Here is a 111,740-nt window from a genome sequence, read left to right as displayed (position 1 = left end):
CACCTGCTGCAACTGGTCGGAAAAGCGGTAGTGCTGGAAATCCTGCTTGAGGGCCGCGTGTTCGATGCAGCCGAAGCGAAGGACAAAGGATTGATACACCGCGTCGCCGACGACGTTCCGGCTGAAGCTGTCAGAACTGCAAAGCGCATCGCGCAAGGGGCTCCGCTCGCTGCCCGCATGAACAAGCGCTTGGTGAACCGTCTTGCCGCGCAGCCGGAACCGCTGACCGATCAGGAATTGCGCGAATCCTTCGCTTTCCTCGCCTCGCAGGATTACCGCGAAGGCGTACAAACCTTTCTCGCCAAGCGCAAGCCGGTATTTTCAGGGAAATAATATCGCCACCATGAACGCCAATCTGTACGCCCTCTTTGCATCCCGTTTTCCGCAAGACCGCACCGCCTGCTGCATCGAAACGCACGACGGACTGTTCTATTCGTGGAGTGACCTGGACCGCGCCACCGCGAAAATCGCCAACCTGCTGGCAAGCCTGAACCTGCCGAAAGACTCTCGCATCGCAGTGCAGGTGGAAAAATCGCCGGAGGCGCTCATCCTTTATCTGGCGACGATCCGCGCGGGATATGTTTATCTTCCGCTCAATACCGCCTATCGTGCGGCCGAGATCGAATATTTCATCGGCGATGCCGAACCCGCCGTCGTGGTCTGTTCGCCGCAAAACTTTGGCTGGGTATCGAAGATCGCCTTCAAGGCCGGCACGCAACATGTCTTCACGCTGGGCGACGATCGTCAGGGTTCGCTGCTGGTGCGCGCGGCACTGCAGTCGAACAGCTTCGACACTGTCGAACGCCGTCCGGATGAGCTTGCCGCGATCCTGTACACATCGGGCACCACCGGCCGCAGCAAGGGCGCGATGCTCACGCACGACAATCTCGCTTCCAATGCGAAGGTGCTGCACGACTACTGGCACTGGCAGCCGGGCGATGTGCTGCTGCATGCGCTGCCCCTGTTCCATGTGCATGGCCTGTTCGTCGCATCGCATGGAGCGCTGCTCAATGGCAGCAAGATGATCTTTCTGCCGAAATTCGATGCCACGGAAGTAATGCGGCATCTGCCACGCTCAACCGTGTTCATGGGCGTGCCGACGTACTACGTGCGGCTGCTGGCGGAATCGGCCTTCGACAAGAACGTCTGCGCGAACATGCGGTTGTTTGTATCCGGCTCGGCGCCGCTGCTGACCGATACCTTCAATGAATTCATCGCCCGCACCGGCCACACCATCCTGGAACGCTACGGCATGAGTGAAACGACGATGCTGGTGTCCAATCCGTATGACGGGAAACGCGTCGGCGGCACCGTCGGCCTGCCTTTGCCGGGCGTGTCGGTACGCGTGGTCAAAGGCGACGGTGCTCCGTGCGCAACAGACGAGATCGGCGATATCCAGGTAAAGGGACCGAACATCTTCAAGGGGTACTGGCGCATGCCGGAGAAGACTGCTGAAGAATTCACGTCGGACGGTTATTTCAAAACCGGGGATGTCGGCAAGTTCGACGCAAACGGATACCTGTCCATCGTCGGCAGAAGCAAGGATCTGATCATCTCCGGCGGCTATAACGTCTATCCGAAGGAAATCGAATCTTTCATCGATGAGATGGACGGCGTGACCGAATCAGCGGTGGTCGGCGTGCCGCATCATGATTTTGGCGAAGCGGTGACCGCGGTGATTGTCACACGCCCCGGAGCGGCAGTTTCCGAAGGCGACGTGATCGGGTACCTCAAGTCGCGCATTGCCAATTTCAAGGTACCGAAGCGGGTATTCTTCCTGCAGGATCTGCCGCGCAACACCATGGGCAAGGTGCAGAAGAATGTGCTGCGCGAACAGTTCAAGGATGCCTGAGGCAATCGCTCAGGCATGGGATCATCGGAAGGATTTGTACATCATGTATCCGGCCAGCAGATACAGCATGATGGCGAAAATCTTCTTCAGACTTTTCACCGGCAGGCTGTGCGCGGTCCTGGCGCCGAGCGGCGCGGTCATCACGCTGGCGAGCGAAATCACGAGCAAGGCCGGCAGGTAAATGAAGCCCAGCGCGCCGGGCGGCAGATCGGGCACCTTCATGCCAAAGTAAATGTTGGACAAGGTGCCCGCCAGTGCAATCGGAAAACCCAGCGCGGCGCTGGTCGCGACAGCATTGTGGATCTTGACGTTACACCAGGTCATGAAGGGTACCGACACGAAGCCGCCACCCGCGCCGACCAAACCCGCCAGGACGCCAATCGCGCCGCCCGCCGCAAACATGCCGGATGCTTTCGGCAATTCACGCGAACCCCCTGGCTTTTTATCCAGCAGCATTTGCGTCGCGGAGAACGCAACGAACACCGCGAAGGACAAGGCGAGCGCGGCTGAATTCATTTTCGCGCCGATCCAGGGACCGACCCAGGAACCGATGAGGATGCCCGGTGCAAGCAGCTTGACCACGGGCCAGAGTACGGCGCCGCGCCCATGATGCGCGCGCACCGACGACAGCGAGGTGAACATGATGGTACCCAGCGAGGTCGCGATCGCCATGTGCACAATCTGCTCTGGCGGGAAATGCTTCGCCGTCAGAATCATGGTCATGAACGGCACCAGCAGCATGCCGCCGCCGATCCCAAGCAGGCCCGCTGCGAATCCGACAGCTGCGCCGAGTACCAGCAGCCCGGCGATCAGGGAGATGTCCATCCGAATGTTTCCTGAAATTATGAAAGATGCTGGATGATACACCGCCATTCGGAAGGCGTTATCGGGGTGATGGAGAGGCGATTGCCGCGCTTGAGGACCTGCATGTCGGCCAGCTCGGGAAGCGCGCGAAGGTCGGCCAGCGTCAGCAGCCGCGTCTTCCTGATTGCGCGCACGTCAACCATCATCCAGCGCGGGTTTTCACGCGTGGACTTGGGATCGTAGTATTTGCTTTTCGAGTCGAACTGGGTCTCGTCCGGATAGGGCGCACTGGCGACCTCGGCAATGCCTGCGATGCCCGGCTCCGCACAACTGGAGTGATAGAACAAGACACCGTCACCGGCGCGCATTGCATCGCGCATGAAATTGCGTGCCTGGTAGTTGCGCACACCGAACCATGCCACGGTCTGATTCGGTGCCGCGAGCGCATCGTCGATGCTCACTTCATCCGGTTCGGATTTCATCAGCCAATACTGCATTCGATCATGTCTCCATCAGGGAGTGAGCACCAACGCCGCCCCTGCATCAATCCAAGTATGGCGCACAAAAAAAAAGCGGCTGCATGAATGCAGCCGCTCGTGAATTAGTCCCGCCTGTGCCGTCTTTGCCGGCATCCCGAACCTTACGGTTCAAGGTGGTCGCAGTTAGTTCAATTTCGGGTTCATCGGACTAGCGACGCGCACGCCCATCGAACAAAATTCCGCGACCGATGCACATAAATGGTTCAAGGAATATATGGCAATCGCGAACACGGCAGGAGACTTTAGTGTACCCGAATCACGCTGCATGTCAAAGACTTTGCGGAAAAATTTCCTGGCGCTTTCGGAGCGCCGCAGCGCATCAGAAAAGGTTCTCTTGCGGTGCAAGCGCAGCATCCAGCACGGTATGCATTGCTGCAATTTTCTGCTTCACTTCCGAGACCGTCATGCCGGAGAACGGGCCTTCCTCGGACTTGGTCGAGAGCAATTCCGCGGCGATGCCGAGCGCTGCCATCACGGCGATGCGATCGTTGCCCTTCACCTTTCCGGCATCGCGAATCGCACACATCCGGTCGTTCAGATAATTGACAGCCTGCTGCAGCGTCGCTTCCTCACCTTCCTTGCACGCCAGGCGGTATGGCGTACCCATGATCGTCACGTCAAGCTGGATCATGCCGCCTCCTCATTCTGCTCGTCGGGTGCGGGAATCTTTGCCAACAGTGCGGATACGCGGTGATACGCCTCCTCGATGCGCTTCGACAGCTCGGCATTCTCCGCAGAGAGCGAAGCCATCGTCAGCCGCAAGTCGGCGTTTTCCCGTCGCAGGGACTGCGCCAGTTCGGCGAGCTGCGTGACTTTTTCGGAAAGTTGATGAAAATCGGAAATCATCCCGTCACTATAGTGGGCCGGACGAATTTCCGTCAACAGATTCAATCACTTGTAGATGTTTTTTGAAAACACACCTGAAACCACGTTTTTGATCAAGCAAATCCGGTTGACCCCTTGCATCAAACAGCACGAGTCAATAGAATCAAGTTCCATGGGGGCGGTAGCTTAGCTGGGAGAGCGTCGCGTTCGCAATGCGAAGGTCGGGAGTTCGATCCTCCTCCGCTCCACCATATTCACCAGTCTGTCAATTTCGCGCATCGACCGATGCGTCACCGTGCCTCATCCGACGCCACCGCCGCGACAAACGCGGAAAATTCCGGCGAGTTCTCCAGATCGAATCCCATTGCACGCGCTTCTTCAAAGGTGCGCTGCGCAGTCCAACCATGCCGTTTCGCTTTGCTCAAGCTCAGCAGCATTGCAGCGCGCGCGCCGCTTGCGCAATGGATGAGAAACGGACCATCTTTCTCGCGCATGACGCGATCCAGTTCATTGATCTGCTCCTCCGAGAGATCTGTCTTGTTCACCGGGATGTTCACGTAGTCCAATCCATTGTCGGCCGCAAGTGTTTCATTTCGCTTTTCGGTCTCATTCGGCAGTCTGAAATCGATCACGGTCCTGATCCCGAGTTGCCTTGCCTGCTTCAGATCTTGATCGCTCGGTTGCGGGCCGATGAAGATGCTGTCTTCAAGCTGCTTGAATCGATTCATGGCCACTCCTTTCGAGTTTCGGCAGGATTACCCCTGTTGGCTGTCTGTCATCCTTGCGCAGTATCGGGCGAGTTTGTCCGGGAGATCGGCAGGGCAAACGCCACACTGCCTGTTACCCGGAACGGCACGGTCGATGAACTTCGGATATGGCAGGTTCAGGCCGGCCATGATCTCCTTGAACTGCTCCAGCGTCCTTCCTTTGCCGAGACGGGGATTGCGCTCCTTCTCTTGCGCGATGGAAGAGACGTGGCATTTGTTGTTCAAGAGCGAGCATGGCCGCAGGTGCCGAACAACATCGGTAGGCAACCGCAAGCGCGCCGATTCACTATGACCGCTCTGCCTCGCTTGCAAGAGCGACAACTAGCTGTAATGAAACTATGACTACGCGCTCCTGCCGGAAGTTCTATCGTTTTCCACCGGGCGAAGCGCGTGCGCGGACTTCGTCCATCCGCGCTAATGAAAGGAGCGGCGAAGAAATCGCCGCTGATATTACTGGCAGTTAACCTGGACGTTTGTCACGTTGCCCGAACCCATCACGGCCGTTCCGTTCGTCACGCTGCATGTCAATCCCGGCGGCTGCGTCAATACCGCAACCCCATAGACGGCTCCCTGCGCAACGGCTGTCGGAAAGACATACGAAGTGCTGTTGGCGCTGATGCTCACGGTATCGCTGCCATTGACAAGCACGAGCGGTCCGGCAGTCAGCCCGGTGATCGTTCCACCCAGCGTATAGGTATTCTGGCTGCAGGAGACGTTCACCCACGTAATCGGTATGCCGGTGGCGGAGCCCTTGGCGTTGACCAGGTTGCAGGTAATGCCGACAGGTTGCGACAGGATCGTCACGTTGTAGTCCGCAAAATTGTCGATCTCATCCGGAAACTTGTAGGAAGTCGCATTGGCGGGAATCGTGATGGTGCTGTTGCCATTCGCGAGCGCCAGTCCGTCGCGCGTCAGGCCGGTCACTTTCCCGCCCAGCTCCACTGTCGAATGCCCGCCGCCGCACGCGGCGAGTCCGGCCAGCACGGCCAGGCTAAGGAACGCGCGAATATACCCGCTGAATGTCTGCATGAAAATCTCCGGAAATCTGGTTTGTGTATAGGAATGCATTGAGGTCGAAACTGCCGGGTTTTGTCAGGAGCAAGTGACTTGCACGTTGACCACATCGCTTGTACCCATGTATCCCGCGCCGTTCTGGACAGTGCAGGTCTTCCCAGTCGGTTGGGTAAGGATGGTGACTCCGTAGGCGAAGCCGCCACCGACCTTCACCGGGAAAGCGAAAGTCGTGGCGTTGGCCGCAGGGCTGACGGTATCGCTGCCATTGGCGAGCACCAGGCCGCCTGCGGTCAGGCCGGTAATGGTTCCTCCCAAGGTGTGATTCGGCGCGCACGTCACCTGCACATTGCTGATGTCCGATGAACCTGCGATGCCTGCGCCGTTGGCGACAGCGCAACTGATGTCGGCAGGTTGCGCCTGAACCGTGACGTTATAGGCGGCGCCGACGTTGACGCGATAGGGAAAGGTGAAGCTGGCTGCATTGGTGGCGATCGCAACCGTGCTGTAGCCATCCGACAGCGTGAGCGATCCGGACGTCAATCCGGTGATGCTTCCGCTCAGCGCGACATTGCTAGAACTGCTGCCGCCGCCGCAGGCGCTCAGGCCACTGACGAGAGCGAAAACCAACAATGGGCGCACATACGATGACGGCTTTTTCATGAGTTCTCCAGAAAGATAAGTGTTTGTTGTCAATACCGTGATACATGCGGGCGCTCTTCAATCATCGCCATCCCGCCTTCTCTGCATATGCAGCACATGCCGCGCATGCCGCCATGCTGAACCGCATCGGCAATGGGTTCGCAAGCAATGGCGCGCGGTCTCTGGTTTTTTTGCAATCACGCTTGCGCGCAGGAATTCTAGCCTGTTGCGGATCATGCCGTCCATGTCGTAACGCTTCTCTGCCGTCTTTTCGCTGAAATCATGGCAGCCCGCGTTCAGGATGGCGGTCGAGACTGCCTTCCTCCGCTTTTCCGGGGAGCATGATGGCCTGGATTACTGCTTTGAGAAGGGAAACAGGCCCGTGGTATGCAGGGCCAGAGTGGATGCGTAACGGAGCCGTCGGATCAGGAAGGCGGCCGACCGTGAAGCCGGCCACCGGCTCGCGTCAATCGAGCGTCTTGAGGATGTCGGCCAGCTTGCCGAACAGTTCGTCGATGTGCTTCTTTTCGAGGATCAGGGGCGGCGACAGCGCGATGATGTCGCCGGTCACGCGAATCAGGATGCCTTCGGCGAAAGCCCGTTTGAATGCATTCATTGCACGCGCGCCGGGCTTGCCGGGAATGGACGCCAGTTCGATACCCGCGATCAGCCCGATATTGCGCAAGTCGATGACGTTCGGCAGCCCCTTGAGCGAATGCACCGCATCTTCCCAATAGCTTGCGAGGCTGCCGGCGTTCTCCAGCACCTTTTGCTCCGCGAATACGTCGAGCGTGGCAAGCGCCGCTGCGCAGGCGAGCGGATGGCCGGAATAGGTATAGCCATGGAACAGTTCGATGCCCGCAGGTCCGTCCATCAGCGCATCGTGAATCGCCTGCTTGACGAATACTGCGCCCATCGGCACCACGCCATTGGTCAGGCCTTTCGCGGTTGTCACCAAGTCCGGTTCGACATCGAAATAATCGAAGGCAAACGGCGTCGTCAGGCGTCCGAAGCCCGTGATCACTTCGTCGAAAATCAGCAGGATGCCGTGCTTGGTGCAAATCTCGCGCAAGCGCTTGAGATAGCCCTTCGGCGGAATCAGCACGCCGGTCGATCCAGCCACCGGCTCGACGATCACAGCGGCGATGTTGGAGGCATCATGCAAGGCGACGATGCGCTCCAGTTCATCGGCAAGATGCGCGCCCCACGCCGGTTCACCCCGGGTGAAGGCGTTTTCCTGCAGATTGTGCGTGTGCGGCAGATGATCCACACCGACCAGCAAGGGTCCGAAGGATTTGCGATTGCCGGCGATACCGCCGACCGACATGCCGCCGAAACCGACGCCATGATAGCCGCGCTCGCGCCCGATCAGACGGGTGCGCGACCCATCGCCACGCACGCGATGGTAGGCCAGCGCGATCTTGAGAGCGGTATCAACCGATTCCGAACCTGAATTGGTGTAAAACACCTGGCTGAAACGGCCGCCGGTGTATTGCTTCAAACGCTCCGCCAGCTCGAATGCGGCCGGGTGCCCCATCTGGAAAGACGGCGCATAGTCGAGCGTGGCGATCATTTCCTGCACCGCCTTGACGATTTTCGGCTGCGCGTGTCCGACCGGCACGCACCACAAGCCGGCCGTGCCGTCGAGCACTGTATTGCCCGCGACATCGCGGTAATACATGCCCTCCGCCGACACCAGCAGGCGCGGGCTCGCCTTGAAATCGCGGTTTGCCGTAAAGGGCATCCAGTAGGCGGACATGTCTTGAGACTCTGGCTGTTGGCTCATTGCTCTATTCCGTAATCTAGTTGGTTGTGCAGCTCATTATTGCAGCTACAATTCGCATTGTTAGATACACTTCGCATTTACCCGAAAAACTGTACTGCCCATTCATGAGCACTGTACTGCCGACAGTGCATAGACAGGCAATCATGGCGCGACAACGACCCGAGAACTTCAACCTGGCACTGGATGCTGATTCCGAGCTCGGCCTCGTCGACCAGGTATCTGCGGCGCTTGCCCGAATGATCGAGAGCGGCCAACTGCGCACGGGCGAGCGTCTGCCCTCGGTCCGCCAGTTTGCCTCCGCGCAGGGCATCAGCATTTCCACTACCGTCGAAGCGTATGAACGGCTGGTCGCCACCGGGCTCGTCCTTGCCCGGCGCGGCGCCGGCTTCTTCGTGCAACAACGGGATGCCGCACGAAACGCCGGGCGGCCGGTCATCCCGTCCAATCCGATGATCGATTCCGCCTGGCTGCTGTCGGAAGTATTCGCCGACGACCGGGTGCCGATCAAGGCCGGCTGTGGCTGGCTGCCGAACAAATTGCTGGACGCCGAAGGTTTGCACCTGGCCGAACGACGCGCGGTACGCGCCTCCGCGACGCAGCAAGTCGGGTACGGCCATCCCTACGGTTATGTGCCCCTGCGGCAGAGCATTGCGCAGTTTCTTGGCCGCTGGGCGCTGGAAGTATCGCTCGATCAAGTGGTCACGACGCACGGCGCGACGCAGGCACTCGACCTGATCGTGCGAACCATGATCAAGCGCGGCGATACGGTGCTGATGGAAGATCCGGGTTATTGCAATCTGCTGGCGATTCTGCGACTGGCGGACGTGAACGTAATCGGCGTGCCGCGCCTGCCGACGGGCGTGGACATCGACGCACTGGAGCGATTGGCACGCGAGCACCGGCCGAAACTGTTTTTCACCAATCCGATCCTGCAGAATCCGACCGGCACCTCTTACACGCCGGCTTGTGCCATGCGCGTGCTGCAGATCGCCGAGCGGCATAATTTCTGGGTAGTGGAAGACGACTTGTACCGTGAGCTGGCGCAGCCGACCGATCCCATGCTGGCTGCGCTGGACGGTCTGCAGCGCGTGATTTATGTCGGTGGATTCTCGAAGACCATCGCACCTTCGCTGCGCATGGGATTTGCCGCATGCCGGCCTGAACTTGCGCGCGAGCTGGCACGCACCAAGATGGCCCTGACGCTGACCAGTTCCGAACTCACCGAACGGCTGGTACATACCGTGCTGACCGAAGGGCATCACCGCAAGCATGTGGAGCGCCTGTCGGCATCGCTGATGACCTCGCAGGCACATATCGGCGCCAGACTGGAAAAGGTCGGCCTGATCCCGTTTGCAGCGCCGCGCGGCGGCATGTTCTATTGGGCCAGGCTCGATCGACCGGACATGAGCGCGCGGGAGATTGCAGACCGAGCGCTGCAAAAAGGCATCTGGCTGGCGCCGGGCGAGTTCTTTCAACTATCCGAGCCCGCCTATCCCTGGTTTCGCTTTAACGTCGCCTATTCGGATGCGCCGGAGCTGATCGAGTTTTTCCGCAAGCTCTAACCCTAGAATGGAATCGCGTCATCCTCGTATTCATAGCGCGCAGGCTGCGGCCGTGCCTGTTGCGACGTGGTGGCCGCCTTGCCGTCAACATGCGTTTCTTCGTCGGACTCATGGTTGGAAGGCCGCGCGCCAAGCATGCGCATGTCGTCCGCAATGATCTCCGTCACGTAACGATCCACATCATCCTTGCCGGTCCACTTGCGCGTCTGCAAGCGCCCTTCGACATAGACGTGCGATCCTTTTTTCAGATACTGGCCGGCGATTTCGGCGAGCTTCCGATACAGCACGATGCGATGCCATTCCGTCGCCTGTTTCTTTTCGCCGCTGGCCTTGTCCTTCCATGTCTCGGTGGTGGCGAGCGCAAGATGCGCGACCGCGTCACCGCCCATCGTGGTGCGCATTTCGGGATCGTGTCCGAGATATCCGATCAGAGTCACTTTGTTCAGTGTAGCCATGACAATCTCCATGTGGATTGATCTAATGAATTTCTAGCCGTACACCCTGCTCACAGTGGGCACCCGGCACCGGCATCCCGGCCTTCAGCGCCGCAGCGATCGCTTTCTTGTTGGGCGTCGGCGGCGGAGGTTCGTGATAGGTCAGATAGGTCGGGGGCAATTCGGCGGCAGAGTCGACGACCACCACCGGCGGATTCTTCTTGACTGCGATCGAGAACAGCGCTGTCGTTGCTCGATCGCGTTGCGCCATCCGCATGACATCGAGAATCAGTTTGCGACCGCGCTCCGCAGCACGCTGCAAGGCGGCATGCCGGGCTTCGAGGCCGGCAATGGTCTCTTGCACGCCGCGATCGGCGGACTCGATGTTGCGCACCATTTTCGCCAGGTTCTCCAGCTGCTCGTCGAGCGGTCCGGAAATGCTTTCCAGCGTATCCGCGATCACCTGCTCATCGTCATGCCGATCGGCCAGCAATTCGGCAAGCTGCCTGTACTGCGCAGCGAGTTCGAAGGCTTCAAACACCGGATTCATGCTGGCTCTCCCATTTCCTCATGTTCTTCCAGCTCGGCCTTGCGCCTGTCCTTTGCCTGGGTCAGTTCGGACAACGCAGCCGAATCGGACAAGGCGTTGGCGGCGCGATAGGCGGTGGAGAAGGCCTTGAACAGCTCATCCAGCGAACGCGCATGGTCGATGGAATCGATCAGCTCGTTCTTTTGATCGGCGAGCATCGTCTTGCGCATGATCGGGAAATCCTCTCCGGAATCCAGCCAGCCAAGAAGCTTGTGTCCGGTCTCGATTTCAGGGCGGAAGATCATGTTGTCGAACAAGCGTGTGCGGTCCTTGCCGACGTAGGCCATGTGCTGCACGTCGAGTTCGAAGAAGGTGGTGAATTCGTATTCGATGCCGTCGCGCATGATCGGCGCCAGGCCGATTTTGCGCACCACCTGCTTGCCGGTCCGCTCGTCCTTCTCCTGCACGTATTCCGTCTTTGCGCGCATGGTTGCGATGATGTGGCAAGGGCTTTGCAGCAAGGCCTCGACCAGCGCGTTATGCTCCGGCGTCACCTGCCGCCATGCCTGCCAGCTATTGCCCGACTTGTCGGCGATCTTGCCCTGACGGTCGAGCGAACCACCTTCGCCGCTCCATGCATGCGTCAGACTGTCGACGATGATCGTGGAAACACCGGCATCCTCAAGCGCATGAATCGCTTCAATATACCGGCTGGGCGTGTACGGCGGCGTCAACGACAGCACGTCGTAGCCTTCCGGCAGCAGATCGGCGTACAAGTCGCCGCTGCCATGTTCGGTGTCGATCATGCCGATGCGGCCACCCAGGCCGCTGGCGATCAGCAATGCGGAATAGGTTTTGCCGCTGCCCGCGGGCCCCGACATGCCAAGACGCAGCTTGGCCCGGCGTTTCGTCGCACGATGAATTTCAAATGTACTCATGATAAGTCGCTTCCTTTCCTTGTCCTCGTTTTCAAACTGCTCAAGACGGCCAAGTTGCGCATACCACTGCAGTCCGCCGTCATCAACATCAGCGTGGCAATCCATTTCCTATCCTCGACGAATCGATTCGATTCATCTTTCCTGCGACCAATAAGGTTGCTTTAATAAACGCACTGACTCGCTTCGTTTTCCCGTCGCTCAGCTCAGTGCAAGCTTTTCATTTCCAGACGCGCGATGATCTCTTTGGCCTCCGTCGTGACAGTGGCTTCCGGTAACAACTGTTCGACATGCGCAGCGGACAAGCGCCGCTTCTCCACCGCCTCCAGCAGCACGCGCCTGCGACCAGCGACATCGCTGCCCAGCGACGGTACCCAGTGCGGCGGCACATGCCGCAGTCGCGCATCGAGCACCGCTTTCGCATAGGTGTCGCGAAACGCCATGCGGGCACCGCCGACATCGCCCGCATTCAGCAATTGCAGTGCAACGCCCCATGCCTGGGCCATTTCATCCGTCCAGACCACTGAACTCAGTTCGCTTCTCGGCATCATCGACCATGCCTCATCCGCATCCGGCCTTCCATCGTCGATGCGCGCGAGAATGTCCGGAATCTTCACGGGCCCCTGCAATTCCTTCCGACAGCGCGACAAAGCAGCCAGCACTGCCGCTTCATCAAAATCGCTCAGATCGCCGGCCAACAATTCGGCCGCAGCAGGAGACAATGCCTGGCCACAGACCTCTGCCGTCAGTGCAATTGCTTCGACCAGCAGTCGGCTTGGCGCCTCGCACGCACCGGTGGCGTACGTGTCCGTGTTTGTCCATCGTGGGTAATGCATTTCCTTCTTTCCCATAAAAATCCGGCCATCAGCCGCCGGCTTTACGCTTGCTTCGCATGCATACCTGGCGGCATGAATGTTTGACCATGGCACTATTGCGCCTGGTCATCCAGGCTTGAGCAAAACGCAATGCAACGCAAAAATGCTTCCAATTTGGTTGTATTAGATCAACAAAAAATCGACTTCCTGAGTTACACTGTTTTGCGGCAAGCAGCTCAGGCAAATGCAGCTCCTACCCGGTCCCGAAACATCACGCTGCGACCAAAGGAATATTCGATATGACGATGGACAGCGCAAAAATCAGACACAAAAACTTTCAGAAACTGTTTGCCGATTTCATCGACCAGCACCCCGATCTTCCACAACGCGGCATGCTCAAGCTGTTCGCGAACAAGTTGAATTTGTCAGACCGCTATCTCAGCCATATCAAATGCAACCGCAAGAACATCGGGAGCAACATCGCCCGCTCGATCGAGGAGCAGTTGGAGCTGCCGCATGGCTGGATGGATCGCGAGCACGACACACTCCATATGCCTGTCGATGAAAAAGAAAAACTGTTCGTCGAAACGGCCCTCACTCTATTCCGATCCCAACCGACGGAAGCGCGCGAAATGATGATTGATTTGCTGCGCCAGCGCCTTCAGGCACCAAAGCGACAGCAGGCAAAATATCGCGAACGAAACATCGACTGAAGCGAGTTTCACGCATATAGCATCTTCGGCCGCGCCATCCTCGTTCGCGTAAATACAGCCCCGATCCATTTCTTCTCATATCAACAATCCCGAATGCAGGCTCCCCGCATTCCGCGGTGGCTCAGGTCTGTTTCAGGCCGGGAAAAATCAGCAGGCGAACTTGCGGCAGGATAGTCAGCGCGGATGAAGGCTAGCGTAAGCAAACTCAAGCACTGTATATAAGTACAGTAAATACTAAACAAACCGCGCCACAATATCAATACCTATTTGGTAGCTTTTTTAAAAAATCGTTGCGTTCGATTTTTTGTTTAACGAGCCACACGCATGGTTTGCAACATCTTGTTTATCAAGAAAAATAAGAAATATTGGCGCGGCACCCGGAAACGCGAGGCTTAACCACAGGTGGCGATGGTTCTTATTTTTTCAAGACTTTAGGCTACCAAACAGCGCGCTCTTCAGATATGAAAAAAGCCATGTCTCCATGGCATTTTTCATACTGGCCTGCTTGAACAATGTGTGGCTTGCGGATAGTCATTACCACAAGGAATTTACCTGGACGGCCGCCCCGCAGTCCTCACCGGCATCACTCCATTTCCCAGAGTTTTCCATCCGCAGTAATCAAAGCCGTCCTCAGCGTCTTCCCCGGAAAGACTTGTGCCGCAGCGAGTCGATAACGCGATAACTGCTGGCGATAAAGAATTCGTTCGCTGTCGAGCAGGTCGCGCTTGTAGTCGAGAATCCAGACTTCGTCATGGCAAACGACGGCGCGGTCAAAACGCAGCAATTCATCCCCGGTCATCACCTCCATCTCATTACGGGCAAAATGAAAGTGCGTTGGATTGAAGAAGCGCTCCAGCTCAGGCTTCGACAAGACTTGCAAGGCATGTTCGCGCACCGTGACGGCCATTGCCAATGTGCAGCGCAACCAGCGCGCAATCTGTATCGCGTCAGGCACGCATATCGGCCACCTCGGCAGATTCGTCAATCGTTCAAGCAAGGCGTGCAAGGCGATGCCTTCATCAATTGCGATGCTTTGCGGCGCGGCCGTCTCCTTGCGCTCGCCGAGAAGCGGCGGATTGAAAACAGGAATGCAGAATTCCGCATTGCCGGCGACGCCATCCGAAGCCAGCTCGACTTCCGCTTCAAACACGGTGGTCGGCACATTCTGCAGACGGTGGTACCAGCTACCCTTGGTTACCCCGTCCTCCAGCGTGCCGCGGGCGCCTGCCACGCCGCTGACGATCAGGATATGCTTCGCGCGGGTGATGCCGACATACAAGAGGTTCCAGTCTTCCTGCTGCTTGAATGCTTCTTCCGCCGCAAACAGGGCATCGCGCGCGGCGCCGCGTTCCTGTCTGCGGCCGAAGCAGGAAAAATGCGTCGGCGCGTCCGCATCCTGCGGCCAGTCGCACAGAATGCCGCAGTCGTCGCGCGCAGGCTCGCTGTGATTGGTATCAACCATGACGACGATCGGCGCTTCCAGCCCCTTTGCACTGTGAATGGTCAGGATGCGAACGGCGTCCACCGCGGCGTCGACGGCCGCTTCATCCGGCGCGTCGCTTTCGGCTCCCTTCTTCAGCAAGCGCAATGCATCGATGAATTTCGGCAGGCTCGGATAGCGGCCGGAATCCAGGTTCAGCGCCAGTTCGGTGAAGGCCTCGATATTGCCAAGCACCTGCGCACGGACCACCGGTTGGGCAGCCTGCGCATAACGCGCGACCAGTTCGCCCTGATGGAGTATCACGTCGATCAGGTCATGCACCGGCAGGCGCGGTGCCGCGTCGAGCCATTGCCTCAGCAACTGCACGGCGCGCAGGATGGCCGGCGATGCGTCCGCCGCGCCTTGCATGCGCTCCCACCAGGCAGGCTCGCTGCGCTGGGCGAGTGCAATCAGATCATCATCGCTTGCCCCGAAAACCGGTGACTTCAGCACATGCGCGAGCGCACGGTTGTCGCCCGGCGTGATCAGAAAACTCAAGAGCGCGATCAGGTCCGCCACCTCCAGCGACTCCAGCAGACCACCTCGCTTGCCCGACACAAACGGAATGCCTGCTTCGCGCAATGCGCTTTCATAGGCAGTCAGATAGGTCCGCTTCTTCACCAGAAGCATCACGTCGGACCACTTCGCCGGCGTCCCATTTGCGGTCAATTCGCGCATCGCATTGATGATTGCGCGCGCCACTGCCCGCCCCTCTTCCACGCGACGTTCGTCATCTTCTTCGGGTCGCGGTGTACTTAGCGGATCGCGCAATGCGAAGGTCGTGACCGCAGCCACTTCATTCTCCGCTGCCCGGATCAGGGGCAGGCGCCACACCATGCCACCTTGTGCGCCAAGTGTTGTCTGCGGCGAGAAAATCGGATTGGCGGTGAAACTCGCATTGAGTATCTCGATAATGGCAGCCGCATTGCGGCGCGTCCGGTTGGTACGCAGCACATCCGCGGCAAGCTGCGCAAGCATGTCGCGTGCGGCGATGAAAACCCGCGGCTCGGCGCGTCGAAAGCGGTAGATCGACTGTTTGGGGTCGCCCACCACGAACACGCTCGGCTTCTGCGCATCGTCGCCGTAAGCGGCCAGCCAAGCTCGCACGATGCTCCATTGCAGCGGATTGGTATCCTGGAACTCGTCCAGAAGGATATGCCGGTAGCGCGAGTCGAGGCGGCTCTGCAGATAGGCGGCATGGCCTTCGTCGGTCAGCAAGCGATAGGCATGCCATTCCAGGTCGCCGAAATCGAACACGCGCTGCTCGGCCTTGACCGCCTGGTAATGGGCCAGATAAGCATTTCCCGCAGCGAACAGCGCTTCATTCAGCGCCAAGACCTGGCACTCGAAGCTGCGTTTGCGGAGCTGTTTGAGCTCTTCGCCGATCGCTTCAAATTCCGCATCGAAGACATTGCAGCCGTCGATTCCCAGCTCTTGTTCCAGCGCCTTGGTGAGGTCCTTGGTCTTTTGATTCTTGCGCGCGTCGCCATCGCTGTCGAAGAACTCGTGACAAAGCGCATCGAATGTCTCGATGCTCGCGCCAGCGCTCAATGCCTTCTCGATCGCTGTGGCGCGCTTCTGGTTGACCGCCGTACCGCGCCCGAGCAGCGATGCGACCTTGCTGACGCGCGCTTGCAGTTTCCCGTCAGTCCACAGCGACAGCCTCGCGTCGGCGATGCCATCCTCGCCGCACAGTTCACGCAGCCATTCCAGTGGCACGTGCTGGCCGTCTTGTGTAATCGCCCACCATTCCGCCCGTTTGTCGACGAATGCATCAAGCAAACGCCTGGCGTTCCAGTCGCCGACCATTTCGTACAGCGACATCAGCGCCTGTCGCACATCCCGTTGATCGTCCACGTTCAGCGCTTGCATGAATCGGCTGTACGCATCCATTAGCAGCTCGCCGGTCGCCTCGGTCAGCGTATAGCCGTGAGGCACGCCGGATGCGAGCGGAGCAATCTGGATCAAGCGTGCGAACCAGCTATGGAAGGTGTCGATCGAAAGGCTCTGCGGACTCGCGAGTACGCGCTCGTACAAGGCACGTGCAGCAGGCAGCACGCGCGGCAGGTCCGCCTCATCGATCCCGCGCTCCAATAACAGGTCGCGTACCGCGTGCTCCGGTTGCAGCGCGAGTTCATGCAGCAACTGCAAAAGGCGCTCGCGCATTTCCTGCGCGGCCTTTCGGGTGAAGGTGATCGCAAGCAGCTCCGACGGCTCGGCTCCGGCCAGCAGCAGGCGCAGCATGCGCGCCACCAGCAGCCATGTCTTTCCACTGCCGGCGCAAGCCTCTACCACAACAGAGCGCGCGGGGTTGCATGCAATCCGCGTAAATTGCATCGCATCGACCGCCTGGCCGTTCGCTTCGTAGGCGCGTGGAGAACCGGTCTGCGTGCGCATCACCACGCTCCCTTGCGGCACAACCCGCGCACTTCGCAGTACACGCACACACGCTCGATGCCGTATGCGGCCAAGGGCGCTCCCTGCGCTATCGCGCCTATGCTCGCGGCAATCTGCATCTCCAGCATCTGTTGCCAATCGGTGTAGTTCTTCGCCTCGGCATCGCCGGTCTTGTCCTTGGTGATTTCCAACGCGACGAAATGCGCGGCGGATACCGGCAAGTCGGACAAGATGCCATAGAAGGCCAATTGATGGTCCTCGGCTTCCTTGATCTTGTCGCGCAGAATCTGCAGCGGCTTGGTCTTGTAGTCGAGCACGGCACGCTCTCCATCGCCGTTTTCATCGATGCGGTCGATATAGCCGTGCAATGTAACCTGTCCTCCGTCCCAGGACAGAATCTTGTCGAAGCGTTTTTCCCCTGCGACGAAGCGCCAGCCCTGGTCTTCCCTTTCGTTGGCCCAGGCAAGATATGCGGGAATCACTTTCTGCCATCGCGCGTAATAGCCCAGCGCGGCCGCACTCTGCGAAAGCGCTTCGGCAAATACCTTTTCCGTGATGTCGCGCAGCAGGCTCTCACGCTCGGCAGGAGCGACGTTCAGGTCGCGCACACTTTCATGATAGGTTTTCAAGATTGCATGCAGCCAGTCGCCATAGTCGCGCTTTTCCGGCATGTCGGACAATTCGTCGAGCCCGTTCAAACCGAGCATGCGCGTGGCGAAAAACTGATAGGGGCAGGCCACGAGACTGTTATAGCCGCTGGCGGACAGCTTGCGCGGCAATAGCTGCGGTGCGATCGGCGCAGGCATGACGGGCGGCATGGAACGCAGCTCTTGCGGCGCGATCTCGGCGCGATGCATCGGCAGTTTGTCAGCGCCAGCGCGCTCCAGCGTCAGTTGCAGTCGCTCTATCCAGCTACTGATCGCATTCGGCTCGCCGTTCTTTTGCGACTGCCACGACAACACCACTTCAGGAGCCGCGCTTAACAACTCGGCGAAATCGCGCAACTGCGTGCGCTGCCGCACCTCGCGCGTCGCCAGTCCAAGTTCGCGTCGGACGGCATTGGCAAAAAACAGGGTTTCCTGCGAGTCCGATGGCAAATGGTCCGCGTCCGCGCCCACCATAAGCACGGCATCGAAGTTTCGAAGTCGAGCGCCGTTCAGATGCAGCATCACGACGCGCCGGTCGGATTCGATCGACACGAACGGCGTCGATTCAAGCTGCAGGCTGAGAAATGCGCGCCATTCCGAGAACGAGAACGAATGTGTCACTGCCTGACAGTCCTGCATCAGCATGTCAAGCAGCGCAATCACCTGGGAGCCGGCCGCATCGGCCGCCAGCGCGTCGCGCATGCCTAGCGATTCGAGCGCAGCGCTGGTCACCTCGCCCCATTCTCCAAGTGTCCTTCGCCCGCTGAACAGGCCGGCCTGCTCGGCAATCCGCTGCAGCAGTTCCCTTGCCTGCGGCGCATCCCTCAGTGCGGACAGTACCGCATCCCAGCCGCCCAGCACGTTGAAACGTCGAACCGCATGTTCGATCTCCATCACGCGCGCGGCCTTGTCCGCCATGTCGGGAAGCAGGAAAGGCGACTTCAGCAAATCGAGCAGCGCGACAGTTTCCGCCCGTGTACTGACAACATCGAGCAAAGCCGCAATTGCCGCAGCGGTCCGCGTCGTGGACAGCTTCCATCCCGTTTCATCCGCGACGAAAATATGTGCGCGCTCCAGCAAGGCGCGGATCCGTCGCGCGACCACGCGGTCCTGGGCAATGATCGCAATGCGGCTCTTGCCTGCTTGCAGCCAGTTGATCACCGTTTGTGCGCCGCATCGCGCCTCCTCTTCCAGGCTGTCGGCTTCCGACAGCGCCAGCCCTCGCGGCGTCACGATTTCGCTCGCACCGAGGGCGAGGAACGAATCGCGACCGTCTTCGTCCAATATCTCCGGCCAGGCACTCGCAAACACGCTTGCAACTGCGTTGGCGCGCCAGTCCGGCAGGACGGGCAATAGTGTTTGTTTGTCCCCGTAAGCTTTCAGGAAAGCCGTTTGCAGGCTGTCCGGCGCTTCGGAGTTGATCCATATCAAGGGGGCGTCGGCGTCAGCCGCCAATCGCATCATGCGGGCAAAGCAGACCGCTGTCGCATCGCTGGCGTCGAGCTGGCTTTTCCACAATGACCACACTAATTGCGCCTCGTCCGACAGGATGTTGCGGGCAGGCAGCGGCAATTGTTCCAGCGCTGCATGCCATCGCTCCTCGGCAGCATCGGGCGACAGTTGCATGGAAGGAAGCAAGGCGGTCGTCAATTCGTCGAACAGCGTCAGCAGCATCTGCGCCAATGGCAGCAGATCAGTATTGCGCCTTGCGGAAAACAGCTTTTTCAGCCACGCGTGCTGCCGTAGTTCGGCGTACAGCAGCATCATGCGCTCGCTACCGGGTGTCGCGACTGCCTCATGCTCTTCTGGCGGCAGCATTGAAAGCCAGGCGGACATGGTGGTGATCCGCGGCGGAATGAAAGGCCGGCCAAGGCATGCCGCCAAAGCCGCTTTCAGATGTTGGGCATGCACGAATCCCGGAACCACCACCCGCACGCTCGATAAATCGCGCAATTGCGGATCGGCGTCTGCCAGGGGCCCGTTTTCCAGCAAGGAGTGCGCAAGTACGGGCCAGAAATCGGCGGACGGCGGAATCAGCAAAGGGCGCAGCAGCATGAAGGTTCGCTAAGAGTTTGGGCCGGGTGGGGAAACGATAGCGCAAGCAATGCGCCCGAATGTGTTCGCCATTTTATGCGAGTCGGTCAAAAATTAAGACGCGTCTCTACACTTTTCGTAAAAATCGGTTATGATTTACCCAACACCCCGCCGCATTACGTCTTGCAGCACCCTTCAATATCCTTGAACTCGTGCATGACGTCTCCACTTGCTTGTTACCACCCCGTACACGCTGTTCACGGAAATTGAGTAAGATTAGCAGGCGTGCAGGCGCATAAATTGACATCTTAGAGACCCTCACATCGAGGAAACCATGAGCGAAAACATTAAACACATCACTGATGCGTCCTTCGATTCGGACGTTCTGAAATCCGACAAGCCGGTACTGGTCGACTTCTGGGCCGAATGGTGCGGCCCCTGCAAGATGATCGCCCCGATCCTCGAAGAAGTGGCAAAAGAATACGATGGCAAGCTGCAGATCGCGAAAATGGACGTCGACGCCAATCAGGCGGTTCCGGCCAAGTTCGGCATCCGCGGCATTCCGACGCTGATCCTGTTCAAGAACGGCGTGCCCGCCGCACAGAAAGTCGGCGCAATGGCAAAAGGACAGCTGACGTCCTTCATCGACAGCAATATCTGACGCCGACGAGGCGGTGCGTCCGCACCGCCTGTTTCGCGTTTTAACTTTACCCGTTTGATCATCCTCGCAGTTCCCTCCCCCACCTGACTTTTCCCATCTCGGGACACTCACTATGCATTTATCTGAACTTAAGCAGCTCCACGTCTCTGCCTTGCTGGAAATGGCGATCGGACTTGAAATCGACAACGCGGCCCGTCTGCGCAAACAGGAATTGATGTTCGCAATCCTGAAGAAGCGCGCGAAGGCCGGCGAACAGATTTTCGGCGACGGCGCACTCGAAGTCCTGCCCGACGGCTTCGGCTTCCTGCGCTCGCCAGACGCCAGCTACATGGCGTCCACTGACGACATCTATATCTCGCCTTCGCAAATCCGCCGTTTCAACCTGCATACCGGCGATTCCATCGAAGGCGAAGTCCGCACCCCGAAGGACGGCGAGCGCTACTTTGCATTGGTGAAGGTGGACAAGGTCAACGGCGAAGCACCGGAAGCATCCAAGCATCGCATCCTGTTTGAAAATCTGACACCGCTGCATCCGAACAAGGTGATGACCCTTGAGCGGGAAATGCGCGGCGACGAAAACATCACCGGCCGCATCATCGACATGATCGCGCCAATCGGACGCGGTCAGCGCGGCCTGCTGGTGGCATCCCCGAAGTCCGGCAAGTCCGTGATGCTGCAGCATATCGCGCACGCCATCACAACCAATCACCCGGACACCGTGCTGATCGTGCTGCTGATCGACGAACGCCCGGAAGAAGTGACCGAAATGCAGCGCTCGGTGCGCGGCGAAGTGGTCGCTTCGACCTTCGACGAGCCGGCCACACGCCACGTGCAGGTCGCCGAAATGGTGCTGGAAAAAGCCAAGCGCCTAGTCGAAATGAAGCGCGACGTGGTGATTCTGCTGGACTCGATCACGCGTCTGGCACGTGCCTACAACACCGTGATCCCCGCCTCCGGCAAGGTGCTGACCGGCGGTGTCGATGCCAATGCGCTGCAACGTCCGAAGCGCTTCTTCGGCGCGGCGCGCAACGTCGAGGAAGGCGGCTCGCTGACCATCATCGCGACCGCGCTGATCGAAACCGGCAGCCGCATGGACGACGTGATCTACGAAGAATTCAAGGGCACCGGTAACATGGAAGTGCATCTCGAGCGCCGCCTGGCCGAGAAACGCGTCTACCCGGCAATCAACCTCAACAAGTCCGGCACTCGCCGCGAGGAGTTGCTGATCAAGCCGGACCAGCTGCAAAAGATCTGGATCCTGCGCAAGCTCCTGTACGGCATGGACGAGATCGAGGCAATGGAATTCATCCTCGACAAGATGAAGTCGACCAAGAACAACGCCGAGTTCTTCGAACTGATGCGACGCGGCGGAAGCTGATCGCTCCACCCTACGGCGAAAACGGGCGCTTGCAGGGCAGGCGTCCGTTTCGTTTGCGAGTCGCACAAGCAACTTCGCAAACCCATGATTTTATTGTACAATCTCCCGTTTTCACCCCCGGCAAGTGATTGGCAATCGGGTCAAGAAGCAACAGGACCGACGAAGTGCCGGTTGGCTACCAAAACATTCCAGAGGAAAAACATGAAAGAAGGCATTCACCCCGATTATCGCGAAGTCGTTTTCCAGGACATGTCCAACGACTTCAAATTCGTCACGCGTTCCACCATCCAGACCAAAGAAAAGATCACCTTCGAAGGCAAGGAATATCCGCTGGTGAAGCTGGAAGTGACCGCTGAATCGCATCCGTTCTTTACGGGCAAGCACAAGATCGTCGACACGGCCGGCCGCGTGGAAAAATTCCGCCAGAAGTTCGGCAATCGCGGTTCCAAGACCCAGACCGCGGGCTGATCCTTGCCGTACTGAGCAAAAAGGCAGCCATGGCTGCCTTTTTTGTTTTATCGCGCAGTCTTGCGGCGACTTTTGCGGCACAATATCGCCGGGCTCAATAAAATCCTAGAAAAAGCAAGGCGGTCCAGAAAACATCAGACGCGAAAAAATCAGACCCTTGTTTCAACGAGCTTGCGGTCGGATCCGGAATCAGACACACGCTCGGTCTCTTCTTGACTATTTTCGCGCCTTTATGCTTTTCGCGGCCGCATCAAAGAACAAGCCAACCATCCCCACATGAAGCCAGTCCGCCTCCCCGCAGCCGCCACGAATGCGCTTCCACGCTGGGTCCTGTTCGCACTCTGCCTGCTTTACATACTGCCCGGCCTGATAGGCCGCGACCCATGGAAGACCGATGATGCCGCCGGGTTCGGTATCATGTGGACCATGGCGCACGGTGGACTCGACGATTGGCTGTGGCCGCATATCGTAGGATTGCCTGCAGCCGACAAGGGACCGCTGGCGTTCTGGATAGGCGCTTTCTGCATCAAGCTGTTCGGTAGCGTGCTGGGCGACGCAGGCGCGGCGCGCATTGCGACAGTGGGCTTCTTCCTGCTTGGCTCGCTTTCCGTCTGGTACACGACCTACCTGCTGGGCCGCCGGCCCGAGGCCCAGCCGCTGCGCCTCGCATTCGGAGGCCAGCCGGAACCCAGCGATTACGGCCGAACACTGGCCGATGGCGCGTTGCTCATTTATCTCGGCTGCCTCGGCTTGCTGGTCCACAGCCATAGCACCAGCGCAGAAGCCTTGCAGGTATCGCTGATCGCCTTCTCACTCTACGCAAGCGCTCGTCTGTTCGAGCTGCGCACATGGCGCGCTGCGGCACTGCTTGGACTTGCACTCGGCCTGTCGGTGCTGGCGCGCGGCTGGGTCCTTCCGCTTGCATTGTGGGCCGGGCTGCTCATGCTGACATCGCTGCGCGAGCGCTCGCTCCTGCTCAAATTGTGTGCGATTGTCCTGCCGATCGCAGTCATGGTGGCTGGCTCCTGGATTCTCGCCTGCCGCATCGTGCGCCCGTTCAACAGTTCACCCTATGACGCATGGATGCTCTGGAACTACCAGCAGCTCGCCCTGCCGTCCTGGGACAACATCAAGCATCTCTTCAAGAACGGCATCTGGTTCGCATGGCCGGCCTGGCCGTTCGCCGGATGGGCGGTATACGCCTGGCGCAGACAATACCAGGCGCCACATATCACCTTGCCGCTGAGCTTCTTTGGCGTTTCCATTTTACTTATCCTGTTCAGTGGCCATTCGGACGAAAGCATCTTGCTGCCAATGCTGCCGCCGCTGGCGATTCTTGCGGCATTCGGCTTGCCGACCATGAAGCGCGGCGCGATCAATGCGGTGGACTGGTTCTCGGTCATGACTCTGACAACTTGCGCTGGCTTCATCTGGCTCGGCTGGATAGCCAAGCAGACCGGCTGGCCGGCGCAATTGGCGCGAAATGCCTTCAAGCTCGCGCCAGGATTCAAGCCCGAGTTCAGCCTGATCGCTTGTGTGGTTGCCACCCTTGCCACCGCCGGCTGGTTCGTCCTGGTTCACTGGCGCGTATCGCGACGTCCTTCCGTGCTATGGCGCGCAGTCGTGCTGTCCTCCGGCGGCGTGATCTTATGCTGGCTGCTGTTGACCACCTTGTGGATGCCATGGATCAATTACGGCAAGAGCTATGCGGGCGTGGCGAAGCAACTTGCCGAGAAGCTTCCGCAAAGCCAGTACTGCATCGATACGAATATTGGTCCGGCACAACGCGCATCATTTGCTTACTTCGGACACGTTTCCTTTGCACAGTTCGACAACGCGCATTGCGATTACCTGCTGTTGCAAGACAATAACGGCAGAAAACCGAATGCCAAAACAACGAACCCGCCCAGCAATGCATGGCGGTTGTTGTGGAATGGACGTCGTCCGTCCGACCGTGACGAGCGATTCCGTCTCTATCAACGCGTGAACTGACGTTGCAAGACGCTCATCGACCCTCCTTCATTCGCCGCATCGGTGCCCTGGCGTGGCCACTATTGATCGGGCAACTGGCAGTCATTGCCAACGGAGTCATCGACACTGCAATGACTTCGCGCTTTTCGGCCACCGACCTCGCCGCCCTCGCTGTCGGTACGTCGATCTACATCAGCATTTTTGTCGGCTTGAATGGCGTGCTTGCTGCGCTCTCGCCCGTAATCGGTCAGTTGTTCGGCGCGCAACGCTTCAAGGCTATTGGCGCCGAAGTCAAGCAAGGGATTTGGCTTGCGCTGTTCCTGACGGTGATCGGCTGCCTTGCCTTGCTATTCCCGCAGCCCTTGCTGTCGCTCGCTCATGCTTCCAGCGCGCTGAATGACAAGGCATCGCTTTATCTGCGCATTCTCGCGCTGGCACTGCCGGCCACTCTGGGCTTTCGTATCTATGCCTCGCTTAATACCGCGATTGGCCGACCGAAAATGGTGATGGCCTTGCAGATCGGCGCGCTGGCGCTCAAGGTACCGCTTAACGCCCTGTTCATTTTCGGCGGCTTCGGCATCCCGGCTCTGGGCGGGCCAGGGTGTGCGGTAGCAACGGGAATCACCGTCTGGGTGATGTTTCTGATATGTGGCCTCATCGTGCGCGTCAATCCATCCTACCGGCTGTTCGGCGTGTTCGGCACCGGCCTTGTCGGACCGGTTTGGACCGCACAGCGCGAACTGCTCAAGCTCGGCATTCCGATGGGACTGAGTTATCTGATCGAAGTGACCGCATTCACCTTCATGGCCTTGTTCATTGCGCGCCTGGGAGACATTGCGGTAGCCGGGCACCAGATCACCGCCAATTTCGGCACCGTGCTGTACATGATCCCGCTGGCGATCGCAAACGCGACAGGAACGCTGGTTGCGCAGTCGGTCGGCGCTCGCGATTTATCCACGGCGCGGCGCATCGGATACGCCGGCATTCGCCTGGCCGCCGTCCTGTCGGTGACGATAGGATGCATTGTGTGGCTGGCACGGGGAGCGATTGTGCGGGCCTATACACCGAATGAAGCCGTCATCGCGGCGGCGCTCCCCTTGTATGTATTCATCGCCTTCTACCAGTTGTTCGACGCGGTCCAGGTCACTACCGCATTCGTATTGCGCGCATACAAGGTCGCCGTCATTCCCACGCTGATGTATGCCGTCGCGCTCTGGGGTGTCGGTTTGGGAAGCGGCTACGTGCTGGGCCTGAACCCGTTCGGCATCAGCCCGCGTGTGTTGCAGGGCGCAGCCGGCTTCTGGATGGGCAATAGCGCCGCATTGGCACTTGTCGGTGCCGGCCTGCTCTGGTATCTACGACAAGTGCAACGCAAAGTTGAACAGGTTAATTGATACTGCAATCTCGGTGAGATGCGCTTGCTGATCAGACTTTCATCGGCAAAATCACCATCTGCAAGCTTTCAAAGTGCAGGCGTCGTTGGATGGCGAGGGCCGCCTGGTTGTGCAACAACCGGGTGAACCAGTTGTCGTGTTCGAAGACCAGTTTGCTGGTGAAGAAAATGGAACTCGGATATTCCTTGTTGATCGTTTCGCACAGCTTCGTTACCTCATCCACGACATCGGTACCGAAACCAAGATATGCTGCGGAGGCCATGCCATGGCTATGGCAAAAATCGACAAAGTATTTGAGCGTGGCATTCGCTTCGGCGCGCATATGCTCCACCGCGCCCTCGCCGCCGTAGGCATGCGCATCAACGGTGCGGGCATTGACGAAGATGAAGTTCTTGAAATGTCCCGGGAACATGCGCTGCACCCAGAGCAATGCATGCAAGCCGCCGCCGCGCGAGGAGCCGACGATGAACACTGCCGTCTGGTCCTGGGGATTCGGTTCGACCGGGCCGACATGGGAGCCGAAGGGCTGGTTCGCAAATACCTGATCGACTGAGTGAATCGCTTCCTTGGTATCGCGGTAGTGATTGCGTATGTAAATGCACAGGCCTGCAATCGCACCGATGATCACCGCCGCCGCCCAGCCGCCAGCCGTAAACTTTTCGACCAGCAGGACCAGAAGGATGCCGGCACAGATAACAAATCCGATGAGCGATAACAAGAAGCGGCGCAGCCAGTACCGCTGGTCCTTGTGTTGCCACCAATACAGGCACAGACCAAACAGAGAAATCGCAAAGGTCAGGAACACCGAAACCGAATACAGAACGACCAGCAAGGTAACACTGCCGCCGGTCCAGAACAGAATGGCCAGCGCGGCAACGCCCATCACCAGAATGCCGTTCTGCGTCACAAGGCGCGTGGACAGATAGCGGAATTTATGCGGCACCCAGGAATCCGCCGCCATGTTGGAGAGTACCGCCGGGCCGCCAAGAAAGCCCGTATTGGCGGCGACGAACAGGAGCCCTGCTTCAAAGGCAAGCACGAGCGTCAGAACGATGTTATTGGTCCAATCGCTGAGTCCGATACTCGCGATGATGGCGCGGAAAGTCGAAGCATTCAGCGTCTGCCCCTCAACCGGTTTCGCGTCCCACAACAAATAAAGGAGGATGATGCCGCTCGCAGTGAATGCAAGCGATAGCGCCATGTAAATCATGGTCATCTTGCCCGTATGCACGCGAGGTTCTGCCAGGATGTTGACGTTGTTGGAGACGGCTTCCAGGCCCGTATAAGTACCGCCGCCCTGCGAATATGCAAGCAATAGCATGCCGGCGACACTGATCCAGCCAATGTTGCTTGCCAGTGCCTTCGTCTCCGTCAAGGTGTTCGGCACCAGCTCCGGCAAGTGCGCCGCATGCGAAAAGATGCCGAAAACAATCAGCGCGAAATGCGTGACGACAAAGCCGAGGAAGATCGGCAAGAGAATGCGGATCGCTTCCTTCATGCCGCGCAGATTGAGAATAATCAGCACCGCAACGAAGAATGCCTCGGACCAGACCTTGTACGGTTGGAACCCGAGCGGCAGAAGCGATGCGAGCGCCTCGACGCCTGCAGCAACCGAAATTGAAACCGTCAATACATAGTCGAGAATCAGCGCGCATCCGGCAATCAAGCCGAGATACGGACCGACCAGTCGGGTTGCCACGCGATAGCCGCCGCCACCAGTCGGGAACAGTTCGATCACCTGGTTGTAGGCGAGCGCGATGATGAACACGGTAATCGCAGTGGCCAAGGCCATATACAGGCCAAGATGGCTGTGCTCACCGAGCGCGCGGAAGGTTTCTTCCGGACCGTAAGCGGAGGACGACAAACCGTCGGCTCCCAGTCCCACCCATGCCAAAAAGGCGACCAGCGCCAGGGAATGGCGCGTCTCGCTTTTCATGGGATCAAGTGCTTTGCCGAGGACAATCTCGCGGATTTTGGCAGGCTTCATTATTGTTGTTGGATTACCGGTGCTTGGCGGTTTTCACTGAGCGAAGTAGGCGATGATACGCCTTTCGATTCTGGTGTGACAACGTAATCGCGCCGCCGTGTGTTGCTCGATCGCTGCAAATAGGTGATAATACTAGCTTGTGTGTCGCCGAGATGGCGGAATAGGTAGACGCACGGGACTCAAAATCCCGCGCTGGAAACAGCGTGCCGGTTCGATTCCGGCTCTCGGCACCAAAGACCTGCAACAATATCAGCGCACCCTCGGCGGTGCGTTTTTCATTTCGGGCGGCGCTTTTCACGGCTTTCCGCCACTCCAATGCGTTCGACATCGATTCAGTATGACCGGCATAAACGTTCTATACTGAGCAAGTTGTGATGGCACAACGATCCATATCGCTTTTCCTTGCCTGTATCCGAAATCAACTTCCTGTCTGAAATAGCGTGATTCATGCCCGTCTCACTCGATAACCTGCTCGTCGTCGGCATTTCTTCCCGTGCCTTGTTCGACCTGGAAGCGGAAGAAGCAATTTTCCGCACGCAAGGGCTGGATGCCTATCGGCAGCATCAGATCGAGAATGAAAACGAGATCCTGAAACTGGGTGCGGGTTTCGCACTGGTGCGCGCATTGCTCAAGTTGAACGTGCTGGTCCACAACCAGCGTTTCGTCGAAGTCGTCATCATGTCGCGCAACTCGTCTGAGACGTCGATGCGTATTTTTAATTCAATCAAACATTACGACCTCGACATCACGCGCGCAGTTCTTTCCGGTGGCGCGCCGCTTTCTCCGTACCTGCGTGCATTCAACGTCAGCCTGTTCCTGTCGTTGCATGAAGACGATGTGCAGGCCGCGATCAATTCCGGCGTGGCGTCAGCCCTGCTCTACCAGAAGCCGGACAATGCCTTTGAGGAACTGGAGCAGATCCGCATCGCCTTCGATGGCGACGCAGTGATTTTTTCGGACGAGTCGGAACGGATTTTCCAGACGCAAGGCATTGAAGCATTCGAGAATCACGAGCGCGAAAATGCGATGAAGCCTTTGCCCGAAGGACCATTTGCACGCTTGCTGAAAGCGCTGTCCTATATCCAGAACAATTTCAAATCCACCGATGGAAGGGCAGCGCCGATTCGAACTGCGCTGGTGACTGCGCGATCTTCGCCGGCACACGAACGGGTGATTCGCACTTTGCGCGCATGGAATGTTGCAATTGACGAAACCTTCTTCATGGGCGGCGTTGCCAAGTCGGATGTACTGGCAGCCTTCAAACCCCATATCTTCTTCGACGACCAACCCGGGCATTGCGACCGCGCTGCGCCGCTGGTGCAAACCGGGCTCGTTCCGGTCAAGCAGATTTCTTAGCTAACATATGCCGTTCACCCCTCACGTGAGGGAGCGAACAGCACAGTTCTTCCGGTGAGATCAGCGATCCGCCACCGCATCCATCACGCACAGCGCGGCCATGTTCACAATGCGACGCACCGTGGACGACGGTGTCAGCACATGAACCGGCTTGGCGCAGCCGAGCAGGATCGGGCCGATCGCGATTCCGTTGCCCGCCGCTGTCTTGAGCAGGTTGTAGGAAATATTCGCGGCATCGATGTTCGGCAGGACCAGCAGATTGGCTTCGCGCGTGAGCGGCGAGTCGGGCATCATCGTCTTCAGCAATGCCGAGTCGAGTGCGGTGTCACCGTGCATCTCGCCATCGACTTCCAGATCCGGCGCCATTTCGCGAATGATGGCGAGCGCGGCCCGCATCTTTTTGGCGGACTCGCTGTTGCTGCTTCCGAAATTGGAATGCGAGAGCAAGGCGGCGCGCGGATGCAAACCGAAGCGACGCATTTCCTCCGCCGCCAGGATCGTGATTTCCGCGAGCTGTTCCGCCGTCGGGTTTTCGTTGACGTGGGTATCCACCAGGACGATCTGACGGTCAGGCAGGATCAGCGCATTCATCGCCGCATAGACGTTGACGCCTTCGCGCTTGCCGAGCACCTGATCGATGTAATGCAGATGCAGCGGCACGGTGCCGAAGGTGCCGCAGATCATGCCGTCGGCGTTCCCCTTGTGGATGACCATGGAGCCGATCAGCGTGTGGCGACGACGCATTTCCAGCTTCGCATATTGCTCGGTGACGCCCTTGCGACGCGTCATCGCCAGGTATTCCTGCCAGTACTCGCGATAGCGCTCGTCGTATTCCGGGTTGATCATTTCAAAATCGATCTCGGGGCGCATGCGCAGGCCGAACTTCTCGATGCGCTGCGCCAGCACGGCGGGCCGGCCGACCAGGATCGGCTTCGCGAGATTCTCGTCGATGACCACCTGCACGGCGCGCAATACGCGCTCCTCCTCGCCTTCGGCGAAGACGATGCGCTTCTTCGCGGCCGGTGCCTTCTTCGCGATCTGGAAGATCGGCTTCATGAAGGTGCCGCTGCGGTAGACGAATTGCTGCAGACTACTGATATAGGCCTGCATGTCCAGGATCGGACGCGACGCCACACCGGAGTCCGCCGCCGCTTTTGCCACGGCCGGCGCAATCTTCATCATCAGACGCGGATCGAAGGGTTTTGGAATGACGTACTCGGGGCCGAAGGCCAGATTGCTGATGCCGTAGGCAGTGGCAACGATGTCCGATTGCTCGGCCTGGGCCAGATCGGCGATCGCATGGACTGCGGCGATTTCCATCTGGCGCGTGATGGTCGTCGCACCGGAGTCGAGCGCACCACGGAAGATGTACGGGAAGCACAGCACGTTGTTGACCTGGTTCGGATAGTCCGAACGCCCGGTCGCAATGACAGCATCGTCACGCACGGCCTTGACTTCCTCGGGCAGGATTTCCGGCGTCGGATTGGCCAGCGCCAGGATCAAGGGTTTGGCCGCCATTTCCTTGACCATTTCCGGCTTGAGCACGCCGCCGGCCGACAGGCCGAGGAAGATATCGGCGCCCGGGATCACCTCAGCCAAAGTCCGCGCGCTGGTTTCCTGCGCAAAGCGTTCCTTGTCCGGATCCATCAGTTCGGCACGGCCCTTGTAGACGACGCCGGCCAGGTCGGTGACGAAAATATTCTCGATCGGGAATCCGAGGTCGACGATGAGGTCAAGGCAGGCCAGTGCCGCAGCGCCGGCGCCGGACACGACCAGCTTGCATTCCTTGATGTTCTTGCCGACCACTTTGAGGCCATTCAGGATGGCTGCGCCGACGATGATGGCGGTGCCGTGCTGATCATCGTGGAAGACGGGAATCTTCATCCGGTCGCGCAACTTGCGCTCGATGTAAAAGCATTCGGGCGCCTTGATGTCTTCCAGATTGATACCGCCGAAGGTTGGCTCCAGCGCGGCGATGACGTCGCACAGCTTGTCCGGATCCAGTTCGTTGACCTCGATATCGAACACATCGATACCGGCGAACTTCTTGAACAACACCCCCTTGCCTTCCATGACCGGCTTGGCGGCCAGCGGTCCGATCGGGCCGAGGCCGAGCACGGCGGTGCCGTTCGTGATCACCGCAACCAGGTTGCCGCGGGCGGTGTATTTGAAGGCGTTGACCGGATCGGCGACGATTTCTTCGCAGGCGGCGGCGACGCCGGGGGAATAGGCAAGCGCGAGGTCGCGCTGGTTGGTGAGCTGCTTGGTGGGGGTGACGCTGATTTTTCCGGGAGTGGGAAACTCGTGATATTCCAGTGCCGCTTGGCGCAATTGTTGACGAAGCGCTTCTTTTCGGTCAATCGAGGATTCCATGATGCGGCCTTCCTTTTTATCTTACGGAAAGCTTACGATTTTATCAGACTGAATGTCCCGGTTTTATACGTATTTATCCTAGTGGCGGCGAGATTCGCCCCAGGTTTATCGAAAATGCAATTTATTGCGTCGACCCTCCTTTCAACTATCAGATTCATTTAAACAATCAATTTTATTTATTAATAGCTGGTGGCTATTATTCGCTCCATACCGATTGCATTGAATAAATCGGCCTACACTCAACAGGAGCGAACCATGGCAAAACAAGCATCTGTCACGATTCAAAACCTCGAAGCCGCATTTGCCGGCGAATCGATGGCTCACATCAAGTACCGCTACTTCGCAAAGCTGGCGCGTGAAGCCGGCGCTGACGAGGTCGCCAAAATTTTCGAAGAAACGGCCGACCAAGAAGTCATGCACGCGTTCGGCCACCTCGACCTCTTGTACCCGAAGGCGCAACTGACACCCGCCAAGGCGCTTGAGATTGCGATCGAAGGCGAAACCTACGAGTACACCGAGATGTATCCAAAATTCCGCCATCTCGCGGTGGAAGAAGGCAACCAGGCAGCAGTCGCGGAATTCGACGAGCAGATCGCCGAGTCGATGGAACATGCGGATAACTTCAGGCGCACGCTGGAGATCGCTGCCAAGCGCTTTGCCGCATTGGCGAAGGTCGAAGAGCGGCACGCCAACAACTACCGCAAGGTGCTCGCCAACACCGCCAAATAAGCGCGGGAACGCCGACGCGACAAATCACATCCATTGTTTGAGAGGAAAAAATATGAAAACTTACCAATGCATCGTTTGCGGTTTTGTGTACGACGAATCGGCCGGGCGCCCGGAAGACGGCATCGCGCCGGGTACGAAGTGGGAGGACATTCCGGCGGACTGGGCCTGCCCGGACTGCGGTGTCGCGAAGGCGGATTTCGAGATGGTCGAGATCTGAGACGCATGCCGATCAATCGAGGAAAAACATGAATCCCATTGTCGTCATTGGCACCGGACTGGCCGGCTATACCGTAGCAAGGGAATTTCGCAAGCTGGACAAAACCGCCTCCCTGCTTCTTGTCACCGCCGATGACGGCGGTTTCTATTCCAAACCGATGCTGTCGAACGCCTTCGCACAAGGCAAGGAGGCAGCGCAACTGGTCACGCAAACTGCGGCGCAGATGGCAGCGCAACTCGGCGCGACCATTCTGACCGGCGCCCGCGTCGAGAGGGTCGATACAGGAGCCAGGGCGGTGGTTACGAGCGCAGGAGTGTTCGAGTACGAGAAACTCGTTCTCGCTGTCGGCGCGCAAGCGATCCGCCTGAGCATCGAAGGCGATGCAGCCGACCAGGTCATGTCCGTGAACCACGTCGACGACTATCAGCAATTCCGTCGCAAGATTGTCGATGCAGGGCATGGCGCGCGCGTCACGATTCTCGGCGCAGGTCTGATCGGCTGCGAATTTGCCGATGACTTGGCCGGCGCGGGACATCGGGTCACGCTGGTTGATCCGAATCCGCATCCGCTCGCCGCCTTGGCGCCAGCCTCCTTGGCGCGCGGGCTGCTTACGGCGCTGGCCGCACGCGGTATCGACATGCGGCTGGAAACAACTGCCGCTCGCGTCGACCGCACAAAGGGTGCCCTGCGCGTCACCCTCGCCAACTGCGACGCCTTCGACACCGATGTCGTGTTGTCCGCCGTCGGCTTGCGTCCGGATCTGCGCCTCGCACAGTCGGGCGGTCTCGGGACGGCACGCGGCATTATCGTGGATGAGTATGGACAGACAAGCGCTCCCGGCGTCTATGCGCTGGGCGATTGCGCGGAATATGCGGACGGGCACAGCAGCACTCGCGTGCTGCCCTACATTGCGCCGCTGATGTCGGCAGCGCGAGCAATCGCGAAGACCCTGGCCGGCGAGCCGACAGCGATCGATTTGAAGCCGGCCCCGGTCATGGTGAAAACACCGTCATTTCCACTGGCGCTGGTTCCGCCGCCAGTCCGCTGCATGGCCAAAGGTTCATGGCAGGAAACCAGCTACGGCGAACAAATTGTCTGCCGTTTCTATAACGAACAAGGTTTGATGTGTGGCTTCGGCGTCGCGCCGCAAGAAGCGAACATTCGCCAAATCCTGCTTGCCGAACTGGGCAGCAGGGTCGCCGACGCAGCCTGAAGCTTGGCTGCAAGGATGGAACGGGCGGTTCTGCCACAGCAATGAGGTCGCATTCGGTACAATCGTGTCATGTTGTCCGAATTCGACCTGATTGCGCAGTACTTCACCCGCCCCGTGCGTCGCCACGACCGCGTCGCGCTCGGCGTGGGCGATGACTGTGCGCTGCTCGCTCCGTCGGCGGGCATGCAATTGGCGATCTCGACCGATATGCTGGTCGAGGGACGCCATTTCTTTCCCGACACCGATCCCGCAATGCTTGGACACAAGTGTCTGGCAGTCAATCTTTCCGATCTGGCCGCAATGGGCGCGACGCCGATTGCGTTCACCCTGGCGCTCTCATTGCCGGATGCGCGGCCGGAATGGCTTGCGCCATTTTCCGCGGGCATGCTTGCACTGGCGGATCAGCACGGGTGCGAACTGATCGGCGGCGACACCACCAAGGGACCGCGCAATATCTGCATCACCGTGTTTGGCGAGATCCCGACCGGGCAAGCCTTGCGTCGCGACGCCGCGCAACCGGGTGATGACATCTGGATCTCGGGCAGCCTGGGTGAGGCACGCCTGGCGCTTGCCGGTTATCGCAATGAACTCAAGCTCGACCCCGCGGCGCTGGAAGCCGCCGGCAACCGGATGCACGCGCCGACGCCGCGCGTCGCGCTCGGCATTGCATTGCGCGGCATTGCGCATGCCGCCATCGACGTTTCGGACGGTTTGACGGGCGATCTGGGCCACATCCTGGAACGCTCCGGGCTTGGCGCCACGCTGGATGCGGATGCCCTTCCCGTCGGCCCGATGCTGTCGCGGCAAGCAAACGAAATCCGTCGCCGCTTTGCGCTTGCCGGCGGCGATGATTACGAGCTCTGCTTTACCGCGCCGGCCTCCAGGCGCGATGCCATACTGGCCGCGGGACAGGCAGCGTCGACAGCCGTAACGCGCGTAGGGACCATCGACGCCGCGCCAGGCTTGCGGCTGGTCGATGCAGGCGGCGCGGCGCTTGATCTGCAACTGACTTCCTTCGACCATTTCGCATCCCCATGACCACACTGGAATCGGGCCAATCCGCCTGCGTCACCAAACCCAATTCACGTTTCATGCTGTCGCATCCCGCGCATCTGCTGGCGCAAGGATTCGGCAGCGGCCTGTCGCCGGTTGTTCCGGGGACCTCCGGCACACTGTTCGCCTGGTTGTCCTTCAGCGTGCTGACGTCACGCTGGCCGGCGTGGTTCACGCCCTTGCATTGGGCGATCATCGTGACGCTTGGATTCTTTGTCGGCATCTGGGCCTGTCATCGCACCGGGCGCGATCTCGGCATTGCAGACCACGGCAGCATGGTGTGGGATGAAATCATCGCGTTCTGGCTGGTGCTGCTGGTCTTGACGCCATCGAACTTCAACACGCAATTCTGGGCCTTCCTGTGGTTTCGCTTTTTCGACATGGTAAAGCCGGCGCCGATTGCATATTTCGATCGCCGATTCAAGGGCGGCTTCGGCGTGATGTGGGACGATATTGTGGCGGCGTTCTATACGCTTCTGCTATTTGCGATCTGGCGCACGATCTGAGCGCAGGCGAAAAAAACGCGGCCGCAAGGGCCGCGTCAAGCTCGAAACTTCACGCCATGAACACACTGCCGGGTCGCTCGATCCGGCAGCGCACTGTTCCACGCCATTGTGAGTCGGATCAACAACAACTTATTGATGTAGATCATGTCGCACACGTCCGGCGACGTAAAGCTCTTGACCTTGCAAGCCAAAACGGATCTGCGCAAGGAGAGCACGCGGCCGCGTTTTATCGACCCTCGTCCCGGGTTCAAACCACCTAAGCAGCAACTGTGGTGGTAAAGTTAGCCCGTCCGCCTCGGGAAATTCCCCGCTTGCGATTCATGCCGATTTTCTGTCGCGCGACTCACCGGCTATCTACGCACAAATTACGGAGAAAACATGAGTGACATCATTGATCTGGCGGCGCGCGTCGGTCGCGTACTTCAGGCAAAAGGATTACTGCTTGCAACCGCAGAATCATGCACCGGCGGCGGCGTCGCTCAAGCCATCACTGAAATTGCCGGTTCTTCGGAATGGTTCGATTGCGGTTTCATTGCCTACTCCAACGCCTCCAAGACGGAATTGCTTGATGTGCCGGCCGCGTTGATTGCCCAGTTCGGCACCGTCAGCGAAGAGGTTGCCGGCGCCATGGCCGAAGGCGCTCTGGCCAACAGCAATGCACATGTGACGCTCTCGACCACCGGCATCGCCGGCCCGGGCGGTGCGGTTCCCGGCAAACCGGTCGGAACGGTATGTTTCGGCTGGGCGCTCGAACACCATACGTTTACCGAGCGACTGGTGTTTACCGGCGATCGTCAGGCAGTGCGGCAGCAAACCATCGTGCATTCCCTCGAAGGCTTGATGCGCTTTCTGGAACACGCTTGATGCTGGAGCACTTCCGCCATGATCAGCTGCAGGTCAATGGTGTCACCATCAACCTGCGCCATGGTGGCAGCGGTCCACCGCTGCTCCTGCTGCACGGTTTTCCTCAGAGCCATGTCATCTGGCACAAGGTGGCGGACACGCTGGCAAGACAGTTCACCCTAGTGATGCCGGACTTGCGCGGCTATGGCGATTCATCCATGCCGCCGGGTTTACCGGATCACAGCAATTATTCCAAGCGCGCGATGGCGCAGGACATGGTCGAGGTCATGCAGGCGCTTGGATTCACGTCATTTTATGTGTGTGGCCATGATCGTGGCGCGCGCGTCGCACACCGCCTCGCGCTGGACCATCCGCCGGCGGTCCGGAAGCTGATGATTCTCGACATCTCGCCCACGCGCACCATGTACGAGGCCACCGACAAGCAGTTTGCGACCTTGTATTACCACTGGTTCTTCCTGATCCAGCCCGCGCCGGTGCCGGAAACCCTGATCGGCAATAGCGCACCTTTTCTGCTCGAGACGATTCTCGGCGGATGGGGATCAAACGGCGAGAAATTCATCGACCCCGCCGCCATGGCGGAGTACCGGCGCTGCTTCTGCCGGCCGGAAGCAATTCATGCAGCGTGCGAGGATTACCGCGCCGCTGCCACCATCGACCTGGAACACGACCGCGATCATGACGTGCGCAAGATCGTTTGCCCGGTGCATGTACTGTGGGGTGAGCACGGCGTAATCGGCCAGCTTTTCCAGCCCCTGGAGGACTGGCAGGTGAAATGCGAAAAACCGGTGACTGGCAAGGCATTGCCATCCGGGCATTTCATCGCGGAGCAGGTGCCGGAGTTGTTGTTGCAGGAGATGTTGGCATTCTTCAAGGCGTAGCGATGAAGAATGCCATGTCCGGTCCGAACCGAGTCAGACTCTGAAACGATTGATCGTGTCCCGCGTCTCCAGCGCTACCCGTCGCGCTGCCTGGGCAAAATCCTCGCCGGTCTTCTCGTCCCGCTTTGCGTACAGAATCGCACGCGAAGAATTGATCATCATGCCGGTGCCATTCGCCGTCCTGCCGGCATTGACCGTCGCCTGGATATCGCCGCCCTGCGCGCCGATGCCCGGCACCAGCAAGGGCATGTCGCCAACAATTCTGCGCACCTGCGCCAACTCGTCCGGGAATGTCGCTCCGACCACCAGTCCGCACTGGCCGTTGGTATTCCACTTGTCGGCGACCAGTTGCGCCACATGCTGATAGATCGGCTTGCCATCCGCATTGAGAAATTGCAGATCCGAGCCGCCCGGGTTGGACGTGCGGCACAGAATAATGACGCCGCGATCTTTCCATTCCAGATACGGCGCAATCGAGTCGAACCCCATATAAGGATTGACAGTCACCGCGTCGGCACCATAGCGCTCGAACGCTTCGCGCGCATACTGCTCGGCGGTCGCGCCAATATCGCCGCGCTTGGCATCGAGCACGATCGGGATTGCTGGAAAAGTCTTGCGCAGGTAAGCGCAGATCGCTTCCAGCTGGTCTTCCGCACGCAATGCGGCAAAGTAGGCGATCTGCGGCTTGAAGGCGCAAGCGGTGTCGGCTGTCGCGTCGATAATTGCCTTGCAAAATGCGAAGATCGACTGCGGCTGTCCTTGCAGATGCGCGGGAAACTTCGTCACATCCGGATCGAGGCCGACACACAGAAGCGAGTTGTTGGCCGACCAGGCGGCGGACAATTTATTGATGAAGGTCACGGCTTTTCTCGAAAGATGTCAAACAGTGCACATTGTAACGTGCCATGCTATCGTTTCGGGATGACTTCTCTTTCCCGCAAGGATTGGATCCTGCTTGTCCTGCTGACGCTGTGCTGGGGGATTAACTGGCCCATCATGAAATTCGGCGTGCGCGATTTTCCACCATTGACTTTCCGTGCCGCCGGCATGATCGGCGGCTTGCCGACCTTGTGGCTGGCGGCGCGCATGCAAGGAGCTTCGCTCGCAATCCCGCGCGGCCACGTCAGGGAGGTGATCAGGCTGGCGATACCCAACATGCTGATCTGGAACGTGTTCATGATTCTGTCGGTCAAGATGCTGTCGTCCGGACGTGCTGCGATCCTCGGCTACACCATGCCAGTATGGGCCGTGCTGTGCGCGCTGATATTTTTCGGGGAGCGACCGAAGCGTAGCGGCTGGATCGGCATTGGCTGCGCCCTCGCCGGCGCCTTGCTGCTGCTGTCGAGCGAATTCACGACACTGGCCGGCAATCCGCTCGGCACGCTGCTTGCGTTGACCGCCGCAGCGGGCTGGGGTTACGGCACCGTCGTGATCAAGCGGTCGAAGCTGGAAATGCCGACCATTTCGCTGACGTTCTGGATGCTTGCATTGACTACATCGGCCATGGCGCTGGCGGCAACCCTGTTCGAGAGCAGCGCCTGGCATATTCCGGATGCAGCAGCTGGAAGCGCGATCCTGTACAACGCGATCATCATTTTCGGATTCGCGCATGTTGTCTGGTACAAACTGGCCCGCGCCTTGCCGCCGGTGGCATCCAGCCTGTCGGTGATGATGATCCCGGTGCTCGGCGTATTTTCCGGTGCATGGTTGCTCGGCGAAACGCCGCATTGGCAGGACTACGCGGCAATGGCCCTGATCCTTGCAGCGATGAGCACGGTATTGTTGAAACCAGGCACCATCGCCCATAAATGAAGCTGCAAGTTCCACTTCCCTATTCAACAAAGGAAATCACAATGAAAACCTGGATCAGATGGCTGGCAATCGCCGTGCTGGCTTCCATGCTGAGTGCGTGCGGCTACAATGAATTTCAGGAAAAGGACGAGCACGTCAAGGCAGCGTGGGGCGAGGTGGTAAACCAGTATCAGCGCCGCGCCGATCTGATTCCGAACCTGGTCAATACGGTCAAGGGCTACGCCTCGCATGAAAAGGATACGCTGGAGGCCGTGACACGTGCTCGCGCGGCGGCGACCAGCTTCCAGATCACACCGGATGTATTGAACAATCCGGAGGCGTTCAAGAAATTCCAGCAGGTGCAGGGCGAGCTGTCGAGCGCCCTGTCGCGCCTGATGGCGGTATCCGAAAATTACCCGAACCTGAAGGCCGACACCAGTTTCCGGGATCTGCAATCGCAACTGGAAGGCACCGAGAATCGCATCACGGTGGCACGTCAGCGGTATATTCAGGCGGTGCGTGAATATAACGTGCTGGCGCGCAGCTTCCCGACCAACCTGACTGCGATGATGTTCCACTACGAAGTCAAACCCTCGTTTACGGTTGACAATGAGAAGGCGATTTCAAATGCGCCTGCCGTTAACTTCGGCAAGTAGGCGCCGGCTCAGATGATGCTCTATCGCGCCCTGATCAGCTTGCTGCTTGCTCTGACCGTCGCCGCGGCAGGCGCGCAGGACTTCGTGCCTGTCCCACCTCTGCAAACGCGTGTGACGGACAAGGCCGGCATGCTGACGGCGACTCAGCGCGCGACGCTGGAGAATGTGCTGAAGGAATACGAGGAACGCACCGGCAGCCAGATCGCCGTCCTGTTGATCAGCAAGACCGAACCGGAGGCCATCGAGCAGTACAGCATCCGGGTCTACGACGAGTGGAAACTGGGACGCAAAGGCGTCGACGATGGCGTGCTGTTGCTGATCGCGAAGGACAATCCACCTGCCCTGCGCCGCATGCGCATCGAAGCCGGCAGAGGTGTGCAGGGGACGCTCACCGACGCGCAGTCAAAACGTATCCTGCAGGATGTGATGGCGCCCCACTTCCGGCAAAACGATTTCTATGGCGGGCTGGTGGCCGGCGTTTCCGCCATCACCAGCCTACTGGACAAGGAGCAGTTCCCGGCGCCGCAGGCCAAACAGGCAGCGCAGGAGGAAGAGTCCGACGCATTCTCGCTCGGTCTGTTTTTCTTCTTCATGATCCTGTTCATGTTGCTGTCACGCGCCCGCTCGCGCCGGTTTGGCCATCAACGGAGCGGCTGGGGACGTTCCGCGCCCGGCGTCATCCTTGGCGACGCGTTCGGACGTGGCGGCTTCGGCGGTTTTGGCGGAGGCGGTTTCGGCGGTTCCGGAGGCGGCGGGTTTTCCGGGGGTGGCGGAAGTGGCGACGGTGGCGGCGCGTCGGGGAATTGGTGATGAAAACATTTTCTCGCCTGATCAAGCACCTCTGCACCACGACCGCTGACGGCCGCCGTGCATTTCCGGAGGAAACCCTGAAGGCCATCGAACAATCGATTGCCGACGGGGAAAGACGCCACCGCGCAGAAGTGCGCATGGTCGTGGAACCGTCACTGAATTCACAAGCGGTATTGAATGGCACATCGCCGCGCGAACGGGCAAGAGAACTGTTTTCCCATTATCGGGTGTGGGATACCGAGGAAAATTGCGGCGTTCTGGTCTACGTCAATCTCGCCGACCACCAGGTCGAGATCGTTGCCGACCGCGGTGTCGGCCGCGTCGTGCCGACCAAGGAATGGCAGGCAATCTGCCGCACGATGACGGAAGGCTTTGCGCGCGGTGTGTACCATGACAGTGTCATTACGGCCTTGCACCAATTGAATACCCTGCTTGAAGCGCATTATCCCGATGACGGTTCGACACGCAACCAGTTGCCCGACAAGCCGGTGATGCTGTGAGCATGTCCCACTGTCAGCCTTTCAGGTGATTTCCCGGCTGCTGTGCGTCAGCGACAGTGATCTTCTTCTTGCGGAATAATCTGCCGATCAGGGCAAGGCCGCCCACGACGGCGAGAACAATAAGTTTCGCGAACTTCGCAATAAAGACGCCGGCAAGCGCCAGCAGTCCGAGTTTTTTGGCGGCCACGCCGGCAATGAGTGCCGTCAATCCGTACTCCGCCACCGTATCAATGTCCTCATTGAAGTCCCGGTAAGCCTTGCCCTCCCTGTACTCGAGTGCGGAAAGCAAGGTCGATGCATGAAGCTTGTTCTGCGCGATCTGCTTCAGACCGGTGACCAGATTCAGGGTAAAGTAACCTTCTCGGCCCAGGGCGTAGGTGTTGTAGTTGATGCCCTGGTCTTCCGCTGCCTGACTCCCTTTGTCCTTGAGCGAAACCGCCCAGATCAGACGCTGTGTCGCTGCGTCATAGTGCGGCTGCTCAACCCAGTCGACGACTTCCATTTCCGGCAAGCCTTGTTCACGACGCCGCTTGTTTATTTCTTGTGCGCCTTGTTTCAGCGTCTGGAGCAGTTCATCCGCTTTCCAGTTCTTCGCTTCGTCGTCCTTGATATAACCCGCTTTCTCGAACCGTACCGAAACGAACCAGTCGCCTCCCGGCCCGGCGAACAACCCAATCACGTCATCGACGTACGGGTTTCCCCACTGGCGCATCAGTTGGCGCGCCTCATCGCCCTCCAGATAGCCGTAACCTTTCGGCAGCCGGAGAATCGCCTGGTCAAGCAGCGGGAGATCGTAGGGTCCTTCCTGCCAGTGCGGTTCAGCCGAAGTCGTCGGCGCTGAAGAAGAATTGGCACTTGTGCCCGCTGTATCGCCTTGTTGCGCAGCGGCGGACATCGAAGCCGCAGCTACGACGAACAGGGCGGAAAGAAGAGGTGCTCGCAGGACAGACATGGCGCAGATCCGTGGTTGCTGATTTGTTAACAAACCGCATCATACCAACGTTCAAAGTCCGGACATGAAAATGCTGTTTCAGCCGCGCTCGTACACCCACTGCAGCAGCGCATCCTGCGCTGCCTGTCCGCGCAGCGAATTCGGATGATTGATCATGAAAACAACCACATATCGCTTGCCTGAAGCAGCCAGCACATAGCCAGCGATATTGCGCACCTCATTCAGCATGCCCGTCTTGACATGCGCCTTGCCGGCGACCGCCTGGTTGACGAGACGCAGGCGCATGGTGCCGTCGAAGCCGGCCAGCGGCAGCGATGCCATGAACTCGGGCATTGTCGGGGACTGAAAGGCGGACTCGAGCATCCGGCCCATGGTGAGCGCAGAGATGCGCTCGTTGCGCGACAGACCGGAGCCGTTCTCGACACTCAATTCCGGCGCATCGATCCCCTTGTTGCTCAACCAGGTGCGAACCACGGCGGCGCCTCGTTCGGCATTGGCCGGCAGATTCAGTACGTTCGCTGCGAGCGTGAGCAGCAACTGGCGCGCCATCACATTGTTGCTGTACTTGTTGATGTCCCGAATCACCTCGGACAAGGAAGCTGACTCCCATTCCGCGACCAGTCGCGCGTTGGGCGGCACGACGCCGCTTTGCACGTCGCCTTTCAAGGTGCCGCCCAGATCTGCCCACAGGCGTCGAAACGCCAGATGAAAATATTGCGTATGAGTCAGTTGATAGGGATGCACATACCAGACTTTCTCGCCGCAAGACGCGGAATAGATACCGGAGAAACGTGCGCCCCAACCGTCGATTGCAGGTCGCAGCTTGCCGTGCCAGTCGCCGCACTCGCCATTTCCAAGGTGCGGCGCGGTCAGCGGATAGGCGGCGAGCGGCGGATCCATGGTCACATTGACCACACCTCGTGCCGCGTCCGGCGTGAAGCGAAACGCCAGCGCCTTGTAGTTCAGCAACAAGGCATCAGGCCCGACGTTGTACGGTTTCATCGGGTCGCCATCGAATTGACCGGCGTCGAACTCCATGCTCTCGAAGGCGCTGCGATCCAGGACGAGGTTGCCGCGAATTTCGCGAATGCCCTTCGCGCGTATGCGGCGCAAGAACAACCAGAAGTTCTCCAGCACCAGCTTGGGATCCCCGCTGCCCTTGATGATCAGGTCGCCGTGCAGCACGTCGCCGGCTTGCGTGCCGGTCGCATAAGCCTGGGTCTTCCAGGTAAAGGTCGGCCCGAGCATTTCGAGTGCGGCATCGCTGGTCACCAGCTTCATGGTGGATGCCGGATTGAGCGGCGTCTTTTCATTTGAGGCAAGCAACACCGGACCTGCGCCGACCTCCTGAACATAGATTCCGGCTGCGGATTCGGGAATCTGCGCGCGCTGCAAGGCATCCGCGACGGGTATCGGCAATTGCTGCGCCATCACGCTGCCGGCAAACGCAATCAGGCTACACGCAACTTGGAGTCTTCTCGGAATTCGCATAGGATTAGAAAAATATGTCACGCGCAATGTAATTATCCCACGTCAGAGCTGCAAACCATGCCCAAATCCGCCACCTCGCCCGAAGCGCACAGCTTTGATCCCCTCGCATTGGACAACCAGTTCTGCTTCGCACTGTACTCTGCGTCCCTGGCCATGACAAAAACCTACAAGCCCTTTCTGGACAAGCTTGGGCTTACCTATCCGCAATACCTGGTGATGCTGGTTCTTTGGCAACAGGACGACGTATTGGTCAAATCCATTGGAGAAAAACTGTTTCTGGATTCCGGCACGCTCACCCCTCTGTTGAAACGCCTTGAAGCATCTTCGCTGATCGAACGTACCCGCGACGAATCGGACGAACGCCAGGTCAGGATCACGCTCACCAAGGAAGGCCGCGCGCTCAAGAAGAAGGCACAGTGCATTCCCCAGCAAGTGTTGTGCGCCAGCGGCCAATCCCCGGAAGCGCTCGCACGTCTTCGCAATCAGCTTTCCATCTTGCGTAACGACCTGGTCAAGTCAGACTCGTAGCAAAAGCACAATTCTTTCAACTCCCGCCTCAAACGCGCATTTGCATTGCACACAATTTAATTGCGTGCTATCTTAATGCTGCGTTCCGATCGATTACGTTGTCCCAACACCTTTATTTGAAGAAGGAGCATCTCATGCAGATTCTGTACAAGGCACAAGCCACCGCAACCGGCGGCCGCGATGGCCGCGCCGTCTCCAGCGACAAGAAACTCGACGCTCGGCTGAGCACCCCGAAAGAACTCGGCGGGCCGGGCGGCGAAGGCACCAATCCGGAGCAATTGTTCGCTGCCGGCTATTCGGCGTGCTTCCTCTCCGCGATGAAATTCGTCGCCATGCACGCCAAGATCCCCTTGCCGGCTGACGCCGCAGTGACTGCCGAAGTCGGCATCGGCCCGAATGGCAACGGCGGCTTCGGCTTGGCCGCGGATCTGCGTGTCGCCTTGCCAGGCATGGACCAGGAAACCGCCCAGACGCTGGTCAACAAGGCACATGAAGTCTGCCCCTATTCCAACGCAACGCGCGGGAATATCGATGTCAGGGTCGCACTGGCCTGAATAATCAGCCCCCCCCGTTTTGACGAGAAACCCCGTCGGTTCGCCGGCGGGGTTTCTTTTTTGGATCGAGGCCTTCTGTCGAAACTGGCGGGCAGGCAAATTAGGTAAAGAACAATCCTTCGTCGGGACGGTCTTGAAAAAAGGATTACCCGCCCATATACTTAGCACTCGTTAGGGGAGAGTGCTAACAACAACTCCGCCTGGCTTCAGATTTTCCCGTGCGGTCTCGCTGCACAGTGAAATAAATGCAACTTGCAGCAAACCTGCCGCAAATAACCATAACTTATTGATAATTAAGGAGTTTGTATGAACCTTCGTCCATTGCACGATCGCGTCATCGTCAAGCGCCTCGACCAGGAAACCAAGACTGCGTCCGGCATCGTTCTTCCGGAAGCAGCTGCGGAAAAGCCGGATCAGGGCAAAGTGCTCGCAGTCGGTAACGGCAAGATTCTGGAAGACGGCAAAGTCCGCGCGCTGGACGTCAAAGTCGGCGACGTCGTGCTGTTCGGCAAATACTCCGGCCAGACCGTGAAGGTCGAAGGCGAAGAGGTGCTGGTGATGCGCGAAGAAGACATCATGGCAATCGTCCAGAAATAATACAGAACCTGTTCAATAAATAAGGAGTTACAAACATGGCAGCAAAAGAAGTAGTCTTCGGCGATGCCGCCCGCGCCAAGATGGTCGAAGGCGTCAACATCCTCGCCAACGCTGTTAAAGTCACCCTCGGCCCGAAAGGCCGCAATGTTGTGCTGGAGCGCTCCTTCGGCGCCCCGACCGTCACCAAGGACGGCGTTTCGGTCGCTAAAGAGATCGAACTGAAAGACAAGCTCATGAATATGGGCGCCCAAATGGTCAAGGAAGTCGCTTCCAAGACCTCCGATAACGCCGGTGACGGCACCACGACGGCAACCGTGCTGGCACAAGCGATCGTTCGCGAAGGCATGAAGTACGTTGCCGCCGGCATGAATCCGATGGACCTGAAGCGCGGCATCGACAAGGCTGTTCACGCTACCGTTGACGAACTGAAGAAGATCGCCAAACCCTGCACCACATCCAAGGAAATCGCTCAAGTCGGCGCGATCTCCGCGAACTCCGACGCATCCATCGGCGACCGCATCGCTGAAGCAATGGAAAAAGTCGGCAAGGAAGGCGTGATCACGGTTGAAGACGGCAAGTCCCTGAACGACGAACTCGACATCGTCGAAGGCATGCAGTTCGACCGCGGCTACCTGTCCCCGTACTTCATCAACAATCCGGAAAAGCAAGTTGCTGTTCTGGAAAACCCGTTCGTCCTGCTGTTCGACAAGAAGATCTCGAACATCCGTGACCTGCTGCCGGTACTGGAGCAAGTCGCCAAGGCTGGCCGTCCGCTGCTGATCATCGCCGAAGACATCGAAGGCGAAGCACTGGCAACCCTGGTTGTCAACAACATCCGCGGCATCCTGAAGACCTGCGCAGTCAAGGCTCCTGGTTTTGGCGACCGTCGCAAGGCCATGCTGGAAGACATCGCTATCCTGACCGGCGGTCAAGTGATCGCTGAAGAAGTCGGCCTGACCCTGGAAAAGGCCACGCTGAACGACCTCGGCCAAGCCAAGCGCATCGAAATCGGCAAGGAAAATACCACCCTTATCGACGGCGCTGGCCAGGCTGCCGCGATCGAAGCACGCGTCAAGCAAATCCGCGTTCAGATCGAAGAAGCGACTTCCGACTACGACCGCGAGAAGCTGCAGGAACGCGTTGCCAAGCTGGCAGGCGGCGTTGCAGTGATCAAGGTTGGCGCTGCGACCGAAGTCGAAATGAAAGAGAAGAAGGCACGTGTCGAAGACGCGCTGCACGCTACCCGTGCCGCCGTTGAAGAAGGCATCGTTCCTGGCGGCGGCGTGGCACTGCTGCGCGCTCGCGCAAACCTGACGATCAAGGGCGACAACCCGGATCAGGAAGCCGGCATCAAGATCGTTCTGCGCGCAATGGAAGAGCCGCTGCGCATGATCGTGACCAACGCCGGTGACGAAGCATCCGTGGTCGTCAACAAGGTCATGGAAGGCAAGGGTAACTTCGGTTACAACGCCGCCAACGGCACCTATGGCGACATGGTCGAAATGGGCGTGCTGGATCCGGCCAAGGTCACCCGTTCGGCTCTGCAAAACGCAGCGTCGATCGCCGGCCTGATGCTGACCACCGATTGCACCGTTGCCGAGCTGGTTGAAGAGAAACCGGCTGCTGGTGGCATGGGCGGTATGGGTGGCATGGGCGGTATGGGTGGCATGGAAGGCATGATGTAATTCGCCTTTCGACATTTCCTGTCGCAGAAAAGCCCGCTTCGGCGGGCTTTTTGTTTTTCTTGCTCCCTTGGCAAGGGTAACCGGAAAGTGTGATTTGCAAGCAACCTTGAAACGTCCAGAACCGGTCGTACCTGAACTCATTTCTTGCTGTATGGAAATAAAACCGCTAGAGTCGTGACTGCGCCAATCAAAACCCGAGTCGCCTCATGGTTAATCGGCGCAGTTCAACAGATCAATCTTGTCGGAGATGGTAATGAAGAGTGTTTTGAGGTTTTTCATCGGCGCATGCCTGAGCATCGGGCTTGTTGCAGCCGCAAACGCAGGCGATAAAGGCACCAAGGAAGAAGCGGTAGCGCTTGCGCATAAAGCGATCGCATTCTACAAAGCCAATGGCAAGGAAAAAGCCTTTGCCGAGGTGAGCAACAAGACTGGACAGTTCATTGACCGCGACATGTATGTGTACATACTCGACGCAAACGGCATCATGATGGCGCATGGCGCGAATGAGAAGCTGATCGGTAAAGATCTGACGAACCTGAAGGATGCCGACGGAAAGTTTTTCGCACAGGAGCTGATCGCGCACACGAAGTCGAAAAAAATCGGCTGGGTCGACTACAAATGGCCTAACCCTGTGACGAAACAAATTGAATCGAAGACCACGTATATCGAGCCGTTCGACGGCTACGGCTTCGCTGTGGGCGTGTACAAATAATTGATACCGTTCGGCCGCTCGCACGGCCGCATGAAAAAATCCCCTTGGCCGCATTGACGCAGCCAAGGGGATTTTTTACAAGACCCGCTTATTTCTTCCAGCCTGGTGCACGCTTCTCTATGAATGCCTGCACGCCCTCCAGCGCTGCGTCATCCATCATGTTGCACGCCATCGTTTGCCCGGCGAGCTGATAAGCCGCGCCAATTCCCAGCTCCAGCTGTTTGTAGAAAAGCTGCTTGCCCATCGCCACCGCAACGGCTGGTTTGGCCAGAATGCTGGCGGTCAGTTTTCCGACCTCGGTATCGAGTCGTTCGGCAGGCACCACGCGATTGACCAGGCCACGGTCGCGCGCTGTTTCCGCATCGATGAATTCACCGGTCAGAAGCATTTCCATGGCGTGCTTGCGCGAGACATTGCGTGACAGGCCGACCGATGGCGTCGAACAGAACAAACCGTAATTCACTCCCGATACGGCGAATTTCGCATCGCTGGACGCGACCGCCAAATCGCACATCGAGACCAGCTGGCATCCTGCGGCCGTCGCGATTCCCTGCACCCTTGCAATCACCGGCTGCGGCATCTGTTGAATCGTCAGCATGACCTTGCTGCACTGATTGAACAGCTTTTTGTAATACTCTTCGGAAGGCTGCGCGCGCATCTGCTTGAGGTCGTGTCCTGCGCAAAAGGCCTTGCCTGCCGCAGCGAGAACAAGGACGCGAATGCTGTCATCGCTCTTGATCGCATCGAGTTCCGCCTGCAATGCGTCCAGCATTTCTTCCGAAAGCGGATTGAACTTCTCGCCGCGATTGAGCGTGAGCGTCGCCACGCCATCGTGCACGGATCGGATCACATAAGGCATCTCACTGCTCATCGTCGCCCTCCTCCTCGTTGTCTTGTTGTTCGCCGAGCGATGGCTCCGGCTTGTAACTTGCCAGCAGAGCAGCGCGACTCTGCGGCGTCTCCAGGCTGATGCGGCCGAGCGCGCCGCTGCGATAGTCCTGCAACAGGGTATGCGCAGCCTTTTCCAGATCCAGGTCGCCACCCTTGACGCGAAAGGCACGCCGCTTCGCCACGCCTTCCAGCACGGCAACGCCGTCCATGCCGTCAATCGAAAATCCATAACGCGCCGTCAGGAGCTGCGGATAATGCGTCAGCAACTGGTCGGCGAGGAAGGTCGCCACCTCCTCCTCGATCACGGCGTTGACACCAACCGCATGACTCGCCGCGAGCATCAGGCCGTCCGTTGGATGTTCTATCTTCGGCCACAACATGCCGGGTGTGTCGATCAGAACCATGTTATTGCCCAGATACAGGCGCTGCTGCATCTTGGTAACGGCGGGTTCGTCACCCACGGCCGCCACGCGCTTCTTGAGCAAGGCATTCATCAAGGTCGACTTGCCCACATTCGGAATGCCCATGATCATCATGCGCAGCGGCTTGAGTGCGGTGCCACGATGCGGCGCCAGTTTCAGCGCAAAGCCCGGCACCTTTGCCACATCGGCCGGTTTCTTGCAGCTCAGCGCAACCGCGCTCACGTCTTTCTGGGCGTTGTAGTACTCAAGCCAAGCCTTGGTGGCGACAGGGTCGGCAAGGTCGGCCTTGTTGAGGATCTTCAGGCAGGGGCGCTGGCGCTGCTTGCGCAGCTGTTCGATCATGGGATTGCAACTGGCTTGCGGCAGGCGCGCGTCCAGCACCTCGATAACGAGGTCGGTCTTCTCCATGGACTCCGCCGCCTTCTTGCGGGCGGCGTTCATGTGACCGGGGAACCATTGTATGGACATGCGTGATTTTGTTGGGACGAGGCAAACCGCTATTCTACCCGGTGCCTGCCTTGTTCACGCGTCAATACGACGCTGGCAAGTCAGTCAAGTTCGGCGAGCACCTTGATGTGCGCAACGACACTGCGCGCAAGAGCGGACAGGTTGTAGCCGCCTTCCAGGCAGCTGACGATGCGTCCCTGCGCATGCTGCTTCGCTACGCCCAGAATCTGTTGCGTGATCCAGGCATAGTCGTCCTCCACCAGCCCCATCTGCCCGATGTCGTCCTCGCGATGCGCATCGAAGCCTGCAGAAATGAAAATCATCTCCGGCCGGTGGGCATGCAGGGCAGGCAACCATTTTTCAGTCACCAATTGCCGCACCACATCGCCCTTGGAATACGCCGGGACGGGCACGTTGACCATGTGCGGCGTGTCCTGCCGAAGCTCGGAATAAGGATAGAAGGGATGCTGGAAAAAGCTGACCATCATCACGCGCGGATCGTCGAGGAAGGCTTCTTCCGTCCCGTTGCCATGATGTACATCGAAGTCAACGATCGCCACGCGCTGCAGGCCTCGCACATCAAGTGCATGTTTTGCGGCAATCGCGACATTGTCGAACAGGCAAAAACCCATCGCCTCGCTCGGCCTCGCATGATGCCCTGGCGGGCGAATCGCACAGAATGCATTGTCCAGCTCTCCCGCTATCACCGCATCGGTTGCCGCCACGGCCGCGCCGGCCGCGCGCAAGGCGGCATTCCAGCTATGCTCGTTCAGCATGGTATCGGCATCGAGCGGGTAATATCCACCGCCCGAATCAGCCAATGCCGCCACGTTTTGCTGCACACGGGCAACCGCATCGGCGGTGTGTACGCGGCGGATTTCGGCAACATCGACCTTCGGCGCATCCCGATGCTCGAGCAAACTGTTGATGCGGCTTGCGATAAGCTGGTCTTCGATCGCCTGCAGGCGTGCCGGACATTCCGGATGCCATTGCCCCATTTCATGGCGTTTGCAATCGGGATGGGAGTAGATGGCAGTGGTCATTTCGGAAAAGCGTGAAGCTGAATGTGCGGTCGGGTTCTCGAATAGAATCTACGCGGCGTCGACATTTGTGCAAATATCGATGACATCGATTCTGATAGTGTAACGAAGAAAATGATGTATTACAGGTCTTTTGTTGTCAGTCTGGCTTTGCGATTGCTCAACAGGGCCTCACCATAGCGCGTTTCCCTTTCACACAGATTACAGAAGATCCATGTTCGCAAAAATCCACGCCGTCGCCAGACAAGTCAGCCAGATCGTCGTCGGAAAAGACCTGCAAATCCGGCAGTCGCTGGTCTGCCTGCTGGCCGGCGGCCATTTGCTGATCGAGGACGTGCCGGGCGTGGGCAAGACAACACTGGCACATGCATTGGCGATTTCGCTCGGCCTGAAATTCAGCCGATTGCAGTTCACCAGCGACCTGCTGCCGGCGGATGTCATCGGCATTTCGATCTACGACCGCGAAAAAAATGGCTTCGTGTTCCACCCCGGTCCGGTCTTCACGCAAGTGCTGCTGGCCGATGAAATCAACCGCGCCACGCCCAAAACCCAGTCCGCCCTCCTGGAAGCCATGGAAGAACGGCAAGTCACGGCGGATGGCATCACGCGCGACTTGCCGCAGCCGTATTTTGTGATCGCGACGCAAAACCCGACACATCAGATCGGCACCTTCCAACTGCCGGAATCGCAACTGGACCGCTTTCTGATGTGTTTGTCTCTCGGGTACCCGGATGCGGCGGCTGAGCGTGCCCTGTTGATGGGCGAAGACCGCAGAATACTGTTGAAATCCCTGCCGACGGCCATGCAGCCTGAAGAATTGTTGATCGCACAAGCCGCGCTGAAAGACATCCATGTTGCACCGGCATTGATCGATTATGTGCAGGCGATTGCCCATGCTTCTCGACAGAGCGGCCTGTTTGCGGAAGGCATGAGTCCGCGTGCGACGATTGCATTGCTGCAGGCATCGCGTGCCTGGGCCGCAATGGAGGGCCGCAATCATGTCATTCCCGAAGACGTGCAGGCGGTCCTGGTGCCGGTTGTTGCGCATCGCCTGCGCCCGTTGAAATCGGCAGGCAGTTCCGCACTCGGCAGCCGCGACCTTGTACTGCAATTGATGAAAACCGTTCCGGTGTGAAGAAGAAACTTTCCCCGTACAGCAGGCTGGAGCACGGCATCCGCAAGCGCGCCAGCAAGTGGCTGTATCGCCTCAACGGCCCGGAGCATGGCGAGGTTTTTCTCAACCAGCGACGTGTGTTCATCGTCCCCACGCACCCGGGCCTGCTGTTTTGCGTGATGCTGGTCGTCCTCTTCATCGGATCGGCAAACTACAACCTGAGCCTCGGCTTCGCACTCACGTTCTTGCTCGGCGGCTGCGGCCTGATCGATATGCATCTGACCTTCCGCAATCTGGCGCATCTTCATCTGGCGGCCGGTCATGCAAGTGCCGTGTTTGCGGGTGAAGCAGCGCAATTCGAACTGCATCTGATCAACCGCCGCACGTATGACCGTTACGCAATCTGGCTGGATTTCATTGCCGATGATCGCCCCGATCTCGCGCAGGCGGCCGATATCGCCGCCAACGCCAGTACGCATATCACCCTGTCGACGATCGCACAGCAAAGAGGCTGGCTGCAAGCACCACGCGTGCGTCTGCAGACGCGTTTTCCACTCGGCTTGCTGCGTGCATGGAGTTACTGGCAACCGGATGCAAGAGCGCTGGTCTATCCCCGCCCCGAAGATGATGGCCCTTCGTTGCCCTTGGCTGCCATGGAACAGAATGACGGACAGGGCCAGGCCGGGGAGGACGACTTTGCGGGCATCCGTGGATATCAGGCCGGCGATTCAATGAAGCGTCTTGCATGGCGGCAGATTGCCAGGATTGACGCCGATGCAAGCGGAACGCTGATCTCCAAGCACTTCGAAGGCGGTGCTGCAAGTGAGATTGCGATCGATTTTGCGCAACTGCCGCACAACATGGATACCGAAGCAAAATTGTCGCGCATGACACGCTGGGTGCTCGAAGCGGACGCGCGCGGCCTGGCCTATGCATTTCACCTCGGCGATATCAATTTTCCGGCAGCATTGGGACCAGCGCATCGGGAAAACTGTCTGCGCGCGCTGGCTTTGTTTGAGACAACGCCATGAAGGCCCTCCAATCGCTCAAGCGTCCCGTCATCCGTCCCTTGTCGCGCGACAAGGCGGATACCCTGCTCCTGCTGGCCACCTGCACACTTGTACTGCTGCCCCATGCAAGCCACCTACCGGGCTGGGTGTTTCCGAGTTGCCTGACGATCCTGATTTGGCGTGGCTGGATCACGTTCCGCGGTAACCGCATGCCCTCGAACTGGTTGCTTGTCTCGATTGCCCTGCTCGCAATGGGCGGCGTCTACCTCACGTTCAAATCCTTCTTCGGACGCGAGCCCGGCGTAGCCATGCTGACATTGCTGCTCACATTGAAGCTGCTGGAAATGCATGCCAAGCGCGATTTGTTTGTTGCACTCTTCCTCAGCTTCTTTCTGGTCCTGGCAAGTTTCTTCAATTCGCAATCCATCGGCACGGCGCTCATGACCATCCTCGCCGTGATCGCGCTGCTCACCACGCAGTTGTCGTTTCAATACACGGGTGTCGTTCCGTCACTGAAAAAGCGCTTTCAATTCGGCGCCTTGATTCTTGCGCTGGCCGGGCCGCTCACCCTGGTGTTATTCCTGCTGTTTCCTCGCATTCAGGGTCCGTTGTGGGGCTTGCCCAGCGACGCGCAGGCCGGACGCACCGGATTGTCGGAGACCATGGCGCCCGGGAATATCGCGAAGCTCGCGCTATCCGACGAGATCGCGTTTCGTGTGAAATTCAGGGACGCGGTGCCCGCCAACTCAAAACTCTACTGGCGCGGCGTCGTCCTTGGACGATATGACGGACGCACCTGGACCCCGCTGCAGGCCGCCGGCGCGAATCGCCGTGTCAATATCAGGCTACGCGGAGCTCCGGTTGGCTATCAGGTGACGCTTGAGCCGCATGGTCATCGCTGGCTGTTCGCACTCGAAGTGCCACAGGCGCTGCCGATCATCGACGACAATCCCGCAGGCGTCACGCCCGAACTGCAAATCCTGACCACAAATCCAATCAACAGTCGTGTGCGGTACGACCTCGTCTCGCATACCGATTTTGATTTGCAACCGAATGAATCCGCGGCTGTCCTACGGCAATGGCTGCAGTTGCCGGACGGTTTCAACCCGCGCACCTTGGAATATGCAGCACGCTTGCGTAGCCAATCCAGCAATCCTGTGGAGATGATCGACGCGGTGTTGCGTTTTTTCCGGGAGCAGAACTTCAGGTACACATTGGAACCGCCGGTACTTGGTACACACTCCGTCGATGAATTCCTGTTTGCCACGCGGGCCGGTTTCTGCGAGCATTATTCGGGCGCCTTCGTCGTGCTCATGCGGGCACTCGGCATCCCGGCGCGCGTCGTCACCGGCTACCAGGGTGGCGAGATGAATCCGTCTGACGGATTCCTGACCGTACGCCAGTCGGATGCGCATGCATGGGCAGAAGTTTGGCTGGAGAAAAGCGGCTGGGTGCGCATCGATCCCACTGCTGCAGTCGCGCCTGAGCGGGTCGAACACAATCTTTCGAGTGTGATCCCGCGTCGCGTTTTGGGTGGACTGATCACGATCGATGGCACCAACAACCAATTGCTTGCACCGCTGCTGAAATTCCGTCAAAACTGGGATGCCGTAACCAATGCATGGAATCAATGGGTATTGAACTACACACCCGAAAAGCAAAAGAGCTTCATCCGTTCGCTCGGATTTGGCGATGTCGCCTGGCCCGTCGTCATCACCGTCATGGTTGTGCTCGGCATTGCTGCAGTTGCCATTGCGATCTTGCCCATGATGCTGCATCAGCAAAAGCGCGATCCGATCGACGCGCTATACCAGAAGTTCTGCAGCAAGCTCGCGCGGCAAGGCTTGCCGCGCTATCCCTACGAAGGACCGCGCGCGTATCGCGCCCGCCTGACAGCCGCTCCGCTGCCACCCGAAAAAAAGGCGGCACTGGCCCGGTTTCTGGAACACTATGAAACAGTGCGGTATGGAGTGCAGCGGCAGCTGCGCCCATCAGCGCTCTCCGAACTCAAATCCTTGTTAGCTGAATGTCGATGATTGTCAAACCCACCAAACGCTCGGTCCTGCTCGCAAGCTTGTTGCTCGCATTGACCGCCCATGCAAACGCCTCCTCGAAACACACGACAAAGCGAACAGTAAAGAAAGCAGCGCATGCCAGGATCCACAAGGTTGCGCTCAAGTCGGACGATGACCTCGGCGAATTTGCCAACTTCACACAGTGGAAAGATGTCGCCGAATTCATCGACCTGATGGTGGACCGGCACGGCTTTGATCGCACCGAATTGGAGTCGCTGTTCAAGAAAGCACGCTATGTCGAAACCACAATTCAACTGATCAAACCTGCGCCGCCGGGCAAGCCGAAGAACTGGCATGCCTATCGCGCACGCTTCATCGAACCGCTCCGCATCAATGCCGGGGTCGCCTTCTGGGACGCACACGCCGATGCATTGGCCCGCGCGGAAGAGCAATATGGCGTGCCAGCCGAGATCATCGTCGGCATCATCGGCGTGGAAACCATTTACGGCCGCAATACCGGAAGCTTCCGGGTTCTCGATGCGCTGACCACGCTCGCCTTCGATTACCCGACCACATCGAACCGGTCTTCACGGATGCAGTTTTTCCGAAGTGAGCTGGAGCAGACTCTGCTGTTTGCGCGCGACTCGCATATCGATCCGTTCTCGCTGCTCGGTTCCTATGCCGGCGCCGTCGGATTGCCGCAGTTCATGCCTGGCAGCATACGCAAATTTGCGGTCGACTTCGATGGCGACGGCATGGTGGACCTGCGCAACTCGCCAGTGGATGCGATTGGCAGTGTCGCCCATTTCCTGGTGGAGCATGGCTGGCAGCGCGGCGAGCCGATCGCCTTCCCGGCCATCGTCTCCCAAACCGAACCCGGGCGCGCATGGGATATGTTTATCGGACAGCCGCTGGAAGCGAAATTCACGCTCGACGAGTTGAAAGGTGCCGGCGTCACGCCGGGCAAGGAACCTCCGGCTGACATGCAGTTCGGCCTGGTGGATCTGCAGAACGGCGAAGAACCCACCGAGTACTGGTTGGGGACGACAAATTTCTTTGCAATCACCAAATACAATCGCAGCTTCTTCTATGCGATGTCCGTCGTCGAACTCGGCCGTGCAGTGCGCACGGCGCGCGGCGGCTGATCGGGCTACGAGGCGTCGGCCAGCGGCTTGAGCGTGTTCAGCTCAAGCTGCACGGTGTCCTCGCCGCCGCTCATCCAGATTTGTCCTTCCTGAATCGTGCATTGCAGTTGCATGGTTCGCTGCGCGAGTTTGGCCAAGGCGAGACTGGCTTCGGCCGGCACATTGAGCACGGAGAGATTTTTCGCTCGATCGACCTTGTTCGCGATCTGGTTCCACCAGATGTTGCTGGTACTGCTGTAGCTGTAGACCAGCACCCGCGAAGAGCGCCCGCACGCCTTGAGGATGCGTTTCTCGTCCGGCAGACCGACTTCTATCCACAAGTCGATCGCACCGGTCAGATCCTTTTGCCACAAGTCCGGCTCATCGTCAGTGCTCAGACCCTTGCCGAAAATAAGCGCTTCATGTGCATTGAGTGCGAAAGCCAGCAGGCGAATCATCATGCGTTCGTCGGTTTCGGACGGATGGCGCGCAATGGTCAGCGCATGACCGGCGTAATAATGCCGATCCATGTCCGAGATCTGAAGGTCTGCCTTGAAGATGGTTGCTTTGAGGGCCATGTTGATTTCCGGGTGAATCGTGCGGGGTCATTCGCCGACCATCCGCCTTCGATTGCGTGGGTTGCGTGGACCGGCAAATGTACCGTAAAGCGGGGACAGACGCCAACTTCGGCAAGAAGCAAACACCCCCTGCAAACGAGAACGAACGACGCTATTGATCCGCTTGTGCGTTCAGGCTAGTCTAAAGACCATGACAATCCATACTGATGAAACCGCCCGATACGTCACCGAGGCGACAATGCAATGGCTCGAAAAGGTCGTGATCGGGCTGAACCTGTGCCCGTTCGCGAAGAGTGTTCACATCAAGAAGCAGATCCGCTACGCAGTGAGTCGGGCGACAAGCGAAGAGGAACTTCACCTGGACCTGATTGCAGAATTGCAGGCCTTGCAGGACGCGGATCCCGACAGCATCGATACCACCTTGCTTATTCATCCCTGGGCACTGACCGATTTTTTGAGCTACAACAATTTCCTCGACCTTGCCGATGCGACGGTCGCGGGCCTGGGTCTCGCCGGAAAGATTCAAATCGCAAGCTTTCACCCACAGTACCAGTTTGCCGATGCCGAGCCGGACGACATCAGCAATTTCACAAACCGCTCCCCTTACCCGATGCTTCATCTTTTGCGGGAAGAAAGCATCGATCGCGCGGTTGCGGCATTTCCGGATGCAGAAGAAATATTCGGCAGGAACATTGAAACCATGCGACGGCTTGGATACGAAGGCTGGAAGCAATTGAATATCGCAACAGGGCTATTACCGGAAGCGCAAGAATCGGGCGAAAAGAAAAAGAACTAATGCTTTATGGCCGGTTCCAACGCCGGCACAACCACTCATCGAGACACAAGTTTCCCGGCGTCCCGACGAAATTCAGCCATAGAAAAGTGCAATTGCGGAGCATCAAAATGCAGCCGGGGTGCTTGGTTAAAATGCAATTGAATTTACGCAATCCGCCATCATATGACGATCAGAGGGAGTGAAGTCCCTTGTTCGCACCACATCGTTGCCACACTGCCGATGAGCAAACGATTGACAGCAGTTCGATTTTAGCTGTTTTTTAACATTGCTTTTTTGAAATCTTTTTATTAGATTGCATACAGACAATAAGTATTCTTGACATGTCAAGTTGCAAAGACGCACATGTTGCAGCTTTTTTAACAAAAATCCGTCCAAACTTGATGCTTTGTCTAAACACTTGTTGTTTTTTTCTGTACAATAATCTTGCAGTGTGGAATTATTGAGACTATGACTACTCAATTAGGCAATGCTATGAACAGTACAAGACTAGCCGATCAGGTCAATTACGATCCCAACAATCTATTGGATGCGCTGATTGAAAAGCTCAACCTCAAGAATGATGCCGCGCTTTCGCGAGCACTTGAAGTTGCGCCACCAGTAATCAGCAAGATCCGCCATCGCCGTCTTCCGGTTGGCGCTTCGCTGCTGATTCGCATGCACGAAGTCAGCGATCTGAGCATCAAGGAGTTGCGGATTCTCATGGGCGATCGTCGCGATAAATTCCGTATCAGCGACAAGCAGTTCAAACCCAAGGAACCGCTCGCCGCCGCAACGCCGGGCGAGCAACGCGAATAAGAAACCGGCCTCCCCCGCCTCCAGCCTGTCAGGCAGGGAAGACGCCGGTTGAGAGATAACGATCGCCGCGGTCGCAGACAATGAATACGATTGTCGCGTTTTCCACTGTGCCCGAGATGCGGCACGCGACCTCGCAGGCGCCTGCGGCTGAAATACCGCAGAAGATTCCCTCTTCAACCGCCATCCGGTGCGCCATGCGTTCCGCAGCTGCCTGGCTGACATATTCGATCTGGTCCACGCGAGACTTGTCGTAGATCTTTGGCATGTAGGCCTCGGGCCACTTTCTGATGCCCGGGATCTGCGAACCTTCTTCAGGCTGCGCGCCGATGATACGGACATCCGGATTCTTTTCTTTCAAGAAGTGTGACACGCCCATGATGGTGCCTGTCGTGCCCATTGCGCTGACGAAATGCGTAATGCGCCCTTCCGTATCGCGCCAGATTTCTGGTCCGGTTCCCTCGTAGTGCGCCCGCGGATTGTCGGGATTGCCAAACTGGTCAAGAATGATTCCCTTGCCTTCCTTTTGCATTTGTTCCGCAAGGTCGCGTGCATATTCCATACCGCCCGTCTTTGGCGTCAGGATAATGTGTGCGCCATATGCGGCCATGCTTTGACGACGCTCTTCGCTCAGATTCTCGGGCATCAGCAACACCATTTTGTAGCCGCGCAGTGCCGCGGCCATCGCCAGTGCAATCCCGGTATTGCCGCTGGTGGCCTCGATCAAGGTGTCGCCCGGCTTGATTTCACCGCGCTCCTCCGCGTGCTTGATCATCGATAACGCTGGACGGTCCTTGACCGATCCCGCCGGATTATTACCCTCCAGTTTGCCGAGGATGACATTGTTGCGGCGCGCAGCCTCATCGCCGGGAATGCGCTTGAGCTGTACCAGGGGAGTATTACCGATTGTGTCTTCGATCGTCAGATAAGGCATGGTGTGTGGGATTGGCTGCTTCAGTAAAGATGTCATTTTAATCGCAGACGCTGATCGACGTTTGGCACTACCAGAAGTCACTCCTGGGCTGGTGCAGCCGGGGCCGCTGCGCATCCGCACTTGCCTGGGTGCGGGCAGGTCGGGTTCACATAAAAAAAACCCGCCTGTCGTAGTGCGGGGTTTCAGTTCAGATGACGACTGTTACTTCTTTGGCTCGTCTTTCTTCGAATCCTTCTTTGCGTCCTTTTTCCCTCTCGCCTTCGTGTTGCCGGAATCCTTGCCGGCCCCGGCTGTATTCTTCCCTAGCGATTGGCCGTTCACGGTCAAACCGGCGTCTGACAGCCTGACCGCGTTCTTTTCGCCGACGCCTTTTACCCGCCCCTCGAAATCAGCCCAGTCCTTGAATTCACCGCCTTTTTTGCGCTCATCGAGAATGTTCTTGGACATTTTCGGGCCAATGCCCTTGACGCTGTCGAGCGCTGCCTGATCGGCCTTGTTGACGTCAACCTGGGCGAATGCAAAGCCCGTCGTGACGATCAGGGTAGCGATGGCGAGAAGCAGTTTTTTCAGCATTTGAGTATTTCTCCTGTGTCGAAAAGGTTAAAGAATGAAGCAAGAACTTGCCTCAAAAACAATAACGATTTGACAATAGACAAGGTTGACAAAAAAACATCAATTTTGTCGATTACACCGGATTCAGCCGAAAAGCTCTTCTCTTGTGACCGTTGCCGTCCCAAGCTTGCCAACCACGATACCGCCGGCCCGATTGGCAATTTCGACCGCTTCGGCAATGGACATGCCTGCGCCGAGCATGGTCGCGAGGGTCGCGATCACCGTATCGCCCGCACCCGAGACGTCATACACTTCGCGCGCAACGGTTGGAATGTGGATGGCTTTTCCCTCGGTGTAGAGACTCATACCCTCCTCAGAACGCGTCAGCAGCAGCGCCTCGAGATCGAGCGACTCGCGCAGGTGCTGCGCTTTCGTCGTCAGCTCGTCTTCGTTTTTCCAGGAGCCGACGACCTGGCGCAGCTCCGATTTATTCGGCGTCAGGATGGACGCGCCCTTGTAGCGTGCGAAGTCGTCCCCTTTGGGATCGACCAGGATGCGCTTGCCCAGACGCTTGGCCGCGTCGATCATTTCAACGACGTTGACCAGACTGCCCTTGGCATAATCGGATAGCACGATGACGTCGTATTGCGGCAGCAATGCGTTGTATTGCGTCAGTTTGTTGCGCAATACCGTGTCAGTTGGGGGATGCTCGAAATCGATCCGCAGCAATTGTTGCTGACGGCCGATCACCCGCAGCTTGATGATGGTTGAAATGGCCGGGTCGCGATTGAGGAAGCTGTCGATATGGAGATCCGTCAGCAGCTTCTGCACCACGTCCCCGGCTTCATCCTGCCCGACCACACCCAGCAGCGCCGTTTGCGCACCAAGCGCGACCGCGTTGCGCGCCACGTTGGCAGCGCCTCCCAGGCGCTCCTCGCGTCGCTCCACGCGCACTACCGGCACCGGCGCTTCCGGGGAGATCCGGCTGACTTCACCGAACCAGTAACGATCCAGCATCACGTCGCCCACGACCAGCAGGCGGGGCGTCTTCAATGAAATAGTCATCTTGCTTGCGATCCGTTACGCACAGAACGGCCAATCCCGTAATACTCGATTCCGGCATCCGCCATTACTTGCGGGTCGAACAAATTGCGCCCGTCGAAAATGACCGGCGCTCTCAAAAGAGACTTCACCTGGGCGAAATCCGGGCTGCGAAATGCTTTCCACTCCGTGACGATGGCCAACGCGTCGGCATCTTTCAAGGCATCCATCGGGCTATCGCTGAACCGGATGCGCGCCAACAATTCCGGCGTCTCCGCAAAATCGACCGCCAGAACGCGTTGCGCCTCCGTCATGGCAATCGGATCATGGACCGCCACCGTTGCCCCGCGGGTGACAAGTTGCCGCAGCAGGACTCTGGATGGTGCTTCGCGCATGTCATTGGTATTGGGTTTGAATGCCAGGCCCCAGAGCGCGAAATGCCTGCCGTTCAAATTCTCACCGAAGCGATGCATGAGCTTCTGGCCCAGCACCTGCTTCTGCTGATTGTTCACCGCTTCAACAGCGCGCAGGATCAGGAGATCCTGGCCGTGTTCGCGCGCGGTACGTTCCAGCGCCTGTACGTCCTTGGGAAAACACGAACCGCCGTAACCGCATCCCGCATACAGGAAACTGTAACCAATGCGCGGGTCCGAGCCAATCCCATGACGAACCGCTTCAATATCTACGCCTACCATATCGGCCAGATCGGCCATCTCGTTCATGAATGAAATGCGTGTGGCCAGCATCGCATTGGCAGCATATTTCGTGAATTCCGCCGAGCGCACATCCATCCAGAAAGTGCGCTCGTGATTCCGGTTGAATGGCATGTAAAGGGTCTTCATCAGCAGGCGCGCGCGATCGCCTTCCGACGTATTGTCGCAACCGATCACGATACGGTCGGGGCGCATGAAGTCTTCGACTGCTGCCCCTTCTTTCAGGAACTCGGGGTTCGACACCACCGAAAATGCAGCGTTGCTGTTCCGTTCCCGCAATTGATCCTGAATGGCAGCGCGGACGCGGTCGGCCGTCCCGACCGGTACGGTCGATTTATCGACCACGACCTTGAAGCCGTTCATGTACCTGCCAATATCACTTGCCGCGGACAGCACGTACTTCAGATCGGCAGACCCATCTTCATCCGGCGGCGTGCCGACGGCAATGAAGAGAATTTCACCGTGCTCCACACCGGCAGCGATATCGCTTGAAAAGCTCAGCCGGCGTGCGGCACGGTTGCGTGCGACGATGTCACTCAATCCCGGTTCGTGTATGGGTATCCCGCCGCTGTTAAGGAAATCTATCTTTGCCTGATCGACGTCCAGACAGAAGACATCGTTGCCGACCTCTGCCAGGCATGCTCCGGTGACCAGGCCGACGTAGCCTGTGCCGATTATCGTTATTTTCATGATGGCGGATTAAGTGGGTAGGCTTTGGTTAATTCATCACGTTGAGCTCTTCGGTCCGCCGTGGAGGGTAGGATTCCCATTGGCTGCAGCCGGGGCATTGCCAATAAAACTGGCGTGCCTTGAACCCGCACTGACTGCATTGGTAGCGCGCCAGTTTCTGCGTATATCCATGCACGAGGTTCTTGACCAGCGAGAGTTCCGGGCGAACTTCAGGCGGCGCTTCCATCAGGCGCGCCTCGAGCAATTTGTCCAGGCCGAGCAAGGTCGGCGTACGCCGCAATTCGTCGCTGACGAGCTGATTGGCCGCATCGACCCCATCGAGCTCCAGAACGGCCTTGAATACAACTTCAAGCAGATCGATGGAAGGCGCTTCCGCGAGGTAATTCTTCAACAGATTGAGCCCTTCCTGCGACCGGCCGACAGCACGATAGCCGTCCATCAGGCGCTGCGCTACCAGTGCCACGTGTGGCACGCTCTGCTGCTCGACCCTGCGCCACGCCAGCAAGGCCGCTTCGGTGTCTCCCTTGGCCAGATGCACATCTCCGATCAGAATGGCCGCACGGACGTTGTTTCGATCCGCCGCGAGCGCCTTCTCCAGCATTGCCAGTGCCGCGTCAGGATGGGTATGCACCAGTTCATCCTGCGCCATTTCGCAATAGAATTGGGCGATCTCCTTCTGCCGTGCACCGGCACCGGATTCCTGCAGGGCGCGGGCGGCGTCGATGGCCCGCATCCACTCCTTTTCCCGCTGATAGATCTCCAGCAGCGCCCGGCGCGCCTGGGCGCCATATTGCGTATCCACCAATCCGTTGAAGGTTTCTTCGGCGCGGTCCAGCAGGCCGGCCTTCAGGTAATCCTGTCCGAGTTCGTACTGTGAATGCACTTGGTGTTCCTGCGGAAGATCCGGGCGCGCCAGCAGATTCTGGTGAACGCGGATGGCGCGTTCAATTTCGCCGCGACGGCGGAACAGATTGCCGAGCGCGAAATGCAGGTCGATGGTTTCAGGATCGAGCTTGACAATCTCGATGAAGGCATCAATCGCCTTGTCCGGCTGCTCGTTCAAAAGAAAATTCAGTCCTTTGAAATACCCGCGCGGCAGGCTGCGCGATTCAGAGACGAGCTGATTGATGTCGACGCGCGCCGCGATCCAGCCAAGGCCAAAGAAGATTGGGATGCCGAGTAGCCACCAGGTTTCGAATTCCATGCCGTTTTTAATTGTTGTCGTGTTTCGGGTTTATTTGCTGACGCTATCCGGTTGCGGCGGCTGCACCCGCGCAAGACGTTGCGCTTCCCGCTCCTGCTCCATGGCGGAAATCGTTTTCTTGTGTTTGGACAGGTCACGACGGTGGCGAAACAGCGTCGGAATCATCGCGAGAATGCCAAGCGCGGCGCCTCCCGCGAAAAACGAGAGCAGCAACAGGACCAGCGGGCCACGAATCTCGTAGTCGAAAAAGAAGCGCAATGCGACTTCCTGAGTATTCTTGAGAGCGAATCCGAAGAAAACAATAAAGAGAATGGCAGCAACGATTCTGAAAAGAATTTTCATACTGCGACGTCCTTATTGATGATTGTCTTCAGGCACCGGGGCCAATATGTTGAATGGCAAAACAATTGAAATTGTACGTGAAAAAAAACGGCATCCGAGGACGCCGTTTTGATTTCTTGCAAATAACCAATACAACTCAAATCTGGCTGTTCCCTTGTGCAGGGGTTTGACGACGGACAGCTCAGCGTACCAGCGCTTCACAGCCCGCCTATCTTGCCGCGATTTGCGTCGCCTTGGTGACTCAGTCTTCCTTGATCGGTTGCCCAACCATGGCATCCACCCGTTCCCGCAATTCCTTGCCGGGTTTGAAGTGGGGCACCCGCTTTTCGGGCACCATCACTTTGTCCCCTGACTTCGGGTTGCGGCCGATGCGCGGCGGCCTGCTGTTCAACGCAAAGCTGCCGAAACCACGGATCTCGATGCGCTGACCGTTCGACAACGCATCGGCCATCGCATCGAGAATGGTTTTCACCGCGTAATCCGCATCCTTTGCAACCAGCTGCGGATAACGTTCAGCCAGACGGGCAATCAGCTCCGACTTTGTCATTTATCGACTTGACCTTATTGCTTGTTGTCGAGTTTCGCCTTCAGCAGAGCGCCCAGGCTGGTCGTGCCGGATGCTGCGCTCGAGTCAGCCGACATCTTCTGCATGGCTTCCTGCGTATCCGCATTGTCCTTGGCCTTGATCGACAACTGAATGCTGCGTGCCTTGCGATCGATGTTGATGATCATGGCTTCGACCTTGTCGCCGACCTTCAGGTGCGTACCTGCATCTTCCACGCGGTCGCGGGAGATTTCGGATGCACGCAAATAGCCTTCGACATCGTCGGACAACTGGATCACGGCGCCCTTCGGCTCGACCGATTTGACGGTACCGGAGACGATTGCACCCTTGTCGTTCATGGCAGCGAAGTTGTTGAACGGATCGCCTTCCAGCTGTTTGACGCCCAGAGAAACACGCTCGCGCTCGACGTCGATGGCCAGCACGACTGCTTCCAGTTCGTCGCCCTTCTTGAACTTGCGGACGGCTTCTTCGCCAGCTTCGGTCCAGGACAGGTCGGACAAGTGAACCAGACCGTCGATGTTGCCCGGCAGGCCGATGAACACGCCGAAGTCGGTGATCGACTTGATCGCACCCTTCACCTTGTCGCCCTTCTTGTGGTTCATCGCGAACTCTTCCCACGGATTCGGCTTGCACTGCTTCATGCCGAGGGAGATGCGGCGACGCTCTTCGTCGATTTCCAGAACCATGACTTCGACTTCGTCGCCCAGCTGGACAACCTTGTTCGGAGCAACGTTCTTGTTGGTCCAGTCCATTTCGGACACGTGGACCAGGCCTTCGATGCCTTGCTCGACTTCCACGAATGCACCGTAGTCGGTCAGGTTGGTGACCTTGCCGAACAGACGGGTACCCTGCGGATAACGACGGGACAGACCAGTCCACGGATCGTCGCCCAGCTGCTTGACGCCCAGCGAAACGCGGTTCTTCTCTTGATCGTACTTGAGGACCTTGGCGGTGATTTCCTGGCCAACGGACAGCACTTCCGACGGATGACGCACGCGACGCCATGCCAGATCGGTGATGTGCAGCAGGCCGTCGATGCCGCCGAGGTCAACGAACGCACCGTAGTCGGTGATGTTCTTGACGATACCGGTGACGACAGTACCTTCCTTCAGGGTTTCCATCAGCTTGGCGCGCTCTTCGCCCATCGATGCTTCGATGACGGCGCGACGGGACAGCACAACGTTGTTGCGCTTGCGGTCCAGCTTGATGACCTTGAATTCCATGGTCTTGCCTTCGTACGGCGTGGTGTCCTTCACCGGACGGGTATCAACCAGCGAACCCGGGAGGAATGCACGAATGCCGTTGGTCAGAACGGTCAGACCGCCCTTGACCTTGCCGTTGACGGTGCCGGTCACGATTTCGCCGGACTCCATCGCTTTTTCGAGCGAGAGCCACGAGGCGAGACGCTTGGCCTTGTCGCGCGACAGAATGGTGTCGCCAAAGCCGTTTTCCAGCGACTCGATCGCAACGGTGATGAAGTCACCGACATTGACTTCGAGTTCGCCGTTGTCGTTCTTGAATTCTTCGATAGGAATGAATGCTTCCGATTTCAGGCCAGCGTTGACGACGACAAAGTTGTAGTCGACACGAACGACTTCAGCCGAAATCACTTCACCGGAACGCATGTCCTGACGGGACAAGGACTCCTCGAACAGGGCTGCAAAGCTTTCGGAACCGGTAGGTTGTTGTTGCGCAGTAGACATAAATAAGAAAAGTTTTCCAGCGGGAATCGTGTCTTGTTTGACCAGATTGACCAGTTGCTGGGTTAGGTTTATCAACACCCGACATGACCTTGCGCCAAGCCGGGCACCAATCGCACTGCAAATCGCGTATTTACTGCTTACGCATGTTTTTTTACTGCCGCATACCACCTCAGAACCTGCTCGACAGCCTCATCGGCGGTCATACGCGACGTATCCAAGATGTGTGCGCCTTCTGCTGGTTTCAATGGTGCGATTGCGCGATTCGAATCACGCGCGTCGCGCTCCCTCAAATCCTTGAGAAGGTGTTGCATGTTAGCAGAAAAACCCTTGTCAATCAATTGCTTATATCGTCTTTCTGCACGCGCCTCAACACTTGCGGTGAGGAATACCTTGAGCGTTGCGTGAGGAAAAATAACGGTACCCATATCCCGGCCATCGGCAACCAGCCCTGGCGGCATCCGGAACCCGAGTTGCAGCCCGACCAGAGCATGCCGGACTGTCGGTAAAGCGGCGATTTTCGATGCCGTATTGCCAACTTCCTCGGCACGGATTGCGGAAGTCACGTTTTCGTTGGCCAGCCAGACCTGGTCGCCGGAAAACCTGCACGGCAGCTTCTCGGCCAGCTTGGCAAGGGCGTGCTCATCCGTCAGCAATACCTGGTGACGAATTACAGACAAGGCGGTCAGCCGATAAAGTGCGCCGGAATCGAGGTAATGGAAACCCAGTTGCAAGGCCACACGGTGTGCGACCGTGCCTTTACCTGAGGCTGTGGGGCCGTCTATCGCAATGACCGGAATGGAAGGTGTCTGCATCGTCCAGGAGTAGAAAAACAGTAGAAAAACGTCAGTATGTTCAGCGGAAGAAAGAGCGTGCCGAATACGGCCCTTATTTATCTTTCCAGTTCCACCATTTCAATTTGTCAGGATCGGGCCGTGCTGTTTGCGCGAAATAGACTGCACAGCGAGCGACATACAACCAGCAACGGTCGACATGCCGGCCTTCGAGCTCGCATTGCCGCTCATACAGCGCCTGCGGATCGCGTCCTCTCAATTCATCGACGCGACGAAAGCCCTGGTCAAAAAGGTCCTGAGCCACGCGCGGGCCCACACCGGGAATCCGCTGCAAGTCCTTCAGTGCAGCAAGGTGTTCAGAACAAGTTGTTCTGCGCGATTTTTGCAAAGGCATCGAAATAATCCGGGAAGGTCTTCGCGACACATTTTGGATCGTTGATGCGAATCCGGTTTCCGCGACGCGCCGCGCCATCCAGCGATGCAAGCGAGAAACACATCGCCATGCGATGGTCGTCATAGGTATCGATGGCTGCAGACTGAATCACCGCCGGCGGTGTCACGCGAAGATAATCGGTGCCCTCTTCAACGGCCGCGCCAAGCTTGCGCAACTCGGTTGCCATCGCAGCGATCCGGTCGGTTTCTTTCACGCGCCAGCTGCCGATATTGCGCAGCGTACTCGGACCGTCGGCATACAAGGCTGCCACCGCAATCGTCATCGCCGCATCCGGGATGTGATTGAAATCGGCATCGATGGCTTTCAATACACCATTCGATTTCGCTTCGATCCAGTTATCGCCCATGGAAATGGACGCGCCCATTTGTTCCAGTGCCTCAACAAAGCGCACGTCGCCCTGGATACTGTCGCGACCGACGCCTTCGACTCGCACTGGCCCGCCGGCAATGGCGCCGGCCGCGAGAAAATAGGAAGCGGACGAGGCATCGCCTTCGACATGGATCACGCCCGGGCTGACGTATTTTTGCCCAGCCTGAATCGTAAAAGACTGCCAGCCATTGCGCTCGACGGTAACGCCAAAACGCCGCATCAGGTTCAGCGTGATTTCGATGTAGGGCTTGGAAATCAGTTCGCCAATGACATCGACGGTGACAGCCTGATCAGTCGCCATCAAAGGCGCAGCCATCAGCAAGGCCGTCAGAAACTGGCTGGAAACATTGCCCTTCACCTGCATGCGCTGCGTATGAATATGCCCGCGCCGGATATGCAAGGGCGGAAAACCGGCTTGCCCGGTATATTCGATCTGCGTGCCGGCTGCGTTGAGCGCGTCGACCAAGTCACCGATTGGACGCTCGTGCATGCGCGATACGCCATGCAAGCTGTAGTCACCCCCGATAACCGCCAAAGCGGCCGTCAAGGGTCGAATGGCCGTACCGGCATTCCCCATGAACAAATCCGCTTGGTGCACCGGGAACGCACCGCCAGCGCCATGCACGACATACTGCCGTGTATCGCCGACCTGCTCCCATTGCACGCCCAGCTTTTGCAAGGCCATCAGCATCACATGCGTGTCGTCGGAGGCGAGCAGGTCGAAAATCTGCGTGGTTCCTTGCGCCAGTGCGGCAAGCAGCAGGGTGCGATTGGAAATACTCTTCGATCCGGGCAAACGCACAGCCCCTTGCGCATGCATCGCCGGTTGCAATTCAAGATAGTGAGGATAATGCTTCATTAATCGCCGCCTTGCTTACTCTGTTGTTCGGCAGCCTCGATCGTGCGAATCCAGTTCTGCCGCGCATGCTGTGCATTTGCATACACTGCTTCAATGCCCTTGCTATTGCGCTCGGCCAGCAAGCCGCGCAATTCCTTCAATCGCTCCATGTAGGCGTCCAGTTCGCCGAGCAAGGCCGTGTGATTTGCCAGGGAAATATCGCGCCACATTTCCGGCGATGAACCGGCGATGCGTGTGAAGTCGCGAAATCCGCTTGCTGCATATTGGAACAGCAAGTCTGCGTGCGGTTTCTTTGCGATGTCGTCGACCAGGGCATACGCAAGCAGATGCGGCAAGTGACTGACTGCCGCGAACACGCGATCGTGCTCCTGCGGCGTCAAGCGGTGGATGATCGATCCGCAGCGCTGCCAGGCTTCGGCGACGCGAGCAATATCGCTCTCCGTATTCTCCGGCAAGGCCGTGATCACTGTCTTCTTGCCGACATACAAGTCGACAATCGCCGCATCCGGCCCGTTTTGCTCACGACCAGCAATCGGATGCCCAGGAACGAACTGCGCAATTTTTTTTCCGAGTGCCTTGCGTGCCGCTGCGACGACGTCGGTCTTGGTGCTGCCCGCATCGGTCACGACCGTGCCCGGTTCCAGCCAGGGTGCGATGGAAGCGAGAATTGCTTCCGTCTGCGCCACCGGCGCGGCAACCAGGATGAGATCGGCGCCCGCGACCGCCTCCTCGACCGAAGTACAAGCCGTGTCGATGATGCCCAGTTCCTTGGCGCGCATCAGCGGCGCAAGACTACGCCCGACGCCGGCCACATGCTGCACCGCGCCTGCTTTTCTGAGCGCCAATGCAAAGGACCCGCCAATCAGGCCGACACCGAAAATTGCAATTTTTTTCATCTGGAATAGCGGCTCATTCAACACGAGTCAGGGCAGTACCTTCTTCAACGCATCGATAAATGCGGCATTCTCGTCCGGCAAGCCGATCGAAATACGCAACCATTGCGGCAGACCGTAATTGCCTACCGGACGGACGATGATTCCGCGCTTGAGCAATGCGAGATTGATCCGTGCGCCGGCGCTGTCTTCACTGCCCACCCGGACAAGCACAAAGTTGCCAAAGGAAGGCACGTACTCGAGGCCCAGCGCGTCGAATGCCTCGGTCAGTTGACGATAGCCCTCCGCGTTCAGCCTGGCGCTTTTCTTCAGGAAATCACTGTCATTCAATGCCGCCACTGCCGCGGCTTGCGCCATCGAGTTGACATTGAATGGCTGGCGAATGCGATTCAGCAAATCCGTGACTGCAGGCTGCGCTATGCCGAAGCCGACGCGCAAGCCGGCCAGCCCATACGCCTTCGATAGGGTGCGAGATACCAGCAGGTTCGGATACTGTTTGACCCAAGCCGTCGATTCATACTGCAGTTCTGGTGCGAGGTACTCGTTGTACGCTTCGTCCAGGACAACAACCACGTTCTTCGGCACAGCCTTCAGGAAGGCTTCGATGTCCGCCGCCGGAAGAAAGGTGCCGGTCGGATTGTTGGGGTTGGCGATGAATACCAGCCTGGTATCTTCGGTAATCGCCTCGGCCATGGCCTTCAGGTCATGGCCGTAGTTTTTCGCTGCCACGACGATTGCACGGCCGCCCACGCCCTGCGTCGCCAGTGCGTAAACCGCGAAGGAATACTGTGCGTAGACCACGGACTGCCCTGGCTGCACGAACGCATGCGCGGCGAGTTCAAGAATGTCGTTGCTGCCGTTGCCCAGCGTGATCCAGTCTTGCGGAACACCATATCGAGTGGTGATCACCTGTTTCAATTCAAAGCCATTCGAGTCCGGATAGCGGCCGATATCCGACACGGCTTCAAGCATCGCCTGCTTTGCCGATTCCGGCATGCCCAACGGGTTTTCATTGGAGGCAAGCTTGATGATCTTGGCTTCGTCGAGGCCGAATTCGCGCGCGACCTCGGAGATCGGTTTACCGCCCTGATACGGGGCGATCGCACGGACATATTCTGGACCGAATTGGATAGACATTTTTGATTCCCAAAAAACAGGATCAGCATCCGGCTCGCTGGCAATTCCGCAGGCCGGCTTGCCTCTCGATTACAAACTGAAAGGATATGAACCCAGCCACTTGAAGAAGGCTGCGTTCTGTTTGACTTCCGCCAGTGCCTTGGCAACCTTCTCTTCCTGTACGTGCCCTTCGACGTCGACGTAGAAGTAGTATTCCCAGGTGCCGACGCGTGCCGGGCGCGATTCAAAGCGGGTCATCGATACGCCATGCTTGGCGAGCGGCGCCAGCATGTTGTAGACGGCACCAGCCTTGTTGGGCACCGCAAAAACAAGCGATGTCTGATCCTTGCCGCTGGGGGCAGGCTGCAGACGGCCAATGATGGCAAAACGCGTGCGGTTATGCGGATCGTCCTGGACGTGCGCCTGGACAATGCCGAGGTTGTAGCGCTGACCTGCGACTTCACCGGCGATGGCGGCTGCCGTGGGATCTTCGCTTGCGATACGAGCGGCTTCGCCATTGGACGCAACGGCCTGGCGCTGAATGTTCGGGTAGTGTTGATTGAGCCACGCCTGGCACTGCGCCAACGCCTGGGAGTGAGCGCAAATGCGCGTGATGCCATCCATCGAACCGCTCTTGGTCATCAGGCTGTGATGGACCGGAATCGAAAGTTCGCCGCTGATCGACAGCGTCGACTGCAGCAGCAGATCGAGCGTGCGGTTGATTGCGCCTTCCGATGAATTTTCAATCGGAACCACGCCAAAGTCGGCAGTCCCGGCTTCGGCGGCGCGGAATATCTCGTCAATCGAAACGCAGGAGATGCCTTCGATGGCGTGGCCGAATTGCTGGTACACCGCTTGCTCGGTGAAGGTTCCGGCCGGGCCGAGATAGGCGACGGTGACGCGCCTTTCCAGTGCACGGCAGGACGACATGATCTCGCGAAAGATCTTCTGCACGTCGCCACTGTCGAGCGGACCGGGATTGCGCTCCCCGACCTTGCGCAAGACTTGCGCTTCGCGTTCCGGGCGAAACACCGGGGCATTGGTTTCAGCCTTGACATGACCGACCTGCTGGGCCACGCGCGCACGCTGGTTCAGCAAGTCGAGGATCTGTGCATCGATCGCGTCGATCTGCTGGCGGAGTGGTTTAAGTTTATCGTCCGTATTCATTTGTCCGTAGTCGTTTCGCCTTCCCTGTGGAGGGAGGGTTTCGAAGAGCGACGGCTTGCAGCCGGGTCAACCGGCTAGCCATGCTTCTTTTCGAATTCTTTCAGGTAGTCGACCAGTGCCTGCACGCCTTCGATCGGCATCGCATTGTAGATTGATGCCCGCATGCCGCCTACGGACTTGTGGCCCTTGAGCTGAAGCAGTTTGCGCTCTTTCGCGCCCGCGAGGAAAGCCTCGTTCAACGATTCATCCTTCAGGAAGAAAGGTACGTTCATGCGTGAGCGACAATCCTTCGCAACCTTGTTCATGTAGAAATCGGTTGAATCCAGATAGTCATACAAGAGCGCCGCCTTCGCAATATTGCGTTGCTCCATCGCTGCAACGCCGCCCTGCTTCTTGAGCCACTGGAACACCAGCCCGGCTATGTAGATCGCATAGGTTGGCGGCGTGTTGTACATGGAATGGTTTTCCGCGACCAGCTTCCAGTCGAAAGCCGATGGGCAAATCGTTAATGCATGACCGATCAGATCTTCGCGCACGATTACCAGGGTCAGACCCGCGGGCCCGATGTTCTTTTGCGCACCGCCGAAAATCACGCCATATCGTGACACATCGACGACGCGCGACAAGATGTGCGACGACATGTCCGCGACCAGCGGCACGTCGCCCACATCCGGCGTGTACTGGTACTCGACGCCATCAATTGTTTCATTGGTGCAGATGTGGACATACGCAGCATCCTTCGTCAGCTTCCAGCTGTCGCGCGGCGGGATGACAGTGAACTTCTGGCTCTCGGAGGAAGCGGCGACATTGACCGTGCAATATTTTTTCGCTTCCTTGATCGACTTGCCCGTCCATGAACCGGTATGAATGAAATCCACGGTCGCCGGCTGCGGCTTCATGCCTAGCAGGTTCATCGGCACGATGGCGTTTTCACCGATGCCGCCACCCTGCAGGAACAGAATCTTGTAATTCGCAGGGACTGCCAGCAGTTCGCGCACATCACGCTCTGCGGCTTCGTAGATCGAAATGAACTCCTTGCCACGGTGGCTCATTTCCATGACGGACATGCCGCTGCCGTGCCAGTCGAGCATTTCGTCCGCGGCTATCTGAAGCACTTCCTGCGGAAGGACGGCCGGGCCGGCGGAAAAGTTATAGACGCGTGTCATTGCTCCTCCGTTGCGCCATTGTCGGCACCGTTCGCAATGCCGTTTTCTTCCTCGACATCGGTTTCGACGATGCGCTGCAGGCCGGACAGCTTGGTGCCATCTTCCACGGCAATGAGCGTCACGCCCTGCGTCGCACGCCCCATTTCGCGAATTTCTGCGACGCGGGTTCGAATCAGTACGCCGCCGGTCGTAATCAGCATGATTTCGTCGCTGGGTTCAACCAGGGTCGCTGCAACAACCTTGCCGTTGCGCTCGCTTGTCTGGATCGCGATCATGCCCTTGGTGCCGCGACCGTGACGTGTGTACTCGGTAATCGGCGTACGCTTGCCGAAACCGTTTTCGGTCGCCGTCAGTACGGATTGCTGCTCGTTTTCCGCCACCAGCAATGCAATGACTTGCTGGCCTTCCTCGAGGCTCATGCCGCGCACGCCGCGCGCGGTGCGCCCCATCGGGCGAACGTCGTTCTCATCGAAACGTACTGCCTTGCCGGAATCGGAGAACAACATCACGTCGTGCTTGCCGTCCGTCAGCGCGGCGCCTATCAGGAAATCACCCTCATCCAGATCCACTGCGATAATTCCTGCCTTGCGCGGATTGCTGAACTCGGTCAGCGGTGTCTTCTTGACCGTGCCAAGGCTCGTGGACATGAAGACATAGTGGTCTTCCGGGAAGCTGCGGTTCTCGCCTGACAACGGCAGCACGACAGTGATCTTCTCGCCGTCCTGCAGCGGGAACATGTTGACGATTGGCTTGCCGCGCGAATTGCGCGAGCCCTGCGGCACTTCCCACACCTTCAGCCAGTACAGGCGGCCACGGTTGGAGAAGCACAGGATGTAGTCGTGTGTATTGGCGATGAACAACTGGTCGATCCAGTCGTCTTCCTTGGTTGCCATTGCCTGCTTGCCGCGACCGCCGCGCTTTTGCGCGCGATATTCGGACACCGGCTGCGATTTCATATAGCCGGAATGCGACAAGGTCACGACCATGTCCTGCGGCGCGATCAGATCTTCCGTTTCGAGATCGGTTGCATTCAGCTCGATTTGCGAACGACGCACATCCTTCGCGCCTTCCCCGTATTCGTTCTTGGCGGCGGTCAGCTCGTCGGAAATGATTGCCGTCACGCGCTCGGGCTTGGCAAGAATATCCAGCAAGTCGGCGATCTGCGCCATGACTTCCTTGTATTCATTGACGATCTTGTCCTGCTCCAGACCGGTAAGGCGCTGCAGGCGCATCTGCAGGATTTCCTGCGCTTGTTCGTCGGACAGCTTGTACAGTCCGTCCGGCTGGATACCGTAATGCTTGGGCAGGTTCTCGGGGCGGAATGCATCGATGCCGCCAGCATTCTCTGCGCCGGTACGCGCGAGCATTTCACGCACCAGCGAAGAATCCCATGCACGCGCCATCAATTCCGATTTCGCAATCGGCGGCGTCGGCGCGGCTTTGATGATGGCAATGAAGTCGTCGATGTTCGCCAGCGCAACTGCCAAACCTTCCAATACGTGGCCGCGCTCGCGTGCCTTGCGCAGTTCGAATACAGTCCGGCGCGTGACCACCTCGCGACGATGCGACAGGAAGCATTCGAGCATCTGCTTGAGGTTCAGCAGCTTCGGCTGACCGTCGACCAGTGCGACCATGTTCATGCCGAAGGTGTCTTGCAACTGGGTTTGCTTGTACAGATTGTTCAGCACCACTTCGGGAACTTCACCGCGCTTGAGTTCGATCACGACGCGCATGCCTGACTTGTCGGATTCGTCGCGAATGTCGGAAATGCCTTCAAGCTTCTTGTCGCGCACCAGTTCGGCGATGCGTTCCAGGAGGGATTTCTTGTTAACCTGGTACGGCAATTCATCAACGATGATCGCAGTGCGATTTTCCTTGCCGAATTCTTCGAAGTGCGTCTTCGCGCGCATCACCACTCGGCCACGCCCCGTGCGATAGCCGTCGCGCACGCCGGATACGCCGTAGATGATGCCAGCCGTCGGGAAGTCGGGCGCGGGAATGATCTCGATCAGTTCGTCCACCGTGCATTCCGCATTGCGCAGCACGTGCAACGCGCCATCGATCACTTCCGAGATATTGTGCGGCGGAATATTGGTCGCCATGCCGACGGCGATGCCGGACGATCCATTGATCAGCAGATTGGGAATGCGGGTCGGCAGTACGGACGGCTCTTTCTCCTTGCCGTCGTAGTTTGGAACAAAATCGACCGTTTCCTTTTCGATGTCAGCCAGAATTTCACTGGAAATCTTGTCGAGCCGGCACTCGGTGTAACGCATCGCCGCAGCATTGTCGCCGTCGACCGATCCGAAGTTTCCCTGCCCATCCACCAGGGTGTAGCGCAGCGAGAAATCCTGCGCCATGCGCACCAGGGTGTCATAGATCGCCTGGTCGCCGTGCGGGTGGTACTTACCCATGACCTCACCGACCACGCGCGCGCATTTCACATATGGACGGTTCCATACGTTGTTCGTTTCATGCATTGCGTAGAGAACGCGTCGGTGCACCGGCTTCAAGCCATCGCGCACATCCGGCAGCGCACGGCCGACGATCACGCTCATCGCGTAATCGAGATAGCTCTTGCGCATCTCTTCTTCGAGGGAAATCGGGATTGTCTCTTTAGCGAATTGATCCATTGGGGAGTCGGCTTATCTCTGCAGAAGTTGGCTGAATATCTTGGCAACAGCATCGCTTGTGAACGCAGCATGCCAAACATTGGATTTTAGCACGGCGACCGAGTCCTCCTCCGGAGCAAGCGGCTTATAGAGTACGCATGGAAATGCAGAGGGGCGGAATTCTGAAAAATGTGATTAAATTGACTGTTGCAAGCGGCAAAAAAATATCATTCCTACAAATAACCGTTAGTGAAAAAACATGCTCAATAAAATCACGCTTGGCCTCGCTCTCGGCATCAGCGCATTCGCCGCTCATGCCCAAACCGCTTCAGACATCAAAGCAAATCCGGAGAAAAGTGCGTATCTGCAGGACAGCCGCGGCGTCATCACCCGCAGCCCGTTCGGTCTTTGCTGGAGGACCGGCTATTGGACACCTGCCGATGCCGTAGCCGGCTGCGACGGCGAACTCGCTCCTCCCGTGGCCAAGCCAACCGCGCCTGCCGTTGTGGCACCGGTTGCGCAAGCTCCTGCCGCGCCTGCCGCTCCCAAGCGCTGCGATTTTGCCGTCACGCTGAGCAGCGACGAAACCTTCGAGTTCAACAAGGCTGCGCTCAGCAGCGCGGCGAAAACACGCATCGACAACGACGTGTTATCCAAACTGTCGAACTGCGCCAAGGTTGAAATCGTACTGGTGACCGGCCATACGGACCGCCTCGGATCGCATCCGTACAATCAGCGCCTGTCGGAGAAACGCGCGGATGCCGTGGCGGCTTACCTGAAAAGCAAAGGCGTGACCGGCAATATCGACACCTTGGGCGCGGGAAAGACGCAGTCAATCAAGGCCTGCGACGACAAACTCCCCCGCAAACAATTGATTGCGTGCCTGGCGCCCAACCGCCGGGTAGTAATCGAAGCACGCGGCATTGCGAAATAACAGAATCGCTTGAGAAAAATCCTTGCGCGAGCCGCAAGGATTTTTTAAAACGCCAGTGTTTTTACATATTGCGTTGCGAAAATACAACGTGCGATCAAAAACGCTGTATCGTTGACTTAGCAATAATCGTTGTGTATCGCGCCTATGGCAAAATGTAGTTAGCTAAAGAGCATTGCAAGTGAACAACCTTGCGAAAAGATGATTTAATAGCATGTGGTAGTATAAGTTCTAGAATGTTATTAGTTGCGCAGTGAATCTGCGGATATCTCAACCAAGAGGAAAAATATGAATAAATTAGCAAAACTCATCTTTGCTGCGTCCGCAGTTGTATCGTTCTCTGCATCGGCTCAGCAAGATATCCAGGCAAAAACTCCGAACAGCGCCTATCTGCAAGACAGCCGCGGCGTCGTCACCCGTAGCGGGTTCGGCCAGTGCTGGCATACCGGTTACTGGACCCCGGGCGATTCGGTCGGTGGCTGCGACGGAGAAATCGCAAAAGCCGCTCCGGCTCCGGCACCTGCCGCTCCGGCTCCTGCTCCGGCACCCGCCCCCGCACCCGCTCCCGCACCGGTTTCCGAAAAGGTCACGTTTGCTGCTGACACCTTCTTCGACTTTGACAAGGCTGTGCTGAAACCTGATGGCAAGGCAAAACTCGACGACCTGACCTCCAAACTCCAAGGCATGAACCTGGAAGTTGTCATCGCAGTTGGCCATACCGACTCGATCGGTACCGACAGCTACAACCAGAAACTGTCCGTGCGTCGCGCCGAAGCTGTGAAGGCATACATGGTGTCCAAGGGTGTAGAAGCCAATCGTGTCTATACTGAAGGCAAAGGCGAGAAACAGCCGGTTGCGAGCAACAAGACCTCCGCTGGCCGCGCCAAGAACCGCCGTGTTGAAATCGAAGTCGTTGGTACTCGTACCCGATAATCGATTCGCATCAGGAGAAACCCCGCTTCGGCGGGGTTTTTTTATGGCCGCATGATCGATTCGCTTGCGGCGACACGACAGGCAGCATTATTCCAGCTATCATTCGCACTATGAATGCCGATCCTTTAGAACTGCAAAAATTCAGCGATCTCGCCCATCGTTGGTGGGACCCAACATCCGAATTCCGCCCGTTGCATGAAATCAATCCGCTCCGTCTTGAGTGGATCAATGCCCGCGCTCCGCTTGCCGGGAAGACGGTGGCCGATATCGGCTGCGGCGGAGGCATCCTGGCAGAATCAATGGCAAAAAAAGGTGCCAAAGTCACCGGCATCGACTTGTCGGAAAAAGCCCTCAAGGTTGCGGATCTGCATAGCCTCGAGTCGGGCGTGCAAGTCCGCTATGAAATGATTTCCGCCGAACAGCTCGCGGCGCGTGAACCGGGAAGCTACGACGTCGTCACCTGCATGGAAATGCTTGAGCACGTCCCTGATCCTGCCGCTGTCGTTCAAGCCTGCGCCACGCTTGTCAAGCCAGGCGGCCATGTGTTTTTTTCGACCATCAACCGCAACCCGAAAGCTTATCTGTTTGCTGTCATCGGGGCCGAGTACTTGCTGCGACTGCTTCCGAAAGGGACGCATGACTATGCCAAATTCATCACGCCGGCCGAACTGGCGCAATTCATTCGGCAGGCGGGTTTGACGCTGGAAAGTTTGAAGGGCATGGGGTATAACCCGCTGACTCAGGTGTATTCCCTGAATCAGAATACCGACGTCAATTATCTGGTTGCCTGCTCGAAGCCGGCGTAAACGCTTTATCCTGACAGTCACTTGGTCTGCAATAGTGCAGAGCACGGAATCCGCCATCTTCATATCGGTATCATGTCATTAACTTCTCCTCGTGCCATCCTGTTTGATCTGGACGGCACGCTCGCCGACACCGCACCCGACCTTGCTGCGGCAATGAATCGTGTACGTGCGGCACGCGGATTGACACCCACTCCTTTCGACCTGCTGCGCCCGGTTGCCTCAGCCGGCGCGCGCGGTCTGATCGGCGCGTCTTTCGGGATCAAACCGGAGGACGATGGTTACAACGAATTGCGCGATGCCTTTCTTGACACCTACGAAGCATTCATCGCAGTGGAAAGCCGCTTGTTCGAAGGAATTGAAGCCTTGCTGACAAACCTGCAAGAGTGCAAACTGTCGTGGGGCATCGTCACCAACAAGGCCTCGCGCTTTACCGACCGGCTCGTGCCTCGGATCGGTTTGCACCAGGCTTCGTGCGTGATTTCCGGCGATACCACCGCGCACTCGAAACCTCATCCGGAGCCACTGCTCGAAGCCGCTCGTCGGCTGGCCGTGACGCCGCAGGATTGCTGGTACGTCGGCGACGACTTGCGTGATATGCAGGCTGGCCGGGCGGCGGGCATGATAACCATAGCGGCGGCCTGGGGCTACTGCGGACATGTCGAGCCGACGGCCTGGGATGCCGACGCGCTGGTGGACTCGCCTTTGCATCTTCTGAATTTAATTCGCGCTCAGGCCTTGAATTCGAGCGGCTCGGTCACATCTAGTGAAGTACAATAGACTTGTTGCTGTTTTGGGGGCGACCTGGTTTCGACAGGGGTTGCGAAGCAGTACAGGGCATGCCGAGGGCTGGTCACCTCGTAAATCCAACCGGAAATGCTTAAATGCAAACGATGAATCTTACGCTCTCGCAGCGTAAACCACTAGGAACTTAATAACTTCTTAGCTCTACACCGTCTTGTCCCTGGGGCGGGCTGGCAACAGCAGTAGAGTCATTCACAGGGAATCGCGTTACGTCGGGTTACTTGGCGTAACGTTAAAAATAGGTGACTCGTCTTGGTGAAGCGCGTGCGTCCGCGTCATCAGGATTAAAACCAATAGGCTGCACTACGCATGTAGAACTGGCTGTAGAGGATCTTTGGACGCGGGTTCGATTCCCGCCGCCTCCACCATCATTCGGAATGGTCTGGATATTGCAGACCATATCCACCCCAAGACTTAAAGACTTGTTCTCCCCAAAGGCGCGACACTCCGTGTCCGTGCCGGTTTAGTCCTCCTTCCTTCTTTCAAAAAAGTGATTCGTCAGCGAATTCACTTCGCTTGATTCGTGTCGCGCGGAGCATTGACGCGACCTCTCTGCCGCCTTTTTCCTGAGGCATACTATCGATGTTTTTCCCGATTGGCGGACTGGCACGTGCACGCCTTCCGCAATACGCGAATCATCGAATTACTTGAAACATATTGCCGTTTGAGCCGGCAGACAACGCCTTAACGCAAAACATGCGCATTCTCCTGGTCGAAGACGACGCCATGATCGGCGATGCCGTCCGCACTTCGCTGTGGCAGGACGGCTATGCGGTGGAGTGGATCCGCGACGGACGCGCTGCTGAAGCCGCGCTGGCGGCCGAGCATTTCGACCTGGTCTTGCTTGATCTCGGACTTCCGGACAAGGATGGCATCGCCGTGCTTCAAAGCCTTCGGCAACGCAGGCAGACGATTCCCGTGATCGTGATTACCGCACGCGACGGCGTCGGGGAGCGCATCAAGGGCCTGGACGCGGGAGCCGACGATTACGTGATCAAGCCGTTCGACATGGACGAGCTGGGTGCGCGCATCCGTTCCGCATTGCGGCGCAGTTCCGGGCATGCCGAGCCGGAAATCGAAGTGATGGGGGTGCGCCTGAATCCGGCGACCCGCGAAGTGACGCGTGACGGCCGGCCGGTGATGTTGTCGGCGCGCGAATACGCGGTGGTCGAGGCGTTGATGCTGCGCCCTGGCGCAATCCTGTCGCGGGCGCAGCTGGAAGAACGCATGTACGCATGGGGCGAGGAAGTGGAAAGCAATACCGTCGAAGTCCACATCCATGGCGCGCGGCGCAAGTTGGGCAGCGACTTCATCCAGAATGTACGCGGGGTCGGCTATTTCGTACCGAAACCGGGGACGAAAACATGAAATCGATCCGCACCCGCCTGTCGGTGTTGCTTCTGCTGGCTGCCATTCTCACGGCATTGGTCATCGGCGTGGTGACCTATCGGCAAGCACTGAGGCAAAACGAAGACTTGTTCGATTACCAATTGCGGCAGATTGCGCTCTCGCTGCGTGATCAGGGCGTCGTGCCGTCGCCAAGTTTCGGGTTCGATGAAGATCTGCCGGACGTGGTGATTCAGATATGGACAGCCAACGGTACCATGCTGTACTTGTCGCATCCCGGCAATCCCCTGTTCACCCGCGCGATGCTCGGCTATACCGACGTCGCCGCAGGCAACCGCCTCTGGCGTGTGTACAGTCTGGCGGCGCGCGACCGCATCATTCAAGTCGCGCAACCGGTCGATCTGCGGCGCGACCTGGCGGCATCGGCAGCGCTGCGCAGCCTGGCGCCACTGCTGGCCTTCGCGCCCTTGATGGCCCTGTTGATATGGTGGCTGGTCGGCAGATCGCTCCTGCCCTTGCGCCGGCTTGCGCGCGAAGTCGGACAGCGCGATGCGCACAGCCTGGAACAAGTGAGCGAGGCCGACCTTCCGGACGAAATCGCGCCCATGGTCAAGGCGCTGAACTCCCTGTTGCAACGGCTGCAGCGCGCCTTCGCGAGCCAGCATGCTTTCGTCGCGGATGCCGCGCACGAATTGCGCTCGCCGCTGACCGCGGTCAGATTGCAATTGCAGCTCCTTGAACGCGCTTCCGACGACATCGAGAAAAAGGCGGCACTCGCCAAATTGCACGAAGGCGTGGATCGGGCGACGCATCTGATCGAGCAGTTGCTGACTGCCGCGCAGACCGATCCCAATGACCGTGCCGCTTCGCTGCAACCGATTGATCTTGCCGAACTGATGCGCCAGGCCCTGGCGGACGTGTTCATGTTCGCGCAGGCGCACGGGATCCGGATCGAGCAAGAGGCGCCCGAGAAGGTGATCCTGCAGGCGGATGCGGCGGGCTTGCGCATACTGGCCCGCAACCTGCTCGACAATGCGGTGCGTTACACGCCGGAAGGCGGATGGGTACGCGTGGCCATTGCGGAAGAAGCGGAACGCGTCGTGCTGCTGGTCGAGGACTCCGGACCCGGCATTCCCGAGGCGGTTCGCAAGCGTGTATTCGATCGTTTCTATCGCGGCGATACTGCCGGACAGACCGGAAGCGGGCTAGGCTTGTCGATCGTCAAGAACATTGCCGATCAGCATGGCGCAAGTATTGACCTGGGGAGTTCCTCGGCGGGTGGCCTGAGTGTTCGTGTCGTCTTTCCCCGGTAGCCGTTCGGCTTAATGCTCGCTTAATTTTCGTTTTCTACTCTTTGTCGCGTGGATGTTCCCCCGAGACTTGGAAAAGGAATCGAAAATGAAGATCAAATCCCTGACACTCAGCATGATGGCCGCCGGCGTGATTGCGGCCGGGACCGCGAATGCGCTGAACTGGAATCCGTCGAACTGGCTGCACAAGAACACGCCTGAACAAGTCAGTCCCGCCGTCGCAACGCAAGCCGTTCCCGACGGCCCGATCGGACCGATCACGGCGCCGAATTATCGCGCCATCGTCGAGCGCTTCGGCCCGGCGGTGGTCGGCATCAATACCGAAGGCGTCGCCAAGGCCGGCATGAAAGGCATGGACGACGATGGCCTTCCGGACGATCCGTTCTTCCAGTTTTTCCGTGGCATGCCAGGATTCGGCGGACGGGCTCCGCGCGGCGACATGCCTGTGCGCGGACAAGGCTCCGGATTCATTATCGGCAAGGACGGCCTGATTCTGACCAATGCACACGTGGTGCGCGACGCCGACGAAGTCATCGTGAAGCTGAACGACCGCCGCGAGTACAAGGCGAAGGTGCTGGGCAGCGATCCGGCCACCGACGTCGCCGTCCTGAAGATCGATGCGCGTGATTTGCCGGTAGTGAAGCTCGGCGATCCCGAGCGGCTCGGCGTCGGCGATTACGTACTGGCGATCGGATCGCCGTTCGGCTTCGAGCAAAGCGCCACGGCGGGCATTGTCAGCGCCAAGGGTCGCGCTCTGCCGGGCGATGCCTACGTCCCCTTCATTCAGACGGACGTCGCGGTGAATCCCGGCAATTCCGGAGGGCCGCTGTTCGATGCCAACGGTAATGTGGTGGGCATCAATTCACAAATTTACAGCCGCACCGGCGGCTATGAAGGCGTGTCCTTCGCCATCCCCATCAACGTCGCGCTGCATGTGAAAGACCAGATCGTCAAGAACGGCAAGGTGTCACATGCACGTCTCGGTGTGACGATCCAGGAACTGAACCAGACGCTGGCCGATTCGTTCAAACTGCAGCAACCGCAGGGCGCGCTGGTGTCGAGCGTGGCGCCCGGCAGCGCGGCCGCGAAGGCGGGGATCAAGGCGGGCGATGTGATCATGAAGTACAACGGGCATGCCATTACGCGCTCGGGTGACCTGCCTGCGCTCGTCGGCATGGGCAAGCCCGGTGATGCGGCCAAGCTTGAGGTCTGGCGCGCGGGCAAGACCGTGGAATTGTCGACCACGTTAACAGAAGCGAGTGATTCGCTGGCATCGGACGACCACAGCAGCGCCAGGCCGCAGGGCAAGCTGGGCCTGGCCGTTCGCCCGCTGTCGCCGGAAGAGAAGCATGAAGCCAATCTGGCGTCGGGCGTCATGATCGAGCGCGTAACTGGCGCCGCGGCGCGGGCCGGCGTTGCAAGCGGCGATGTGATCATTGCCGTCAACGGCACGCCGGTCAAATCGGTGGAGCAGCTGCAGGACTTGCTGTCGAAGGAAGGCAAGCATGTGGCCTTGCTGATTCAACGTGGGGATACGAAGATCTTTGTTCCGGTTCCGCTCGGGTGATGCATTGACGATCAGCGTCGCGGGATGACGTTTGTCGGCGGCGCTATTGCCATCGGCCTGCGTTGCGCCGCAATCAGCGACTGTGCTCGTCGTCCAGAACGCGGCCGACTGCTGCCGGCGGGTTCTCGTCGGTATACGCTTCGACCATTTCGAAGAAGCGATCGTAAAAGCTGCGCGCCTGGATTGTTTCGCTGCCAACCTTGACCAGCGAGTCGTCGGTGGTGCCGAACGGGAGTGACAGGGACCCGACGGCACCAACGCCGATGCTGGCCGAGTTGCTGCTTTTCTTGACCGTGTAGGTGTCGCGGACCGCATTGGCGAAGACCGTCGCACTATTGCTGCCGTCGGCATTCGGTTCGCACACGACATGGAATTCAACCTGCACATGGCGGTCGGCAGCGGGCTGGAATTTCTTGAGCGCGTTGATCTGGGATGCGTTCATGTCGCGCATCACGTAACCCTGGCTGAGAAGCGCGCGCCGGGCGGCCTCGCATGCCGAGACATTCGTGCCGGGCAGCGACCGCGAATACATGTCCGTGGAAACGAACTCGCCGCTTTCGATATTGGCGCGCGGCGGCGGCGCCGAGCAGCCGACGAGGAACAGCGCGGACAGTGAAGCGGCGAAAAATCGTGGGAAACGGCTCATGCAGGCACGGACGGGGAAGCGACCGCTGAATTTTACCCTACAGTCCCGCTCCGTTGGCGCGCTGCTTACCAATAACCCAATACCTTCCACCAGATGCCGCCGACGATGACCCATACGACGAGATTGACGACGCTCATTGCCAATCCCGCAAGCCACCATTGGCCGAGCGATGTGTAGCCCGAGCCGAAAATGATGGGCGACGTTCCCGTGGCGTAGTGCGTCAGCGTCATCATGATCGATGAGACGGCTGCCAGCAAGAGAGCGAACGCCATCGGCGGCGCTCCCAGGGCGATCCCGGCGGCGTAAAACGCGCCGAACATCGCGGTGATGTGCGCAGTGGTGCTGGCAAAGAAATAGTGCGCATACATGTACACCAGGATCAACAGGGCGATCGCTCCAATCCAGTTCAGGCCGAGATGCAGAATTCCAGTCTGGAGGGAGCTTGAAAGCCAGGAGACGACCCCGAGCTTGTTAAGGAAGCTGGCCATCATGACCAGCGCGGAGAACCAGGTGACGGTGTCCCATGCGCTCTTTTCCGCCAGGATGTCGTCCCAGGTGAGCACGCCCGAGAGAAGCAGCAAAGTCAGGCCCGCGAATGCAGCCGTGGTGGGATCGACACCATAGGCTTTGCCGAATGCCATCTCCGGCACGCCTGCCCACAGAAGCAGCAGAAACGCGAACACGCCGAGCAGAATTTTCTCGCTGTGCTTGACTGGCCCCAGTTCCCGCAATTTCAAATTGGCGAAGCTGCGCGCGTCAGGCGTGTCCTTGATTTCCGGCGGATAGATCCAGGCAATCACCAGCGGCATCAGCAAGATCGCGGCAAGTCCGGGCAGCAGCATCGCGAACGCCCAGGTTCCCCAGGAGAGCGTTACCTTCGATCCGGTTGCCTCCGCCACCAACTTCACCACCAGCGGGTTGGGCGCGGTCGCCGTGATGAACATGGCGGATGTGATCGGATTGGTCTGATAGTTGACGAGCGCAAGATAACGCCCAATCTTCGCAGAGGTCCCCTGCTCCGGCGACGAGCCGAAACTGCCGGCGATCGACTTCATGATCGGATGCATGATGCCGCCGCCGCGCGCGGTATTGCTCGGCGTAACGGGGGCGAGAATCAGTTCGGACAGGCTTAGCGCATAGCCGATGCCAATGGTCTTGCGGCCAAACAGGGCAATGAAGTAGTAGCCGATGCGCGCACCGAGCCCGGTCTTGATCAACCCGCGCGAAATCATGATGGATATGCCGATCAGCCAGATCAGCGAATTCGAAAATCCGCTCAGCGCATCTGCGATGGCGGCTGCAGGCTTGCTGTTGGTCACGCCGGTGATTGCGACCAGAGCGATCGCCATCATGGCAAGCGCGCCGATCGGCATTGCCTTGCCGATGATCGCAGCGATGGTGCCGATGAACATGGCCAGGAGATGCCATGCGTTGGGAGTGACTCCTTGCGGAACCGGAATGACAAACCAGATTAGCAGCGTGATGGCAATCGCCACCAGTGCGGGAACCGGTTTCAATGTTTCGTTTTTCATGGAACCTCCGCTGGATACTGCAAGGATCAGCTCACCTTTTGAGTGAGCTGCCTTAGGTCGTGTCACCAATGACTTCGGGAGAAGTCATCGATGACACGACCAAGTAACCAATCACCCACCGCCACATGAAGCCGGGTGAGCCGTGTCGCTGTAGCGAACGCTTACATTCTGTGCATCGGCATCACTGGTGTCAATTGTGCGGGATCAAGCATTCCCTATCTCGTATTCTTGATCGGCTGGAATTGGAGCATTGATTGCCTGGCAGCGAGCGCGTCATTGCGTTTTCAGCGCCCGTGCCCGCCGCCGGGGCCCTGGCCTTGCGTGGGATGCCGGCTCCGTTCCTGTCCCTGCCTTGATGACGGTGCGCGATGATCGTCCTGCCGTCGCCCCGGCGAGGGATGCTGTCTTGAATCCGGCCGGAAGCCCGGATTCGGTCGCGGCGGATGGCCGCCGGGGGCGTAGTTGGGATGAGGCCGGTCGATCCAGCGATGACGCTGCGGATACCACGGGCGGCCACGGTAGTGCTCACCCCAGTAGGTGCCCAGACTGAATGTAATGATGCCGATGCCGATCACCGGGCCGTACGTAAGCACTGGGACGTTCGTGCCTTGATAGGGATAGATGATATTGCCCGCATAGACCCACCCGCGATTGGGGCCCGCCACGACATCACACCATCTGTAGTCACCCAGACAGCCCTGCACGGATATCGTGAGGCCCGCCGGGAGTATTGCGACAACCGGATAATCCCTGGACGGTCCCGCCCTCAGGTGGACGTTTATCGAGGTAAATGCCATTTGCTGCGCCTGCGAGGCGGCAGGTACGGCGCAAAACGCGGCCATCAGAAGGCCTAGGACTGTGACATGTTTCATTTCATGCTCCACATCGTGCCATATCGTACGAAATGCAATTCTTGAATCCCCTGCCATGCGGCGACGGCGAATCTGCTTACCTTGCGCATGTGTGATCCGTCACCGCAGCGCGACTGCATGTGCCTTTCCGCCGGCAGGCAATATCCGCTCAGACTATGCCTGCCGGATTCGCCTTGCTTGTGACAGATCAAGCACCAAGACCACTGACAGGTACAGATCGGAAATGTTTGATACAGGACAGGGAACGACCGTCTTCAAAGTGTCGACAGGAGGACGGGACACAGATAGCAGCGCCCGGATTGCTCAATGCGGGCGTGCCGGCTGCCTTGCCATTCACGAGCGAAGCTGCCATGGCGACGCCGGCATTCGGAGCGCGTCGCCATGGGATACTGCGAGTGCGCCTTATGTAGCAGAGACTACCGAACCCTGCGTCGACGAAATCGCATCCGCGACTGCCAGCGCCGTCATGTTGACGATGCGGCGCGTCGTCGCAGCGGGGTTGAGTATGTGCACCGGTTTGGCGGAACCGAGCAGGATCGGTCCCACGGTCACCCCGTAGCCGCCCGTGATCTTGAGCAGGTTGAAGGCAATGTTGGCCGCGTCCAGAGTCGGCATGACGAGCAGGTTGGCGCTGCCCGTCAGCGTGGAACTCGGCAGGAAGTGACGCCGCACATCCTCCGACAGTGCCGCATCGCCTTGCAGTTCACCCTCCACCTCCAGATCCGGTGCGACACGTGCCAGGATTTCGCGCGCGACCCGCATCTTCCGCGCAGATGGACGGGAGGACGAGCCGAACATCGAGTGAGACAAAAGCGCAACTTTCGGCTGCAAGCCGAAACGCACTATTTCACGCGCCGCCAGCTGCGTGATGGCCGCAAGCTCCTCCGCATTGGGATCGTCATTGACGTAGGTGTCGGTGATGAACAGCGTGTACTTTTCCAGCGTCAAGGCATTCATCGTCGCAAACACGCCGGCGCCTGGCGCCAGACCGATCACATCGCGAACGTGCTCAAGGTGAGCGTCGAAACGCCCTACCGTTCCGCACAGCATCGCATCGGCATCGCCCATGTGCACCAGCATCGTGCCGATCAGCGTATTGGAGCGGCGCAGCGCGGTCTTTGCCATGTCGGGCGTGATGCCGTCACGTCCGCGCAGGGCCTGGTAGGCTTCATGGTAGGTGCGGTAGCGCGGGTCTTCCTCGGGATTGACGATCTCGAAATCAACGCCGGCCTTCAGGCGCAGGCCCGCTTTCCGGATGCGCATGTCGATCACATGCGGGCGGCCGATCAGGATCGGCTTGGCCAGTCCTTCGTCGACCACCGTCTGCACCGCGCGCAGCACGCGCTCTTCCTCGCCTTCGGCATAGGCGACGCGCTTGGGCGACATCTTCGCGGTGTTGAACACCGGACGCATGATGAGCCCGGTGTGATAGACGCGCTGGCTCAACTGCTGGCGGTAAGCGTCCAGATTGGCGATCGGCCGCGTGGCCACGCCGGACTCGGCCGCCGCCTTGGCAACTGCCGGTGCGATGCGTTCGATGAGACGTTGATCGAAGGGCTTGGGAATCACATATTCGGGGCCGAAGGTCAGGTCCTGGCCGGCATAGGCGGCGGCCACGGCGTCGTTGCTTTCGGCTTCGGCCAGTTCGGCGATGGCCTTCACGCAGGCGAGCTTCATTTCCTCCGTGATCTTCGTGGCGCCGCAGTCGAGCGCACCGCGGAAGATGTAGGGGAAGCACAGCACGTTGTTGACCTGATTCGGGTAATCCGAGCGGCCGGTGGCGATGATGCAATCGGGGCGTGCCGCCTTTGCGACTTCCGGGCGAATCTCGGGTTCCGGATTGGCCAGTGCCAGGATGATCGGGCGGTCCGCCATGGTGGCGACCATCTCGCCGGTCAATACCCCGCTGGTGGAGCAGCCGAGGAAAACGTCGGCGCCCTTGACGATATCCGCCAGAGTGCGCGCTGTTGTGTCCTGCGCATAGCGCGCCTTGTTGGCTTCCATGCTGGCATCGCGGCCTGCGTAGATCACGCCGCGCGAATCGACCACATAGACGTTTTCGCGGCGCACGCCGAGGCTCACCATGGTGTCGAGGCACGCAATCGCCGCAGCACCCGCGCCGGAAACCGCCAGCTTGACCTTGCCGATGTCCTTGCCCACCACCTTGAGTGCATTCAGCAAGGCCGCGGTGGAGATGATTGCGGTGCCGTGCTGGTCGTCATGGAAGACAGGAATGTTCATGCGTTCGCGCAGCTTCTTCTCGATATAGAAGCATTCCGGCGCCTTGATGTCTTCGAGGTTGATGCCGCCCACGGTCGGCTCGAGCATCGCGATGGCATCGACCAGCTTGTCCGGATCAAGTTCGTCGAGTTCGATGTCGAACACATCGACGCCGGCGAATTTCTTGAACAGGCAGCCCTTTCCCTCCATGACTGGTTTGCCGGCAAGCGGACCGATGTGGCCCAGCCCGAGCACGGCGGTACCATTGGTCACGACCGCCACCAGATTGCCGCGCGAGGTGTATTCGGCGGCCTTGGACGGATCTTTCTCGATCTCTTCACAGGCAAAGGCGACGCCGGGCGAATAGGCCAGCGACAGGTCGCGCTGATTGGACAAGGCCTTGGTGGAGACCACTTGTATCTTGCCGTGCGTGGGGTTGCGGTGATAGTCAAGTGCGGCTTCGCGCAACTGCTCGTCTTTTGATGTGTTCTCGGTTTTCATCATCGCCTTTCGATTAAAGAATTGTCTGGTCGATATCTGTCGCATGCGCAGTGGCTGCGGCCCCGAAAATGGTCTTTCGGCGGCAGGAGAACTTCCGGTTCGAGGCGGGTTGAATACGCCATTTCGCCCATGCCGGAGCACAGAAGGCGTCTGTCATGTTCATGCGATAAATCCCCTTCATCGCCTCGGCCCGGGCGGATCGCCGCATGACGATCTTGAGGCAAGGCGCATTTCCCTGCGGCACGCTCACGAACAATCGATCCGGGGGTTTTCGAGCGCACCGGGCACGAACATGGTACTCCTCTGCGGCGACGCTGGGCATCGGCATTTCTGCCTTTCAATTGATCCATGAGATTGCACAATTGGCGGGAAAGTAGTACTCGGCGGGAACGGTGTGTTGACGAGATTGGGGTTGCATCTCACCACAATTGAACTTCACCGCATGCCATGGCGATCGATTTCCAATCCATACAGTGCTGCATGGCATGCACGACAAATGTGACCATACAGCACTGTATTGACACTCATTATTGCCGCGGATAAACTGCATTGAATGAAATATTCTGCATGGGCTTTGATGCGAGAAGGCTGGCGTGACAACGCCGACTGGACTCCCGCATGGCTGGACGCCGAGCCGAAGCCGCAGTACGACGCGATCATCGTCGGCGGCGGTGGCCATGGACTCGCGACCGCTTACTACCTGGCGAAAAACCATGGCATGACCAGGATCGCCGTTCTGGAAAAAGGCTGGATCGGCGGCGGCAACACCGGACGCAATACCACGGTCGTTCGTTCCAACTATCTCTATCCCGAAAGCGCGCGGCTGTACGAATTCTCGGTGCGGCTCTATGAAGCCATGTCGCGCGACCTCAATTTCAACATCATGTTCAGCCAGCGCGGCATGGTGACGCTCGCGCACACACGGCACGACCTCGATTCCATGGCGCGCTGGGCGAATGCCATGCGGCTCAACGGCATTGACTCCGACCTGCTTTCCCGCGATGAAGTGATGGAACTGTGCCCGCGCCTCGCCGATGGCGGTCCGCAGGCGCGCTTTCCGATTCTCGGCGGTTTCATCCAGCGCCGCGCCGGCACCGCTCGCCATGACGCGGTGGCGTGGAGCTATGCGCGCGCGGCTTCGGCGCTTGGCGTGGACATCATCCAGAATTGCACGGTTACCGGTTTCGACATGTCGGACGGGAAGATAAGCGGCGTCAAGACCAACCGTGGCACGATGCGCACCGAGCGTGTCGGCGTCGCCGTCGCGGGCAGCAGCACCCTGCTCGCCGATATGGCCGGTTTCCGCCTGCCGGTGACCAGCTACGGACTGCAGGCGATGGTGAGCGAGCCGGTCAAGCCGGTACTGGATACTGTGGTCATGTCACCGGCCGTGGGCGCCTACTGGAGCCAGTCCGACAAGGGCGAACTTGTCATCGGTGGCGGCATCGACCACTTCATTTCTTATGCACAGCGCGGCAGTTACGCGGTCACCCAGCAAGTGCTGGCCGCAACCCTGGAAATGTTCCCCTCGTTCAGCCGGCTGCGCCTGATGCGCCAGTGGGCAGGCATTGTCGACGTGGTGCAGGATTCCAGCCCCATCATCGGACCGACGCCGGTGCGCGGCCTCTACATCAACTGCGGATGGGGCACGGGTGGCTTCAAGGCGATCCCGGTCGGCGGCTGGACGCTGGCCCATGTGCTGGCCACCGATCGCAGCCATGAGCTGGCCGAGCCGTTCCAGCTTGAGCGCTTTTACACCGGCAGGCTGATCGACGAAGCCGCAGCGTCCGGTATCGCCCATTAGGACTCCGACATGATGCAACTCACATGCCCCTGCTGCGGCGGGCGGCCAGAAAATGAATTTCAATGCGGCGGCCAGACAGCCATCGCACGTCCCGGCCCCGCCTCCGCTGTCAGCGACGAAACCTGGGGCGAGTACCTGTTCTTTCGGGACAATCCGTGCGGCGTCCATGCCGAACGCTGGCGCCATACCTTCGGTTGCGGACAATGGTTCAACGTATTGCGCGACACGGTCACGCACGAGGTGCACGCGGTGTATGACATCACCGCAAAGCGCCCGAATCTGCCGATGAATGGAGATGCGGAATGAGCGGCTACCGCCTCAAGGCCGATCGGCCCGGCTTGATCAACACCGCGCGGCGCATCGATTTTCAATTTGCGGGACGCAAGCTGCAGGGTTTCGAAGGCGATACGCTGGCGTCGGCATTGATCGCATCCGGCGTGCGCACCATCGCACGCAGCTACAAGCTGCACCGGCCGCGCGGCGTCTTCACCTGCGGCCCGGAAGAACCGAGCGCCATCGTTGACGTCGGCGTGGGCGCCGATCGCACGCCTGTTACGCGCGCTACCGATGTCGAGCTGTTCGACGGATTGATCGCAGACTGCGGAAACGCGTGGCCAAGCGTCGACCTCGACTTTTCGGCCGCAACCGCGAAATTCGCTCGCTTCATGCCGCCAGGCTTCTATTACAAGACCTTCATGTGGCCGAACTGGCATCTGTTCGAGCCGAAGGTGCGCAACATGGCAGGCCTTGGCATTGCGCCGCAGGGACGCGACCGTGATCGCTACGATGAAGTCAGCATCGATACCGACGTGCTGGTGATCGGCGGTGGTGCCAGTGGCGTGGCAGCCGCGCGCACGGCCGCTGCCGCCGGTTCGGGCACCGTGCTGCTGGAATCGGACAAGGCGCTGGGCGGCTGGCAGCGCTGGGCGACGCAGCAGGATACCGAGTCATGGCGCGAAGACCTCGCGCGTGCCGGCGTGCAGGTGCTTGTTCGCACCACGGCATTCGGCGTTTACGACCACCATTTTGTGACAGCACTGGAGGTGCTGCCGAAGGGCAGCGACGTGCGCGAACGGGTCTGGAAGATACGCGCTTCACATATCGTGCTCGCGACCGGCGCCTTTGAGCGGCCGATGCTGTTTCCCGATAACGATCGGCCGGGCGTCATGCTTGCGGGCGCTGTACAGCGCTATGCATCCGATTATGCAGCGGCCTGCGGGAAGCGGGTTCTGCTGGCGGTCAACGCCGATAGCGGCTATGCGACGGCGGCCGCCTTGCTGCGCGCCGGCATCGCTGTCGCGGGGATCGCCGACACGCGGCCCGAAGGAAGCCGTGGTGCGCATACTGCCATTCCAGCAGGCGTGCCGCACTGGCACGATGCCTTTGTGGTCGGTGTCGAAGGCAAGTCGTCGGTGCACTCCGCACAGCTGTTGGCCGGCGGACAGGTGCGCAGCATCGACGCCGACACGATCGCCTGCGCAGGCGGTCTCACGCCGAACGTGAACCTGTTTTCGCAAGCGGGCGGCAAGCTGCGCTGGGTGGACGAATCCGCCATGTTCGTGCCGCACGGCGCGCCTGCTGGCATCGCGTCGGTCGGCGCATGCGCCGGCGTGTTTGACGAAGCAGCGGCAAGCATGCACGCGGAAGAGTCGGTGCGCGCACTGCTGGCCGGAGCCAGCATCCCGGCCGCGCCGGTGGGCGGCGTTGGAACGTGTCTGGCAGACACCCATCCGGCGCCAGCTGCTCTGGAAAAAGGCGCGCGCAAAGGCAAGATCTTCGTGGATTTGCAAAGCGATGTCAGCAGCGATGACATACGAATTGCCGCGAGCGAGAACTATCGTTCGGTCGAGCATCTCAAGCGCTACACGGCGACCGGCATGGGCACCGATCAGGGCAAGACGAGCAATATCAATGCGCTGGTGCGACTGGGCGCGCATACCGCGCGCGAACCGGCGCAAGTGGGCACGACCAAATTCCGTCCGCCCTTCAAACCGATCACCATGGGCGCCGTCGTCGGCGGCCGCAGCGGCGAGCGCTACCGGCCGCGACGCCAGTTGCAGGCACGTACCTGGCATGAGCAGCGCGGCGCGCTGTTCGAGGAATTCGGCGGCTGGATGCGTCCGGCGGCCTATCCGCGAGAAGGAGAAAATCTCGAGCAGGCCGCCTTGCGCGAAGCACTCGCTGTACGGCACGGCGCAGGCTTGTTCGACGGTTCTCCTCTTGGAAAAATCGAGGTGGCGGGACCGGATGCGGCCGCTTTCCTCGACCTCATGTATGTCGGCACCATGTCCACGCTCAAGCCCGGCCATGGACGCTACGGCTTGCTGCTGAACGAGAACGGCGTGATTGTCGACGACGGCATTGTGGTGCGCTTGTCGGAACAGCATTTCTGGGTCAACACCACCAGCGGCGGCGTGGAGCGCACCGCTGCGGCATTCGATGAATGGCTGCAATGCGAATTCGTCGACATGCGCGTGGCCGTCATTCCGGTCACCGGGCAATGGGCCAACATCACTGTCGCCGGGCCGCTTGCATGGAAGCTGCTGCAGGAGCTTGGCTTTCCCGCGGAATTCGCGCCATCACACATGAAGCACATGACGATGCAAGGCACTGAAATCGATGGTGTGCCGCTGCGCGTTCTGCGCGCGAGTTTTTGCGGCGAGCTGAGTTACGAGATCAACCTGCCGCCGTCGTACGCGCAGGAATTGCTCGACCGATTGTGGGAGGTCGGAAAACAGTTCGATGTCACCGCTTACGGCGTCGAAGCGCTGCAGATCCTGCGCACCGAAAAAGCTTATCTGCATGTTGGTGCAGACACTGACGGCACGACGCAGCCTGCCGATGTCGGCTTCGACCGCGGCATCGAGAAAAAGGCCGCCAACTTCGTCGGGCGCCGCTCATTGCTGCGCCCTGCCTCACGCGATGCCAATCGCATGCAGCTGGTGGGCATGCGCCCGGTGGACCGGCGCACGCGGCTGCCGGTGGGTGCGCAAGTGGCGCCCGCTCCCCTGCCCTGCGAGACCGAAGGCTGGGTGACGTCGAGTTACTTCAGTCCGATCCTCGGCGAACCGGTTGCGCTAGGAATGTTGCGGCGCGGCCGCAGCCGTACGGGAGAACGCATCCGGCTGCATCACATGGGGGCCTGGCTGGAAGCGGAGGTGGTCGAGACACCGTTTTACGATCCGGCCGGTGAACGATTGAATGGAGCTTGATGCAATGCGCCCGAGCATGACACGACTGAGCGGATGGGGCGTGGCCACGATACGCGTATTCAAGGTTGACGAACAGGCCGTCGCCGCGCCTGCCGCCGCTGCGTTGAACGCCGCCTGGCCGCAGCAGCATGGCGCCTGGAGCGGTACGGATCCATGGCTGATCTGGCGCAGCAGGACAGAGCGGATCGCGCTGGCATCCTCCCCCAAGCGCTTGAACAAGCTGCTGACAGAACTGCGACCGGGCAACAGGGAAGCGGGCTGCGCCATCGATCTGAGCGAAGCCGTCGGCGTATGGCGGCTGGAAGGTGCCGCCCTGCCCGGCGTGCTCGCACGACTGGCCGATGTGTCGGCAGTGCCGGCGCCGGGCAACGCCACGCGCCTGCGTTGGGCGGATGTGGCTGCGATGCTCTTCCGTATTTCGGAATCTAATGCCTTGCTTCTGGCCGACGCCCCCCTGGAACCCTATCTTGCCGACTGGTGGGCGTATGCCTGCGACGCCTTGTAAATCGTTATGAAACATCCCAACGAACATTACATACTCACGGTCCGCTGCGCCGACCAGTCGGGCATTGTTGCCGCCGTCGCCACGGCTCTGTCCAGTCAGAAGGTCTTCATCACCGAATCCTCGCACTACGGCGATCCGGATACCGGCTTGTTCTTCATGCGCACGGTCTTCCGTGCCGAGGACGAAGGCTTCGCCGGCATGGATGCGGTCCACGCGGCGCTGCAAGCGGTGGCGGGGCGCTTCGGCATGACGATCCAGATCACGCCGGAATCGCACGCGATGCGCACCATCATCGCCGTATCAAAGCACGGCCACTGCCTCAATAACCTGCTGCATCAATGGCATTCCGGCGAGCTTCCGATCAATGTCGTCGCGGTGGTTTCCAACCACGAGGAAATGCGCCGGCTGGTGGAATGGTATGGCATTCCCTATGTCCATTTGCCGCTGGAAGGCGGCGACAAGCGCGCGCAGGAAATGCGCATGCTCGAAACGATCCGCGAGTACAAGGCCGAGCTGACAGTGCTGGCGCGCTACATGCAGATCCTGTCGGACGATCTGTGTCGCGCGCTTGAGGGACGTTGTATCAACATCCATCACTCCTTCCTTCCGAGCTTCAAGGGAGCCAGGCCCTATCACCAGGCGCATGCGCGCGGCGTGAAGGTAATCGGCGCCACGGCGCATTATGTGACGCCGGACCTCGACGAAGGCCCGATCATCGAGCAGGAAACCGTACGCGTAGACCACGGTCTGGCGCCCGATGAGTTCGTGCGCATCGGCAAGGATATCGAAAACGTCGTGCTGTCGCGCGCAGTTCGCTGGCATGCGCAACGGCGTGTACTTCTGAACGGCGAACGTACTGTCGTTTTCCGGCAAGCCGGCTGAGCGGGAGCCCTGCAACCCGCATTGTTTTTGACATCACACCTGGAGGAGCCTCTCGTTATGAAGCAAGAAAATTTTTCGCGTTCGCGCCGTATCACCGTGCTGGCTGCGCTTTGCGCATCCGCTTTCGCCTTCAGCCAGCCCGCGTCCGCGGAAAAGGTCGTCAAGATCGGCGTATCGGGCCCCTATAGCGGCGGCATCGCACACTATGGCAAGGACTTCGAAAACGCGGTCAAGCTTGCGATCGACGAGGCAAATGCCGAGGGTGTCAAGCTGGGCGGCGAGGCGGTTCGCTTCGAGATGCTGTCGGAAGACGACCAGGCGGATCCCAAGCAGGCGGTTGCCGTCGCCAATCGCTTCGTCGACGCAGGCGTGGCTGGCGTGGTCGGTCATCTGACGTCGGGCGCGACTATCGTGGCATCCAAGGTCTATAACGCCGCCGGAATCCCGCAGGTCGCTCCGGCGGCCACCAACCCGACTCTGACCCGCCAGAACTTCCGCACGGTGTTCCGCGTCATCGGTGATGACCAGCAGGTCGGCGCGACCATTGCGCAGTACATGGTCGGCAAGCTGGGCGCGAAGAACGTGGCGGTGGTCGACGATCGTACCGCGTTCGGCCAGGGGCTGGCGGACGTGGTGGCAAAGACCGTGACCAGGCTCGGCGGCAAGGTCGGGGCGCGCGAATACACCAGCGACAAGGCTTCCGATTTCCACACGATCCTGACGAACATCAAGAGCAAGAATGTGCAGGCGATCTTCTACGGCGGCGTCGACGCGCAGGCAGGTCCGTTCAGGAAGCAGATGATCGAGATGGGCATGAAGATTCCGCTGTTCGGCTCCTCGATCTCCAGCGATGCGTTCGCGAGCCTGGCCGGCAAGGACGCGGCGGAAGGCACCTATTCCGGCGATTCCGGCCAGGCCATCGAGAAGATGCCCGGCGGCCCGGACTTCACGAAGAAATTCAATGCCAGGTTCGGCAAGGTTGTCATGTACGCACCTTATGGCTATGATGCGACCAACGTATTGATCAACGCCATGAAGGCGGCGAACTCCGCGGATCCGAAGAAGTACCTGCCCCAGATTTACAAGCTCAACTTCAAGGGCGTGACGGGCCAGATCGCGTTTGACAGCAAGGGGGACCTGCGCTCGGCGGCAGTCACCATTTCGCAGGTCAGGAACGGCAAGTTCGAACCGCTGGAAACCATCTCCAACAAGTGAGGACGACACATGACGAAAGCGCGCAGCAAAACGGCCGATAACCTGTCGGCTGAGGACTGGATTCTTGCTGCGCGCGCCGCGCTGATACGTCACGGCGTGGCCGACGTCAAGGTGGATCGTCTCGCGCGTGACCTGAACGTCACGCGCGGCAGTTTCTACTGGCACTTTGCGGACCGCCAGGCCTTGCTCGATGCGCTGCTCAAGCACTGGCGTTCGCAAAACACCGAGCCGTTCTTGCGCGTGATCGGCAAGGACAAAGAGCCGGCGCTGCAGCAGCTTGCGCGCTTTACGCGCATCTGGCTCGACGAGAAGGAATTCGATCCCGATTTCGACAGCGCGGTGCGCGACTGGGCACGCAATGCTCCCGAAGTGGCGCGCGCGGTACGCTCGGCCGATACGGCCCGCCTGAAGGTGCTCATGCGGATTTTTTCGGCGCTGGGCTTCTCGGAAAAGGAAGCGATGATCCGCGCACGCATCACCTACTACCACCAGGTCGGCTACTACACCATGCGGATCACCGAATCCCACGCACGCCGGCGCGAACTGTTTCCCGCCTACTTCGCGGTGCTCGCCGGCCAGCCGCTGCCTTCGCAGGTGTAACCCTCCGCAGACGCGCAGTTCCGGTTACGGATTTTCGTACCGCGTCGCGGGTCCGTTCGCCACGAGTGCCAGCGATTTCTCCCACTGGCAGGTGCCTCCGCCAATGCTGCAGCGCCGGTCGGGCAGACGACAGGTCTCGAAGTCTCCGCCGCCCGCATTTCGCCAGCCGATGGCCTTCTTGCGACACACGTCGCGGCAGAGCGTCATCGCGTTCTGGTCGCCAATGCTATAGAAAACCTGCGTGCCCTCCTTGCGTCGCACGAGGATCCTGGACTGGTGCAGCATCTTGAGCTTGTGCGAGACGTTGGATTGTTTCGCGTTGATATGTGCCGCGATTTCATTGACCGTACGTTCCCCGTTGCGCAGCGTACTGAGGATTCTCAGGCGTATCGGCTCTGCAAACAGCTCGAAGTAATGCGAAGCCGTTTCCAGCTGTTCGTGGTCCGGGGTCTGGTCAAATTGGAATGGCATGTCGCGAACCTGTCCTGGGGTGGTCTCCATTCAAAGCAGCGTACCCCGCCGCCTATCGGAAAAAAATGATTTGAATCAAGTTCCGCAGGCGGTGCGTCCGCACCGGTCAGCTGAGAATGCGACGGTTCATGCGCCGCGCCAGCGAGAAAACGCCGCCGCCGTTCACCACCTGCCGATAACCCAGATTGATCAGTTGCTGGCGAGCCGCAGCCGAGCGTGCCCCGCTTTGACAATAGACGATGATCGGCGCTTCCTTGTCTTGTGCGATCTTGTCGATTCCCTGTGCCATGGCCGGCAGCGGCAGCGGAATGGCTCCGTCGATATGCCCGGCAGCGAATTCCGCCGGTGACCGCACGTCGATCAACATCGCCTGTTCCGGCAATTGTTCCGACGCGCTGCCGGAAACCATTGAAAACAGCTTTTCCAAAATTCCCATTGTGTTCCTTTGCCAAAGATTCAACTTTCAAGCCGCTCGATGCCGAGCGACTTGAGGATGTATTTTTCGTAAATCGGTTCGGACGTCCCGTTCTTCATCTTGTACATGAAGTACTTTTCGTAGGCGACCTTCGCCACATGCACCCATTTTCCCTTTTTCATCCACGCGACGTTGCGCGGCGGGATCTGCGGCAACGCGACGAAGGCGACACCCGTTTCTCCCATGTCGGCAAGACAGATCGCGTTCCAGCTTCCCTTCGCCGTAGCCGGCTGGCCGGCAAGGTCCGCGGCGATGTTGTGCACAATCGCCGTCACCATGGTTTCAATCATGTAGCCGGTCTTGGGCGCGCCGGTCGGCACGGGCGTTGCCTCGACCGGTGGAATGGCGATGCACACGCCGGCGGCGAAAATATTCCGGTACTTCTTGCTGCGCTGGTACTCATCCACCAGCACGAACCCGCGCGGATTGCATAATCCCTCGACGCCCGCGACGGCATCGACGCCACGGAAGGCCGGCAGCATCATGCTGAACTTGAAGGGCAGCTCGTGCTCCTTTTTGACGCCGCCATGTTCATCCAGTTCGGTGACGAACATTTTTCCCGGCTCGACGCGCGTCACCTTCGCATTCGTGATCCATTTGATATCGTTCTGCCGCAACTCGCTTTCGAGCATCGACTTCGAGTCACCCACGCCGCCCAGGCCGAGATGCCCGATATACGGTTCGCTGGTGACATAGGTCATCGGCACCTTGTTGCGCAGTTTCCGGCGGCGCAGGTCGGCATTGAAGATGAATGAGAATTCGTAGGCCGGGCCGAAACAGGATGCGCCAGGCATCGCACCGATGATCGCGGGTCCGGGATCCTTCAGGAACTGCTGGTAGTCGGCGAATGCCTGCTCGGCATGGTCCAGGGCGCAGATCGAATGGGTATTGGCCGCCGGCCCCGCACCCGGCACCTCGTCGAACGCCAGCTTGGGGCCCGTCGTGATGACCAGATAGTCGTAATCGAGCCGGCTGCCATCGGCCAGCACCAGGGCGTTACCGGCCGCATCAATGGTCGTGACCGGTTGTGCAATGAAGGCAATGCCGCGCTTTTCGAGGTAGGGGCGGATCGGAAAACTGATCGTCTTGCGGTCCCGCCAGCCGACACTCAACCAGGGATTCGATGGCACAAACTGAAAGTAATCAACGGCATTGACCACCGTGATGCGGTGGCTGCGGTCCAGCATGTTGCGAAGCTCGTGCGCGGCGGGCATGCCGCCAACTCCCGCACCAAGAATTACGATATGAGCCATGGTTCTCTCCGGTTGTCATGTCTTGCGTCGAAATCGCTCAAGCGGTGCCAGCCCGCTTTGCTGTATTATGTGACTACTTAAGTACTTACGCAATAATGCATTTTAACAAGATCGACATTGCGCCTCGCGCGCGACGATGAAGGATGTGCGATGGAAGGACTCCCGAGAGAAACCACAGGACAGGTCGCCGCCTACTTTCAAGTGCTGTCGGTGCCGGCTCGGCTGTGCATCCTCAACCTGCTCCGTCAAGGCGAACGCAATGTCGGAGAACTCGCGGAGTTATGCGATTACACCTCCTCCAACATCTCCCAGCACCTGGCAATTTTGAGCAAGCACGGGCTGGTCGCGCGCCGGGGCCACGGTACGATCGCGTACTACCGGATCGCCGACGAATCCGTCTATGCACTGTGCGACCTCGTCCGCCGGCGCTTCGCGGGCTGATGCTGCGCGACTGTTCTGTCGACGAAGGGGAGCGATGACTAGCCTGGTGCTGGGTCTGATTGTCGGTGTGATCCTGGCCTTGACCGGCGCAGGAGGCGGCATTCTTGCCGTGCCGCTACTGATGTTCGGTGCCCATCTTGGCGTCGCCGATGCGGGGCCGATCGGGCTTGTCGCCGTCGGACTGGCTGCCGCCCTGGGAGCGGCGCTTGGACTCAAGACGGGAACGGTTCGCTATCGGGCAGCACTCCTGATGGCTGGATTCGGAATTGTGTTTTCCCCGCCTGGTCTCTGGCTGGCGCGCCGCATCGACAATCGCTGGCTTGCTGTCCTGTTCGCCATCGTCATGCTGCTTGTCGCCGTCCGCACCTTCCGGCAGGCCGGCGGATCGCCATCCTCGCAATGCCGGGACCCGGAGCTTGCGCCCCCGTGCGTACGCCACCAGGCCAGCGGACGCTTCATATGGACCTCTCGCTGCGCAAGATCGCTTGCGCTTTCCGGAACGCTTGCCGGTTTGCTATCGGGATTGCTTGGAGTGGGTGGCGGCTTCGTCATGGTCCCCGCGCTGCAACGCTACACCGACCTCGACATGAAATCCATCGTATCGACTTCGCTGGCCGTCATCGCGCTCGTATCGGCCATGGGAGTGGCCTCGAGCGCGATCGCGGGTCATTTGAACTGGAGCGTCGCGCTCCCCTTCTCTGTCGGCGGTCTTGCCGGCATGTTCGCCGGCAGACTGGCTGCAAATCGGCTGGCGGGACCGCAGATGCAAAAAACCTTTGCCTTCGTATCCGCGGTCGTCGCACTTGGCATGATCGCCAAAGCCGCCTTCTGACATCAGACTGGCGCTGTGTCCTCGCCCTTGGCCGGACTCGCATGTCTGCGTTGCATCAAGCGCATCGCGCGATGCGCGGCGCGTCTTACCGCACAATCGATTGCGTAGTACATGTCTTCCTGCACTTCACGAATCACGACTTCCGGCTGGCCGGCCATGGTGACGTTGAGCTGGCATACCTTGTCACGTCCCCCACCGGGGCCGTTGAGATCGCCCAGCCGCACGACGATGCGCACAACATGGCTGCGCGCACGGGCAAAGGCCGCGCGCAAGGTTTGTTGCAAGTGTTCATACAGCGAAGGGGTCAGAGAATATTCCGGACCCAGCATTTGCACATTCATGTGCGTCTCCTTTGATCATTCTCGCAACTTGCAGTGTTGCGTATTATTGTTGGTTGAAAAACCTGGTAAAAGCTGAACAGTATTCCGGGTAAACCGAAGCCAATCATCCAATCGACGGTCTTGCTTCAGGTTTCTGTGGTCGCCGCAGACGTTCGGTTCCATCTGCATGGTTCGGATCGAAGGACAAGATTCGCGTTTCCTCGGAAAAGGGGCAAGACAATGAATCGCATGAAAGGCATCACCATCATTCAATTGATGATTCTTCTGTTCATCGCCGGGATTGTTGGCGCACTGGTGGTCAGGCTTCTGATCGACAAGCGTTGCGAAGCCGGTGGCCCGGAAAAGCTTTGCATGGACAGAAACGCAATTCGGACGAAGTAATGTTTCTTGCATTGCATTTCTCGTGATTCGTTCCGGCCGGCAAATAGCGCATAACTCATTGTCCGGCTTTCCGCTCCCCGTCCTCGATCGCGCGCAAGGTTGCCTGCGCCGCTTCCCGCCACGGCCCACCTAGAGCGGCGGCGTTTTCCGCCGCTTTGCGCGCTTCCTTGAACTCGCCGAGTTCGGTAAGCACGGATGCCAGATTATTGAAAGCCGGCGCGCTATCGGGATGTTCCTGCGCGGCGGTCCTGAATGCCGCCGCCGCGGCTTGACGATCGCCTGCGGCGTACGCGCTGTTGCCGTATCCCATTTGCAAAGTGAGCTTGTGCGGCCAGCGCTTCAACGCCGCGTCATACGCCTTGCGTGCCAAAGCCGCGTCGCCGTTTTTTTCGAATGCCACGGTCGCTGCAACGACGGCCTGCTCGTCCGCAGTTGCCGGCAATCGGCCGGGAGGCAGCACCACCATGCCCCAATAGCCGCTGCGCGCCCAGGTATGCTCGAAGGTGGACAAGGGCATGATCTCGCGCTCGGTCGTGCCTGATCGCAAGACGATATCGCCGGTGTTCAGGTCATATCCGATTGCCACCGCGTAGTGCCAGAGCGGGAACCAGGGCAAGCTCAGGTTCTGCAAGACGATGACCGGATTGCCGGCGGAAAGCTCCGTGAGCAAGGCTTCGATGGTGGGAGGCACGGTCATGCTGAGCGCGCCGTTGCGCCGCGCCGCAGCCAGCATTTCGGGCTGCAGGCTGCCTTCGCGCTGCGGCACATACACCTGCGGCACCAGCGCATCCGGTGTCGCGGAGATACCCGCGGCATTAAGCGACATTGCCAAAGCCGCCGGCCCGCACTGGTAGCGTTCCTGCGGGAAGAAAGGTGTGGAGACCAGCTCGACTTTCGACGGCAGCCGGGTGGTTGATGCGGACTGCAGAAGCGATCGCGTCTGCGTCGCACAACCACTCAGCAACACAAGCACCATCAGCATTCCCGGCAGGAGCCCGCGCCAGGAATGCGTCATGCCAACCGGCATTTATCGCTTGGAGCGCGTGAACGGGAACACCTTGGTCAGGCCAAGAATATCCGTGACGAGCAGCACGACGAAGATGAGAACCAGCGCACCGACCACATCACCGCCGGCAGGCAGGGTGTCAATCTGGTTCGCCAGCGTGGCTGCTTCCGCATCGGTAAGCGCGGCGACACGCGCCTGCGCGTCACTCTTGTTGACACCCATTTTCTCAAGTTGCGCCATTACTTCGGGACGATCGAGCGCCGCAGCGATGCGCTCCTTGTTCTGCTGGGCCGCATTCGCAGCGAGCACTTGATCGGTACCGATCATCGCCGCTTGCACAGTCTGGGTAAACCCGACAAACGTGAATGCACTCAGCAGCATCCAGACAAACCCGCGCTTCAATTTCTGGATCATGATTTCCTCTTCTTCGTATAGCGATTAATGCCGATGGAATAAACAACACCAACCAAAGGTTGGACCCCTTTGAAACGCCGGAAGTGTAGCATTTTGCCTTTTATGTTAACCGTGAAGAAACATCTGTTAACAAATTCGATATCTCCGGAAATATCAATATTGGAACGCGGGAAAAACTTGCTGCTTCGCAATCAACTCAACAAAACGCCTGACTCCGGCATCAGGGCCAAGGCATCGGGTTCATGTCGATGTACTGAGTGGTTTCCCTGTTGCCGGCAGATCCGTCGTCCGCACTTCCTTCGCCCAGCTTCGGCCCCGCCAGCCGTCCGATTTCCCGCCGCGACTCATTGAAGTCCGACGAGAGCAAGGGAGATTCCGGATTAGGCCAGTGCGCGATCGCCCATCGGGTGAAATCCTCGAAGCGCTGAATCAGTTCCGCTGCATATTTGTCGCACTCTTGCTTGTTCGCCATATTTCGTCCTTCCTCATTCGCCATGCAGGGCAATCAATCACTTGTCCTTGAGCTTGTCGGGGTCGGGCCTGATTTCCTCAAGCTTCGGCAGATCTTCCGGTGAAATGCCGGAAGGCAAACCGATGTCATCGATGCCGATAGGATTGTCCTTGGTACGCACGACTTGCGGATCCGGCTTCCCGAGCTCGCCTGGCTCGCGTTGCGAATTGCCCATATGGCCTCCAAATAAAAATTAGACGAACGGCCACTCGGATGGTTCGTCGCCGGCATTCCGCGACCCTCCGACAGTTGCGCGAAGAACTATCTCCCTGTGCCATCATCATATGCTTACTCTGACGGCAAGAAGGAGAATCGCATGGCATCACAACCCAGGCATTTCATGGATGAAGCGGACATCGGCAGCGGCGAGAAATCGCCCGCGCAGACAGAGCTGGAACACGAGCAACGCTCGGTCGATCCTGATGCGGCAAGCCATCCGAATGGCGGAAAGAAGGCGCATGAACCGAACGGAAAGAGTGTCGAGGGACATCCCGGCGATCCGCAAGCCGCACCTGCGAATGGTCGGGTACTGCAAAGCGGAGAGCATCTTGCACGCATCCTTGCGCTGGCACTCCCCGATGGCAACTATGAGGCACAAGTGTATGTTCGCCTGACACGCGAACCGGAGATCGCGGAGACCTATATCCCGGCAGGAACATTTCCAACGGAAGCACAGGCATGGACCGCGGCCGAGGAAAGAGCAAAGCGCGCGTTCAACGAGCATGAATTCTAGAAACAACCGCTCCTCGCATCCATTTCGACCCTGACGATCGCCATGGCGAAGGCGTCTCTGCGTGGCGTGCTGCTGATCCTCTACAATAGAAGCCCGTCAACAGTCCATGCCGTGCCCGCAATGATCGCTTTCAACCATGCTCGATTTGTCCGCAATATCGCTCTTGTCGTCGCGCTGATCGGGGTTCTGTCGGCCTGCCAATCCAATAAAGGCGTGCACGAGGAAGCGGTGAAGACCGCACTCATGTCCGACACCGGCGTCGCCGTCTACGCCGCCGGCGACATTGCCGATTGCCGGAACCGCAAGCCGGAGGACAGCGGCGCCGCCAAGACCGCAGCGCTCATCATCCCCGGATTGGCGCGCGATGAACACGCGGCTGTGCTCGCCCTGGGCGACAATACCTATCCGGTCGGGCTGCTCGGCGAATTCACCAATTGCTACGAACCGACATGGGGACAGTTCAAGCAGCGCACCTTTCCCGCTCCGGGCAACCATGAGTACTACACGCCGAACGCCGTGGGCTATTACAGCTATTTCGGCGCAGCGGCCGGTCCGACACGCAATGGTTATTACAGCACCGACATCGGCAGCTGGCATGTCATCTCGCTCAACAGTTATCTGAAGCCGGAGCAGCACAAGGCGCAGATGGAATGGCTGAAATCCGACCTGGAAAAGAACAAGGCGCGTTGCACGCTGGCCTACTGGCATCACCCGCTGTTCAGCTCGGGAGGCCACGGAAACAATGCCCAGATGACAGAAGCCTGGCGCATGCTCCAAGCCGCCGGTGCGGATTTGGTGCTGTCCGCGCATGATCATGACTATGAACGCTTCGCTCCCCAGGATGCCGACGGGCAGCAGGACGACAAGCGCGGAATGCGCGAGTTTGTCGTCGGCACCGGTGGCGCCAAGCTCACGCCCCTGCGCTTTCGCAGATTCCACAGCGAAGTCAGCGATAACTCGTCACACGGCGTGCTCAAGCTGGTGCTGAAGAATCAGGGTTATGAGTGGGAATTCCTGCCGGTCGACAAAGATGGCTTCACCGATCGCGGCGCTGCCCTATGTCATTAAGCTGTGGTCATTAAGCTGTAGCCGTTAAGAGACGAACGCCTTGGCGAATTGCCTGTCATACAAACAACTCTTCGCGAATGCCATGACAACGAATTTCTGACTCGGGAGGCCATAGGGGAGCCGACATGACGATGAATGCCAAGCCAACGGAATCGCTGCGCCTGTTCTTCGCGCTCTGGCCCGACGACGCCACGCGCACCGCGCTCATGCAACTGCAGACATCGCTGCGCGGGCGCCTGATTCCCTATCTCAATATTCACCTGACGCTTGCGTTTCTGGGACAACAGCCCGTGACGATTCTGCCGGCGGCGAAGAAGATCATCACGCATCTCCGCGCTCCGTCGTCGACGCTGATCCTCGACAGGGTCGGCTATTTTCCGCGCAATCGCGTTGCCTGGGTCGGCACGCACACGACGCCGGATGCCCTGATCTCACTCTCGCAGGAACTGGCGCTCGCGCTGAAAGAGCATGACATTTCCTGCGACATGCGTCAGCCGTTCAAGCCGCACATCACGCTCGCACGCGACGCATCTCCGCCGCCCGATTTTGCGTTTACGCCGATCGAGTGGCATGCGAGCCAGATCGCATTAGTGCAGTCGGTAACAAGGCCGGAGGGTTCGGTTTACGAAGTGCTTGCATCGCGCTCGCTGGACGAGGCATGCTGGGTGCCCGATGAAAGTGGCGACGAAATGAGCAGGCGGCCGGCTTCGTAACAAGCCAGGCCGCTTAGGGACCGTCCGAGGATACGGCCTCTTCCGCCAGCCGGCGCAAGACATGCGCCGCAGCGGCCAGGCCAAAGCTCGCCGTCACCACCATGGCAGAACCGAATCCCGCGCAGTTCAAGCCGGTCACTCCAGTCTTGTCGTCTTCGTCGATAGCGCATGCTTCGCCGGTCTCGGGAAAGCGCAAAGGCTCGGTCGAAAATACCGCATCGATTCCGAACTTGTTTTTTGTGCCACGTGGGAAGCCGTGCTGCGCACGCAGGCGCTTGCGCACCTTGGCCAGCAATGGTTCCTGCTCGGTGCGAGAGAGATCGCGGATTTCAATTCTGGTCGGATCGATCTGCCCGCCCGCGCCGCCGATCGTGATCAGCCGTATCCCCTTGGCGCGGCAGTATGCGATCAATGCGGTCTTCGCCTTGACGCTGTCGATGGCGTCGATGACATAGTCATAAGCGCGCGAGCCGATCATCTGATCGAGATTGTCGGCAGTGATGAAATCCTCGATCTCGGTCACTTCGCAATACGGATTGATTTGCGCGATACGTTCAGCCAATGCAGTGACCTTGGCCTTGCCCAGCGTATCGCTCAGTGCGTGTATCTGGCGATTGACATTCGACTCGGCGACGTTATCGAGGTCGATCATCGTGATGCGCCCGATCGCGCTGCGCGCCAGCGCCTCGACGATCCAGGATCCGACGCCGCCGACGCCCACGACACAGACATGCGCGTCGCGAAAACGCGACAGCGCCGCCTCTCCGTACAAGCGCGCAATGCCTCCGAAACGACGATCGAAATCGATGTCGTCCCCGGAGGAATCAAGAGGTGGATTAAGCGAAATAATGGCGTTCATTTCGCCATTTTAACGGACGGCAACGAACTATATTTTCCTCTAGAATGTTTTTTGTGGATTTGTGGCCTCCAGGCCTGTATCGTTGATCTGTGTTCCCCTCCGCGCCGCTGCTGCAACTTATTCTTGTGTCATTGACCGCGCATGCCGCGCTGGCCGGTGCCCGCATCACGACCTCTCTGTATGCACTGTCCTTGCACGCTTCGGAATTCACCGTTGGCACCCTGATCGCGCTGTTCTCGCTCTTCCCGATGTTGTTCGCTGTGCAGGCAGGCCGCCTGATCGACCGCGTCGGCATCATCAAGCCGATGCTCGTCGGCTGCATCGCCATCGGCATCGGTTGCGCGCTGCCGAGCGTGATCAGCGGGTTGCCAATCCTGTATCTTGCGACAGTGCTCATCGGCACCGGGTTCATGGCGGTGCAAGTTGCATCCCAGCATACCGTCGGCGAAATCAGCACGACGGAAGAACGCGCATCCAACTTCAGCTGGCTCGCTCTGGGCTTTTCGATTTCCGGATTTTGCGGTCCGGTACTTGCCGGACTGATCATCGACCACGCCCGCTACAGCACCGCATACACGGCATTCTGCGGCGTCGCGCTCGGCGCACTGGCCCTGATCACCTTTGGTCGGTTGCGACAACTCCCGTTCCATTCACAAAAGGAAGATTTTTCGTCGGGCAGCGCGCTGGACTTGCTGCGCAATACCGAAATGCGGCACATCTACCTCGTAGGCACGCTGCTCTCGTCGGCATGGGATCTGTTCACCTTCGTGCTGCCTATCCAGGGTGCGCGCTCAGGCTTCAGCGCATCGACCATCGGCCTGATCCTCGGCTGCTTTTCCGCCGCCACCTTCATGGTGCGCCTTGCCATGCCCTGGATTTCGCGTCGGCTGTCAGAATGGCAAATACTGGCTTCGGCCTTGATGCTGGCAGCGCTCTGCTACGCCTTGTTCCCGCTGATGCGGCAACCTCTTGCGCTGATGGCGGTGGCAGCGGTTCTCGGCATGGCGGTGGGTTCCAGCCAGCCGAACATGCTCGCCTTGTTGCACCATACTGCTCCGGCCGGTCGCGCGGCGGAGGCTGTCGGCGTACGGGTCACGATCGGCAATGCCAGCCAGGTTATCCTGCCGCTGATGTTCGGCGGCGCCGGCCTCGCCATCGGATTGCCGGCGGTATTCTGGAGCATGGGCGCCATGATCGGCGCCGGTGTTCCGCTCGCATGGCGCAAGAGCGCCGCCCACCCGCAATCCGTTTATCGCGAATAAACCACCTTAAAGCCCTGCTTTCCTTCCCATTTCGATAAAATTGATGCAAGACAAGGCATATTGCCGGCGATAGGCTATGTTGAAGAGAATGGCCTTATTGTGCGTGGCGTGCGGGCAACCAAGGCCGCAGTTGCATATCAAACAATTCCACGCCGGACATGGCCCTTGATGTTGAACACAGCAAACAGGAAAGATGATGTCGATAGCAGATTTACGAAAAGAATACAGCCGCGCTAGTCTGTCGGAAGCGGAAGCCCTCCCCAATCCCATCGAGCAATTCTCGAAATGGTTCAGTGAGGCGATCGCCGCCCAGGTGCCGGAAGCAAACGCAATGTGCGTCTCCACCGTCGGGGAAAACGGCAGGCCGTCCTCGCGCATCCTGCTGATCAAGGAATTCGATCAGCGCGGTTTCACGTTTTTCACGAATTACGGCAGTCGCAAGGGACATGAGTTAACGCAAAACCAATATGGCGCATTGCTGTTTTACTGGATTGAACTGGAGCGGCAGGTTCGCATCGAGGGCCGCGTCGAGCGCATATCCGACGAAGAAAACGATGCGTACTTTCACAGCCGTCCATTGAAAAGCCGCCTGGGTGCCATTGCGTCCGCGCAGAGCAGCCCGATCGACAGCCGCGAAGCGCTGGAAGAAAAAGTCACCCAGGTAGAACAACAGTATGGGGATCATCCGTCCCGGCCCGCGCATTGGGGCGGATTCAGGCTGGTTCCGGATTACATCGAGTTCTGGCAGGGCCGCCCGTCGCGCCTGCATGACCGGATCGCGTACACCTTGCAGGCTGACGGAAGCTGGCAACGGCAAAGGCTGCAGCCGTAGTTGATTTAAATCGCAGCTACCCGGACTCGCATCACTCGATCAATCCGTCATTGCGGAGGGCATATCGTGTTTTGGGAAAAGAAGCTGGGAAGCTGGGTAGACAGTATTCGCGGCGAGTCCGCCTTGCCGTTGCGGCTGGTGCTATGGAACGGGCAGCAGCTCGACTTCGGTGCGCAATCCCCCTCCATGGTCACGGTCAAAGTGCCGCATATTTCGGCGCTGAGTTATCTGCTGACGCCGTCGCTGTTCAACCTCGGCAAAGCCTATGTCGAAGGCAAGATCGAGGTGGAAGGGCGCGCCAAGGAAATCATTTCGGTCGGCAGCGCACTCGCCGCGCGCGCCTTGAAACCGGAAGGCAAATTCGCCCGCGTGGTGCGTTCCCTGCACCACACCAAGAAGAAAGACGAAGACGCGATTCGTTATCACTATGACGTTTCCAACGACTTCTATACCAAGTGGCTGGACGATAACCTGGTCTATTCCTGCGCCTACTTTGAAAACGGCGACGAAGACCTGACGACCGCGCAGCTGAAAAAGATCGACCACATCCTGGCCAAGATCCAGGTACGTCCCGGCCATACCCTGCTCGACGTCGGCTGCGGCTGGGGCGCGCTCGTGCTGCGCGCGGCGCAGAAATTCGGCGCGAAATGCGTCGGCATCACCTTGTCGCAGAACCAGTGCGAACTCGCGCGCGAAAGAGTGAAGCGTGCGGGGCTTTCCGACCGCGTGGAAATTCGTATCCAGGACTACCGCGATGTGAGCGGGATATACGATCGCATCACGAGCGTCGGCATGTTCGAGCACGTCGGCGCCAAGCATTTGCCGGAGTACTTCGGCAAGATTTGTTCATTGCTGGCAGACGACGGCATCGTGATGAATCACGGGATCACCACGACCGATCCGAAGAACGGGGCAACGGCATACGGCGGCGGCGATTTCATCGAACAGTATGTTTTCCCCTATGGGGAGCTGGAACACATCGGCACCGTGCTCACGACGATGCAGGAAGGCGGGCTGGAAATCTACGATGTGGAAAACCTGCGCCGCCACTATGCCAGGACCTGCGGCATCTGGGCCGACAATTACGAGACACACGCAGCGGACATCAAACCCCTGGTGGACGACAAGCGCTTTCGCATCTGGCGCGTCTATCTGGCCGGATGCGCATACGCATTTGCCCAGGATTGGGTGTCGCTCTATCAGGTGGTCTGCACCAAGGCGGGCCGTGAACCCGCCTTGCTTCCGTGGTCACGCCGGTACATGTACGTCCACTGACGCGTGCTCACCAAGGCTATCGTTGTGACCTAGTCGAGCTGGATTTTCGCCGCGTACTCGCGCAGCTTGTCGATCCCGGGTTCCTTTCGCGGCCAGGTCAGCTCGACGCCGTCATCCTGAAATCGCGGCAGCACGTGCAAATGCAGATGCGGCACCGTTTGCCAGCCGGCGGGCCTGTTGGCCTGCAGGATCGTGATGCCGTCCGGCCGGAAAGCCTGTTGGACCGCTTTCGCAATTCTGCACGCGGCGCGCATCATGGCAGCGGCTGATTCCTCATCCGCATCCATCAGCGTCTCATAGGGCTTCTTCGTCGCCACCAGCACATGCCCGGGATTCACCTGGCCCGCATCCATGAATGCGTACACTAACTCGTCCTCGTACACCTTCACGCTCGGGATCTCGCCGCGGATGATTTTCGAAAATACGGTGGTCACTTCCCTTCCCTCTCGTTCGCATGATCGGTCGCATTGATCTTGTTGGCAAAAATCTTTCTGAATTTGGCGACTTTGGGCGCAACGATAAATGCGCAGTAGCCTTGCAAGGGATGCTGACGGAAATAATTCTGGTGGTAATCCTCCGCCTTGTAATATTCCTGTGCAGGACTGAGTTCGGTCACGATTGGCGCATCCCACACGCTTGCCATGCAGGCGATGACCTGCTTCGCGGTTTCCTGCTGTTCGGGCGTGTGGTAGAAGATGACGGAGCGATATTGCGTGCCGATGTCATTGCCTTGCCGGTTCGGTGTCGTGGGATCGTGGATGGTGAAGAAAATCTCAAGGATCTCGCGATAGCTGACCACCGCAGGATCGAATTCCACGCGGATAACTTCGGCATGGCCAGTGGTGCCGTCACACACTTGCTCATACGTCGGGTTGGGCACGTTACCGCCCGCATAACCGGACTCCACGTGCTGCACGCCCTTCAGTTCCTGATAGACGGCTTCGAGACACCAGAAGCATCCCCCGCCGAGTGTTGCGATTTCAGTAGCCATCGTTGTTCCCGTTCGTTATGACATGACTTTAGCGCAAACCGCCGGCGATGCATAACCGATTCGAACAAAGCATGGCGTCTTCTCATTGCGTGCATCGCCATGTGTTTCAAGTTACACCCTTTGAGAGCCGCGTATCGCGCTGGTGTATCATTTTTGCTACTTTGTTATCAAGCCGATAAAAATCATGTTGCATGCAACGTCCCTCGTCGACGCTCTCAAGCGCGAACTGAAAGCGCGCGGCATCACCTATGCCGATCTAGCCGCACGTATTCGGATGTCGGAAGCCAGTGTAAAAAGGATGTTTTCACAGAAGAATTTCACGCTTCAGCGACTGGATGAAATCCTCAACGCCGCGCAGATCGATTTCCGTGACGTGGCGCTGGTCGCCCACGATGAATCCAGGCTGATCTCGGAATTGAGCTATGCGCAGGAAAAGGAAATCATCGGCGACACCAGGCTGTTTGTCGTCGCCGTGTCGATTCTCAATCAGTTCACGGTTGCCCAGATCGTACAGATTTATCAAATGACCGAAGCGGAGGTTGTCAAATACCTGATCCGCCTGGACAAGATCGGTTTTCTCGAACTTCTCCCCAACAATCGCGTGAAGATGCTCGTTTCGCGCACCTTTCGCTGGATCCCCAACGGCCCGATTCAAACGCATTTCCGGGAACAAGCCTATGGCGATTATCTCGAATCGCAGTTCGACGGCGACCATGAATTGATGCGACTGGTGAATGTCATGCTGTCGAAGCAATCGATTGCCGCGCTTCTTGATCGCATGAAGCAAGTCGCGCGCGAATTCTCGCAACGGCACCAGGAAGATGCGAAGCTGCCCTTTGAGGAAAAATATTCGATCAGCTTCATGCTCGCGGCGCGTCCGTGGATGCCAAAAGCATTTCAATCCTTGTTGCGCGAACAAGTGCCGCCATCGACGCTGGTCCGCCGCAAATAGCCGAGAACTGCTTGCCCGCCATAAAAACTTCTTTTTCGGCATAATGAGCAAAATTTCCTGGATTTTCAGATGTCTCATCAGTCTCCAAGCGCGGGCCCACCGGAATTCGAAACTCGCCAATTTCGAGAAGCACTGTCTCAGTTCGCTACAGGCGTAACGATCATTACCACTTGCCTGCCCGACGGCAGCTTCCTCGGATTGACCGCCAGTTCGTTCAATTCCGTTTCACTCGACCCGCCGCTCGTACTCTGGAGCTTGTCGCAAGGCGCAAGCAGCCTGCCGGTATTCACAGGGAATTCCCATTACGTCATCAACGTGCTTGCAGGCGATCAGGCAAGTCTGGCGGAACGGTTTGCCATGCGCATCGACAATCGTTTCGAAGGTGTCGACTTCGACTTGTCACGCACCGGCTTGCCGATTGTGAAAGGGGTTGCAGCCTGGTTCGAATGCCACAACCGCAGCCGCTACCCGGAAGGCGATCACGTCATTTTCGTCGGCGAGGTCGAGCGCTGCGATGTGTCGCCGAAGCCCGCTCTGGTTTTTCATGGCGGGAAATTTGTATCAACCAAACCGATCACAGCATAAGGAATCGGAGGCATCTGCCCCGGGATTTCTCTTCACATCAGGACTCTACAATGACCTCAAAAACCACCAAAGCTGCGTTCCACTGGGGCGACCCGCTGCTGCTGGACCAGCAACTGACGAATGAAGAGCGCATGGTGCGCGACGCGGCGAATGCCTACTGCCAGG

General features: G+C 58.8%; 111 protein-coding genes, 2 tRNA genes, 2 other RNA genes and 1 pseudogene (1 of these 116 running past the window's edge). 60 read left to right on the top strand and 56 right to left on the bottom strand.

Features of this window, described 5'->3' with window-relative positions; translation table 11 throughout:
• Positions 1–333 carry the 3' portion of an enoyl-CoA hydratase-related protein gene (locus E6W33_RS16515; RefSeq protein ID WP_136418410.1) on the top strand. It extends 441 nt beyond the left edge of the window, so the window shows 333 of its 774 coding nt (coding positions 442–774); the start codon falls outside the window, past its left edge; it ends in the stop codon at positions 331–333.
• Positions 334–343: 10 nt separating this feature from the next.
• Positions 344–1,852, top strand: coding sequence for a malonyl-CoA synthase (locus tag E6W33_RS16510; protein ID WP_136418409.1), 1,509 nt, complete (start codon positions 344–346; stop codon positions 1,850–1,852).
• A 21-nt stretch (positions 1,853–1,873) separates the two neighbouring features.
• Here E6W33_RS16510 and E6W33_RS16505 read toward each other — a convergent pair whose 3' ends face one another.
• The 5 genes from E6W33_RS16505 to E6W33_RS16485 all read right to left on the bottom strand — a co-directional run bounded on the left by E6W33_RS16505 (position 1,874) and on the right by E6W33_RS16485 (position 4,041).
• On the bottom strand, positions 1,874–2,677 hold the full coding sequence (locus tag E6W33_RS16505) for a sulfite exporter TauE/SafE family protein (RefSeq protein ID WP_136418408.1): 804 nt from the start codon (positions 2,675–2,677) through the stop codon (positions 1,874–1,876).
• A gap of 17 nt (positions 2,678–2,694) precedes the next feature.
• Positions 2,695–3,153 (bottom strand): EVE domain-containing protein, encoded by a 459-nt coding sequence (locus E6W33_RS16500; protein WP_136418407.1) that lies wholly within the window; start codon positions 3,151–3,153, stop codon positions 2,695–2,697.
• Between the two features lie 103 nt (positions 3,154–3,256).
• Positions 3,257–3,437: non-coding RNA, 6S RNA (gene ssrS, locus E6W33_RS16495), on the bottom strand.
• A gap of 77 nt (positions 3,438–3,514) precedes the next feature.
• Positions 3,515–3,826, bottom strand: coding sequence for a cell division protein ZapA (locus tag E6W33_RS16490; RefSeq protein ID WP_136418406.1), 312 nt, complete (start codon positions 3,824–3,826; stop codon positions 3,515–3,517).
• Complete coding sequence (locus E6W33_RS16485) at positions 3,823–4,041, bottom strand: DUF904 domain-containing protein (RefSeq protein WP_136418405.1); 219 nt, start codon at positions 4,039–4,041, stop codon at positions 3,823–3,825. The genes E6W33_RS16490 and E6W33_RS16485 overlap by 4 nt, the downstream gene beginning before the upstream one ends.
• 154 nt (positions 4,042–4,195) lie before the next feature.
• Between E6W33_RS16485 and E6W33_RS16480 the strand changes: the two genes are divergently transcribed.
• Positions 4,196–4,271 (top strand) — tRNA-Ala (locus E6W33_RS16480).
• A 39-nt stretch (positions 4,272–4,310) separates the two neighbouring features.
• On the opposite strand, the gene E6W33_RS16475 is transcribed toward E6W33_RS16480, so the two are convergent.
• From E6W33_RS16475 to E6W33_RS16455, 4 genes are all read right to left on the bottom strand, one after another.
• Positions 4,311–4,748 (bottom strand): sulfur transferase domain-containing protein, encoded by a 438-nt coding sequence (locus E6W33_RS16475; RefSeq protein WP_136418404.1) that lies wholly within the window; start codon positions 4,746–4,748, stop codon positions 4,311–4,313.
• A gap of 489 nt (positions 4,749–5,237) precedes the next feature.
• Complete coding sequence (locus tag E6W33_RS16465) at positions 5,238–5,816, bottom strand: hypothetical protein (protein WP_136418403.1); 579 nt, start codon at positions 5,814–5,816, stop codon at positions 5,238–5,240.
• Positions 5,817–5,879: 63 nt separating this feature from the next.
• Positions 5,880–6,461: a hypothetical protein gene (locus tag E6W33_RS16460; protein ID WP_136418402.1), complete on the bottom strand. Its 582-nt coding sequence runs from the start codon at positions 6,459–6,461 to the stop codon at positions 5,880–5,882.
• A gap of 445 nt (positions 6,462–6,906) precedes the next feature.
• Complete coding sequence (locus E6W33_RS16455; protein WP_136418401.1) at positions 6,907–8,226, bottom strand: aspartate aminotransferase family protein; 1,320 nt, start codon at positions 8,224–8,226, stop codon at positions 6,907–6,909.
• Positions 8,227–8,369: 143 nt separating this feature from the next.
• On the opposite strand from E6W33_RS16455, the gene E6W33_RS16450 reads away from it, so the two are divergent.
• The gene (locus tag E6W33_RS16450) at positions 8,370–9,788 is read left to right on the top strand and encodes a PLP-dependent aminotransferase family protein (RefSeq protein ID WP_136418400.1); all 1,419 of its coding nucleotides are present in this window, start codon (positions 8,370–8,372) and stop codon (positions 9,786–9,788) included.
• Between the two features lie 2 nt (positions 9,789–9,790).
• Here the strand turns inward: E6W33_RS16450 and E6W33_RS16445 are convergent, their stop codons facing one another.
• From E6W33_RS16445 to E6W33_RS16430, 4 genes are all read right to left on the bottom strand, one after another.
• The gene (locus E6W33_RS16445; RefSeq protein ID WP_136418399.1) at positions 9,791–10,243 is read right to left on the bottom strand and encodes a single-stranded DNA-binding protein; all 453 of its coding nucleotides are present in this window, start codon (positions 10,241–10,243) and stop codon (positions 9,791–9,793) included.
• A gap of 22 nt (positions 10,244–10,265) precedes the next feature.
• Complete coding sequence (locus E6W33_RS16440) at positions 10,266–10,772, bottom strand: siphovirus Gp157 family protein (RefSeq protein ID WP_136418398.1); 507 nt, start codon at positions 10,770–10,772, stop codon at positions 10,266–10,268.
• Positions 10,769–11,689, bottom strand: coding sequence for an ATP-binding protein (locus E6W33_RS16435; RefSeq protein ID WP_136418397.1), 921 nt, complete (start codon positions 11,687–11,689; stop codon positions 10,769–10,771). Before E6W33_RS16435 ends, E6W33_RS16440 begins: the two co-directional genes overlap by 4 nt.
• Before the next feature lie 203 nt (positions 11,690–11,892).
• A complete protein-coding gene (locus E6W33_RS16430; protein ID WP_136418396.1) occupies positions 11,893–12,522 on the bottom strand; it encodes a hypothetical protein in 630 nt (209 codons plus the stop codon).
• Positions 12,523–12,800: 278 nt separating this feature from the next.
• Here E6W33_RS16430 and E6W33_RS16425 point away from each other — a divergent pair, with 278 nt between their 5' ends.
• Entirely contained in the window at positions 12,801–13,214 is a 414-nt protein-coding gene (locus tag E6W33_RS16425; RefSeq protein ID WP_136418395.1) for a hypothetical protein, read from the top strand.
• Between the two features lie 583 nt (positions 13,215–13,797).
• Here E6W33_RS16425 and E6W33_RS16420 read toward each other — a convergent pair.
• The gene (locus E6W33_RS16420; RefSeq protein ID WP_211097358.1) at positions 13,798–17,091 is read right to left on the bottom strand and encodes a UvrD-helicase domain-containing protein; all 3,294 of its coding nucleotides are present in this window, start codon (positions 17,089–17,091) and stop codon (positions 13,798–13,800) included.
• Complete coding sequence (locus E6W33_RS16415; RefSeq protein ID WP_136418394.1) at positions 17,091–19,793, bottom strand: PD-(D/E)XK nuclease family protein; 2,703 nt, start codon at positions 19,791–19,793, stop codon at positions 17,091–17,093. Before E6W33_RS16415 ends, E6W33_RS16420 begins: the two co-directional genes overlap by 1 nt.
• Positions 19,794–20,106: 313 nt before the next feature.
• On the opposite strand from E6W33_RS16415, the gene trxA reads away from it, so the two are divergent.
• From trxA to E6W33_RS16390, 5 genes are all read left to right on the top strand, one after another.
• A complete protein-coding gene (trxA, locus tag E6W33_RS16410; RefSeq protein ID WP_136418393.1) occupies positions 20,107–20,433 on the top strand; it encodes a thioredoxin TrxA in 327 nt (108 codons plus the stop codon).
• 112 nt (positions 20,434–20,545) lie between these two features.
• Positions 20,546–21,811 (top strand): transcription termination factor Rho, encoded by a 1,266-nt coding sequence (rho, locus tag E6W33_RS16405; protein WP_136418392.1) that lies wholly within the window; start codon positions 20,546–20,548, stop codon positions 21,809–21,811.
• A gap of 201 nt (positions 21,812–22,012) precedes the next feature.
• Entirely contained in the window at positions 22,013–22,279 is a 267-nt protein-coding gene (locus tag E6W33_RS16400) for a type B 50S ribosomal protein L31 (protein ID WP_136418391.1), read from the top strand.
• Positions 22,280–22,555: 276 nt separating this feature from the next.
• Positions 22,556–24,271 (top strand): glycosyltransferase, encoded by a 1,716-nt coding sequence (locus E6W33_RS16395; protein WP_136418390.1) that lies wholly within the window; start codon positions 22,556–22,558, stop codon positions 24,269–24,271.
• A gap of 2 nt (positions 24,272–24,273) precedes the next feature.
• Positions 24,274–25,644, top strand: coding sequence for an MATE family efflux transporter (locus tag E6W33_RS16390; protein ID WP_211097357.1), 1,371 nt, complete (start codon positions 24,274–24,276; stop codon positions 25,642–25,644).
• 31 nt (positions 25,645–25,675) lie between these two features.
• Here the strand turns inward: E6W33_RS16390 and E6W33_RS16385 are convergent, their stop codons facing one another.
• Entirely contained in the window at positions 25,676–27,631 is a 1,956-nt protein-coding gene (locus E6W33_RS16385; RefSeq protein WP_136418388.1) for an APC family permease, read from the bottom strand.
• A 146-nt stretch (positions 27,632–27,777) separates the two neighbouring features.
• Between E6W33_RS16385 and E6W33_RS16380 the strand changes: the two genes are divergently transcribed.
• Both E6W33_RS16380 and E6W33_RS16375 read left to right on the top strand, forming a co-directional pair.
• Positions 27,778–27,864 (top strand) — tRNA-Leu (locus E6W33_RS16380).
• A gap of 214 nt (positions 27,865–28,078) precedes the next feature.
• Complete coding sequence (locus E6W33_RS16375; protein ID WP_136418387.1) at positions 28,079–28,987, top strand: 5'-nucleotidase; 909 nt, start codon at positions 28,079–28,081, stop codon at positions 28,985–28,987.
• Between the two features lie 60 nt (positions 28,988–29,047).
• On the opposite strand, the gene E6W33_RS16370 is transcribed toward E6W33_RS16375, so the two are convergent.
• Positions 29,048–31,360 carry an NADP-dependent malic enzyme gene (locus E6W33_RS16370; protein ID WP_136418386.1) on the bottom strand — a complete coding sequence of 771 codons (2,313 nt, stop codon included), beginning with the start codon at positions 31,358–31,360 and terminating at the stop codon, positions 29,048–29,050.
• Between the two features lie 255 nt (positions 31,361–31,615).
• On the opposite strand from E6W33_RS16370, the gene E6W33_RS16365 reads away from it, so the two are divergent.
• The 7 genes from E6W33_RS16365 to E6W33_RS16335 all read left to right on the top strand — a co-directional run bounded on the left by E6W33_RS16365 (position 31,616) and on the right by E6W33_RS16335 (position 36,820).
• Entirely contained in the window at positions 31,616–32,089 is a 474-nt protein-coding gene (locus E6W33_RS16365; RefSeq protein ID WP_136418385.1) for a rubrerythrin family protein, read from the top strand.
• Positions 32,090–32,141: 52 nt separating this feature from the next.
• Positions 32,142–32,306, top strand: a complete 165-nt coding sequence (locus E6W33_RS16360) for a rubredoxin (protein WP_136418384.1) — start codon at positions 32,142–32,144, stop codon at positions 32,304–32,306.
• Positions 32,307–32,334: 28 nt separating this feature from the next.
• Positions 32,335–33,519 carry an FAD-dependent oxidoreductase gene (locus E6W33_RS16355; protein ID WP_136418383.1) on the top strand — a complete coding sequence of 395 codons (1,185 nt, stop codon included), beginning with the start codon at positions 32,335–32,337 and terminating at the stop codon, positions 33,517–33,519.
• Positions 33,520–33,588: 69 nt separating this feature from the next.
• A complete protein-coding gene (gene thiL / locus E6W33_RS16350; protein ID WP_136418382.1) occupies positions 33,589–34,557 on the top strand; it encodes a thiamine-phosphate kinase in 969 nt (322 codons plus the stop codon).
• Entirely contained in the window at positions 34,554–35,078 is a 525-nt protein-coding gene (locus E6W33_RS16345) for a phosphatidylglycerophosphatase A (RefSeq protein WP_247869670.1), read from the top strand. The genes thiL and E6W33_RS16345 overlap by 4 nt, the downstream gene beginning before the upstream one ends.
• Positions 35,079–35,456: 378 nt before the next feature.
• Complete coding sequence (locus E6W33_RS16340) at positions 35,457–35,942, top strand: CinA family protein (RefSeq protein ID WP_136418381.1); 486 nt, start codon at positions 35,457–35,459, stop codon at positions 35,940–35,942.
• The gene (locus tag E6W33_RS16335; protein WP_136418380.1) at positions 35,942–36,820 is read left to right on the top strand and encodes an alpha/beta hydrolase; all 879 of its coding nucleotides are present in this window, start codon (positions 35,942–35,944) and stop codon (positions 36,818–36,820) included. The genes E6W33_RS16340 and E6W33_RS16335 overlap by 1 nt, the downstream gene beginning before the upstream one ends.
• Positions 36,821–36,853: 33 nt before the next feature.
• On the opposite strand, the gene pyrF is transcribed toward E6W33_RS16335, so the two are convergent.
• A complete protein-coding gene (gene pyrF / locus E6W33_RS16330) occupies positions 36,854–37,681 on the bottom strand; it encodes an orotidine-5'-phosphate decarboxylase (protein WP_136418379.1) in 828 nt (275 codons plus the stop codon).
• A gap of 60 nt (positions 37,682–37,741) precedes the next feature.
• On the opposite strand from pyrF, the gene E6W33_RS16325 reads away from it, so the two are divergent.
• The 4 genes from E6W33_RS16325 to E6W33_RS16310 are packed head-to-tail and all read left to right on the top strand — an operon-like array spanning position 37,742 to position 40,577.
• Positions 37,742–38,632, top strand: coding sequence for a DMT family transporter (locus tag E6W33_RS16325; RefSeq protein ID WP_136418378.1), 891 nt, complete (start codon positions 37,742–37,744; stop codon positions 38,630–38,632).
• Positions 38,633–38,673: 41 nt separating this feature from the next.
• Positions 38,674–39,267, top strand: a complete 594-nt coding sequence (locus tag E6W33_RS16320) for a LemA family protein (RefSeq protein ID WP_136418377.1) — start codon at positions 38,674–38,676, stop codon at positions 39,265–39,267.
• A 12-nt stretch (positions 39,268–39,279) separates the two neighbouring features.
• On the top strand, positions 39,280–40,077 hold the full coding sequence (locus E6W33_RS16315) for a TPM domain-containing protein (RefSeq protein WP_136418376.1): 798 nt from the start codon (positions 39,280–39,282) through the stop codon (positions 40,075–40,077).
• Positions 40,077–40,577: a TPM domain-containing protein gene (locus E6W33_RS16310; protein WP_136418375.1), complete on the top strand. Its 501-nt coding sequence runs from the start codon at positions 40,077–40,079 to the stop codon at positions 40,575–40,577. The genes E6W33_RS16315 and E6W33_RS16310 overlap by 1 nt, the downstream gene beginning before the upstream one ends.
• A 13-nt stretch (positions 40,578–40,590) precedes the next feature.
• Here E6W33_RS16310 and E6W33_RS16305 read toward each other — a convergent pair whose 3' ends face one another.
• Entirely contained in the window at positions 40,591–41,529 is a 939-nt protein-coding gene (locus E6W33_RS16305; RefSeq protein ID WP_136418374.1) for a DUF2167 domain-containing protein, read from the bottom strand.
• A gap of 78 nt (positions 41,530–41,607) precedes the next feature.
• Positions 41,608–42,960 carry a D-alanyl-D-alanine carboxypeptidase/D-alanyl-D-alanine-endopeptidase gene (gene dacB / locus E6W33_RS16300; protein WP_247869669.1) on the bottom strand — a complete coding sequence of 451 codons (1,353 nt, stop codon included), beginning with the start codon at positions 42,958–42,960 and terminating at the stop codon, positions 41,608–41,610.
• A 117-nt stretch (positions 42,961–43,077) separates the two neighbouring features.
• On the opposite strand from dacB, the gene E6W33_RS16295 reads away from it, so the two are divergent.
• The 5 genes from E6W33_RS16295 (at position 43,078) to E6W33_RS16275 (ending at position 47,096) form a co-directional block, all read left to right on the top strand.
• Positions 43,078–43,548, top strand: coding sequence for a MarR family transcriptional regulator (locus tag E6W33_RS16295; RefSeq protein ID WP_136418372.1), 471 nt, complete (start codon positions 43,078–43,080; stop codon positions 43,546–43,548).
• Positions 43,549–43,682: 134 nt separating this feature from the next.
• Positions 43,683–44,102: an organic hydroperoxide resistance protein gene (locus E6W33_RS16290; RefSeq protein WP_136418371.1), complete on the top strand. Its 420-nt coding sequence runs from the start codon at positions 43,683–43,685 to the stop codon at positions 44,100–44,102.
• A gap of 306 nt (positions 44,103–44,408) precedes the next feature.
• Positions 44,409–44,699 (top strand): co-chaperone GroES, encoded by a 291-nt coding sequence (gene groES / locus E6W33_RS16285; RefSeq protein ID WP_040041505.1) that lies wholly within the window; start codon positions 44,409–44,411, stop codon positions 44,697–44,699.
• Between the two features lie 35 nt (positions 44,700–44,734).
• A complete protein-coding gene (groL, locus tag E6W33_RS16280; RefSeq protein ID WP_136418370.1) occupies positions 44,735–46,384 on the top strand; it encodes a chaperonin GroEL in 1,650 nt (549 codons plus the stop codon).
• A gap of 253 nt (positions 46,385–46,637) precedes the next feature.
• A complete protein-coding gene (locus E6W33_RS16275) occupies positions 46,638–47,096 on the top strand; it encodes a cache domain-containing protein (RefSeq protein WP_136418369.1) in 459 nt (152 codons plus the stop codon).
• 88 nt (positions 47,097–47,184) lie between these two features.
• Here the strand turns inward: E6W33_RS16275 and E6W33_RS16270 are convergent, their stop codons facing one another.
• The 3 genes from E6W33_RS16270 to E6W33_RS16260 form a co-directional block, all read right to left on the bottom strand.
• Positions 47,185–47,967: an enoyl-CoA hydratase gene (locus E6W33_RS16270; RefSeq protein WP_136418368.1), complete on the bottom strand. Its 783-nt coding sequence runs from the start codon at positions 47,965–47,967 to the stop codon at positions 47,185–47,187.
• Positions 47,957–48,877 carry a ribosome biogenesis GTPase YlqF gene (gene ylqF, locus E6W33_RS16265; protein WP_136418367.1) on the bottom strand — a complete coding sequence of 307 codons (921 nt, stop codon included), beginning with the start codon at positions 48,875–48,877 and terminating at the stop codon, positions 47,957–47,959. Before ylqF ends, E6W33_RS16270 begins: the two co-directional genes overlap by 11 nt.
• An 80-nt stretch (positions 48,878–48,957) precedes the next feature.
• Positions 48,958–49,899, bottom strand: coding sequence for a histone deacetylase family protein (locus E6W33_RS16260; protein WP_136418366.1), 942 nt, complete (start codon positions 49,897–49,899; stop codon positions 48,958–48,960).
• A gap of 211 nt (positions 49,900–50,110) precedes the next feature.
• On the opposite strand from E6W33_RS16260, the gene E6W33_RS16255 reads away from it, so the two are divergent.
• From E6W33_RS16255 to mltB, 4 genes are read left to right on the top strand one after another with little or no spacing between them, the layout of a single operon-like run.
• Entirely contained in the window at positions 50,111–51,031 is a 921-nt protein-coding gene (locus E6W33_RS16255) for a MoxR family ATPase (protein WP_136418365.1), read from the top strand.
• A complete protein-coding gene (locus E6W33_RS16250; protein ID WP_136418364.1) occupies positions 51,028–52,041 on the top strand; it encodes a DUF58 domain-containing protein in 1,014 nt (337 codons plus the stop codon). The genes E6W33_RS16255 and E6W33_RS16250 overlap by 4 nt, the downstream gene beginning before the upstream one ends.
• Positions 52,038–54,056 carry a DUF3488 and transglutaminase-like domain-containing protein gene (locus tag E6W33_RS16245; RefSeq protein WP_136418363.1) on the top strand — a complete coding sequence of 673 codons (2,019 nt, stop codon included), beginning with the start codon at positions 52,038–52,040 and terminating at the stop codon, positions 54,054–54,056. Before E6W33_RS16250 ends, E6W33_RS16245 begins: the two co-directional genes overlap by 4 nt.
• Complete coding sequence (mltB, locus tag E6W33_RS16240; protein ID WP_136418362.1) at positions 54,053–55,180, top strand: lytic murein transglycosylase B; 1,128 nt, start codon at positions 54,053–54,055, stop codon at positions 55,178–55,180. The genes E6W33_RS16245 and mltB overlap by 4 nt, the downstream gene beginning before the upstream one ends.
• Positions 55,181–55,185: 5 nt before the next feature.
• On the opposite strand, the gene E6W33_RS16235 is transcribed toward mltB, so the two are convergent.
• On the bottom strand, positions 55,186–55,737 hold the full coding sequence (locus E6W33_RS16235; protein WP_136418361.1) for a YaeQ family protein: 552 nt from the start codon (positions 55,735–55,737) through the stop codon (positions 55,186–55,188).
• 190 nt (positions 55,738–55,927) lie between these two features.
• Here E6W33_RS16235 and E6W33_RS16230 point away from each other — a divergent pair, with 190 nt between their 5' ends.
• Together E6W33_RS16230 and E6W33_RS16225 are read left to right on the top strand one after the other, a co-directional pair.
• Complete coding sequence (locus E6W33_RS16230; RefSeq protein WP_136418360.1) at positions 55,928–56,533, top strand: DUF1415 domain-containing protein; 606 nt, start codon at positions 55,928–55,930, stop codon at positions 56,531–56,533.
• Positions 56,534–57,004: 471 nt separating this feature from the next.
• Complete coding sequence (locus tag E6W33_RS16225) at positions 57,005–57,328, top strand: hypothetical protein (RefSeq protein WP_136418359.1); 324 nt, start codon at positions 57,005–57,007, stop codon at positions 57,326–57,328.
• Between the two features lie 28 nt (positions 57,329–57,356).
• Here the strand turns inward: E6W33_RS16225 and cysM are convergent, their stop codons facing one another.
• The 16 genes from cysM to gyrA all read right to left on the bottom strand — a co-directional run bounded on the left by cysM (position 57,357) and on the right by gyrA (position 74,517).
• Positions 57,357–58,259, bottom strand: a complete 903-nt coding sequence (cysM, locus tag E6W33_RS16220; RefSeq protein WP_136418516.1) for a cysteine synthase CysM — start codon at positions 58,257–58,259, stop codon at positions 57,357–57,359.
• Positions 58,260–58,460: 201 nt separating this feature from the next.
• The gene (locus tag E6W33_RS16215) at positions 58,461–58,832 is read right to left on the bottom strand and encodes a DUF655 domain-containing protein (protein ID WP_136418358.1); all 372 of its coding nucleotides are present in this window, start codon (positions 58,830–58,832) and stop codon (positions 58,461–58,463) included.
• A 123-nt stretch (positions 58,833–58,955) separates the two neighbouring features.
• Positions 58,956–59,876 carry a D-glycero-beta-D-manno-heptose-7-phosphate kinase gene (gene rfaE1 / locus E6W33_RS16210; protein WP_136418357.1) on the bottom strand — a complete coding sequence of 307 codons (921 nt, stop codon included), beginning with the start codon at positions 59,874–59,876 and terminating at the stop codon, positions 58,956–58,958.
• Positions 59,873–61,255, bottom strand: a complete 1,383-nt coding sequence (locus E6W33_RS16205; RefSeq protein WP_136418356.1) for a UDP-glucose/GDP-mannose dehydrogenase family protein — start codon at positions 61,253–61,255, stop codon at positions 59,873–59,875. The genes rfaE1 and E6W33_RS16205 overlap by 4 nt, the downstream gene beginning before the upstream one ends.
• A gap of 28 nt (positions 61,256–61,283) precedes the next feature.
• Positions 61,284–62,459, bottom strand: coding sequence for a lipopolysaccharide assembly protein LapB (gene lapB / locus E6W33_RS16200; RefSeq protein ID WP_136418355.1), 1,176 nt, complete (start codon positions 62,457–62,459; stop codon positions 61,284–61,286).
• 30 nt (positions 62,460–62,489) lie between these two features.
• Positions 62,490–62,801: a LapA family protein gene (locus E6W33_RS16195; protein WP_136418354.1), complete on the bottom strand. Its 312-nt coding sequence runs from the start codon at positions 62,799–62,801 to the stop codon at positions 62,490–62,492.
• A 241-nt stretch (positions 62,802–63,042) separates the two neighbouring features.
• Positions 63,043–63,348, bottom strand: coding sequence for an integration host factor subunit beta (locus E6W33_RS16190; RefSeq protein WP_057289648.1), 306 nt, complete (start codon positions 63,346–63,348; stop codon positions 63,043–63,045).
• A 14-nt stretch (positions 63,349–63,362) separates the two neighbouring features.
• Positions 63,363–65,069, bottom strand: a complete 1,707-nt coding sequence (gene rpsA / locus E6W33_RS16185) for a 30S ribosomal protein S1 (RefSeq protein ID WP_136418353.1) — start codon at positions 65,067–65,069, stop codon at positions 63,363–63,365.
• Between the two features lie 137 nt (positions 65,070–65,206).
• Positions 65,207–65,881: a (d)CMP kinase gene (gene cmk / locus E6W33_RS16180; RefSeq protein WP_136418352.1), complete on the bottom strand. Its 675-nt coding sequence runs from the start codon at positions 65,879–65,881 to the stop codon at positions 65,207–65,209.
• Positions 65,882–65,954: 73 nt separating this feature from the next.
• Positions 65,955–66,254 (bottom strand): helix-hairpin-helix domain-containing protein, encoded by a 300-nt coding sequence (locus E6W33_RS16175; RefSeq protein ID WP_136418351.1) that lies wholly within the window; start codon positions 66,252–66,254, stop codon positions 65,955–65,957.
• Positions 66,217–67,542, bottom strand: a complete 1,326-nt coding sequence (gene aroA / locus E6W33_RS16170) for a 3-phosphoshikimate 1-carboxyvinyltransferase (RefSeq protein WP_136418350.1) — start codon at positions 67,540–67,542, stop codon at positions 66,217–66,219. The genes E6W33_RS16175 and aroA overlap by 38 nt, the downstream gene beginning before the upstream one ends.
• Positions 67,542–68,438: a prephenate dehydrogenase/arogenate dehydrogenase family protein gene (locus E6W33_RS16165; protein WP_136418349.1), complete on the bottom strand. Its 897-nt coding sequence runs from the start codon at positions 68,436–68,438 to the stop codon at positions 67,542–67,544. Before E6W33_RS16165 ends, aroA begins: the two co-directional genes overlap by 1 nt.
• 27 nt (positions 68,439–68,465) lie before the next feature.
• Positions 68,466–69,572 (bottom strand): histidinol-phosphate transaminase, encoded by a 1,107-nt coding sequence (hisC, locus tag E6W33_RS16160; protein ID WP_136418348.1) that lies wholly within the window; start codon positions 69,570–69,572, stop codon positions 68,466–68,468.
• Between the two features lie 69 nt (positions 69,573–69,641).
• Positions 69,642–70,718 (bottom strand): prephenate dehydratase, encoded by a 1,077-nt coding sequence (pheA, locus tag E6W33_RS16155; protein ID WP_136418347.1) that lies wholly within the window; start codon positions 70,716–70,718, stop codon positions 69,642–69,644.
• Positions 70,719–70,792: 74 nt separating this feature from the next.
• A complete protein-coding gene (serC, locus tag E6W33_RS16150) occupies positions 70,793–71,884 on the bottom strand; it encodes a 3-phosphoserine/phosphohydroxythreonine transaminase (protein ID WP_136418346.1) in 1,092 nt (363 codons plus the stop codon).
• Positions 71,881–74,517, bottom strand: coding sequence for a DNA gyrase subunit A (gene gyrA, locus E6W33_RS16145; protein ID WP_136418345.1), 2,637 nt, complete (start codon positions 74,515–74,517; stop codon positions 71,881–71,883). Before gyrA ends, serC begins: the two co-directional genes overlap by 4 nt.
• A 238-nt stretch (positions 74,518–74,755) precedes the next feature.
• Between gyrA and E6W33_RS16140 the strand changes: the two genes are divergently transcribed.
• The 8 genes from E6W33_RS16140 (at position 74,756) to E6W33_RS16105 (ending at position 82,191) form a co-directional block, all read left to right on the top strand.
• The gene (locus E6W33_RS16140; protein WP_136418344.1) at positions 74,756–75,430 is read left to right on the top strand and encodes an OmpA family protein; all 675 of its coding nucleotides are present in this window, start codon (positions 74,756–74,758) and stop codon (positions 75,428–75,430) included.
• 285 nt (positions 75,431–75,715) lie between these two features.
• Positions 75,716–76,360, top strand: a complete 645-nt coding sequence (gene ompA, locus E6W33_RS16135) for an outer membrane protein OmpA (protein ID WP_136418343.1) — start codon at positions 75,716–75,718, stop codon at positions 76,358–76,360.
• Between the two features lie 110 nt (positions 76,361–76,470).
• Positions 76,471–77,166: a bifunctional 2-polyprenyl-6-hydroxyphenol methylase/3-demethylubiquinol 3-O-methyltransferase UbiG gene (gene ubiG, locus E6W33_RS16130; RefSeq protein ID WP_136418342.1), complete on the top strand. Its 696-nt coding sequence runs from the start codon at positions 76,471–76,473 to the stop codon at positions 77,164–77,166.
• 72 nt (positions 77,167–77,238) lie between these two features.
• Positions 77,239–77,943: an HAD-IA family hydrolase gene (locus E6W33_RS16125; RefSeq protein ID WP_136418341.1), complete on the top strand. Its 705-nt coding sequence runs from the start codon at positions 77,239–77,241 to the stop codon at positions 77,941–77,943.
• A gap of 15 nt (positions 77,944–77,958) precedes the next feature.
• Positions 77,959–78,335: a transfer-messenger RNA gene (gene ssrA / locus E6W33_RS16120) on the top strand.
• A gap of 328 nt (positions 78,336–78,663) precedes the next feature.
• On the top strand, positions 78,664–79,335 hold the full coding sequence (locus tag E6W33_RS16115) for a response regulator (RefSeq protein WP_136418340.1): 672 nt from the start codon (positions 78,664–78,666) through the stop codon (positions 79,333–79,335).
• Positions 79,332–80,627, top strand: coding sequence for an ATP-binding protein (locus tag E6W33_RS16110; RefSeq protein WP_136418339.1), 1,296 nt, complete (start codon positions 79,332–79,334; stop codon positions 80,625–80,627). The genes E6W33_RS16115 and E6W33_RS16110 overlap by 4 nt, the downstream gene beginning before the upstream one ends.
• An 85-nt stretch (positions 80,628–80,712) precedes the next feature.
• Positions 80,713–82,191, top strand: a complete 1,479-nt coding sequence (locus tag E6W33_RS16105) for a Do family serine endopeptidase (protein ID WP_136418338.1) — start codon at positions 80,713–80,715, stop codon at positions 82,189–82,191.
• 73 nt (positions 82,192–82,264) lie between these two features.
• Here the strand turns inward: E6W33_RS16105 and E6W33_RS16100 are convergent, their stop codons facing one another.
• From E6W33_RS16100 to E6W33_RS16085, 5 genes and pseudogenes are all read right to left on the bottom strand, one after another.
• Complete coding sequence (locus E6W33_RS16100; RefSeq protein WP_168798670.1) at positions 82,265–82,837, bottom strand: DUF2242 domain-containing protein; 573 nt, start codon at positions 82,835–82,837, stop codon at positions 82,265–82,267.
• Positions 82,838–82,902: 65 nt separating this feature from the next.
• Positions 82,903–84,369, bottom strand: coding sequence for a DASS family sodium-coupled anion symporter (locus E6W33_RS16095; protein ID WP_136418336.1), 1,467 nt, complete (start codon positions 84,367–84,369; stop codon positions 82,903–82,905).
• Between the two features lie 284 nt (positions 84,370–84,653).
• The gene (locus E6W33_RS27585; protein WP_247869679.1) at positions 84,654–84,962 is read right to left on the bottom strand and encodes a hypothetical protein; all 309 of its coding nucleotides are present in this window, start codon (positions 84,960–84,962) and stop codon (positions 84,654–84,656) included.
• A gap of 42 nt (positions 84,963–85,004) precedes the next feature.
• Positions 85,005–85,166: pseudogene (locus tag E6W33_RS27580) on the bottom strand (SH3 domain-containing protein); the annotation flags it as partial.
• 477 nt (positions 85,167–85,643) lie between these two features.
• Positions 85,644–87,965, bottom strand: a complete 2,322-nt coding sequence (locus E6W33_RS16085; RefSeq protein ID WP_136418334.1) for an NADP-dependent malic enzyme — start codon at positions 87,963–87,965, stop codon at positions 85,644–85,646.
• A gap of 550 nt (positions 87,966–88,515) precedes the next feature.
• Here E6W33_RS16085 and E6W33_RS16080 point away from each other — a divergent pair.
• The 7 genes from E6W33_RS16080 to E6W33_RS16050 are packed head-to-tail and all read left to right on the top strand — an operon-like array spanning position 88,516 to position 96,180.
• Positions 88,516–89,766, top strand: a complete 1,251-nt coding sequence (locus E6W33_RS16080) for a sarcosine oxidase subunit beta family protein (RefSeq protein WP_136418333.1) — start codon at positions 88,516–88,518, stop codon at positions 89,764–89,766.
• A 9-nt stretch (positions 89,767–89,775) separates the two neighbouring features.
• The gene (locus E6W33_RS16075) at positions 89,776–90,072 is read left to right on the top strand and encodes a sarcosine oxidase subunit delta (RefSeq protein WP_136418332.1); all 297 of its coding nucleotides are present in this window, start codon (positions 89,776–89,778) and stop codon (positions 90,070–90,072) included.
• On the top strand, positions 90,069–92,978 hold the full coding sequence (locus E6W33_RS16070) for a 2Fe-2S iron-sulfur cluster-binding protein (protein ID WP_136418331.1): 2,910 nt from the start codon (positions 90,069–90,071) through the stop codon (positions 92,976–92,978). Before E6W33_RS16075 ends, E6W33_RS16070 begins: the two co-directional genes overlap by 4 nt.
• A 16-nt stretch (positions 92,979–92,994) precedes the next feature.
• The gene (locus E6W33_RS16065; RefSeq protein WP_136418330.1) at positions 92,995–93,483 is read left to right on the top strand and encodes a hypothetical protein; all 489 of its coding nucleotides are present in this window, start codon (positions 92,995–92,997) and stop codon (positions 93,481–93,483) included.
• Between the two features lie 6 nt (positions 93,484–93,489).
• On the top strand, positions 93,490–94,365 hold the full coding sequence (gene purU / locus E6W33_RS16060; protein WP_136418329.1) for a formyltetrahydrofolate deformylase: 876 nt from the start codon (positions 93,490–93,492) through the stop codon (positions 94,363–94,365).
• Between the two features lie 57 nt (positions 94,366–94,422).
• Positions 94,423–95,580 carry a branched-chain amino acid ABC transporter substrate-binding protein gene (locus tag E6W33_RS16055; protein WP_136418328.1) on the top strand — a complete coding sequence of 386 codons (1,158 nt, stop codon included), beginning with the start codon at positions 94,423–94,425 and terminating at the stop codon, positions 95,578–95,580.
• A gap of 9 nt (positions 95,581–95,589) precedes the next feature.
• Positions 95,590–96,180, top strand: a complete 591-nt coding sequence (locus tag E6W33_RS16050) for a TetR/AcrR family transcriptional regulator (protein ID WP_136418327.1) — start codon at positions 95,590–95,592, stop codon at positions 96,178–96,180.
• Positions 96,181–96,204: 24 nt separating this feature from the next.
• On the opposite strand, the gene E6W33_RS16045 is transcribed toward E6W33_RS16050, so the two are convergent.
• From E6W33_RS16045 to E6W33_RS16035, 3 genes are all read right to left on the bottom strand, one after another.
• Complete coding sequence (locus E6W33_RS16045; protein ID WP_168798669.1) at positions 96,205–96,651, bottom strand: metalloregulator ArsR/SmtB family transcription factor; 447 nt, start codon at positions 96,649–96,651, stop codon at positions 96,205–96,207.
• A gap of 106 nt (positions 96,652–96,757) precedes the next feature.
• Positions 96,758–97,087 carry a rhodanese-like domain-containing protein gene (locus E6W33_RS16040; RefSeq protein ID WP_247869668.1) on the bottom strand — a complete coding sequence of 110 codons (330 nt, stop codon included), beginning with the start codon at positions 97,085–97,087 and terminating at the stop codon, positions 96,758–96,760.
• A gap of 20 nt (positions 97,088–97,107) precedes the next feature.
• Positions 97,108–98,379, bottom strand: a complete 1,272-nt coding sequence (locus E6W33_RS16035) for an FAD-dependent oxidoreductase (RefSeq protein WP_136418325.1) — start codon at positions 98,377–98,379, stop codon at positions 97,108–97,110.
• A gap of 150 nt (positions 98,380–98,529) precedes the next feature.
• Between E6W33_RS16035 and E6W33_RS16030 the strand changes: the two genes are divergently transcribed.
• A complete protein-coding gene (locus E6W33_RS16030; RefSeq protein WP_136418324.1) occupies positions 98,530–98,820 on the top strand; it encodes a metalloregulator ArsR/SmtB family transcription factor in 291 nt (96 codons plus the stop codon).
• 34 nt (positions 98,821–98,854) lie between these two features.
• Positions 98,855–99,652: a sulfite exporter TauE/SafE family protein gene (locus tag E6W33_RS16025; protein WP_136418323.1), complete on the top strand. Its 798-nt coding sequence runs from the start codon at positions 98,855–98,857 to the stop codon at positions 99,650–99,652.
• A 2-nt stretch (positions 99,653–99,654) separates the two neighbouring features.
• Here the strand turns inward: E6W33_RS16025 and E6W33_RS16020 are convergent, their stop codons facing one another.
• Positions 99,655–99,993 carry an HPF/RaiA family ribosome-associated protein gene (locus tag E6W33_RS16020; protein WP_136418322.1) on the bottom strand — a complete coding sequence of 113 codons (339 nt, stop codon included), beginning with the start codon at positions 99,991–99,993 and terminating at the stop codon, positions 99,655–99,657.
• Positions 99,994–100,221: 228 nt separating this feature from the next.
• Here E6W33_RS16020 and E6W33_RS27090 point away from each other — a divergent pair, with 228 nt between their 5' ends.
• Positions 100,222–100,374 carry a hypothetical protein gene (locus E6W33_RS27090; protein WP_168798668.1) on the top strand — a complete coding sequence of 51 codons (153 nt, stop codon included), beginning with the start codon at positions 100,222–100,224 and terminating at the stop codon, positions 100,372–100,374.
• Positions 100,375–100,429: 55 nt separating this feature from the next.
• On the opposite strand, the gene E6W33_RS16015 is transcribed toward E6W33_RS27090, so the two are convergent.
• The 4 genes from E6W33_RS16015 to E6W33_RS27085 all read right to left on the bottom strand — a co-directional run bounded on the left by E6W33_RS16015 (position 100,430) and on the right by E6W33_RS27085 (position 102,480).
• Positions 100,430–101,389, bottom strand: a complete 960-nt coding sequence (locus E6W33_RS16015; protein ID WP_211097356.1) for a PA2778 family cysteine peptidase — start codon at positions 101,387–101,389, stop codon at positions 100,430–100,432.
• Positions 101,390–101,401: 12 nt separating this feature from the next.
• Entirely contained in the window at positions 101,402–101,794 is a 393-nt protein-coding gene (locus E6W33_RS16010) for a PA2779 family protein (RefSeq protein ID WP_211097355.1), read from the bottom strand.
• 220 nt (positions 101,795–102,014) lie between these two features.
• Entirely contained in the window at positions 102,015–102,266 is a 252-nt protein-coding gene (locus tag E6W33_RS16005) for a hypothetical protein (RefSeq protein ID WP_136418320.1), read from the bottom strand.
• 37 nt (positions 102,267–102,303) lie between these two features.
• Entirely contained in the window at positions 102,304–102,480 is a 177-nt protein-coding gene (locus E6W33_RS27085) for a hypothetical protein (protein WP_168798667.1), read from the bottom strand.
• A gap of 141 nt (positions 102,481–102,621) precedes the next feature.
• Between E6W33_RS27085 and E6W33_RS27575 the strand changes: the two genes are divergently transcribed.
• From E6W33_RS27575 to thpR, 3 genes are all read left to right on the top strand, one after another.
• Positions 102,622–103,038 carry a hypothetical protein gene (locus E6W33_RS27575; protein ID WP_247869667.1) on the top strand — a complete coding sequence of 139 codons (417 nt, stop codon included), beginning with the start codon at positions 102,622–102,624 and terminating at the stop codon, positions 103,036–103,038.
• Positions 103,039–103,080: 42 nt separating this feature from the next.
• Positions 103,081–104,106, top strand: a complete 1,026-nt coding sequence (locus tag E6W33_RS15995; RefSeq protein ID WP_247869666.1) for a metallophosphoesterase — start codon at positions 103,081–103,083, stop codon at positions 104,104–104,106.
• Between the two features lie 125 nt (positions 104,107–104,231).
• The gene (gene thpR / locus E6W33_RS15990; RefSeq protein WP_136418319.1) at positions 104,232–104,819 is read left to right on the top strand and encodes an RNA 2',3'-cyclic phosphodiesterase; all 588 of its coding nucleotides are present in this window, start codon (positions 104,232–104,234) and stop codon (positions 104,817–104,819) included.
• Positions 104,820–104,832: 13 nt separating this feature from the next.
• Here the strand turns inward: thpR and tcdA are convergent, their stop codons facing one another.
• Complete coding sequence (gene tcdA, locus E6W33_RS15985; protein WP_136418318.1) at positions 104,833–105,678, bottom strand: tRNA cyclic N6-threonylcarbamoyladenosine(37) synthase TcdA; 846 nt, start codon at positions 105,676–105,678, stop codon at positions 104,833–104,835.
• A gap of 125 nt (positions 105,679–105,803) precedes the next feature.
• Here tcdA and E6W33_RS15980 point away from each other — a divergent pair, with 125 nt between their 5' ends.
• The 3 genes from E6W33_RS15980 (at position 105,804) to E6W33_RS15970 (ending at position 109,047) form a co-directional block, all read left to right on the top strand.
• A complete protein-coding gene (locus tag E6W33_RS15980; RefSeq protein ID WP_168798666.1) occupies positions 105,804–106,940 on the top strand; it encodes an MFS transporter in 1,137 nt (378 codons plus the stop codon).
• Between the two features lie 196 nt (positions 106,941–107,136).
• Entirely contained in the window at positions 107,137–107,772 is a 636-nt protein-coding gene (gene pdxH / locus E6W33_RS15975) for a pyridoxamine 5'-phosphate oxidase (protein ID WP_136418511.1), read from the top strand.
• A 66-nt stretch (positions 107,773–107,838) separates the two neighbouring features.
• Complete coding sequence (locus tag E6W33_RS15970; protein WP_136418316.1) at positions 107,839–109,047, top strand: cyclopropane-fatty-acyl-phospholipid synthase family protein; 1,209 nt, start codon at positions 107,839–107,841, stop codon at positions 109,045–109,047.
• Positions 109,048–109,076: 29 nt separating this feature from the next.
• Here E6W33_RS15970 and E6W33_RS15965 read toward each other — a convergent pair whose 3' ends face one another.
• Both E6W33_RS15965 and msrA read right to left on the bottom strand, forming a co-directional pair.
• A complete protein-coding gene (locus E6W33_RS15965; RefSeq protein WP_136418315.1) occupies positions 109,077–109,481 on the bottom strand; it encodes an HIT family protein in 405 nt (134 codons plus the stop codon).
• Positions 109,478–110,038 (bottom strand): peptide-methionine (S)-S-oxide reductase MsrA, encoded by a 561-nt coding sequence (msrA, locus tag E6W33_RS15960; protein ID WP_136418314.1) that lies wholly within the window; start codon positions 110,036–110,038, stop codon positions 109,478–109,480. Before msrA ends, E6W33_RS15965 begins: the two co-directional genes overlap by 4 nt.
• Before the next feature lie 184 nt (positions 110,039–110,222).
• Between msrA and E6W33_RS15955 the strand changes: the two genes are divergently transcribed.
• Both E6W33_RS15955 and E6W33_RS15950 read left to right on the top strand, forming a co-directional pair.
• Entirely contained in the window at positions 110,223–110,990 is a 768-nt protein-coding gene (locus E6W33_RS15955; protein ID WP_136418313.1) for a helix-turn-helix domain-containing protein, read from the top strand.
• A gap of 69 nt (positions 110,991–111,059) precedes the next feature.
• On the top strand, positions 111,060–111,575 hold the full coding sequence (locus E6W33_RS15950; protein ID WP_136418312.1) for a flavin reductase family protein: 516 nt from the start codon (positions 111,060–111,062) through the stop codon (positions 111,573–111,575).
• Positions 111,576–111,740 lie beyond the last annotated feature (165 nt).

This window comes from Herbaspirillum sp. ST 5-3 (assembly GCF_004804275.1).
Taxonomy (GTDB): Bacteria; Pseudomonadota; Gammaproteobacteria; order Burkholderiales; family Burkholderiaceae_D; genus Noviherbaspirillum.
This window is presented reverse-complemented; position numbering and strand designations above follow the sequence as displayed.

What these genes read in the sequence shown, in the direction of transcription:
- E6W33_RS16510 (WP_136418409.1), top strand. Translation starts at nt 344, where the DNA reads ATGAACGCCAATCTGTACGCCCTCTTTGCATCCCGTTTTCCGCAAGAC.
- E6W33_RS16505 (WP_136418408.1), bottom strand. Translation starts at nt 2,677, where the DNA reads ATGGACATCTCCCTGATCGCCGGGCTGCTGGTACTCGGCGCAGCTGTC.
- E6W33_RS16500 (WP_136418407.1), bottom strand. Translation starts at nt 3,153, where the DNA reads ATGCAGTATTGGCTGATGAAATCCGAACCGGATGAAGTGAGCATCGAC.
- E6W33_RS16490 (WP_136418406.1), bottom strand. Translation starts at nt 3,826, where the DNA reads ATGATCCAGCTTGACGTGACGATCATGGGTACGCCATACCGCCTGGCG.
- E6W33_RS16485 (WP_136418405.1), bottom strand. Translation starts at nt 4,041, where the DNA reads ATGATTTCCGATTTTCATCAACTTTCCGAAAAAGTCACGCAGCTCGCC.
- E6W33_RS16475 (WP_136418404.1), bottom strand. Translation starts at nt 4,748, where the DNA reads ATGAATCGATTCAAGCAGCTTGAAGACAGCATCTTCATCGGCCCGCAA.
- E6W33_RS16465 (WP_136418403.1), bottom strand. Translation starts at nt 5,816, where the DNA reads ATGCAGACATTCAGCGGGTATATTCGCGCGTTCCTTAGCCTGGCCGTG.
- E6W33_RS16460 (WP_136418402.1), bottom strand. Translation starts at nt 6,461, where the DNA reads ATGAAAAAGCCGTCATCGTATGTGCGCCCATTGTTGGTTTTCGCTCTC.
- E6W33_RS16455 (WP_136418401.1), bottom strand. Translation starts at nt 8,226, where the DNA reads ATGAGCCAACAGCCAGAGTCTCAAGACATGTCCGCCTACTGGATGCCC.
- E6W33_RS16450 (WP_136418400.1), top strand. Translation starts at nt 8,370, where the DNA reads ATGGCGCGACAACGACCCGAGAACTTCAACCTGGCACTGGATGCTGAT.
- E6W33_RS16445 (WP_136418399.1), bottom strand. Translation starts at nt 10,243, where the DNA reads ATGGCTACACTGAACAAAGTGACTCTGATCGGATATCTCGGACACGAT.
- E6W33_RS16440 (WP_136418398.1), bottom strand. Translation starts at nt 10,772, where the DNA reads ATGAATCCGGTGTTTGAAGCCTTCGAACTCGCTGCGCAGTACAGGCAG.
- E6W33_RS16435 (WP_136418397.1), bottom strand. Translation starts at nt 11,689, where the DNA reads ATGAGTACATTTGAAATTCATCGTGCGACGAAACGCCGGGCCAAGCTG.
- E6W33_RS16430 (WP_136418396.1), bottom strand. Translation starts at nt 12,522, where the DNA reads ATGCATTACCCACGATGGACAAACACGGACACGTACGCCACCGGTGCG.
- E6W33_RS16425 (WP_136418395.1), top strand. Translation starts at nt 12,801, where the DNA reads ATGACGATGGACAGCGCAAAAATCAGACACAAAAACTTTCAGAAACTG.
- E6W33_RS16420 (WP_211097358.1), bottom strand. Translation starts at nt 17,091, where the DNA reads ATGCGCACGCAGACCGGTTCTCCACGCGCCTACGAAGCGAACGGCCAG.
- E6W33_RS16415 (WP_136418394.1), bottom strand. Translation starts at nt 19,793, where the DNA reads ATGCTGCTGCGCCCTTTGCTGATTCCGCCGTCCGCCGATTTCTGGCCC.
- trxA (WP_136418393.1), top strand. Translation starts at nt 20,107, where the DNA reads ATGAGCGAAAACATTAAACACATCACTGATGCGTCCTTCGATTCGGAC.
- rho (WP_136418392.1), top strand. Translation starts at nt 20,546, where the DNA reads ATGCATTTATCTGAACTTAAGCAGCTCCACGTCTCTGCCTTGCTGGAA.
- E6W33_RS16400 (WP_136418391.1), top strand. Translation starts at nt 22,013, where the DNA reads ATGAAAGAAGGCATTCACCCCGATTATCGCGAAGTCGTTTTCCAGGAC.
- E6W33_RS16395 (WP_136418390.1), top strand. Translation starts at nt 22,556, where the DNA reads ATGAAGCCAGTCCGCCTCCCCGCAGCCGCCACGAATGCGCTTCCACGC.
- E6W33_RS16385 (WP_136418388.1), bottom strand. Translation starts at nt 27,631, where the DNA reads ATGAAGCCTGCCAAAATCCGCGAGATTGTCCTCGGCAAAGCACTTGAT.
- E6W33_RS16375 (WP_136418387.1), top strand. Translation starts at nt 28,079, where the DNA reads ATGCCCGTCTCACTCGATAACCTGCTCGTCGTCGGCATTTCTTCCCGT.
- E6W33_RS16370 (WP_136418386.1), bottom strand. Translation starts at nt 31,360, where the DNA reads ATGGAATCCTCGATTGACCGAAAAGAAGCGCTTCGTCAACAATTGCGC.
- E6W33_RS16365 (WP_136418385.1), top strand. Translation starts at nt 31,616, where the DNA reads ATGGCAAAACAAGCATCTGTCACGATTCAAAACCTCGAAGCCGCATTT.
- E6W33_RS16360 (WP_136418384.1), top strand. Translation starts at nt 32,142, where the DNA reads ATGAAAACTTACCAATGCATCGTTTGCGGTTTTGTGTACGACGAATCG.
- E6W33_RS16355 (WP_136418383.1), top strand. Translation starts at nt 32,335, where the DNA reads ATGAATCCCATTGTCGTCATTGGCACCGGACTGGCCGGCTATACCGTA.
- thiL (WP_136418382.1), top strand. Translation starts at nt 33,589, where the DNA reads ATGTTGTCCGAATTCGACCTGATTGCGCAGTACTTCACCCGCCCCGTG.
- E6W33_RS16345 (WP_247869670.1), top strand. Translation starts at nt 34,554, where the DNA reads ATGACCACACTGGAATCGGGCCAATCCGCCTGCGTCACCAAACCCAAT.
- E6W33_RS16340 (WP_136418381.1), top strand. Translation starts at nt 35,457, where the DNA reads ATGAGTGACATCATTGATCTGGCGGCGCGCGTCGGTCGCGTACTTCAG.
- E6W33_RS16335 (WP_136418380.1), top strand. Translation starts at nt 35,942, where the DNA reads ATGCTGGAGCACTTCCGCCATGATCAGCTGCAGGTCAATGGTGTCACC.
- E6W33_RS16325 (WP_136418378.1), top strand. Translation starts at nt 37,742, where the DNA reads ATGACTTCTCTTTCCCGCAAGGATTGGATCCTGCTTGTCCTGCTGACG.
- E6W33_RS16320 (WP_136418377.1), top strand. Translation starts at nt 38,674, where the DNA reads ATGAAAACCTGGATCAGATGGCTGGCAATCGCCGTGCTGGCTTCCATG.
- E6W33_RS16315 (WP_136418376.1), top strand. Translation starts at nt 39,280, where the DNA reads ATGATGCTCTATCGCGCCCTGATCAGCTTGCTGCTTGCTCTGACCGTC.
- E6W33_RS16310 (WP_136418375.1), top strand. Translation starts at nt 40,077, where the DNA reads ATGAAAACATTTTCTCGCCTGATCAAGCACCTCTGCACCACGACCGCT.
- E6W33_RS16305 (WP_136418374.1), bottom strand. Translation starts at nt 41,529, where the DNA reads ATGTCTGTCCTGCGAGCACCTCTTCTTTCCGCCCTGTTCGTCGTAGCT.
- dacB (WP_247869669.1), bottom strand. Translation starts at nt 42,960, where the DNA reads ATGGCGCAGCAATTGCCGATACCCGTCGCGGATGCCTTGCAGCGCGCG.
- E6W33_RS16295 (WP_136418372.1), top strand. Translation starts at nt 43,078, where the DNA reads ATGCCCAAATCCGCCACCTCGCCCGAAGCGCACAGCTTTGATCCCCTC.
- E6W33_RS16290 (WP_136418371.1), top strand. Translation starts at nt 43,683, where the DNA reads ATGCAGATTCTGTACAAGGCACAAGCCACCGCAACCGGCGGCCGCGAT.
- groES (WP_040041505.1), top strand. Translation starts at nt 44,409, where the DNA reads ATGAACCTTCGTCCATTGCACGATCGCGTCATCGTCAAGCGCCTCGAC.
- groL (WP_136418370.1), top strand. Translation starts at nt 44,735, where the DNA reads ATGGCAGCAAAAGAAGTAGTCTTCGGCGATGCCGCCCGCGCCAAGATG.
- E6W33_RS16275 (WP_136418369.1), top strand. Translation starts at nt 46,638, where the DNA reads ATGAAGAGTGTTTTGAGGTTTTTCATCGGCGCATGCCTGAGCATCGGG.
- E6W33_RS16270 (WP_136418368.1), bottom strand. Translation starts at nt 47,967, where the DNA reads ATGAGCAGTGAGATGCCTTATGTGATCCGATCCGTGCACGATGGCGTG.
- ylqF (WP_136418367.1), bottom strand. Translation starts at nt 48,877, where the DNA reads ATGTCCATACAATGGTTCCCCGGTCACATGAACGCCGCCCGCAAGAAG.
- E6W33_RS16260 (WP_136418366.1), bottom strand. Translation starts at nt 49,899, where the DNA reads ATGACCACTGCCATCTACTCCCATCCCGATTGCAAACGCCATGAAATG.
- E6W33_RS16255 (WP_136418365.1), top strand. Translation starts at nt 50,111, where the DNA reads ATGTTCGCAAAAATCCACGCCGTCGCCAGACAAGTCAGCCAGATCGTC.
- E6W33_RS16245 (WP_136418363.1), top strand. Translation starts at nt 52,038, where the DNA reads ATGAAGGCCCTCCAATCGCTCAAGCGTCCCGTCATCCGTCCCTTGTCG.
- mltB (WP_136418362.1), top strand. Translation starts at nt 54,053, where the DNA reads ATGATTGTCAAACCCACCAAACGCTCGGTCCTGCTCGCAAGCTTGTTG.
- E6W33_RS16235 (WP_136418361.1), bottom strand. Translation starts at nt 55,737, where the DNA reads ATGGCCCTCAAAGCAACCATCTTCAAGGCAGACCTTCAGATCTCGGAC.
- E6W33_RS16230 (WP_136418360.1), top strand. Translation starts at nt 55,928, where the DNA reads ATGACAATCCATACTGATGAAACCGCCCGATACGTCACCGAGGCGACA.
- E6W33_RS16225 (WP_136418359.1), top strand. Translation starts at nt 57,005, where the DNA reads ATGAACAGTACAAGACTAGCCGATCAGGTCAATTACGATCCCAACAAT.
- cysM (WP_136418516.1), bottom strand. Translation starts at nt 58,259, where the DNA reads ATGCCTTATCTGACGATCGAAGACACAATCGGTAATACTCCCCTGGTA.
- E6W33_RS16215 (WP_136418358.1), bottom strand. Translation starts at nt 58,832, where the DNA reads ATGCTGAAAAAACTGCTTCTCGCCATCGCTACCCTGATCGTCACGACG.
- rfaE1 (WP_136418357.1), bottom strand. Translation starts at nt 59,876, where the DNA reads ATGACTATTTCATTGAAGACGCCCCGCCTGCTGGTCGTGGGCGACGTG.
- E6W33_RS16205 (WP_136418356.1), bottom strand. Translation starts at nt 61,255, where the DNA reads ATGAAAATAACGATAATCGGCACAGGCTACGTCGGCCTGGTCACCGGA.
- lapB (WP_136418355.1), bottom strand. Translation starts at nt 62,459, where the DNA reads ATGGAATTCGAAACCTGGTGGCTACTCGGCATCCCAATCTTCTTTGGC.
- E6W33_RS16195 (WP_136418354.1), bottom strand. Translation starts at nt 62,801, where the DNA reads ATGAAAATTCTTTTCAGAATCGTTGCTGCCATTCTCTTTATTGTTTTC.
- E6W33_RS16190 (WP_057289648.1), bottom strand. Translation starts at nt 63,348, where the DNA reads ATGACAAAGTCGGAGCTGATTGCCCGTCTGGCTGAACGTTATCCGCAG.
- rpsA (WP_136418353.1), bottom strand. Translation starts at nt 65,069, where the DNA reads ATGTCTACTGCGCAACAACAACCTACCGGTTCCGAAAGCTTTGCAGCC.
- cmk (WP_136418352.1), bottom strand. Translation starts at nt 65,881, where the DNA reads ATGCAGACACCTTCCATTCCGGTCATTGCGATAGACGGCCCCACAGCC.
- E6W33_RS16175 (WP_136418351.1), bottom strand. Translation starts at nt 66,254, where the DNA reads ATGCCTTTGCAAAAATCGCGCAGAACAACTTGTTCTGAACACCTTGCT.
- aroA (WP_136418350.1), bottom strand. Translation starts at nt 67,542, where the DNA reads ATGAAGCATTATCCTCACTATCTTGAATTGCAACCGGCGATGCATGCG.
- E6W33_RS16165 (WP_136418349.1), bottom strand. Translation starts at nt 68,438, where the DNA reads ATGAAAAAAATTGCAATTTTCGGTGTCGGCCTGATTGGCGGGTCCTTT.
- hisC (WP_136418348.1), bottom strand. Translation starts at nt 69,572, where the DNA reads ATGTCTATCCAATTCGGTCCAGAATATGTCCGTGCGATCGCCCCGTAT.
- pheA (WP_136418347.1), bottom strand. Translation starts at nt 70,718, where the DNA reads ATGAATACGGACGATAAACTTAAACCACTCCGCCAGCAGATCGACGCG.
- serC (WP_136418346.1), bottom strand. Translation starts at nt 71,884, where the DNA reads ATGACACGCGTCTATAACTTTTCCGCCGGCCCGGCCGTCCTTCCGCAG.
- gyrA (WP_136418345.1), bottom strand. Translation starts at nt 74,517, where the DNA reads ATGGATCAATTCGCTAAAGAGACAATCCCGATTTCCCTCGAAGAAGAG.
- E6W33_RS16140 (WP_136418344.1), top strand. Translation starts at nt 74,756, where the DNA reads ATGCTCAATAAAATCACGCTTGGCCTCGCTCTCGGCATCAGCGCATTC.
- ompA (WP_136418343.1), top strand. Translation starts at nt 75,716, where the DNA reads ATGAATAAATTAGCAAAACTCATCTTTGCTGCGTCCGCAGTTGTATCG.
- ubiG (WP_136418342.1), top strand. Translation starts at nt 76,471, where the DNA reads ATGAATGCCGATCCTTTAGAACTGCAAAAATTCAGCGATCTCGCCCAT.
- E6W33_RS16125 (WP_136418341.1), top strand. Translation starts at nt 77,239, where the DNA reads ATGTCATTAACTTCTCCTCGTGCCATCCTGTTTGATCTGGACGGCACG.
- E6W33_RS16115 (WP_136418340.1), top strand. Translation starts at nt 78,664, where the DNA reads ATGCGCATTCTCCTGGTCGAAGACGACGCCATGATCGGCGATGCCGTC.
- E6W33_RS16110 (WP_136418339.1), top strand. Translation starts at nt 79,332, where the DNA reads ATGAAATCGATCCGCACCCGCCTGTCGGTGTTGCTTCTGCTGGCTGCC.
- E6W33_RS16105 (WP_136418338.1), top strand. Translation starts at nt 80,713, where the DNA reads ATGAAGATCAAATCCCTGACACTCAGCATGATGGCCGCCGGCGTGATT.
- E6W33_RS16100 (WP_168798670.1), bottom strand. Translation starts at nt 82,837, where the DNA reads ATGAGCCGTTTCCCACGATTTTTCGCCGCTTCACTGTCCGCGCTGTTC.
- E6W33_RS16095 (WP_136418336.1), bottom strand. Translation starts at nt 84,369, where the DNA reads ATGAAAAACGAAACATTGAAACCGGTTCCCGCACTGGTGGCGATTGCC.
- E6W33_RS16085 (WP_136418334.1), bottom strand. Translation starts at nt 87,965, where the DNA reads ATGATGAAAACCGAGAACACATCAAAAGACGAGCAGTTGCGCGAAGCC.
- E6W33_RS16080 (WP_136418333.1), top strand. Translation starts at nt 88,516, where the DNA reads ATGAAATATTCTGCATGGGCTTTGATGCGAGAAGGCTGGCGTGACAAC.
- E6W33_RS16075 (WP_136418332.1), top strand. Translation starts at nt 89,776, where the DNA reads ATGATGCAACTCACATGCCCCTGCTGCGGCGGGCGGCCAGAAAATGAA.
- E6W33_RS16070 (WP_136418331.1), top strand. Translation starts at nt 90,069, where the DNA reads ATGAGCGGCTACCGCCTCAAGGCCGATCGGCCCGGCTTGATCAACACC.
- E6W33_RS16065 (WP_136418330.1), top strand. Translation starts at nt 92,995, where the DNA reads ATGACACGACTGAGCGGATGGGGCGTGGCCACGATACGCGTATTCAAG.
- purU (WP_136418329.1), top strand. Translation starts at nt 93,490, where the DNA reads ATGAAACATCCCAACGAACATTACATACTCACGGTCCGCTGCGCCGAC.
- E6W33_RS16055 (WP_136418328.1), top strand. Translation starts at nt 94,423, where the DNA reads ATGAAGCAAGAAAATTTTTCGCGTTCGCGCCGTATCACCGTGCTGGCT.
- E6W33_RS16050 (WP_136418327.1), top strand. Translation starts at nt 95,590, where the DNA reads ATGACGAAAGCGCGCAGCAAAACGGCCGATAACCTGTCGGCTGAGGAC.
- E6W33_RS16045 (WP_168798669.1), bottom strand. Translation starts at nt 96,651, where the DNA reads ATGCCATTCCAATTTGACCAGACCCCGGACCACGAACAGCTGGAAACG.
- E6W33_RS16040 (WP_247869668.1), bottom strand. Translation starts at nt 97,087, where the DNA reads ATGGGAATTTTGGAAAAGCTGTTTTCAATGGTTTCCGGCAGCGCGTCG.
- E6W33_RS16035 (WP_136418325.1), bottom strand. Translation starts at nt 98,379, where the DNA reads ATGGCTCATATCGTAATTCTTGGTGCGGGAGTTGGCGGCATGCCCGCC.
- E6W33_RS16030 (WP_136418324.1), top strand. Translation starts at nt 98,530, where the DNA reads ATGGAAGGACTCCCGAGAGAAACCACAGGACAGGTCGCCGCCTACTTT.
- E6W33_RS16025 (WP_136418323.1), top strand. Translation starts at nt 98,855, where the DNA reads ATGACTAGCCTGGTGCTGGGTCTGATTGTCGGTGTGATCCTGGCCTTG.
- E6W33_RS16020 (WP_136418322.1), bottom strand. Translation starts at nt 99,993, where the DNA reads ATGAATGTGCAAATGCTGGGTCCGGAATATTCTCTGACCCCTTCGCTG.
- E6W33_RS27090 (WP_168798668.1), top strand. Translation starts at nt 100,222, where the DNA reads ATGAAAGGCATCACCATCATTCAATTGATGATTCTTCTGTTCATCGCC.
- E6W33_RS16015 (WP_211097356.1), bottom strand. Translation starts at nt 101,389, where the DNA reads ATGACGCATTCCTGGCGCGGGCTCCTGCCGGGAATGCTGATGGTGCTT.
- E6W33_RS16010 (WP_211097355.1), bottom strand. Translation starts at nt 101,794, where the DNA reads ATGATCCAGAAATTGAAGCGCGGGTTTGTCTGGATGCTGCTGAGTGCA.
- E6W33_RS16005 (WP_136418320.1), bottom strand. Translation starts at nt 102,266, where the DNA reads ATGGCGAACAAGCAAGAGTGCGACAAATATGCAGCGGAACTGATTCAG.
- E6W33_RS27085 (WP_168798667.1), bottom strand. Translation starts at nt 102,480, where the DNA reads ATGGGCAATTCGCAACGCGAGCCAGGCGAGCTCGGGAAGCCGGATCCG.
- E6W33_RS27575 (WP_247869667.1), top strand. Translation starts at nt 102,622, where the DNA reads ATGGCATCACAACCCAGGCATTTCATGGATGAAGCGGACATCGGCAGC.
- E6W33_RS15995 (WP_247869666.1), top strand. Translation starts at nt 103,081, where the DNA reads ATGGCGAAGGCGTCTCTGCGTGGCGTGCTGCTGATCCTCTACAATAGA.
- thpR (WP_136418319.1), top strand. Translation starts at nt 104,232, where the DNA reads ATGACGATGAATGCCAAGCCAACGGAATCGCTGCGCCTGTTCTTCGCG.
- tcdA (WP_136418318.1), bottom strand. Translation starts at nt 105,678, where the DNA reads ATGAACGCCATTATTTCGCTTAATCCACCTCTTGATTCCTCCGGGGAC.
- pdxH (WP_136418511.1), top strand. Translation starts at nt 107,137, where the DNA reads ATGTCGATAGCAGATTTACGAAAAGAATACAGCCGCGCTAGTCTGTCG.
- msrA (WP_136418314.1), bottom strand. Translation starts at nt 110,038, where the DNA reads ATGGCTACTGAAATCGCAACACTCGGCGGGGGATGCTTCTGGTGTCTC.
- E6W33_RS15955 (WP_136418313.1), top strand. Translation starts at nt 110,223, where the DNA reads ATGTTGCATGCAACGTCCCTCGTCGACGCTCTCAAGCGCGAACTGAAA.
- E6W33_RS15950 (WP_136418312.1), top strand. Translation starts at nt 111,060, where the DNA reads ATGTCTCATCAGTCTCCAAGCGCGGGCCCACCGGAATTCGAAACTCGC.